Below are 114,203 nucleotides of genomic sequence, written 5' to 3' on the forward strand. Positions count from 1 at the left end.
GCGACCGCGGTTTCCGTGGTCTCGTCGGCATGGATTTCGGTGTAGGCCAGCCTGCTGTGGTCGTCGACGGCGTTGTGCAGGTAGGCGTAGCCGTGGCCGCGTTGACCGCTGTTGCGGCGCCCGGCGGCGCGGCCGAGGGCGCGGTGGCCGCCGCCGTCGGGGATGTTGCCCAGCTTCTTGATGTCCACGTGGACCAGGTCGCCGGGGGCGGGGTGTTCGTAGCGGCGGATCGGGGTGGCGGTGGCTCGGTCGAGGTGTGTCAGCCGGGCCAGCCGGTAGCGGGTCAGGATTCGGTGCACCGTGGAGGGGTTGAGGCCGAGCAGGTAGGCGATCCGCGCGGGTCCCCACCGGCGGATCACCCGGACCTTGATGACTCGCCGCTCGGTCCGCGTCGGTGTCCGGGCCGGACTGGTGCGGGGGCGGCTGGACCGGTCGGCCATGCCGGCTTCGCCGAGGTCGCGGTAGCGGCCGGCCCAGCGGGCGGCGGTGGAGACCGACACCTGGAACCGTTCCGCGGCCCGTCGTAGCGGCCAGCCGTCCTCGACCACACAACGGGCCAGGCGCAGTCTGCCGGTTGGGGTGAGGGGTGCGTTAGCGTGGATCACGAGGGCCTCCGTGAGGCGGGGTAGACGTCGCAATCCACACCGAACCCAGAGGCCCTCCCTCACACCAAGATCATCCAATCACGTGTCACCACGATCGCAACCTCCCCGGGCAGTACAGCTAGAGCTCGCCGATCATGCCGCGCAGCTTCGTCAGCGCGCGGTACTGCGTGATGCGGACGTTGCCGGGGGAGATGCCCAGCGCCTCCGCCGTCTCGTTCGCCGACAGGCCCGCGACGATCCGCAGCGACAGGATGTCCTGGTGCAGCGGCGGCAGCGCCGCCAGCAGCCGGCCCAGCCGGGCGCCGAGGTCGAGCTCGAGGACGTGGTTCTCCGGCTCGTTGCCGCCCAGCGGCCGGTCCGGCAACTCCGGCACCGGCTTCGACCGGTCCCGGGCCACCGAGCGGAACGCGTCGGCGACCTTGTTCGCCGCGATCGCGCGCACCAGGTACAGGAACGATCCGCCGCGGTCCTGGTAGTTCGGCAGCACCTTCAGCACCGCCAGGCACACCTCCTGGGCGACGTCGTCGGCCGAGAGGTAGGACAGGTCCCGGCCGCCGATCCGCGCCCGGCAGTAGCGCACCACCGTCGGCTTGATCAGCCGCAGCAGCGCTTGCACCGCGTCGCGGTCGCCGTCGCGGGCCGCCACCACCACCGCGTCGAGCTGCTCCTTCGCCAGGTCGCCCTCCGGCCTCGGCGCATCCTCCAGCACGGTGTAGCCGTCGACGGCCGCCGCCGCCTCCGCGATCATGGTTTCCACGCCGCCGCCCTCCTCGTGCCCGCCACCGGAACCCGTCCGTCCACAACGGACACTGTGCTGCGTGGACGGTCCCGGTCCGACATATGGCGTAATCGAGGTGCTGACCAGCAACGTTGCACGATTCCGGTGGTTGTCCAGCTATTGTCCGTTAATCGTTCACGCCCCGGCCGGAACGGCCGCCGGGCACCGGCGGGACACGGGACAAATAGTGGACAAACACCGGAAATCAAGCCCAGCGGATTCCGTACGCGAAGCCGGGGGCGAGGTTCCGGAACCGGACGTGCACCTCGCCGGCGTCGTCGGGCGCCAGCAGGGCGCCGGTGCGCGACCGGTCGCCGGCCGGGGAAACCTTTTCCTGGCGGACGATCCGCTTCGGCACGCGTTCACCGAATCGGACGTGCAGGTCGAAAAGATCGCACGGGTGCCGCGGTACGCAGACGTAACGCGGGTCCCGCAGGTTCGCCCGGAATCGCAGGCCGACCTCGTGCCGCGCCCCGCGGCGCAACGGCTCCGGCAGCCGCAACGCCAGCCCGACCCGGTCACTCGATTCCAGCACCCGGCTCGCGATCACGCCGCCGTGGAACACGTCGACCCCGAGCTCGGACTCGCGCGCCGAATCTTCCGATTCGCCGGTGGACGGCAACGTCAGCGCCAAGTCCAGCACGGCGATTTCGTCGGCGTCGGCGACCACCCGCCGGAATTCGAACGCCTCCGGCACGGGTTGGTCGAGAGCCAGCGCGACACGCAGTTCTTCGGTGTGCCAGCCGCGGTTCGCAGCGTGCCGGGGCGCCGGCCCGGCCGCGGCGACGAGCAGCGCGGCGATCTGCTCGATCCCCTCGTCGATCCGCCGCCGGACCGTCCGGTCGTCGCGGTCGAGCGTGATCGCCGCCCAGTGCACCCGTTCCTGGTAGAACGGTTTCCGCGCCCGCTCCTCGAGCGCGAACGCGGCGAGCAGCGCGATCTTCAGATCGTCCGGCAGCGACTCGACCAGCGGCCGCAACCGGTCCGCCAGCTTGCGTCGCACCTCCACGGTTCCGTCGTCTTCGACAATGCCGCAAGCGGAGCGCAATGCGGGTCCGATCCGGTCCGCGAGCGGTGTCGTGAAAATTGCCCTCCCTTTGCGCAGGGCTTTGAGTTCCCCGACCACGTCCGCCGCACTGAGGCTCACCGTTCCCCTCCCCTTCCACGCACGGAGGTCAATGTTCGTCAGCGCCACCGCCGATGTCCAGTCGATCACGCGCTGCCAAACGGATCGCCGTGCCGCGGTTTTCTTTACGGCGAGCACCGGAAAAGCCGAAACCGGCCGGTGTTGGCGTTAACCGTGACAGCATTGCGCCACAACGATTTCCCACCGGAAACTCCCGTGGCCGCCGGCGTCGAAAGTGTCGAACCGGCCGGCGCGGCACCGCGCTTCCCGGGTGGGACACGTTCACCCGGGCGGCGCACCACTCCCGCGGGTGAACGTGACCGCGCTGTTGCCTCGCCGCCGGTTGACGGCGGCCCGCCGGGGGTACTTGTTGATCATGAGCCCGAGGATGTGGCGCCTGCTGATCTCGGGGTCGCTGCGACTGTTCCTGATCAGTGCCGTGCCGGCCGCCGCGCACCTGTCCGTGCTCGCCGGACTGGCGGCAGGGGTGATCGCGTTCATCGTGCCGGCCCCGCACAGCCGGCACGACGACCGCGTCGGCCCCGGCGGTTAACGACCCTTACGCCGCCTGCCACCGGCGGAGCTTTTCGGGGTTCCGCACCGCCCAGATCCGCCGGACCGACGCGCCGGCCACTTCGAACGCCATGACGGCCACGACGGCGCCGTCCCGCCGGGCCATCAGGCCCGGCCGCCCGTTGACGGTGGTCTCCTCCAGCGTCATCGCCGGGATCCGGCCCGTGAGGTCCACGGCGTAGCGCGCGACCCGCTCACCGCCCTCGATCGGGCGGCGGACCGCGCTGACGAGCCCGCCGCTGTCCGCGACCACCGTCGCCTCCGGGTCGAGGACGCCCACCAGCCGTTCGATGTCCCCCGCTTCCCAGGCCAGCTTGAAGGCCCGGACGACGTCCGCGCTCCCCCGGGCCGGCTCCGGCGCGCGGGCGGCCCGGACCCGGCGCCGCGCGGAGGAAGCCAGCTGGCGGCAGGCGGCGGAGGACCGGCCGAGCACCTGGCCGACCTCCGCGAAGGGGTAGCCGAAGACGTCGTGGAGGACGAAGGCCACCCGCTCGGCCGGCGTCATCGAGTCCAGCACGACGAGGAAGGCCATCGTGATCGACTCGTCCAGCGTGACGCGGTCGGCCGGATCGGCGATCCACCCGGTCTCGCCGGGCAGCGGCTCCGGGAGCCATTCGCCGACGTAGCGCTCCCGCCGCACGCGGGCCGAGCGGAGCTGGTCGAGGCAGATCCGGCTCGTCACCGTCGTCAGCCACGCCCCGGGCGCCGCGATCGCGTCCCGCTGCGGTCCGGACAGGGCGTACCACCGGCCGTACGCCTCCTGGACGACGTCTTCGGCGTCGCTCAGCGAGCCCAGGAGCCGGTAGGCGAGGCCGATCAGCTGCCGCCGCTCGGCCGTGATCTCGCCGCTCATGTTCCCCCTCGTGTCCATGCGTCCCCACTACGACGAATTTCCGGAACGGGTTGTGACAGCCCCGCGCCGCCCCGAGCACCACCGCCGCGACATCGCCTGACGCCGGTGCGCTTGTGCGCGATCACGCCCGGTGTAGTGTTTGCCGGTCCGACCGGCGTGCGTGACCGCGTGAGGTGCCATGACAGTGCGGCGGTACCCCGTGGCCATCCTGCTCGTCTTCGTCACGACGGCCGTGATCGTGGTCAACGGGTTCGCTTTCTGGGGCGACACCCCGGCCCTCTGGGTCGACGACGCCATGCAGCTGAGCGCCGGGATCACCGCGGTCGTCTGCGGGTTCGCCGTCGCGCGCCGGGTTCGCGGGCACCAGCGCTGGTGGCGGGTGCTGGTCGCGCTCGGCATGACGTGCTGGTCGCTCGGCCAGTGCGTCTGGTCCTGGTACCAGCTGGTCGACGGCCGCGGGCTGCCGTCGCCGTCGCTGGCCGACGTCGGGTACCTGAGCTTCCCGCTGTTCGCGCTCGCCGCCCTGTTCGTGCTCGCCAGGGCGCGGGCCCGGCCGGACCGCGAGCGCTGGCAGCCCGCCCAGTGGACCGGGCACTTCGGCGTCGCGGTGGTGCTCGACGGCCTCGTCGTCACCGGCTCGCTGTTCATCCTCACCTGGACCGCGGCGCTCGGGCAGGTGGTCCGGGCCACCGGGCCGGACGCGCTGACCTGGGCGGTCGCCATCGCCTACCCCTTGTCGGACCTGGTGGTCGTGGTCGTCGCGGTGCTGCTGGTCGTGTTCGACCGGGTGGACCGCCCGTACCGGGCGAACCTGCTGCTGGCCGCCGTCGGGATCGTCGCGCTGGCCTGCTCGGACAGCGTGTTCGCCTACCTGGTCAGCATCGGCGCGGAAAGCATGAAACCGTGGTCGGACGCGGGCTTCGTGCTCGGCCCGCTGTTCATCGCCTTCGCCTTGCTGGCCACCCCGAGCACGCGCCGGCGTGACGACGCCGGCCAGGCCGTCGGCGTCGACTGGTGGCAGGTGGCGCTGCCGTACCTGCCGGTCACCGCGGTCGCCCTGCTGATCACCGTGCAGATCGTGGCCGGCGCCGGACCGGACGGCGTCGAGGTCTTCGTCGGCGCGCTCGTGGTGTTCCTGGTGCTCGCCCGGCAGCTGCTTTCGCTGCTGGACAACCGGTTGCTGCTGCGCCGGGTGTACGAAGGCCAGCAGCAGCTGACCCACCAGGCCTACCACGACCCGCTGACCGGACTGGCCAACCGCGCGTTGTTCGCCGACCGGCTGGACCGGGCCGTCGAGCAGGCCGCGGACGGCGGGCACGGGCCGCTCGTGCTGATCTTCGTCGACCTCGACGACTTCAAGGAGGTCAACGACCGGTTCGGGCACGCGGGCGGGGACGTCCTGCTGCACGCGGTCGCCCAGCGGCTGCTGAGCTGCGTGCGCGCGGGTGACACCGTCGCCCGCCTGGGCGGCGACGAGTTCGCCATCCTGCTGGAGGGCGAGGTCGACGCCCCGCAGGCCGTCGCCGACCGCATCCAGAGCGCGCTGCGGCGGCCGTTCGCCGTGCACGGCACGCTGGTGCCGGTCCGCGCGAGCATGGGCCTGGTGGTGCCGGACCCGGCCGAGCCGTCGGTGACGTCCGACGTGCTGCTGGGCCGCGCGGACACGTCGATGTACGCGGGCAAGCGGCTCGGCAAGGACACGACGGTCGTCTACCAGCCGTCGCCGGACGGGCCGCCCGACTTCCCGTCGGCGTTGCGCCGCGGCGGCCTCCCGGACGGGTTCGCGCTGGTGTTCCAGCCGATCGTCCGCCTGGCCGACGAGCAGCCGGTGGCGGTCGAGGCGCTGGCCCGCTGGACCGCGCGGGACGGCACCGCGGTGTCCCCCGAGACGTTCGTCCGCGCCGCCGAAGGCGCGGGTCTGGGCGCCGAACTGGACGCGCTGGTGCTGGACCTGGCCTGCCGCGAGATCACCGCGGCCGGCATCGACCTGACGGTGCACGTGAACGTGTGCGCGAGCCGGCTCGGCGCCGCCACGCTGGAGGAAAGCGTCGGCTCCGCGCTGGACCGGTACGGCCTGCCGGCGGAACGCCTGGTCGTCGAGATCACCGAGACGGTACCGGTGCCGGACCTGGCGGCGGGCGCGGCCGCGATCCGGCGCCTGCAGGACCTGGGCGTTCGCGTGGCGCTCGACGACTTCGGGGCGGGGTACAGCTCGCTGACGGTGCTGCACGCGCTGCCGGTGGACCTGATCAAGCTGGACCGCGCGCTGACGACGGGCGTCCGCCCGGACCGCGACGCGGCGCTGTGCCGATCGCTGGTCGGGTTGTGCGCGGACCTCGAGGTCGGCGTGGTCGCCGAGGGCATCGAGACGGCCGAGCAGGCCGAACTGGTCACCCGGGCGGGCTGCACCACCGCCCAGGGCTACCGCTTCGGCCACCCGGCCCCGCTCCCGGCACTGCGGCTGGGCAGCTCGCCGCGGCCGGTCGTGAGTGGTAAGTAGGGGTCCGCCCCGCCTTACCACTCACGACGGCTCAACCCGCCTTCACGCCTGGGGGCAGGACGCCGAAGATCGTCGCGGTCGAGCCCGCGCCGTTGCGGTTGATCGGGCCGCCCGCCAGGACCCAGGCGCCGGTCGTGGGCAGGGCCTTGAGGTTGGCCAGGATCTCCAGGCTGATCCGGTGCCGCCGGTAGACCAGCTTGGACACCGTGTACGTCTCGTCGGTGCCGACGTCGGGGCTGAACGTGTCGGTGCCCGTGCCACCGCGGCGGCCCAGGCGTCCGGTGTCGATCAGCCACCGCACCGCGGGGATCGAGAACCCCGGCTGGTGCAGCACGCCGTCCGCGCCGGTGTTCGGGAACGCCGGCGTGCCCCACTTGGCGTCCCAGCCGGTCCACAGCACCACGACGGACTCGTCCGGGATCCGGCCGTGGCGCTTCTCCCACGCCTTGAGGTCGTCGATCGTCACGGCGTAGTCGGGGTTCGCCGCGGCCTTGGCCCGCACGTCGATCTTCACCGCGGGCCGGAACAGGTCCGCCGGGTCCATGTCGTCGGCGAGCGGCTCCCCGGTGTTGAAGTGCCCGGGCGCGCCCCAGTGCGTCCCGGTGTGCTCGCCTTCGCGGACGAACTGCAGGTAGTAGCCGTCGTCGGGGATGGTGGCGATGGTTTCCAGCTCGAAGGCCGGGTCCCCGGGGAAGACGTTGGTCGTGGCGGGGTCGTTGACGTGCGACAGGTTGACCAGGTTCAGCTGGTCCAGCCGCACCGGCGGGGCGGACGGCGCGGCCTGGGCCGTCCGCCCGGACAGCGCCGCGCCGAACACCCCGGCCAGCCCCGCGGCCAGCACTCTGCGTCTCATCGGCATGAGGGATCACCTTTCACCGGCAGCACCGCCGACGTGGCGGCATGGCACGGTCATATCACCCGGGCTGGGCGCGGCCAATGCGTTGCGCGAAGATGGTCGCCGTGGACGACGACATCGAAGACAACGCCGACAACGGCATCCTCGACCCCGAGGACACTTTGGACGACCGCGACGAGCAGGCGGAGGGTTATTCACCGCCGGAACGCGCGCAGGCGACCGAAGGCTGGGGCACCACCGCCCGCGAGACGGCGGAGGGTGAGAGCTGGGCGGGCCGGCTCGCCCGCGAGGTCCCCGACCTGGCCGACGACCCCGACGACGACGGGCTGGGCGACACCGAGGACACCGACGGCGAGCTGATCGACGACGAGGTCGGCGACGCCCGCGCGGGCCGTCTGGTCGCGACGGACGAAGGCTACGGCGAAGACACCGACGAAGAGCTGTACGCCTCGGACGCCGGCATCGACGGCGGCGCGGCTTCGGCGGAGGAAGCGGCCGTCCACGTGATCGACCCGTCCCGCCGCTGGTGAGCTAGAAGCGGCTCCGGAACGGGCCGTCGTCCGCCGTCCGCTTGACGGCCGGCGGCAAAGGTGGCGGCACCGGCGGCAGCTCGGGTTCCGGCAGCTCGAGGTCCGCCGGCCCCTCCACTGCCTCCTCCGGCAGCTCCTTCAACGCGCCGGGCACCTGCTCCAGCTCGGCGAGCACCTCCGTCAAGGAGCTCAGATCCAGCGCGCGGACATCGATCTTCTCGCGGATCCGCTGCTCGTTGCCCTTGCCGTAAGCCGACGCGATGGTGTCCTCCACGACCTCCGGCGGCGCCGGCTCGTTCTCGTTGCACGTCACGTCGAGCGCCGCGTACAACACCGCCGCGTCCCGCTCGAACACCTTGCGGACCGTCTCGCGCAGTTCCCGCTCGACCGCGTCGAGCTTGCCCTCGCGGAGCTTGTCCACCACCGCGCGGTCGCGCAGCGGGATCTCCGGCCCCTTGACCACGTGCCGGAACACGTTGTGCTGGTGGTTGAAGTTCCCGACCTGCACCCCGCGCGAGTTCCAGAGCGCCACCTTCGTACGGCCCGCCACCCGGGACTCCGCCTGCGGCAGGCTCGCCGCCAGCGTCCGGGCCAGCGTCTTGTCCAGGGTGATCCGCACGTCCTCGACCCGGAACTTGTGCACGTTCGTCTGCGAGTTCCAGTTGCCCAGCTGAATTCCCGCGCAGTTCTTGACGACGAGCGCGTTCGGCGGCAGCAGCCCGGTGACCCCCTCGGCCGCCAGCGTGGCCGGGACGTCCACGACTTGCGCGTGGTGATCCGCGGTGGGGAAGACCGCGGCCTGCGTCGCCGCGACCCACTCCTCGATCACGTGCGGCGCGACCACGGCGACCGGGGAACCCTGCCAGGACGCGTCAATCAGCGGGTCGTCCGGGTCGGCGACCGGGCGGCAGATCTCCCGCCACGGCACCGGTTCGAGGATCCAGCCGTCCCCGATGTCGTCGTCGGTCACCGGCCGGCCTTGTCGTACTCGCGAACCGCGGCCAGGTACTCCCCGATCGCGTCGCGGTTGCGCAGCAGGCATTCGGCGCGGCGGGTCATCCGGTCCCGTTCGGCCTCCAGGGTCGCGATCATCTCCGGCGTCGCGTCCGGGAAGTAGATGGTCCGGGGCTTGTCCAGGCACGGCAGGATCTGCTTGATGATCCGGGTCGGCAGGCCGGCGTCGAGCAGGCCGCGGACCTGGATCACCCGGTCAACCGTCGGCTCGTCGTAGTCGCGGTAGCCGTTCGGGCCGCGGCTCGCGATGATGAGGCCCTGCTCTTCGTAGTACCGGAGCAACCGGCGGGACGTGCCCGTGCGCTCCGAAAGCTCGCCGATCCGCATGTGCGCCACCTCACATCCCCCGCGGTAGACCATCACATCAATGTGAGGGTTCGAGCATAGCGGCATGACGAACCTCCGCACCCGGAATCTCCCGCTGACCGCCCTCCTGGCCCTGACCACCGCCGCGTTCGTCACCGTGCTCACCGAGGCGCTGCCCGCCGGCGTGCTGCCCGGGATGAGCGCCGGCCTCGGCGTCGGCGAAGCCGCGGCCGGCCAGGCCGTGACGGTCTACGCGCTCGGCACCGCGCTCACCGCGATCCCGCTGTCCGCCGCCACCGCGAGCTGGTCCCGCAAACGCTTGCTGCTGGCCGGGGTCGCCGGGTTCGCCCTGGCCAACACCGTGACGACGCTGTCCTCGGACTACGCGCTGACGATGGTGGCCCGCTTCGTCGCCGGCGTGGCCACGGGCGTCGTCTGGGCGCTGCTCGCCGGCTACGCGCGCCGGCTCGTCCCGGCCGAGGAGGGCAAGGCGATCGCCATCGTGATGGCCGGCATCCCGCTGGCCCTGTCGCTCGGCATCCCGGCCGGGACGTTCCTCGGCGGCCTGTTCGGCTGGCGCTCGGCGTTCGGCGTCATGTCGGCGATCGCGGTCGTGCTGCTGGCGTGGATCGCCGTGGCGGTCCCGGACCAGCCGGGGCAGGCGAGCGGCCGGACGCCGGTCCTGCGCACGCTCACCGTCCCCGGCGTGGTGCCCGTGCTCGCCGTGACGCTCGTGTTCGTGCTGGCGCACACCGTGCTCTACACCTACGTCGCCCCCTTCCTCGGCCACGCCGGGATGGGCGGCGAGGTGGACGCCGTCCTGCTGGTGTTCGGCATCGCGTCGATGGCGGGCATCGGGATCGTCGGCGCCCGGATCGACCGCGCGCCGCGGACGCTGATGGTGCTCAGCACCGTCGCCGTCGCGGTGGCCGCGACGCTGCTGGCGGTGTTCGCGGGCAGCCCGGTGCCGGTCTACTCCGCGGTGGCACTGTGGGGCCTCGGCTGGGGCGGCGTCCCGACGCTGCTGCAGACGGCGGCCGGGAACGCCGGCGGCGCGGCGGCGGACAACGCGCAGGCCATGCTGGTCACGCTGTGGAACGCGGCGATGGCCGCGGGCGGGGTCGCCGGCGGGGTCCTGCTCGGCGCCGCCGGACCGGCGTCGTTCCCGTGGACGCTGCTCGTGCTCCTGCTGCCGGTGCTCGCGGTGGTCCTCGGCGCGCGACGGCACGGGTTCCCCGCCCGCTCCTGAAGGAGTCCTGAGTGGACGAAGGGCCCGGACGCGCTCGCGCCCGGGCCCTCCAGCTCGGGGTTTCAGCAGCGGCCCGCGATGGCCCGCAGCAGTTCGGCGTTCGCCGTGTCGCCGGACAGCTCCCAGGCGAACACGCCGCCGAGCCCCTGCGACTTCGCGTAGCCGGCCTTGGCCGACGCCGTCTCGGGCGTGTCGTAGCTCCACCACTGCGTGCCGCACTTCGCGTACGCCGTGCCCGCGATCCGGCCGTTGGCGGGGCACTTGGTCTTGAGGACCTTGTAGTCCTCGACACCCGCCTCGTAGGTGCCGGGCGCCGGGCCGGTGGCGCTGCCGCCGGGCTGCTTCTGCGTCACGCCGTCCCAGCCGCGGCCGTAGAAGCCGAGGCCCAGCAACATCTTCGCCGACGGCACGCCCTGGCGGCGCAGCTTCTGGACGGCCGCGTCGGCGTAGTAGCCGGCGCTCGGGATGCCCGGGTACGCGCGCAGCGGCGAGTGGGGCGCGGTCGGCCCGGCCGGGCTGGCGCCGGCGACGAAGTAGTCGTAGGTCATCACGTTGTACCAGTCGAGGTACCGGCTCGCGGCGCCGTACTCGGTGGCGTCGATCTTGCCGTCCTTCGAGCCGTCCGCGGTGATCGCGGCGGTGACCAGCTGGCGCCCGAACTTCGCGCGCAACGCCTTGACGAGCTCCGTGAACGCCTTCGGCCCGCTGGTGTCACAGGTGTTGCCGCAGGCGTTCGGGTACTCCCAGTCGACGTCGATGCCGTCGAAGACGCCCGCCCAGCGCGGGTCGTTGACCAGCCGGTAGCAGGATTCGGCGAACGCGGCCGGGTTCTTCGCCGCCTCGGTGAAGCCCGCGGACCAGGTCCAGCCGCCGAAGGACCACAGCACCTTGAGCTTCGGGTGCAGCTTCTTCAGCTCGCGGATCTGGTTGAAGCTGCCGTGCAGCGCCCCCGGTTCGGCGCTGTCGGCCTGGCCGCTGACGCTCGTGGCGGCGTCGTAGGGCATGTCGTGGTCGGCCCACGGGTCGCCCACGGCGCAGCCGCCGTTCGTCACGTTGCCGAACGCGTAGTTGATGTGGGTCAGCTTCGCGGCCGAACCCGAGGTCTCGATGTCCTTGACGTGGTAACCCCGGGCGTAGACGTCCCAGTCGGCGAAGTAGGCCATCACCTTGCCCGGGGCCTGCCCGGCGTTCGCGGGCGGCGCCACGACGGAGGCTCCGGCCAGCGCGAGCGCGACGACAGCGATGCGTTTTCTCATGCGGAGCACGGTTTTCTCCTCACCGGCCGGGTCGACGTGCCGAGGCTAACAGGTCCAGACCATTTCGGGCCAGGGCCAATCGGGGCGGTCAGCGGGTTTCGGTGTACCTCCGCAGCCGGGTCCGGATTCACGCGTGCGATGATCGGGCGATGACCGAGTTCGGCTGCGCCCGCTGTTCCGGCGAAGACGCCCTGACCGCGCTGGCCTTCTGCACGACCCGGCTGAACAAGACCCACCGGCTGGTCGAGCGGTCGCACTTCAGCGTCTCCCTGCGCCGGTGCCCCGAATGCGGCCAGTCGTTCGCCGCGATCTTCACCGAGTTCGTCGACCGGGCCGGCGGCGAAGACGCGCAGTACTTCGACTTCGTCCCGCTCACCACCGCCGAAGTGTCCTCACTGGCCGCCCAGGGCGCCCGGGTGGACCTGGCCGAGCTGGGCGCGCTGGGCAGCGTCCGCCGCCGGCTGTCGTCGAGCTGGCCGACGGGCGGCGAGAAGGAGATCGCCTGGCGGACGGATCCCCTGTCGGTGCGCGAGGGTCACTGACCCGCCAGGCGGAGAATCGCCTCGGCACTTCGGTCGACGTCGGCCTCCGTCGTCAACCAGCCGGACACCGAGATCCGCAGGTACCGGCGGCCGCGCCAGGTGGTGCCGCCCAGCCAGCACGTGCCGTCGTCCTGGATCTTCCGGATGAGGGCGTCGGTGTCACCGCCGAAGGACACCAGGACCTGGTTGAGGACGACGTCGTTGGCGATCTCGGCCCCGCCGTCGGCGAGTTTCGCGGCGAAGCGGCGGGCCAGCCGGCAGCAGCGGCCGACGAGTTCGGCGACCCCGTCGCGGCCGAGCTCGCGCAGCGCCGCCCAGACGGCGAAACCGCGGGCGCGGCGCGACGACTCCAGGGTCAGGTCGCCCATGCCGGACACCTCGCCGGCGCCGGTGAGGTAGGCGGCCCGATAGGCGATCGCCGCGGCGTGGACGTCCGGGCGGGCGCAGAAGACGAAGCCCGAGTCGTACGGGACGTTGAGCCACTTGTGGCCGTCGCAGGCCCAGGAATCGGCGAGCTCGACACCGTCGAGCAGTGGCCTGGTGCCAGGGTTGGCGGCGGCCCAGAGCCCGAAGGCGCCGTCGACGTGGATCCAGGCATCGCCCGCGGCCTCGCGGGCGGCACGGAGGTCGTCGCACGCGCCGGTGTTGACGTTCCCGGCCTGCAGGCAGACGATCAGCGGCCCGCTTCCGGCCGCGCACACCCTCCGGAGGTCCCCGACGTCGATCGCGCCTTGCGGGCCGGCCTTGACCGGCTCGACGGCCCGGGTGCCGAAGCCGAGCAGCCGCAGGGCGCGGTCGACGGTCGCGTGCCGTTCTTCGCTCGCGACGACACGGACGCGCGGGGCGCCGGTGAGCCCGTCGCGTTCGACGTCCCAGCCGGCTTCGGCGAGCACGTGGTGCCGCGCCGCGGCGAGCCCGGCGGTGTTCGCGGCCTGGCCGCCGGTGACGAACCCGGCGGAGGCGCTCGCCGGGAGCTCGAGCAGTTCCTTGAGCCAGCCACCGGCCGCCTCCTCGGCGGCGGCCGCGGCGGGCGAGAGGACGGCGTTGAAGCCGTTCTGGTCCCAGCCGGTGGCCAGGACGTCGGCGGCGGTGGCGGCCGGCAGCGCGCCCCCGATCACGAACCCGAAGAACCGCGGCCCGGCGGTGGCGACCAGGCCCGGCTCGGCGGCGCGAGCGAGGTGTTCGAGCACTTCGGACGGTGGAGCAGGCCGGGACGGCAGCGGGCCGCCGAAGGCGGACCGCAGGGCGGCGGGATCGACGGCGGGCGCGACGGGCCGGTCCGCGAGGGTGGCCCGGTAATCGGCGCCGAGCTCCGCGGCGCGGCCCAGGAGGGCGTGCATGTCGTCCATGAGCCGACTGTAGGCCGGTGCCCGCCCTGTGACGGAGGTTTCCGCCGGGAACAATCGCCGCCCTCCCGGCGTAGCGTCCTGGTATGGACACCCCGTTGAGCACCGACCGGCTCGTGATCCGGGACTGGACGCCTGCCGACGCCGAAGCCGCGTTCGCCATCTACGGCGCGGAAGACGTCACGCACTGGCTGACCCCGGCCATGGACCGGGTCGGCGACATCGGCGCGATGCGCGCGGTGCTGAACGCCTGGCAGGAGGCGCAGCCGAACCTGCCGCCGCCGCGCGGCCGGTGGGCCGTGGAGCGCAAAGAGGACGGCGCGGTGATCGGCGGCCTCGGCATCCGGCTGCTGCCGCCGTTCGAAGAGGACCTCGAACTGAGCTGGCAGCTCAGCCCCGGCGTCTGGGGCAAGGGCTACGCGTCCGAGGCGGCGACCGCGCTCATCGAGTGGGCCTTCACCCAGGACACCGAGGAGCTGTTCGCCGTCGCGCGGCCGAACAACACGCGGGCGATCGCGGTCGCCAAGCGGCTCGGCATGAACTGGGTCGGCGAGACCGACAAGTACTACAACCTGCGGCTGCAGGTGTACCGGATCCGGCACACCGACCTCATCGGCTGACCGGCTCCAGCAGGAAGACGCGGATCTCGCGGTGCCCGGCCCGCACGGCGTACCGGTCGTACGCGGGCCAGTACGCCGCGACCGCGTCCCACGTCTCCTGGCGCTCGTCCCCGGTCAGGAGCCGCCCGGCGACGTCGACGGTCCGGCCGCCGACGGCCACCGTCGCCGCCGGGTGGGCGAGCAGGTTCGCCGACCACGCCGGGTGCGCCTCGCCGCCCCAGTTCGAGCCGATGACGACGTACCCACCGGCCCGCTCGACGTAGAGCAGCGGCACCTGCCGGGGCTCGCCGCTGCGCCGCCCGATGGTCGTGAGCAGCAACGTCCGCAGCCCGACCGCCGCGCCGACGCCGACCCGGCCGCCGCTGAGCCGCAGCAGCACCCGGTCGGCGGGCACGAGCGCCCGCCCCAGCAAGGCGAACGCCCTGCTCTTGCCGAACCCGGCGAAGACACCCCGCAAACCGGTCACGGCGGAACCCTAGCGCCACGAAACCCGCCCACCCCGGCCCGGCACCTCGCCCCGCGCCCATCCGGCACCCCGCCCGCGCCCACCCGACGCCCGACCCGCCTATCCGGCGCCCACCCCGCCCTTATCCCGCCCTTATCCCGCGCTCACCCCGCGCCCATCCGGCGCTCATCCGCGCCCATCCGGCGCCCGCCCCCACCCACCCAGCGCCCACCGCGCGTCTTGAACGAGCCATTCAAGACCTCCGGCCGGCGGGTTCTGGCAAAGTGGGCGACCGTGACCCGCCCCGAAACCGCCGCCGAGGTGTTCGACGCGCTCGGCACGGACTACGAGCACGCCTTCCGCACCGCGACCGCGCAGCGCGCCGCGATCACCGACCTGCTCGACGCGCTGCCGCCTGAAGCGGCGGTGCTCGACCTGGGCGCCGGCACCGGGCGGCCGGTCGCGGAACTGCTGGTGGCCGCCGGCCACGACGTCACCGGTTACGACGTCGCCCCGAAGATGGTCGAGATCGCGCGGCGCCAGGTGCCCGCCGCGCGGTTCGAGCTCGGGGACATGCGCGAACTGTCCTTCGAGGACACCACCTGGGACGCGATCACGGCGTTCTTCTCGATGCTGCAGCTGCCCCGGGCCGACCAGGAGACCATGTTCGGCCGCCTCGCGGCCTGGCTGAAGCCCGGCGGCCTGCTCGTCTTCGCCACCGTGCCCGCCGACGTCGACGGCGTCGACATCGTCTTCATGGGCCACCCGGTCCGCGCCTACAGCTTCGCCGCGGGCCCGCTCAAGGAGCGGTTGGCGGCCGCGGGCCTCGAGATCGTCCGCGCGGACGAAGCACTGTTCGTGCCCGACCACCCCGGCGCCGGCCCGGAGCCGCACGTCTACCTCACCGCCCGCAAGCCGGCCTGAGCCGCCGAGCTCGCCCGACGCCGGGCCCCCGACGGACATGAATTTTGCTCAACTTCATGCGTGTCCCGGGCGGTGGACCCGAGCTAAAGTGAGGGATGGGCATCGAAGCTCTGGCCAGGCCGGTACCTCGCGAACACCGCGAGCTCCTGCGCGAGATGCTGGCCCGGCTCCCCGAGTTCGCCGATCGCCTGGCCCGGTTGCTCAGTGCGCAGGACGAGTTCTACCGGCAGGTCGAGGCGGTCGCCCCGGGTGAGCTGCGGCAGGTCTGCCGGGCCAATCTCGAGCGAGCCCTGACGGCGCTGGCCGAAGGCCACGGCCTCGCCCTCGACGCCGCCCGCAAGACCGGGCTCGCCCAGGCCCGCCAGGGCATCCCGCTGCCCGCCGTGCTGCGCGCGTTCCGGATCGGCGGCACCTTCGTCTACGAAGGACTCCTCGAGCTCGCCGGCCCGGAGTTCCTCAACCCCACCCGGACGATCGAGATCAACTCCTACGTCTGGAAGGCGATCGACCTCTACTCCGACGCGCTGACCACGGCGTACGAACAGGTCGCGGCCGAGCCGTCGCACGCGAACGCGCGGCTGCTGGACGACCTGCTGCGCGGCCGGCTCGCCGGCCAGGCGGACATGGAGGCCGCGGCGCGCGAGCTGGGCCTGCCGACCGCGGGCATGTTCGTCGCCGTCGTCACCGAACGTGTCGAGCCGGACGAGCACGACTCGGTCGAGGCGCTGCTGCGGGCGCGGCGCTGGCGGTCGGCGTGGCGGCCCGGCGGCGAGGCGGGCCTGGTCGCGATCGACCGGATCGAGGACGTCCGGCGGCTGCGGGACGTGCTGGGTTCGCTGCCGGTGGCGGCCGGGATGAGCAGGCCGTTCAGCGGCTTCCCCGACGTCCCGGACGCCCTGCACCGGGCCCGGATCGCCCGCCGCTCGCTGCCGGCGGCGACCGCGGGCGTGGTGGTGTTCGGCGATTCGCCGGTGACGACGCTGGTCGCGGCCGCGCCCGGGATGGCCCGCGACGTCGTCCGGTCGGCGCTGGCCGGCGTGCTCGCGCTGCCGGGCGCGGACCGCAAGGTCCTGCTGGACACGCTGCTGGCGTGGTTCGCCGGCCACGGCTCGGCCAAGGACGCCGCGGACCGGCTGTTCGTGCACCCCAACACGGTCCGTTACCGGCTGCGCCGCGTGCAGGAGCTGACCAAGCGCGACCTCACCGACCCCGTGGACATCGGCGAGCTGTACGTCGCCCTGGAGTCGGTGCGGCTGGATCCGGAGCCCGACTGATCGCTTCTCGATCACTACCGATTGACTTTCGATAGGAACCACGCGATAGTCGGCGCATGGTTACCGAGAAGTGGGCCGTTGCCGCGCTCAGATTCTTCCTCGTCGTGCTGTTCGGCGTCCTCGTCGTGTTCCAGACGCTCTCGCTGCCGGGCAGCATCGCCTACCACGCGCAGCAGAACCCGCACGACGCTCCGCTGCGCTGGCCGTTGACCGCCATCGCGGTGTTCCTGGTGCTGTGCGTCCAGGTGGTGGTCGTCGCGACCTGGAAGCTGCTGACCCTGGTCAAGAAGGACCGGATCTTCACCACCGCGTCCCTGAAGTGGGTCGACGCGATCGTCTGGGCCATCGCGGCCGCGTGGCTGGTGGTCGCCGGCCTGCTGCTGTTCGTCGGCTTCAACGCCGACGACCCGGGGATGCCGATGCTGCTGTTCCTGGTCACCGTGGCGATCACCGTGCTCGGCCTGCTGATGGTGGTCATGCGTACGCTCCTGCGCCAGGCCACCACGCTCCGCTCCGACCTGGAAGCGGTCATCTGATGCCGATCGTCGTACGCATCGACGTCGAACTGGCCAAGCGGAAGATGAGCGTCGGGGAGTTCGCCGAGAAGGTCGGGCTGACACCGGCGAACGTGGCGGTGCTGAAGAACGGGCGGGCCAAGGCGGTGCGCTTCAGCACCCTGGAAGCCATGTGCCGGGTGCTCGGCTGCCAGCCCGGCGACCTGCTCGAGTGGGTCGAAGACGAGGGTTAGCCCAGGTCGGCGGGCCGCACGCGCAGCTTGGCGGCGATCTGGGCGAGCGCCTGCTGGTCGGCCGCGGTGAGCGGGTCGAGGACGGCGAGGACGCTGCGCACGTGCGTCGGCGCGGCCGCCTCGACCACCTCGAACCCGGCGTCGGTGAGGGCGACCAGGGTGTACCGGCCGTCCTCGGGGTCGGGTGAGCGCCGCACCCAGCCGCGCTGCTCGAACCGCTTGACCACATTGGACAGCCGGGACAGCGAGCCGTTGGCGAGGAAGGCGAGTTCGCTCATCCGCAGACGGCGCTCCGGCGCCTCCGAGACGTGACTGAGCGCGAGGTACTCGAAGAGCGTGAGGCCCGCTTCGCGGTGCAACGGCGCCTCGAGCCGTCCCGGGAGCAGCAGGATGAGCGAGACCAGCCCGGTCCAGGCTTCCTTTTCGGCCGGGCTGAGCCAGCGCGGGCCTTCGCCGCCGTGATCCGTGGCCATGACGGCACCCTACCCACCGTGTTATGACTTCACGCGTGAAGTAAATCTGTGCTACGGTGACTTCAAACGTGAAGTCAATTGAAGGGATTTTCCGTGAGCGAGTTCTTCGTGACGCCCGGCTACGGCCCGCGGCACCTGGCGGCCCTGCACTACAGCCAGGCGGTCCGCATCGGCGACCGCGTCGAGATCTCCGGCCAGGGCGGCTGGGACGACGACACGGTGTTCCCGGCGGACCTCGAGGAGGAGATCGTCCGCGCGTTCGACAACGTGGAACGCACCTTGGCGACGGCGGGCGCCACCTGGGCCGACGTGGTGGCGGTGGACTCGTTCCACATCCCCACGGCGGAGGACACCATCGGCGACGACCACACGCGGGTCATGGTGGAGCAGTTCCGCAAACGAATGGGCGACCGCGCGCCCATCTGGACGCAGATCGGGGTGGCGGCACTGGGCGCGCCGGGCATGCGCGTGGAGATCCGGGCGACCGCGGTGGTCGGCCAGGGCTGAGCCGCCCCCGGGGTCTTGAACGACTCGTCCAGGGCGTGGGAGGTCCTGACCGGCTCAGTCAAGACACCGCGGGCCGGGTGCGGGCTAAGCCGCGTCGGCCTCGACCAGGCGGGCCAGCTCCAAGAGGGCTTGCTCGAAGCCCGGGCCCGCCGTGAGTGCCACCGTCAGCGGGCCGCCGCGCCGGTCCCGGCCCACCGGGAGCGTCACCGCCGGCTCCGTCCACGGGGGACGGTCCACCCCGGCCGAGACGACCACGTCCGTGCGGGGCGGCCGGCCGCGGCGGCCGCCGGCGTCGAGGTCGAGGACCACGTTGCCGTGCAGGGAAAGCAGGGCGGCGACGTCCGCCACCGCGTCCCGCAGCTCACGGTCGGCGATCGAGTCCGAATGCGCCCCGATCGCCGGCCGGGGCGGGGCCGGGTCGGCGGTCAGCCGGGGGACGATCACGCCGAGGTCCCCGGAGGCGCACGTCAGTACCCGGATGCCGGGCACGCCCGCCAGCGGGTCGGTGAGGCTGATCCCCGCGCCGGCGGCGGCCGCCACGATCCGGGCTCGCCAGCGCGCGGTCGCCGCGATGGCGACCTTCGATGGGTCATGGGGCAAAAGTCGAGCACTCCTCTGCGGTCCGGCGCGGCGGCGGGGGGATCGTCCGATGGTGGGCCCACGTCCGTTGTGCCCGGGAACAAACATGTTTGGCCGCTTGGTCCGAACGGCGGTGCCCGTGCCGCCTTCCGGTCGCACCGGACGTCTGTGACCGCGGGTCACACTTTGACGCGCGACGTGGCGCGGGCCACTATCCGTGCACCTGATTACCGCCGGGTAATTTGCGTGTCCGAAGTACGACCCAGGAGGACCGTTGCGACGAGCTTTGGGCCTGATCTTGCTGGCACTGGGGGTCTTCGCGGTCGCCGGGGCGGTGCTGCTGCCGACCTACGTCTACCCGAGGCTCGCCAAGGTGCCGCTGGACCAGGATTCGACGTCGGCGCTGGAAGGCACCGCGAGCAAGGTCCTCGCCGTGACCGACAGCGGCTCCGGCCCGGTCACCGAGATCCGCGAGAACGCGAAGCTGACCGCGACCGCCCGCGTCCAGGCGAACTTCACCCGGCCCGAGATGCACGCCGACACCGACTACGCGGTCTGGCTGCTCGCGGTGCAGGTCAAGGACGACGCCGACGGCACCGTGCTCAGCGCGAGCAAGCGGCAGGTCTGCTTCGACCGGCGCACCTCCGAGGGCTACGACCCACGCGGGGACGCCGACCCGAAGTGCACCAAGGAAAGCAGCTACGTCACCGAGCTGAAGGACAAGGCCGACAAGGACGGCGAGAAGCCGCCCGAGCAGAACGTCTACCAGGCCCAGCCCGGCCTGAACTTCAAGTTCCCCTTCGGCACCGAGCGGAAGGACTACCCGGTCTACGACGACAACACCGGCAAGGCCGTCACCGCCAAGTTCACCGGCACCGAGGAGGTGAACGGGATCGAGACCTACAAGTTCGTCCAGAACATCCCGGACACCAAGCTCGAGACGAAGTCGGTGCCCGGCTCGCTCGTCGGGGCCACCGAGTCGAGCGTGGACGCGGACCTGTACTACCGCGGGGTCAACACGATGTGGGTGGAGCCGGTCACCGGCGTCCAGGTGAAGCAGCAGCAACAGCAGCACCAGGAGCTGCGCCGCACCACCGGCAACCCGACCGTCGTGTTCGACGGGACACTGGCCTACAACGGCAGGACGATCGCGCAGATGGTCGACCAGGTCGACGAGAACAAGGGCAAGCTGGAGTTCCTGTCGAGCACCGGCCCGCTCTGGCTCGGCATCGGTGGCGGGGTGCTGATCGTCGTGGCGGTGTACCTGCTGGTCCGCCGCCGCCCGGCCGCTCCGCCGGCCCCGCCGCAGCGGCGGCGGGTCCCGGTCGGCGCGGACCGCTAACGCTTCCGCAGAACCAGAACCAGATTCCAGGACGCTATTTCACGTAGGCCGGGAATCCGCACGATCCACATCGCCCAGCCCGGGTGGTACCGCGGATACCCGGCCACCAGATCGGCGAGCGGCGTCGCCTTGGCCCAGCGAAGCGCGGCGCCGACCGAAACGGGAAACAAGCTTTCGCCGAATTTGTTCTTCGGCTGCTTCCCGAGTTTCCTGGCGTAGCGCTGCCGGGCGTAGTAGCCGCCGAGGAAATGCCACGGCGCCGTCTCGTGACCGCCCCACGGCGAATACCACGGCGTGAACGAGGCGAAGACCGTGCCGCCGGGCTTGGTCACCCGGCACATCTCGTCGAGCATGACCCACGGCTCGGCCACGTGTTCCAGCACGTTCGACGAGTAGCAGATGTCCACGGATCCGCTGCGCACGGGCAGTTCCGTGCCGCTGGCCCGGATCATGTTCTCCCCCGGCTCGCCGCGCGCGGACAGTTCGCCGACGTCCGGGTCCAGGCCGAGGTAGACCGCGCCTGCCGCGCGGAAGGCGTCGGAGAAATAGCCGGGGCCGCCGCCGACGTCGAGCACCGTGCGCCCGGACAGCGGAGCGTGCGCCGCCAATTGCCGCACCGAGTCGGTGGCCAGTGCGGAATAGAATCCGTCCGGGTCCGTCTGCTCGGTGAGAAACGTGCGGAAGAGGGTCACGGAACGACGGAGCGTGGCGCGATGCGGCTGCGCCGTCGCGACGAGAACCGGATTACCTGCCATTGAACCGTCGCTTTCCCGAATACGTTCATCTAAGGTGTACGCACCAGTAACCTAGCAGAAGTTTGGATAACCCGATGGAACGTCCTCGCGTGCTCCTGCTCAACTGGCGCGACACCGGCCACCCCGAAGGCGGTGGCTCGGAGCGGTACGTCGAGCGGATGGCGGAAGGCCTGGCCAGAGCGGGGTACCGGGTCGAGATCCAGTGCGCGGCGTACCCGGGCGCGACGGCGGGCGAATGGCGCGACGGCGTCCGCTACCGGCGCCGCGGCAACAAGTTCGGCGTGTACGCGCACGCGTTGCGCGCGACCCGCCGGGCCCGCGCCGACCTCGTGGTCGACGTGCAGAACGGCATGCCGTTCTTCGCGAAGCTGGTCGCCGGCTGCCCGGTGCTGGTGCTCGTGCACCACGTCCACAAGGAACAGTGGATCAGCGCGCTCGGCGAGACGCTGGGCCGGATCGGCTGGTGGATCGAGTCGCGGCTGGCGCCGTGGCTGTTCCGCCGGTGCTCCTACGTGACGGTTTCCGAGGTCACCAAGGCGGAACTGGCGGAGCTGGGCATCGGGCGCGAGCGTGTCACGGTGGTCCCGAACGGCCTCGACGCGCCCCCGCCGTGCACGTCCGGACGGGACAGCGAACCCACGCTGGTCGCGGTGAGCAGGCTGGTGCCGCACAAGCGGATCGAGCACGCCATCGACGTCGTCGCCCGGCTGGCGCGGCGCTGGCCGTCCCTGCGGCTGGAGGTCGTGGGCCAGGGGCCGTGGGACGAGGTGCTGCGCGCCCACGCGGCTTCGCGCGGGGTCGCCGACCGGGTGGTCCTGCACGGCTGGGTCGACGAGCAGGCGAAGCACGAGATCCTCGCGCGCTCGTGGCTGCACCTGTGCCCCTCGGTCAAGGAGGGCTGGGGCATCGTCATCATGGAGGCCGCGGCCCACGGCGTGCCCTCGGTCGCCTACCGGGCCGCCGGCGGCGTGACGGAGTCCATTGTGGAAGGCCGCACCGGCCTGCTGGCCGACGACTTCGAGGATTTCACCGCCCAGGTGGACGGTCTCCTCGCCGACGGCCCGCGGCGCGCCGAGATGGGGTTGGCGGGCGCCGAACGCGCCGGGAGGTACAGCTGGGACACCAGTGCCGGGCAGTTCGAGTCACTCGTGCGGGACGTCTCCGGGCAGCCGGTCCCCCGGCCCCGCACCCTGCTCCCGCACCGCGTCCCGGAACTCAGCCAACAGCCGGGCGGCCGCCGCCGCGTCGAAGTCCTTGCGGCGAGCTCGCACGGTGACCGTGGTGCGGCCGCCGGTGGTCGCCGCGCCGAACGCCACGCCTGACCGGCCGCTCGCGGCCGGGTAGAACGCCAGCGTCCGCACGGTGTCCCCGGTGGACACCACGCCGAGGTTCGACACCAGGAACGTCGACCCGAGCCTGCTCGCCAGCAGCCGGGTGCCCAGCCGGGCGAGGCGGCTGCTGCGAGCCGGGAAGTCCGGCTCCGGCGGCTGGGCCGCCAGCACCGCGGCGACGTCCGCGCCGCGCGCCGGCCGCAGCCGGAAGAACGCGCTGTCGTGCACCGGTTCCGGCGCCGCGCCCGGCCTCCGCGACGCGCCCAGCGCGGCCACCACGCGGGCCGTGCGGGCCCCGTGCGCGCGGTTCCAGCGTTCGGTGGCGGTCACGGCCGCCGCGACGAACCCCGCGGCCCCCAGCCGCAGGCGCGGCTCGTGGCAAGCCACGAAGACGTCCCCAGGGGCCTGGTGCCCACGTTCGGGGGTGATCCGGCCCGGCGGCAGGAAAAGCGCCTCAGCGAGCCGCTGAAGGGCCGATACGGCAAAGGGTTTGCCGCCCGTCCGTTCCCCGATCCCCCGCGCCGCCGAGGAAACCGGGACGTCGAGCAGGATGCCGAGCAGCGAGAGGAGGCCGAGACCGTCGAGGGCGCCGTGGTGCGCGGCGACGAGGAGAGTGGCTTCGCCGACGGCGACGCGCACCAGTGGCGCGCCGCGTTCGTAGGGCGCCGAAGCGAAGCGGTCCCGGACGTCCGCCAGGTCGCCGATCCGCTCGATCCCGGGCAGCGCACCGAGGTGCGGGTACTGCTGGATCGCGGCCGCCAGCCGGGCCCGGAGCTTCTCCGGTTCCGGTGCGGCCGCGCCGAGTTCCGCTTCGAGGAGGATGCTCCAGGAAACGGTGGGGTCGCCGTAGAGCCCGACGACGCGGTGGGCGTGGTCGGAGGCGAGCCGGGTCACGCGTCAGCGGTCCCCGTAGAGCTTGAGCGGGTGGTCGGCAGGGTTGTACTTCACCTGCGCGTTGAGCTTCTGCTGCACCGGAGCGGCGGTGTCCGGGTCCGCGGAGGTGATGAGAGCGAAACCTCCCGCTGTCGCCGCTCCGCCGCCGATGATGACGGCGACGATCGCGCCGATGACCGTGCCCACGAGTCACTCCTTCCGCGGCGGGAGAATCCTGCCGCGGCCCAATGTACGCATCGGTAACATGCGGCACAACACCGCGACGCACAGCAACGCGAGCGCTACTCCGTTCGCCAGCAAGGCCGGCGCCCACGAGATCGCTTTCACCGACGGCACACCCGGGGTGCGGTACAGCGTCAGCCAGTCACCGGACCACACCTTCGTCGCGTCGGCGAGCAACCGCGGGTCGACGTATCCCGGTGTCCCGTGTTCGACGAGGATCCAGCCGACGCCCGCGGCGGTGAGTTCCCGCGCGGACGCCGCGGCGCGGACGTCGCCGACCCGTGGGTCCTCGCCGGCGATGCGCTCGGCGCCGACCTGCAGGGTGTCGTCCACCAGCACGGGTTTCGGCAGCGCGCGCGGCGCCGGGTCGAGCTGCGTGCGGTCGGCGTTCCAGGCGAACCCGCGGAACGTCGAGAGCGGCAGCGCCAGCACGTCACCGGGCCGGTCGCCGAGCTGTTCGGCCACCGCCCGCCAGTCGGGCGGGTACTGCGCGGTGCCGAGCCGTCCCCAGCCGCCCCACGCGAGGTCCGGCATGGTCAGCAGCGGGAAGACGACGGCCGCGGTCACCAGGGCGACGCGGCCGCTTTTCAGCTTCGCCGCCGCGGCTTCGACGGCCAGCGCGAAGCCCATGGCGAGCGGCAGGGCCCACCACGCCACCCATTTCTGGGCGTCCCGCAGCAGTCCCGCGCCGGGCAGGTACCGCGTGGCGGCGGCCAGCAGCGCGTCACCGCCCGGCAACGTCGCCAGGGAAGCCAGGAAAACACCCAGGACGCCGAGCGCGGTCAACGACCGGACCGGCGCCGTCCCCCACCGTCGCGCCAGCGGCCGGAGCCCGGCGATCGCGAGCGCGACGACGATGAGCGTCAGCACCGGAACGAGCGGCACGGCCCGGCTGCCGGGCACGGTTTCGGCGTTCCAGATGCCTCCGAGCCCCAGCACGCTCAGCAGCGCGGGGCCCCAGCTTTCGGTGCGGGCGCTGAACGCCGCGACACCGGCCGGGTCGGAGAACGTGCCGCCGGCGTTGAGGAACGTCGGGACCAGCCACGGCAGGTTGAGCACGATGGCGAGCGGGATCGTCTGCCAGAGCCGCCGCGAGCCGGCGGCCACGACCATGACGGCGGCCGCGAGGATCCCACCCGGCGGCGTCAGGACGGCCGGGGCGCAGGCGATCACCAGCCTCGGCAGGGACCGGGGTTCGTGCTCGCGCGCGGCGAGCCCGGCGCCGGCGATCCACGGCAGGGCCGCGTACGTCAGCAGCAGCGGCCAGTGCCCGATGAACAGCCGTTCCGCGAGGTAGGGCGTCCAGGCGTAGGCCGTCGCGGCGACGAGCCGGGTACCGAGGTGTTCGGTGGGAACGAGCCGTCCGGCGCCGAGGGCGGCGAAGAAGACGGCCAGGAGCAGGACGACCTTCTGGACGATGTCGCCGGGCAGCACGGTGGTGGCGAGCGCGACGGCGGCGTCGGCGGGGACGGACCGCGGCAGCGTGCTGCCGATCCCGAAGGCGTCCGGCACGAAGTACTGCCGTGGCGCGAACACCATGTCGTAGCTCAGGACGAACCCGCGGCCGAGCAGCGGCGCGCAGACGGCGACCGCCAGCACGGCGGACAGCACGGGGAGGGCCAGCCGCCTGCCCGGTGCGTCCACGGCCCTTCCTTTCCGTTGCGCGCGCGGTTATGGTCCCTGGTCATTACCCACCGGTAACGGGAGCCCGCCGTTGAGCGTAGCCACCGAAGTCCCGGCCCGGACCGGCAACCGGGTCGCGGCGATCCTCGTCTCGCTGGCGCTCGCGGGCAACAACGCGGCCAGTTACGTGCTGAGCCTGGCGGCCGCGCGGATCCTCGCGCCGGGCGCGTTCGGGGAGCTGAGCTCGCTGCTGGCGGTGCTGGTGATCGGCGTCGTGCCGGCGATGGGCCTGCAGACGGTGGTGGCGCTGCGCGTGGCTCGTTCGCCGTCGCTGTCCCCGGGGTCGTTGTTCGCGCTCGGCCTGGTGACGAGCGCGATCGTCGCGACGACGGCGTTGACGCTGAGCCCGTTGCTGGTGCTGTTGCTGCACCTGGGTTCGCTGGCCCCGGCCCTGCTGGTGACGGCCGCGCTCGGGCCGCTGACGCTGCTGGGTGTGTTCCACGGCCTCCTGCAGGGCAGCCACCGGTTCGCGGTGCTGTCCGGCCTGATCGCGCTGGAGGGCGTGGGCAAGGTCGGCGGGTCGCTGGCCGGGCTGGTGATCTCGGGGTCTCCGGCCGGGGCACTGGCCGGAGCGGCGGCCGGGTCGCTGGCGGTGGTGGTGGCGGGTTGGCAGCTGTGCGGCCGCCCGCGTCCGCGCTGGGCCGACCGCCACGGCGGCGAGGTCTTCCACACGGCGCAGGCGATGCTGGCGCTGGTGCTGCTGGTGAACCTGGACCTGGTGCTGGCCCGGCACACGCTGCCGTCTTCGGAGGCGGGCGAGTACGCGCTGGGGGCGATCGTCACGAAGATCGCGTACTGGCTGCCGCAGGCGGTCGGGGTGCTGGTCCTGCCGCGGTTCGCGGTGTCCGACCGCCGTCGCCGGGTGCTGCCCGTGGCGCTCGCGGTCTGTGCTTGCCTGGACGCGGTGGTGCTGCTGGTTTCCCTGGTGGTGGGCCCGGCGCTGCTCGCGGTGATCGGCGGCGCGCGGTACACGGGGAGCACGATGCCGGTGTGGCCGTTCGCGCTGGCGGGCTCGATGCTGGCGCTGGTCCAGATCCTGCTGTACGCCCGCTTGGCCGACGGCGACCGCCGCGTGACGGTCCTGATGTGGTCGGCGGTCGGCGTGGAGGCGTTGCTGATCACGACGTGGCTGCACGGTTCACCCACCCAGGTGGTCACCGCGGCGGCGTGCACCGCCGGCACGCTGGCCGCGGCAGGCGCGATCCTGGAGCTCCGCCCGCGCAAACCGGCCTGAGCAGCCCCCGTTTTCCACGCTACCGCCAACCACCGACAATCCCGGATTCCCGCGCGCCCCATCGCGTACCTGGCCGGACGACACGCGTTCCCAGCCGGACGACACGCGTACCTCAACGGACGACACGCGAACCGACTCTCCAAGCACACGTGTCGTCCGCCCACGCACACGTGTCGTCCCCCCCAAGCACGCGTGTCGTCCGCCCAAGCACACGTGTCGTCCATCCGCGTACGCGTGTCGTCCATCCGAGTACGCGTGTCGTCCGGCTGGGTACGCGGGCCGAGCCTGCGGGTACGGGTTATGGGGTGGGGTTTTCCTTGCGGGTGAACCAGTCCACGCACGTCGCCACCATCGCGGCCGCGGCCAGCAGCAACGCTGCCTGGGTCACCGGGCCGTAGGCCCACTCCTGGCCGTGGCCCAGTACCCGGCCCGTCACCGAGACCGCCGCCGCCAGGGCCATGCCGCCGAAGGCGAGGTACCTCGGGGCGCGCTCCGAGAACTGGCGGGCCAGCAGGCACGCGATCAGCAGCACCACCGGCAGCATCCCGCCCAGCGCCACCAGCAGCCCGATCAGCACGACCGGGGTCCAGGAACCGCCCGGTGAGATCGTGAAGCGACGGCGATGGGCCGGCCACGCCACGCCCACCAGCACCAGCAGCACCGCCGCCGCGCCGATCAGCAAGCTCAGGCGGTAGTGCGTGTCCGGGGTGAACGACAGCGAGACCACGCCGCCCGCGCCCGCCGGGACGATCCACGCCTGCTGCCAGCCGTCCACGCGGGTTCTCGTCAGCTGCTGTCCGTCCAAAGTGGCCGTCCAGCCCGCGTTCGCGTTCTCCGGGACCGCCAGCACCGCCTCCGCGCCCGGCCCCACCGTCACCGACCGCGACGCCGCGCCCCAGTCGCCCACCCGCACCGCGCGGTGCGCCGGTGGCGAACCCTCACCGGCCGGGCGCAGCCACAGGTCCTGGACCACGAACGACTCCGACCGGTCCGTGCGCAGCTCGTGCCCGCCCGCCGGCAGCGCGATGCCGCCCTCCGAGTCCCGGCACATGCCCAGCGCCAGCGGCCGGTGCGCGGTGATGTCGGACAGCTTGCCCCGCACCGACGTCCGGTAGTCGAGCCCGTCCAGGTGGACGTTCGGCCCCGAGCCGCACGGCACGGTGAACGCCGGGTCGGGCGCCGGGAGCAAGCCGTCGCTCCCGGACAGCGAAAGACCGCCGATGCCCACCACCGCGCGGGCCGCGGGATCGTCGTCGTCGCCCGGCAGCACGAGCTGCAGCTGGTCGGTGTCCAGCGGCTCGAAGGACGCGGAGCCGCTCGCGTCGAGCTCCACCGTCCGCGTCCCCGACCGGCCGGCCAGCTCCACCCGCCGCGGCGCACGGGCCCCGCTGCCCGGCGAGACCTCGATGCGCAGCCCCGAAATCCGCTTCGGTGCCGGCCACCCGAGCGTCAGCGCCGGTCGCAGGTCGGTGACGTCGGGGCGCCACGTCGTGCCCGGATCGCCGTCCACGGCGGCGAACCCCGCGGCCGCCGGGTCGCCGCCCAGCTGGGACGTCGACGTCACGGTGACGCCCGGCAGCGACACCGGGTTGCGGCCGCCACCCGCCGGCAGCACCGTGCCGCCGACCAGGTACGTCTGCTCGGCCGGTGTGCTGAACAACCGCCGGATCCCGTCGGGCTCCTCGCCGTCACGGGCGGCGGTGGCGTCGCAGCGGACGGCTTCGGCCACCGGCAAGCACGCGTACCGCGGCTGCGGGCCGCGCGTGAACGCGAACCCGGGCGCCGGCCCGGCCGGCAGGTCGGCGGGCACCTCCAGGGCCCGCTGCGGCTCGGTGCCGGGGATGGTCAGCTCCGCGATCCCGACGTTCCCGTCCTGCCGCCCGACCACCAGCGACAGCAGCGTGACCCGCACCGTGCGCGTGACGCCGCCGACGACGGAGTACTCGTGCGGCCCGGCGCCGCGGATCACCGGCTGCTCGACCGAGCCGTTGTCGGTCGTGATCCGGATCCGGGTGGGCGGCCAGCCCACGCGGAGGTCGTCGACCATCTGCAGCCGGACGGAGTTCACCAGCCGCGGGGTGTCCAGCTCCACCTCGAGCCACTGGCCGATCGGCCCGGTGAACGACGACGAGTGCCACGCCGTGCGCGGATCGCCGTCGATCGCGGCGAACGGCTGGTGCGAGGGATCGGACCCGCCGAAGGCGTCGGCGAACGACGCCGCCGTCGACGCCGTCACCGAGCGGATGCCCCGGTACGCGGCCACGGTCTGGTGCTCCGCGCCGGGGAACGGCAGCAGGTCGCCCGCCGCGCGTTGCTGGCGGTAGGCCTCGCCTGCGGTCAGGGTCTGGCTGAGGTTGTCGCGGACGCCGCCGACGTTGCGCTCGGCGCGGCGCAGGCCGTCGGTCACCAGCCGCGGCCCGCCGGGCGACCCGCCGTCGCCGGTGAGCACGGTCGGTGTCGCCGGGTCGAGCTGGCCCGAGGCGAGCAGCGGGAGCAGGTTTTCCGGGCCGCCGCTCACCGTCGGGACGTCCTTTGTGGACGTCGCCGTGGCGAGCGGGACCGGCTTCCGCACTTCGTAGACCTCGAGGGGGCCGAACGCGGCCGCCTTGGCGATGCCGGGCGAGTCCGCCAGCCCGGCCCGCAGGGTCGCGATGGGCGGGGCGGCGGTCCGCTCGCGGTCGATGTCGTCGCGCAGCAGCAGGAACCGGTAGCCGGACCGCGCGAGCAGCGCGGCGAGCCCGGGATCGCCGCGGCCGTCGGCGAGCGCCGCGTCCACCGAGTCCATCAGCCGCGTGTTCCCTTCGGACCCCAGCGGCACCTGGTTGCGGACCGCCCACGGGCTGCGCGCGATCGCCTGCGCGGGCTCGTCCACCGTGCGGCCCCACTCGTACTCGCCGAACCCGGTGGCCGGCAGCAGCAACGTCCGCGCGTTCGGATCGGCCTTGCCGACGTACGCGAAAGCGTCGTGCCAGTAGCCGGGCACCTCGTCCCAGCCCGGGCCGGACCGCAGGTTCAGCAGCCACGCCGGCGCGGCCATCACCAGCACCAGCAGCAGCCCCACGGCGGGCCGCAGGAACCGCCGGGCGGACCGCACCCCGGCCGGGCTCGAGATGCCGTACACGAACGCCAGCATCAGCGGCAGCCGCAGCACCGGTTCGAACTTGTGCACGTTGCGCAGCGGCGCCAGCGGCCCGTCGAGCAGGTGCCGGACCTGCTCGGCGAGCGGGCTGTCGAGCGTGCCGACGTAGCCGACGGTCAGCAGGGTCAGCCCGGTGACCACGCCCAGCACGAGGAACCGCCGGTCCGGCAGGCCGCGCCGGGTCAGCCCGACCAGGCCGACGCCGGCGACGAGGCCGGTCGCGAGCATCAGCACCGGGTTGTCGATCAGCGACCAGCCGCCGGGCCACCACGGCGTGCCCTGCACGACGTAGGCGACCCACTGGTTGGTGCCGCGCAGCACCTCGAACAGCGACATCGGCGCGGTCGTGTTCGTCGCGGACTCGATGTAGTCCAGGAACGGCAAGCTGTACTCGCCGAGCAGCAGCAGCGGCAGGATCCACCACAGCGTCGCGCCGATCACGAAGACGAACCACCACAGCACGAGCTCGACGTGCGCCCGGTTCCACCGGCGGGTGAGCAGCCACAGTCCCGGCAGGACGAGCGCCATCACGACCATGGCGCCGTTGACGCCGCCCATGCCCAGCACCGCCAGCGCGGACAGCCCGGCGGCCCGCCGCGGCGAGCCGGTCGCCCCGGCCCGCACGAGCGGCACCAGCACCCACGGCAGCAGCACCGCGGGCAGCATTTCCGCGGACAGGCCGCCGATCTCGGTCAGCATGCGCGGCGCGAGCGCGTACCCGAGCGCGCCGATCAGGCGGGTGCGCTCGGTGCCGATCTTCATCGCCCGCGCCAGCACCAGCGCGCCGCCGAACGCGGCCGACAGCAGCACCGCGCCCCACAGCCGTTGCGCGATCCACGCGGGCACGCCGGTCGCCTGGCACAGCGCGAAGAACGGGCCCATCGGGAAGAGGTAGCCGTACGCCTGGTTCTGCAGCTCCCCCGCGGTGGCCTGGGGGTTCCACAGGTGCAGCGCGCGGCCGAGGAAGGCGAGCGGGTCGACGGCGAGGTCCAGTTTGGTGTCGAACGTCGTCTTCCCCGGCATCTGCAGGAATGACAACGTGGTCAGGGCCAGCACGATCCACGTACTCGGCCGGCGGAGGAACGCGCCGGGCGAGAACTTCCGGCCGCGCCCGGCGGGCGGGGCGTCGTCCCGGGTCCGTTCGCGGGTGCTGGTTACCATCCGGTAGATACTAAGCCGAAACCTGGCTACCATGTGCCGACGATTTTGCCCAAGGCGAAGTCCCGACTTCAGGCAGGTGCGCCATCTCGTTCGAAGACGCCTGGGCGTTGGCCGAGCCGGTCAAGGGCTGGATGACGCGCGCGCAGGGCGAAACGCTGTGGAACGCCGCGTGCCGCTTGGAGAAGGGTGACGTCGTCCTGGAAATCGGCAGCCACCAGGGCCGTTCGACGATCGTGCTGGGCGCGGCCGCTCGCACGGCCGGCGCCACGGTGATCGCCGTGGACCCCTTCGTCGACGGCCGGTTGTTCGGCGGATCGCCGACGCGGCAGCTGTTCGAGCGCAACATCCGGCGGGCCGGGCTGGACGACGTCGTCGAGCTCGTCGCCGGTTACAGCACGAAACTGCGCCCTGACTGGGATCGGCCCATACAGCTGCTTTACATCGACGGCAAGCACGACTACTGGACCTACACCGACGACCTGCGCTGGTCGGCACACCTGCCCCCGGGCGCGGAAATCCTGGTCCACGACTGCTTTTCCTCGATCGGTGTCACGCTCGGCACGATCGTGAAGGTCCTTTTCGGACGCCGATACACCTATGTGGACCGGACGACGTCGCTGGCGCGGTTCCGGCTGGCCCCGCCGTCGGCCCGCGACCGGCTGCGCGTGCTGGCGCAGCTGCCGTGGTTCGCGCGCAACATCGGGATCAAGGTGCTGCTGCGGCTGCGGTTGCGGCCGGTGGCACGGCTGCTCGGCCACCACAGCCCGTACGACCCCTACTGAGGTCGTGCGTGGTAAGGCGGGTGGGAACCCTACTTACCACTCACGACGGGCTGGCCGACCTCGACCTTGGCGACGCACACCGGTGCGCCCGGGCTCGACAGCTGCACGCCGATGTGGTCGAAGAGGCCGTCCACCGGCATGTACAGCGAGTGCAGCCCGGCCTGGAACCACACCGGCGTCCGCTCCACCAGCCCTTCGCCGCCGTCGGAGGTGAAGTAGTCGATCTTCAGCAGGTGCCTGCCGAGCAGCGGTTTGTCGAGCGGGACGGGCACCGGTGTTTCGCCGACCGTGTACCCGCAGTCCGGTACCGGCCCCGGTATCCCCCGGGATTCCGCGTCGACCCCGGTGATCAGGTGGGGGGTGCCGGTGGCGTCGAGCTGGTGCATCCGGTTCGTCGGCTGGTCGAAGTGGGTGCCGGGCAGCAGGCCGGCCACCCGCGACGCCCGCGAGTCCGCGCCGAACCATTCGTGCACCACATCGGACGGCACGAACGTGTCGTAGAAGACCAGATCCGGGTTCTCCTCGACGGCGGCGCGGACATTTCCGAGGTATTGCGCGGAACGCTCGAACCGCAGCGCCGGCGCCAGCCGGGAAAAGCCCACCGCGGAACTGGCGAGCAGAAGCACGCACACGATGAGCGCGATCGGCCGCTCCCGGTGGCCGCCGGACGGCGCAACCGCGCCCGGCCGCAGGAAGGCGAACGCGCCGCACAGGGCGGCCACCAGCACCAGATCGGCGACGTACCGGGGATCGTCCCCCGCCCCCGGGCCGACTTCGCGCAGCCGGGTCAGCGCGAGCAGGCCGACGTCCACGGCGAACACCGCCGCGAGCAGCGCCCAAGCCGCCCACGCCCGCCGCCCGCCGGCCCGCACCCCGGCGGCCACCACGGCCACCGCGGCCGCCAGCAGCAGGACGACGACCACGAACGGCGACGGCGCCCAGGTCGCGCCCGGCCCGGCGCCGGACCACGGCCCGCCGGCCAGGCCCGGCAGCAGGGTGTCCCCGAGCATCCGGCCGGTCAGGTCGGCGACCGTGCCGGCCGTCATCGGCTGCGCGCCCTGCCCGACCTGGCTCGACGTCACCACGAAGAAGACCGCCACGAACCCGGCCAGCAGCGCGGCGTGCGCCGCCCAGTAGCGCCGGTGCTCGCGGAACGACCGTCCGAGCAGGACGGTCACCCCGGCCAGCAGCACCGGGATCACCGCGGCCTTCTCGTAGAAAGCCAGGCCGGACAGCGTCCAGGCGAAGGCGCCCAGCCACCAGCGCCCGCCGTCCCGCAGGAACCGGACGTGCGCGTGCAGGGCCCCGGCGGTGGCGAGCACCACCGGGACCAGCTGGACGCCGTAGGACCACCACAGCGTCGGGACCAGCAGCAACGGCGACGCGGTGAACACGGTGAACGGCACCAGGAGCGCCCAGCGGCGGCCGAAGCAGCGCACCAGCAGGCACCAGAACAGCACCGTCGCGACGGCCCGCATGAGCAGCAGCGGCAGCATCAGCACGCCGAAGTTCAGCGGCGCCCACCAGGTCAGCACGGCGGCGAGGAAGAACCCGCCGGGCTGCAGGTGGCCGTGGTAGTCCTGGAACAGGTAGCCGAGGTCGAACGGCCCGGCCGCGGCCGCCTGGTGGGTGACGACGAAGTCGTCCTGGGCGAGGCTCCCGTGCAGGGCCGCCCACACGTGCAGCGCGAGCGGCACCACCCCGGCCACGAAGGCGACGAGGACGAGCGCGGACGGTCTTCGGACCACCCGTGGCGCGGGCTGCTCGATCTCCACCAACACGGGCTGTCCTCACTTCTTGCAGGCGGGCGGCTGGCACATGAGCTTGCTCAGTGCCTGGTAGAAGACGTCGGAGATCTTGCGCGGGTCGGGCGTGGTGAAGGACTCGCCGCCGGTCGCGGCCGAGACCTGCCGGAGCTCGCTCGCGTCGATGTCCGGGCCGATGCCGATCCCGATCACCGGCAGCGGTTTCCGCGGGTCTTGCAGCCGGCCCAGCTCGGTGAGCAGGCCGGGCAGCCCGATCGAGTCGCCGTCCTCGTTGCGGCCGTCGGTGAGCACGACGACGACGTTGATCCGGCCGAGCTGCCAGCTCTGCCGGGCGTTCTGGTACGCGGCGAGGATCGAGTCGTACAGCCCGGTCGCGCCGCCGGGTTTCGGCTTGACCGCCTGCAGCGTCGCCACCCCGCCCGCGGCCAGCTGTTCGGAGATCGGCCGCATCGGCAGCAGTTCCCGGTAGTCCTTGTTGCCGTCGAGCTTCGTCGAGAACAGCCAGAGGCCGATCTCGGTGGTCGGCTTGAACAGCCCGAGCCCCTGCGTCGCGGCTTCGAGCGTCAGCGACATCCGGCTGCGGCCGGTGCCGGGCACGGTGGCGGCCATCGAACCGGATACGTCGAGCAGCACCTGCACGCGGGCACTGAGGTTCGCCCCGGCCCACGCCTGGAGCACGCCGTACATCATGTCGGGGGCGGGCGGCCCGGCCGGGCGCGGCGCGGCGTCCGTGCGGGTGTCGCGCGGGCGGTCGCCGAGCAGCTGCCCGGACGGTGTGCGGAACCCGCCGTCCGCGAACGCCTTGGTGGCGGTCTGGTCGAGCAGCAGCCGCAGGAACCGCTCGGCCGCCGAGCGTGAGGCCTCCGAAGCCCGCGGCAGCACGACGTACGGGTAGTCGAAGCTCGGCACGCCCACGGCCGGGTAGGCGGCGACGAGCTTGCGGGCCAGCACCGACTGTTCCGAGGCGGGCCACGCGGGGAACGGCTGCTTCACGGCGGAGAGCCTGCGGATCTCCTCGGTGAAGGCCGCGGCCGGGTCGGGCGCGCCCTTGGTCAGCTGTTGCAGGCCGATCAGCGCGCCGATGGCGGCCGGGTCCCGGCCCGGGTCGGGCAGCCCGACCGGGCTCTTCGCGAGGACCTCCGACCAGGACGGCGACTTCCCCGGCCAGCCGGCCTGCTTCGCGACGTCGTCGGTCAGCGCCAGCACCACCGGCGAGCTCGCCACCGGCTGGCCGGACTCGGGAAGGTTCCACGCGCCGCCGTCGCGGGCCTGCAGCAGCCAGGTGCTCGACTCCGGCACCCAGACGTCGGGGCCGTTCGCGCCGTTGGCCGCCAGCGCGGTCGCGGTGGCCGGCGACGGGCTCGCCGTGACCTCGACGGAGTAGCAGTCCCGCTCCGGGACGGTCCGGGCGAGCTCGGTCAGCACAGGGGCGATGTCCGGCGCGGCCGTCAGGCGCACCGGGGTGGTGGTGGCGCAGCCGCCGCCGCTTAGCCGGTCCTTCAGGTAGTCGAACCCGGCCCAGGCGAGCAGCGCGACCACGAGCAGGACGCTCAGGACGACGACCCGCGCGTCGATCCGCCGGGCCCGCGCCGGGTGTGCCGCCATGCACGTCCTTCCCTCGTGAGGTGCTGGCAGCTTGCCAGCCGGGTGAGCGGGAAGCCAGTACCGGAAGCGGAACGTCACCATCGGCCTGTGAGCGCCGGGTGAAGCACGGACGGCGTGCGGCCGATTTGGTGATTCCCCGTGCGGTGTCGCGCATTTCGCTTGACGACCATCCCACGCGGGTAATTGCACGATGGCGGACCGTGAACCGATTCCGCCGTTCCTTTCCCCGGCGGTACGGCACCGAACGGAGGCCGAGCCCGTGCGCACGATGTACGACGCGGTGACGGCCGCGAACATCCCCGCGGACGCCCGGATGGTCGCGGGCTACATCGACCGGATCAAGCTCCCGCCCTGGACGCCCGCGGATTGGGCGCGGTTCCCGAACGCGGTCAAGGTCACCATCGTCAAGAAGGCGGCGACGAACGACGGGCACGTCCTCGACGTCGAGCCCGGCGACGCCACCCCGGCCGAGGCGCCGGGCTGGGTCCGGATGCGCCGCGCGGCGGGCGCGGACCCGACGATCTACTGCAACCTGTCGACCTGGCCGTCGGTGCGGGCGGCGTTCTCGTCCGCCGGTGTCGCCGAGCCGCACTACTGGATCGCCCACTACAACGGCGATCCCGCCATCCCGGCCGGCGCGGTCGCCAAGCAGTACCGCGGCAACGTCGCCCCGGGCTACGACGTGTCGTCCGTCGCCGACTACTGGCCGGGAGTGGACGGCCCTTCGAGTGGAGTGGAGATCATGGAGCGCATCACCGTGACCCCGCCGAACGCCGCGGAGAACGCGGTGCGGGTGTTCCTGTCCGGCAGTCCCGCCGCGGCGGTCGTCATCCGCCCGCGGCTCGGCGGCGACGGCTTCGCCAAACCGATGTGGGTGGGCGACATCTACGCCTGGGGCAGCGATCACCAGGGCGTCGGCCACAATCCCACGAAAACGGGTGGGTACAACTCGAAGCTGACGTCGCACCGGCGGTACGACCTGCCGGGCGCGGTGTGGGCGGACATCAACTACAGCGCGGCCGAGCCGTTCGAGATCGACATCGTCGGGTAGGTCTCAGGCGGGCGGCAGCGCGCGGCACAAGGCTTCGAGGGCCGCGGGAAAAGCGTGTTCGGGCGGTGTCGCGTAGCCGACGACCAGTCCATCCATTGTGGACATCGTGCTGTCCGGGTGCCGGTACCCGGCCAGGCCGTCGAGCGCGAGCCCCTGCCAGGCCGCCGCCTTCAGCGCGGCTTTCTCGGTGCCCGGCGGGAGCCGCAGCACCGCGTGCAGGCCGGCGGCGACCCCGGCCGGCGTCACGTGCGGGGCCCGCTCGGCCAGTGCCGTCACCAGCTGGTCGCGACGGCGGCGGTAGCGCTGGCGCATCCGGCGGATGTGCCGGTCGTACGCGCCGGAAGCCAGGAACTCCGCCAAGGCCAGCTGGTCGAGCGCGCTCGCCCACGCCTCGCGCTCGCCCTTCACCGCCAGCACCGGGTCGACGAGGTGCGCGGGCAGCACCAGCCAGCCGAGGCGCAGCGCGGGCGAAAGGCTCTTGCTGACCGAACCGAGGTAGACGACGTGCTCGGGGTCGAGCCCCTGGACCGCGCCGACCGGCTTGCGGTCGTAGCGGAACTCGCCGTCGTAGTCGTCTTCGAGGAGCACACCGCCGGTCGCGCGGACGTGCCCGATCACCGCGGTGCGGCGGTCGTGGTGCAGCGGACCGCCCGTCGGGAACTGGTGCGCGGGCGTCAGCAGCACCGCCGGGACGTCGAGGTCTTCGACGCGCGCGCCGCGTTCGTCCAGGGCCAGCGGGATCGTCCGCACGCCGGCGGCGGCGAAGATCGAGCGGTGGAACGCCAGGCCGTAGGCCTCGACGGCGAGCGGTCCCCGCAGCACGGCCGGGAACAGCAGCCTCAGGGCGTGCGCGAAGCCCGAGCACACCACGATCCGCTCCGGGGAAGTCCGCACGCCCCGGGCCCGCGCGAGGTACTCGGCCAGCGCTTCCCGCAGTTCGCGGCGGCCACGCGGATCGCCGGGGCCGAAGGCGTCGTGCGGCGCCACGCTCAGGGCACGCCGGGCGGCGGCGAGCCATTCGGTGCGCGGGAACGAGGTGGCGTCCGGCTGACCCTGCCGGAGGTTGTGCACGGGTTGCGGCGCACCCGGCCCTTTCTTCGGCGTGCGGACCGGTTTCAGCGGCTCGGCACGCTCGGCGACCCGGGTACCGGAGCCCTGGACGGCGGTGAGCCAGCCTTCGGCGACCAGCTCGGCGTAGGCGTCGGCGACGGTGTTGCGGGCCAGCCCGAGATCGGCGGCCAGCGACCGGTACGGCGGCAACCGGGTGCCCGGCCCGAGCCGCCCGGCGCGGACGGCGTCCCGCAGCGCGGCGATGAGCGCCGCCCGCTTGCCGCCGAGACCGGTCAGCTCCAGGTGCAGGTCGGCGCCGAGCCGCTCCGCCGAATTGACCCATTCTTCCGGCACGAAAATGCACCATACACAGGGGTCAAACTCGCCGTAGTTTTGCGGTCATGACGAACTCCCGCCTCAACTTCGCCAAGACCGCCCCGAAGGCCTTCAAGGCCCTGATCGGCTTCGACGCCGCCGCCCGCGCCGGACTGGACCCCGCGCTGGTCGAGCTGGTCCAGATCCGCGCGTCCCAGCTCAACCGCTGCGCGTACTGCCTGCACATGCACACCTCCGACGCCCGCAAGGCAGGCGAAAGCGAGGAGCGCCTGCACATGATCGCGGTGTGGCACGAGGCCGGTCACTTCTTCAGCGAGAAGGAGCGGGCGGCGCTGGCCCTGACCGAAGCCGTCACGCTCGTCCACGGCGGCGTCCCTGATGACGTGTACACCCGGGCGCTCGGGCAGTTCGGCGAGGAGGAGCTGGGGCAGCTGCTCGCGCTGATCTCCACGATCAACACGTGGAACCGCATCGCCATCGCGACGGCGAAGGTGCCGGGCACGGACGAGCGCGCGGCCCGGTAGCCCGCCTGGCCCTGGTCTTGCCCACCAAGGCCTGGTCTCAGAACTCGGCGTGCCGCCAGGTGGACCAACGGCCCGCCCGTGGCTCGGCACCGCCCGCCGGTGGGGCCCGGCCCGACGGACCGGAGGTCTGTCAGGGAGACTGGGGTCAGTGCCCGCCCTCTCGACCTGGAGCCGTTGATGCCGCAAGGGACCGTCCGTTGGTTCGACGCCGAACGGGGTTTCGGCTTCCTCGCGCCCGAGGACGGCTCGCCGGACGTGTTCGTGCACGCCTCCGAGATCGTCGGGGACGGCGGCGCGAAATTGCTCCGCGAGGGTCAGGCCGTCGTGTTCGAGGTCGGCGAGAACGACCGCGGGCCCGAGGCGCTGCGCGTTCGCGTCACCGCCGATGCGGCCACCGGCAGCGCCGTGGGCCTGCTCGGCACCATCAACTGGTACGAGCCGGGCAAGGGGTACGGCTTCGCGTCGCCGGACGGCGGCGGCGCCGACGTCTTCGTGCACAGCTCCGCCATCGTGACCGGCGGCGTGGTCACCGAGGGGCAGCGGGTGGCGTTCCTGATCGTCGAAGGCGAGCGCGGCCCGCAGGCCGGGCACGTGATCCCGCTGGGACCAGGGGCCGGCTCACCCGCTGCGGCTGGTCTCGCGGACGGTGCCGACGGCACGGTGGCCTGGTACGACGAGGACAAGGGCTTCGGCTTCATCAACCCCGACTCCGGCGCCGGGGACGTCTTCGTTCACGCCCGGGCCCTGGCCGAGGGGCTGACGTGGCTCGCGGAGGGCGACCGCGTCGCCTACGAGGTGGCCAGTGGGGACAAGGGCCCGCAGGCCCGCGACGTGCACCTGGTCCGGGGCGCCGAGCCCCAGACGGCGCCGCAGCGGCCGGCACCTGCCGCGGCCGCGGGGCCGGCGGCACGGGACGTGCCCGCACGAGGCGGCGAGGGTGTCGTCGCGCGCTACGACGCCGACCGCGGCTTCGGCTTCATCACCCCGGACGCAGGCGGCGACGATCTCTTCGCCCACGCGTCCGTGATCATGGGGTCGGAGCCGCTGCAGAAGGGTGACCGGGTCCGGTACGCGGTGCGCCAGAGCGATCGGGGCCCACAGGCCGACCGCGTCGAACGCCTCTGAAGAGGCGGCCCCACCGATGGCTGATCACTTGCTTTGAGACAGGTCTAAGTGCTGTCCCGCGACTGGTCTCGGCCGGCCCACCAGTCGCGGTACAGCCGGTGGACGAACTGGTAGTCCGCCCCGGTCCGGCGGAGCAGGATCCGGTCGTCGGCCCAGGCGAGGAAGTGCCCCAGATCGGGTGGCAGCGCACCGGCCCGGGCGAGGTGCCGGTACACGAGCGGTGCGGTGAAGGTGTCGCTGACGGCGTACTGCGCGGCGAGGACCAGCCCGCCGGCTGAGCCGAAGACCACCGCCAGGCCGAGCCCGAAGACGAGGTGCCACGGCCAGAGGTCACCACCGAAAACCGCGAAGGCGCCAAGGGCGCCGAGCACGTGTCCGACGATGGCACCGGCGCCTCCTGCGGCAGCCCCGGCGACGAGCACGGCGAGCACTGCCGTCGCGCGGGGGCCGAGCCACCGGCTCACGCCGCGGATCGCGTCCTGGGTGAATTCCGCGACCACGTTCGACAATCCGGTTACCCACGAAAATCCGCTCAGCGCGGCCGTCAAGGTGAGTATCAGACCCATGGACACACTGGTGAAGACGGTGTTGAACCAGCCCAGCTCCTCCGTGGTGATCAGCATGCGGATGAACACGACGGCCATCAGCACGCCGATGGCTGCCAGCCCGAAAACCGCCGCCCAACCGGCCTGCTCCCGCCGGAACTCCTCCCCCGTTGTCTCCAGGTTGGACTTATAGCTGTGCTCGCCGGTGAACCAGCTCGGCGCGTCCGCCCGGATCCACGCGGTCGCGCCGGTCAGCACGGCGACGAAGGGAGCGGCCGGCCACGGCCCGATCACGAAGGTGGTCACGCCCGCGAGCAGGGCCATGGGCAGCCCGGCCAGGAGGAGCCACCGCGGCAGCCGGCTCCACGGCACGGCGTCCCGGTCGATCCAGCCGACGCGGATCCTGGCCGGCAGCTCCGGACTGATGGCGATCGTGCCGACTTCGACCATGCCCCGGGCCAGGGTGGCGAACCAGCGCCGTGCCACGGCTTCGTCGTAGCCCGTCGTGTCGGCGAGTGCGGCTCGCGAGCGCTCCAGCATGCGGTGCGTATACGCAGCGAACAGGCTGTCGAGCCCGGTGAACACCGTGACTTCCCGGCCCTGGTAGGCGAACGCCGCGATGGTGAGCGTCAGCGGGGTGCGCACCAGGTCGCGCAGGCTCTCGTCGCCGTCCAGCACGGCGCGCAACCCGTCCAGTTCCGGGCCGAGTTCCGCCAGCCACGCGTCCGCCGCCTCCGGCGTCAGCGGCTGGATCAGCACCGCTCCGGCGAGCTTGAGCCGGGTCTCGATGTCGTCGTAGTCCTGTACCCGGCAGGTCACCGCGATCGAGGTGCCCGGCCTCCGGTCGCGGAAGCGGTTGAGGGCCGTCACGCACTTGCGCGCCCGTCCCGCCGGTACCTCGTCGAGACCGTCGAGCAGCAACGACACCATGCCGCTTTCGACCGCGTACCGGCCGTGGGCCGGAGAGACGCCGTAGAACCGCCGCAGCTCGTTCACGACCCAGGTTTCGAAGGGGATGTCGTCCTTCGGCGGCCACGAGGACAGGTGGAGTACCACGGGGATCTGCGTCACCGGGTCCTTTTCGGCACGCGCCAGCAAGTCCCGGGCGAGTTCCAGGAGCATGGTGGACTTGCCCGCGCCCGGCGCGCCCAGGATCAGCAGCTGCTCGCCGTACCGGCCGTAGACGTCGACCGGCGGTGTCCCGGCCGGCAGCACGTCGTCGTGCCCGGGCAGGAGCAGGTGCACCGGGTGGGTCACCTTGGTTCGCCGGGGCTGCAGGCTCAGCTCGAGACGCAGCACCTCGCCGAGGGAGCGGGCCAGCACACCGTCGACCCAGATCCAGCGGGTTCCGTGCAGAAGCCGGTCCCGCAACCGGTCCGACTGGGCCGGCGTCAGGTCGGCGCGACTGGCACGCGTGGCGCGGATGTCCCACACCACATAGGCACAGGTAGCGAGGACGGCCACCCCCACGGCCCACCACGGATAGCGTTGGATCAGGCGCAGTGGGCCGGGGAACGTCACGCTGGTGGCGGCGTTGACGGCAATCGCGGTGACCACCGAGAGCAGAAGACCAACCAGGGTGCGCAGGACGAGCCGACCGCTCACCGGATCTCCCCACGGACGCCGATCTTCCGCCCGGTTCCCCGGAGCGGCGGTGGCGGTGTGACCGAGCCAGGCGAATTCTGGAATGGCGGGGAAAAGGCGTCAATCACCCGAAAGGGCATGCCCGGCGGATTCCGGCACCGCGCAGACGCGGAAGGACCACCATCCCCCTCGGTGATGGTGGTCCTCCCGCGCCCCCGATGTCAGTCCGCGAGAGCCAGCAGGTCGTCCTCGACGACCGGCTCCTCGGCCGGGCGCTTCCGGGCCGCCAGGCCGCTGATCGCGACCAGCAGGCCCAGCACCGCGATGCCGGTGACCACGCTCAACGCCGGTGTCAGCCCGGTCAGCAGCGCCGCCGGTGAGGCTTCGCGGCCGCCGTTGGCGGTCAGTACCGCCGTCACCACCGCCAAGCCGATCGCGCCGCCCACCTGCAGTGACGTGTTCAGCAGGCCGCCGGCCAAGCCCTGCTCGTCGTCCGAGATCCCCGCCGTGGCCTGGATGTTGAGCGACGAGAACGCCAGCGTGAAGCCGATGCCGAGCAGGATCATGCTCGGCAGCACCGAACCCGCGTAGCCCGAGTGCTCGTCGATGCGCAGGAACAGCGCGTAGCCGATGACGTGCGCGACCACGCCCGCGAAGATCGTGCGGGGCGTGCCCACCCGGTCGATCAGCGGCTCGATGCGCGGGGAACCGAACGCCACGATCAGCGCCGCCGGCAGGAAGCCGAGGGCCGTCTGCAGCGCAGACCAGCCCAGGACCCGCTGCAGGTACAGCATCACGACGAACTGGAAGCCGATGTAGGCGCCGAAGAACAGCGCGCCGCCGAGGTTCGCGCGGGCCAGCGGGCCCGAGCGGAGGATGCCCAGCCGCAGCAACGGGTGGCGGCTGCGCTTCTCGATGACCACGAACGTCACCAGCAACGCCAGCGCGACGGCGAACGTGATCAGCGTGCGCGGGGCCGCCCAGCCGACCTCCGGCGCCTCCACCACGCCGAACACCAGCAGCAGCGAGCCTGCCGCACCGGTGACGGCACCCGGGAAGTCGTAGCCACGGCCTTCCTCGGCGCGGTACGACGGGATCAGCTTCCACGCCGCCACCAGCGCGACCAGCGCGATCGGGGCGGGCAGCAGGAACGTCCAGCGCCAGCCGACCTCGGTCAGCAGGCCGGAGAACACCAGGCCGGCCGAGTAGCCGCTGGCGCCGAACACGGCGAAGATGCTGATCGCCTTGTTGCGGGCCGGGCCTTCCTGGAACGTCGTGGTGATGATGGACAACGCGGCCGGTGCCGTGAAGGCGGCCGCCAGGCCCTTGATGAACCGGCTCGCGATGAGCAGGGCGCCGTCGTCGACGAGACCGCCGAGCAGCGAGGCCAGCGCGAACACGGCGACGGCGACGAGGAACACGCGGCGGCGACCGAGCAGGTCGGCGGTGCGGCCGCCGAGCAGCAGCAGCCCGCCGTAGCCGAGCACGTAGCCGCTGACGACCCATTGCAGCGCGTTGGTGGACAGGCCGAGGTCGGCCTGGATGGCCGGGAGCGCGACCCCGACCATCGACACGTCGAGCGCGTCGAGGCCGATGACGATCGAGACGGTGAGCAGGACACCCCAGAGACGTGCGTCCCACCGCGTTGACGTGGTGGACAAGGACACGGAAGAGCTCATGGCGGCGACATTACATGCACACGCATCTAATGTCCAAGCATTTAATGAGTTTGCATCTGATGTCCGTGCATGCTAAGTTGGTCGCCGTGAGCGACGTCGCCGAGCAGGAACTGGTCCAGGAGTGGCACGAGCTGCTGGCCCGCTACTCGGCCGTGTTCAGCAAGCTCGAGTGCCGGCTGCAGGAGCGCCACGGCATCGGCGCGAACGAGTTCGAGGCCCTGGAACGGCTCGCGACCTGCGACTTCAAGTGCCGTTCGGCCGACCTGATCAGCACGATCCACCTCAGCCAGAGCGCCACGTCCCGGCTGGTCGCCCGGCTGGAGAAGGAGGGCCTGGTCGAGCGCGCCCTGTGCGAGGTCGACCGGCGCGGCATCTTCGTCACGATCACCGACGCCGGCCGGGAGAAGTACCTCGCGGCCAAGCAGACGCACCGCGAGGTGCTGAAGGAGACCCTGCGCTAACCCACGGGCCCTTCGACGGCCTTGACCCGCAGCTGACGCTGACCGCCGGACGCGCCGGTCACCGTCACCGTCAGCTGGTCACCTGGGTGATGGGTGTCCATGACGTTCGTCAACGCCGTCGCCGAGCCGACCGGCTTGCCGTCGATGGCCGTGATCACGTCGCCGGCCGCGAGGCCCGCCTTCTGCGCCGGCCCGCGCTGGACGACCTCGCGGACCCTGGCCCCGCCCTGGCCGTCGGACACCGAAACCCCGATGAACGCCGTCTTGCCGATGTGGATCTTGTCCGATCCCCGCCCCGCGACGATCTGGTGCGCGATGTCGACGGCCTGGTTGATCGGGATGGCGAAGCCCTGCCCGGCGCCGCCGCTGCGGCGCCCGTTCAGCTGGTAGCCGGTGGACGCGGCGGTGTTGACGCCGATGACCTGGGCGTCCGCGTTGACCAGCGGGCCGCCGGAGTCCCCCGATTCGATGTTCGCCCGGACCTGGATGAGCCCCTCGAGCTGCTCGGACGACCCGCTGGACTCGTCCGAGGCGGTGATCGACTGGTCCAGCGCGGTCACCGTGCCCGGCGCGGGCACCGGGTCGCCGCCGCGGCCGCCGGCGTTGCCGAGGCCGAGGACCTGGTCGCCGACCTTGGTCGCCGACGAGTCGCCGATGGTCGCGGCCGGCAGCCCGGACGCGCCCCGCAGCCGCAGCACCGCGATGTCCTCGGCGCGGTCGTAGCCGACGACTTCGGCCTGGTAGGTGTCGCCGGTGCCGATGCTGGTGACCTTGATGCCGGTCGCGCCGGCGACGACGTGGTTGTTGGTCAGCACCTCGCCGTCGGGGGTGAGCACGATGCCCGTGCCCGCCGCCGCCGCGCCCTGCAGGCCGAGCTCGGTGTTGATGTTCACGATGGCCGGGTTGACCTTGGCCGACACGGCGTCGACGTCGAGCACCGTCCGCGACGCGCTCGGCTGCCCGGAGAAGCCGAAGTTCTGGTTGCCCGCGGTCGGCGTGTACGCCCCGGAGATCAGCTGCCCGATGCCGAGCCCGGCGACCACGGCCAGCGCGATCGCGACGACCGCGACGGTCAGCGCGCGCAGCGGGTGCCGCCGTCGCGGCGGCGGCTGGTAGGCGGGCGGCGGCGGCGGGTAGGCGTAGATGGGTTGCGTGTACGGCCGTCCCCACTGGTCATGGGGCTGGTACTGCTGCGGGTAGCCGTTCTCGCCGTAGAACTCGGGCGGGTACCCGCCGTCGCCGTAGCCGTACGGGTACTCGCCGCCGCCTGGGCGTCCTCGGTCGTACTCGCTCATGCACAGCTCCAGCTCTCGACAAGCCTCCGGCCCTCCCAGGAAACGCCCCGTTCCTGAGAATTTCCTTGTCCGGTTCCGTGGACTTGCTGTGATTACCCTTCCGAGAGCCGGGGCTACCCGACGTGACCGGCCGTCACCGCCGGATCCGTTCCATGCCGGGGTCGACCAGCGGCTCCGCCGCCACGGTCGCCGCGACCCGGCGGCCGAAGTACTCGATTTCCACGCCGCTGCCGATCTCCGCCGACGCCGGGAGCCACGCGTAGGCGATCGGACGCCCCACGGTGTACCCGTACGCGGCACTCGTCACGTACCCCGAAGCCACGCCGGCCACGAACACCGGTTCCTTGCCCAGCACGACCGTGCGGCCGTCGTCGATCGTCAGGCACCGCAGCCGCCGCGCCGCCGTCTCCTCGCTCCGGCCTTCGATCGCGTCCCGCCCGAGGAAGTCACCCTTCGCGGGACGCACGGCGAACGCCAGCCCGGCCTCGTACGGGTCGTGCTCGGTGGTCATGTCGGTGCCCCACAGCCGGTAACCCTTCTCCAGCCGCAGGCTGTTGAACGCCGCCCGCCCGGCCGCGATGACGCCGAGCGGCTGCCCGGCCGCCCACAGCGCCTCCCACAGGCGCAGGCCGTTGTCCGCGCTCGTGTAGACCTCCCAGCCGAGTTCGCCCACATAGGACAGTCGCATCGCGACCACCGGCACCCCGGCGATCCGTGCGTTCCGCGCCCGGAAGTACTTCAGGCCGGCGTGCGAAAAGTCCTCGCGCGACAGCGGCTGCACCAGCTCGCGCGCGAGCGGGCCCCAGACGCCGATGCAGCACGTCCCGCCGGTGATGTCCCGGACCCGCACCCCGGGCGGCGCGTGCTTGACGAAGTGGTCGACGTCGATGTTCCCGTTGATCCCGGCCTGGAACACCTCGGGCTCGAGCCGCGCGACCGTGACGTCGCTGCGGATGCCGCCCGCGGCGTCGAGCATCAGCGTGTACGTCACCGAACCCACGGACTTGTCCAGCTGGTTCGTCGTCAGCGACTGCAGGAACTCCAGGGACCCCGGCCCGCTGATCTCCACGCGCTTCAACGGCGTCATGTCGTACAGGGCGACGCCGTTGCGCGTGTGCCACGCCTCGGCCGCCGCGATCGGCGAGTGGAACTGCGCCGACCACGCGTCCCGCGCCGGTGGCAGCCAGTCGTGGGGCAGCCGTTCGAGCAGCGGCGCGTTGGCTTCGAACCAGTGCGGCCGCTCCCAGCCGCCTGACTCCAGGAAGACCGCGCCCAGCTCGCGCTGCCGCGCGTGGAACGGCGTCACCCGCAGGTCACGCGGGGACAGCTTGGGCTGCAGCGGGTGCAGGATGTCATAGACCTCGACGAAGTTCTGCTGGGCCGTCTCGCTCACGTACGAGGGCGCCAGCTGGACCTCCTCGAAGCGGTGCACGTCGATGTCGTGGGTGTCCACTTCGGAGTGCCCCTCGACGAGCAGCTGGGCGACGGCCTTCGCGATGCCCGCGGAGTGCGTCACCCAGATCGCCTCGGCCAGCCAGAACCCGCGGACGTCGGCCGACTCCCCGACCAGCGACTGTCCGTCCGGGGTGAAGGAGAAGATGCCGTTGAAGCCCTCCTCGACCTTCGTGTGCCGCAGGGCGGGCAGCAGCAGCTTGCTCTCCTCCCACGACGGCGCGAAGTCGTCCTCGGTGAAGGGCAGCATGGACGGCATGGCCGTCCCGGTCACCGCCGGATCCAGAGTGGACTCGTCGACCGGCATCGGCCGGTGCGCGTAGGAGCCGATGCCGAGCCGGTCGACGTGCTCGCGGAAGTAGAGGTCCCGGTCTTGGTGGCGCAGGATCGGCAGGCTCGCCTCGGCCTCCTCGGTGTTGCGGCCGGCGAGCTCCGCGACCTGCCCGGTCTTGGCGTACTGGTGGGCCAGCGGCAGCAGCGGGACGTCCATACCCGCCATCGCGCCGATCTCGCGGCCCCAGAACCCGGCGCACGAGACGACGACGTCGGCCGGGAAATCGCCCTGGCCGGTCCGGACGCCGGTGACGCGCCCGCCGTCCTGGAGCACGTCGATGACCCGGGTCGACCCGATGAACTTCGCGCCGCGCTCACCGGCCCGGGCCGCCAGCACCTCGACGGCCTTGGCGGCTCGCGCGAGCCCGTCGGTCGGGACGTGCAGCGCGCCGAAGATCCTCGACCCGTCCAGGAGCGGCCAGCGGCGGACGCACTCGCCGGCGTCGATCAGCTGCCCGGGCACGCCCCACGACGTCGCCCAGCCGTGCTTGCGCTTGAGGTCCTCCCAGCGGGCCGGCGTCGTCGCGACCTCCATGCCGCCGACCTGCAGGAAGCAGTCCAGGGCCCGCAGTTTCTCGACCGTGTAGCGGGCGAAGTCCGTCATCGCCTTGGACGCGTTGGTCTGGAAGACCAGGCCGGGCGCGTGCGAGGTGGACCCGCCGGTGCGCGGCAGCGGGCCCCGGTCGAGCACGGTGACGTCGGTCCAGCCGCGGGCGGTCAGCTCGTCGGCGAGGTTCGCGCCGACGATGCCGGCGCCGATGATCACGACCTTCGGTGCACTCATGGCGGAACTCCTTCTACCGGAGGACAACAGCGCTGTTGCCGTTGAGCAGGACGCGGCGTGGGTCACGAGACGTACTCCAGACTCGCGTCGGCCAGCCAGGCGCGGAAGTAGTCCGAAAAGGACTGCCGCACGAGGATCGTGAAGCCCTCGTCCCGGACCATCAGCACGATCCCCGTCCGCGCGCACAGCGTCTGCACGCACGTACCCGGCCGCGACACCTCCAGGTCGATCGAGCACCCGTGCGCCAGCACGTCGGCCGCGTGCTCCCCGCTGAGCCGCACGACATTCCGCTGCGCCGACACATCCACCACCGCCAGAACGCCACTTTCACGTGAAAGTGCCGCCTCCAGGTCGCCACTTTCACGTGAAAGTGGCGGGCCGAGGACGAGGAATTCGTCCGGGCCCATCCAGAGGATGTCGACGCCGTTGCCGCTGGTGAAGGTGCACGGGCCGGGCAGGGGGACGCCGAGGAGCGTGTCGCCCTGCCGGAGGCGGACGGTGAGCTGGGTGCGGAACGGTTCGCCGACCGCGTCAACCGTCACGGCGGGCTCCTTCCTTGTCGAAGAGCACGGATTCGGTCACGGTCACCGGCACCACCTGGTCGCCGACCGGCACGTACAGCGTCTCGCCGATCCGCTCGCGGCCCGAGCGCACCAGGGCCAGCGCGAACGTCCGGCCGAGGGCGGCGCTGTCGTAGCTGGAGGTGACGTGGCCGAGCATCCGCACCGGCGGTTCCGGCACGGTCTCCGATTCGATGATCTGCGACCCCTCCGGCAGCAGCACGGACGGATCGGCCGGGAGCAACCCGACCAGGTGCTTGCGGTCCGGCCGGTTGTTCTCGGCGCGGGCGAAGCTGCGTTTGCCGATGAAGTCGGCCTTCTTCTTCGACACCGCCCAGGCCATGCCGAGGTCCTGTGGGGTGACCGTGCCGTCGGTGTCCTGGCCGATGATCGGGTAGCCCTTCTCCGCGCGCAGGACGTGCATGGTCTCGGTGCCGTACGGCGTGGCGCCTTGGTCCACTACGGCCTGCCACAGCGCGGGACCGTGCCACGACCGGACGTTGATCTCGTAGGCCAGCTCGCCGGAGAAGCTGATCCGGCAGACCCGCGCCGGGATGCCGGCGACCTCGGCGTCCTGCCAGGTCATGAACCCGAAGGCGGCGTTCGAGACGTCGAGCTCCGGCGCCAGGCGGCCGAGGACTTCCCGCGAACGCGGCCCCACCAGCGGAATCGTGGCCCAGTGCTCGGTGACCGACGTCGCGAAGACGTCGAGGTGCGGCCACTCCGTCTGCAGCCACTCCTCCATCCAGTCGAGGACCTTCGCCGCGTTGCCGGTCGTGGTGGTGACCAGGAACCGGTTCTCGGCGACCCGGATGACCGTGCCGTCGTCGAGCACCATCCCGTCGACCCCGCACAGCACGCCATAGCGGATGCGGCCGACGCGCAGGGTGCTCATCACGTTCGTGTAGAGCATGTCCAGGAACCAGCCGGCGTCCGCGCCTTGGACGTCGATCTTGCCCAGCGTGGACCCGTCCATCAGCGCGACGTCCTCGCGCGCCGCGCGGCATTCGCGCCGGACGGCGTCGCGCATCGACTCGCCCGGCCGCGGGTAGTACCACGGCCGCTTCCACTGGCCGACGTTCTCGAACACGGCGCCGTGCTCGACGTGCCACGGGTGGATCGTCGTGACGCGCACCGGATCGTGCAGCTCACCGCGGTTGCGCCCGGCCAGCGCGGCGAAGGAGACCGGCGTGTACGGCGGGCGGAACGTCGTCGGCCGCCGGTCGGCGAGGTCGACGCCCAGCGCCTCGGCGGTGATGCCGGCGGCGAGCATGCCGGACGTCTTGCCCTGGTCGTGCGCGGTGCCGATGGTGGTGTACCGCTTGACGTGCTCCAGCGAGCGCAGCCCGGCGCCGGTGGCGCGCAGGATGTCGGACACGGTCGCGTCGCGCTGCTGGTCCACGAACCGGGTGTCCACTTCGGACTTCGGCGCGGGCACCTGCCAGAGCACTTTGGTCTCGGGCAGTCCTTCCCCGGCGGCCGTGCCCACGACGGTCACGTCCGGTAGGTCACCGGCCGGGACGTACGCGCCGAGTTCCGGCGCGTACCGGAGGGTGCCGCGGGCCTGGCTGTAGAGGTGCACAACCGGGTTCCAGCCGCCGGACACGAGCAGCAGGTCGCACTCGACGCGCTCTCCCCGCGTCTCCCCCAGTTTCGCCACGTGAGCGGCCGTGATGTGGGCGTCGCCGTCGGTGCCGATGATGCCGTAGCCCGCGCGAGCGTCCGCGATCCGCACGATCTCGGCGCCGGCCGCGGCCAGCTCGGAGGCGGCGTCGTACGCGGAGTCGTTGGTGGTGAACACGACCACGCGCCGCCCGGCGAGCACGCCGTACCGGTTCAGGTAGGTGCGTGCGGCGGAGGCGAGCATGATGCCGGGGCGGTCGTTGTCCGGGAAGACGATCGGCCGCTCGTGGGCGCCGGTGGCGATGACGATCCGCTGGGCCCGGATCCGCCAGACCCGCTGGCGCGAGATGCGTTCGGGAGCCGCGGGCTCGCCCCGGCGTTCCAGGGCCAGCACGAAACCGTCGTCGTAGACGCCGAACGCCGTCGTGCGCGAGAGGAACCGGACCCCTTCGGGTGCCACGCCGTCCGGCTGGTCGTCGACGAGGAGCACGCGCCCTTCCGCGGCGGCGGCGGCCGCGCGGCCCGCCGGTCCGGCGCCGATGACGAGGACATCGCAGTGGGCGTGCTTCGCGTCGTACCGCGCCGGGTCGGGCTCGGTGGCGAGCCGGCCTCGACCGCGCAGGCCCCGCGCGACCAGGCCGTCGTACAGCTCGACGGTCGTCGCGCTCAGCATCGGCTCGGGGAACGGCTTTTCGATCTGCACCAGGGCGTTCGAATCCTCGACACCGGCCCCGAAGATGCCGCGGGGCCGGCCGTGGGTGCTGCTGGTCGCGACCCGGTGGATGCCGTTGGCCAGCAACGCGGAAGCCAGGGTGTCCCCGAGGAAACCGGTCAGCTCGCGGCCGTCGAAGGTGAACTTGAGCGGGACGCCGGAGAGCCGGGTCACGGGATCACCGGCTTCGGCTCGTCGAGGCGGTAGACCGCCAGGAGGTCGTGGGTCCGGGTGTCGCGGACGGCGTTGAACCACCGGCGGCAGCCCGCGGAATGGCTCCACCGCTCGGCATGAGGCCCGCTCGGGTTCTCGCGGAAGAACACGAACTTCGCCCACTCCTCGTCGGACAGCGCCGCCGGATCCGCGGGGTAGGCGAGGTGCGCCTGGCCGCCGTAGTGGAACTCGGCTTCCTCGCGTGGCCCGCACCACGGGCAGGGGATCAGTTGCATCGGACTGCTCCTAGTGGGCCACGGCGGCGGCGCCGTGCTCGTCGACGAGGGCACCGGTGGTGAACCGGTCGAGGGTGAAGGGCTCGGCGTACTCGTGCGGCTTACCCCGCGCGATGGTCTGCGCGAAGACGTCGCCGACGCCGGGCGTGGCCTTGAAACCGCCGGTGCCCCACCCGCAGTTGAGGAACAGGTTCTCCACCGGGGTCAGGCCGATGATCGGCGACGCGTCCGGGCTGGTGTCGACGATCCCGGCCCAGGTCCGCAGCAGGTGCGCCCGCGCGAACACCGGGAACAGCTCCAGCGCGGCCGCCATCTGCTGTTCGATGATGTGGAACGAGCCGCGCTGGCCGTAGCCGTGGTAGCTGTCGATGCCCGCGCCCATCACGAGCTCGCCCTTGTGCGCCTGGGAGACGTAGACGTGCACGGCGTTCGACATCACGACCGTCGGGTGGATCGGTTCGAGCAGCTCCGACACCAGCGCCTGCAGCGGGTGCGACGTCAGCGGCAGGTCCAGGCCCACCATCCGGGCGAGGACCGACGTGTGCCCGGCCGCGCACAGCGCCACCTTGCCGGCGGCGATCCGGCCTCGCGACGTCTCGACGCCGGTGACCCGGCCGTCCACTGTGGAGATTCCGGTGACCTCGCAGTTCTGGATCAGGTCGACGCCCATTTCGTGCGCCGCGCGGGCGAACCCCCAAGCGACGTAGTCGTGCTTCGCGATGCCGGCGCGTGGCTGGAAGGTCGCGCCGAGCACCGGGTAGCGGACGTCCGGCGAGGTGTTGACGATCGGGCAGATCTCCTTGACGCCGTCGGCGTCCACCCATTCGGCGTCGATGCCGTTGAGCTTGTTCGCTTCGACGCGGCGGACGCTGTCGCGCACGTCCTGCGGGCTGTGCGCCAGGTTGAGCACCCCGCGCTGGCTGAACAGGATCGGGTAGCCGAGGTCCTCTTCGAGGCCTTCCCACAGCTTGAGGGAGTGCTCGTAGATGCCGGAGCTTTCGTCCCAGAGGTAGTTGGAGCGGATGATCGTGGTGTTGCGGGCCATGTTCCCGCCGGCGAGCCAGCCCTTCTCCAGCACGGCGACTCCTCCGACGCCCTGCTTGGCCAGGTAGTAGGCGGTGGCGAGGCCGTGCCCGCCGCCGCCGACGACGATCACGTCGTAGGCCTTCTTCGGCTCGGGGTTGTCCCAGAGGAAGTCCGGGTGCTCCGGCAGGTCGGTCATCGGGCTTCCTCCGAGGACTGGTCGACTTCTGATATATCAATCGTCGATGTAGACTAAGCGGCGTGCATCCCCAGGTCAATCCCCCTTCGCTGGCGGAACAGGCGTACCGGTTCATCCGCGATCGCCTGGTCATGCTGGACATCCCGCCGGGCTCCCCCCTCAACGAGGAGGAGCTCGGCACCGCGCTCGGCATGGGCCGGACCCCGATCCGCGAGGCGCTGAAACGGCTGGAGTCCGAACGCCTGGTCGTCGCCTACCCGCGGCGCGGGACGTTCGCCACCGACGTCAACATCTCCGACCTCGCGCACATCTCCGAGGTCCGGCGCACGCTGGAGCCGATGGCGACGGCCGCCGCGGCTTCGCGCGCGACCGCGGCCGACCGGACGACCCTGACCGAGCTGCGCGCGCAGCTCGACGCCGGCGTCCCGGGCGGCGACAACGCCGAGCTGCTGCGCACCGACCTCGCCCTGCACCGGGCGATCTACCGGTGCGTGCACAACCCGTTCCTCGAGGACACGCTGATCCGGTACGACAACCTGGCGACCCGGATCTGGTGCGTGTTCGTGCCCCGGCTGCCCGGGATGGCCGGCCACGTCGACGAGCACGTCCCGCTCCTCACCGCGATCATCGAGGGTGACGCCGAGAAGGCGGCCGCGTTGACGCATGCGCACGTCACCGGGTTCGAGGCCGCCATCCGGGCGCTGATCTAAGCCAGCTTCGCCCGGACCCAGTCGTGGAAGGCGCCGATGTGGTGCTCGCTGGGCACGAGCACGCCGCCTCCTGTGTACGAGCGCGAGTCCATCGACAGCTGGCAGCGTTCGCAGGCTTCGAAGTCCTGCAGGTTGACGCGGTGGAACAGCTCGACCGAGCGGGAGAGGTCCTGGCCGGATTCGACGACTTCGGGCAGGTAGAGCCAGTCGCAGCGGACCAGCGTCCGGTCCGGGGCCAGCGGGAACATCCGGTGCAGGATCACGTGGTCCGGGACCAGGTTGACGAAGACGCCCGGTTTGATGGTGATCGCGTAGTACTTGCGGTCCTGGGCCTCGGTGATGCCGGGGAGGCGGTCGACGCCCTCGCCGCCGTCGACGGTGAAGCCCTTGATGTCCCCGCCGAACTCGGCGCCGTGGCCGACGTAGTACTGCGCCGCGTAGCCGCCGGCGAACTCCGGGAGGACCTCGGTGAGCTCCGGGTGGATCGTGGCGCAGTGGTAGCACTCCATGAAGTTCTCGATGATCTGCTTCCAGTTCGCCTTCACGTCGTACTCGATGCGCTTGCCCAGGGCGAGGCCGTCGATGCCGTAGGCGTCGATCTCGGCCGGCCCGCCGAGCCGTTCGGTGACGGCCCCGATGACGGTCTCGTCGAACGACGGCGGCTCGTCGGCCAGGCAGACCCAGGCGTAGCCGAGCCATTCACGCAGGTGGAGCTTCGTCAGGCCGAACTCGGTGCGGTCGACGTCCGGCATCCCGGTGAGGTTCGGGGCGGCGACGAGCTTGCCGTCGAGACCGTAGGTCCAGGCGTGGTACGGGCACTGGAAGGCGCGCTTGACCGTGCCGCTTCCGGACGTGCACAGCCGGGCACCGCGGTGGCGGCAGACGTTGAGGAAGGCGTTCAGCTTCCCGCTCCGGCCCCGCGAGACGAGCACGCTTTCCTTGCCGATCTGAACGGTCTCGAACGCCCCGGGCCCGGCGAGGTCCGCGCTGCGCACGGCGCAGAACCAGTCCGCCTCGAAGATCTTCGCCTGCTCCAGCGCGAAGACCGCCGGATCGGTGTAGGAGCGGCCGGGCAACGTGGCGAGCAGGCTCGGCGGCAGGTCGGTAGTGGTCACCGGCGTGGTCCTCTCCGCGGATCAGGACGGGAGTAGTTGCGCAGAACGCGTCTAGTTGCTCATTCCGCACCAGCGTGACGTCCGCCCCACCCCCTGTCAACCCACGGATTCCCCATGCTCGCCACGGGTTTCACCCACACGGCGGGACGGAACCCGTAACCGGCGTGATCAAAACCCGCACTCGCGTGATTGGGGCCGTAACTCGCGAGTTACGGCCCCAATCACGCGAGTTACGTCTTCAATCACGCGAGCGCGGAGTTTCCGGACCGTGGATGGCTCGGCGGAAGAGGGTTTCGATCTCGTCGCGGGTGGGGCGGGGGTCGGCCAGGGCGGCCTGCATCAGGAGGCCGCAGAACAGGCCGGCCAGGAGACGGCCGGTGAGGGGGTCGGTGCGGGAGCCGAAGAACGCGATCAGCGCGTCGTCCCAGGCCGCGCTCGCCTTGCGCAGGGCCGGGCGGTGCAGGGCCGCGACGTACAGGTCGTACTCGACGACCGTGTCGCGGTACTGCTCGTGGATGTAGCCCATGACCAGGTCGGCGAGCGCCGCGGCGAAGTCGGCGTCCGGCGGGAGCGCCGACTCCCACTCCTTCAGCGCGTGGACGTTCTTCTCCGCCGCCTCGTGCAGGGCGACCTCCAGGAGGTCGTCCAGCGTCGCGAAGTGGTAGGTCGTCGAGCCGAGGGGGACGCCCGCCGCAGCCGCCACCGACCGGTGCGTGACGCCGTCGATCCCCCGCTGTGCGACCACCTCGATCGCCGCTTTGGCGATCCGCGCCCGCCGCTCGGGGTCGTTCGGACCGCGGCGCCGCGGCGCGCCGGGTGCGCTCTTCGCCATCGAGCCCCCTTGTGGACATCTGTACACACTTCGCGTACAAATGTACGCACTCCAGCCACCGACCAGCCACTACCGATCCGGGAAGGGCGCGGCGTGAAGGACCTCCACATCGACGGGATCTGGTTGGACGCGGCCACCGGGACGCGCTCCGACGTGCTGAACCCGGCCACCGGCGAGGTCGTGGTGACCGTCGCCGAAGCGGGGAAAGCCGAGGTCGACGCCGCGGTCAGAGCCGCGAGGCGGGCCTTCGACGAGGGCCCGTGGCGCCGCACCACGGCCGGCGAACGCGCCGAGCTCCTCCGCAGGACCGCCGGCCTCCTGGCCCGCGACCGCGAAGAACTCGCCCGCACCGAGAGCCTCGACACGGGCAAGACCCTGGGCGAAGGCCGCATCGACATCGACGATGTGACGAACGTCTTCCGCTACTACGCCGACCTCGCCGGCAAGGACGCCGGACGCCTGGTCGACGCCGGCAGCGCGACCGTCGTCAGCCGGATCGTGCACGAACCGGTCGGCGTCTGCGCGCTCATCGCGCCGTGGAACTACCCCCTGCTCCAGATGTCCTGGAAGGTCGCGCCCGCCCTGGCCGCGGGCAACACCGTGGTGCTCAAGCCGAGCGAGGTCACCCCGCTGACCACGATCAAGCTGGTCGCGCTGCTCGAAGAGGCCGGGGCGCCACCCGGCGTCGTCAACCTGCTGCTCGGCGACGGCCGCGTCGGCGCGGCGATGGTCGAGCACCCGGCCGTCGACCTCGTCTCCTTCACCGGCGGCTACGCGACCGGCGAGAAGATCATGACCGCCGCCGCGAAGGGCGTCCGGCGCGTCGCGCTGGAGCTCGGCGGCAAGAACCCCAACGTGGTCTTCGACGACGCCGACTACGACACGGCGCTCGACTACGCCCTGATGGCGGCGTTCGTCCATTCCGGACAGGTCTGTTCGGCGGGCGCGCGGCTGATCGTCCAAGAGGGCATCCACGACCGGTTCGTCGCGGACCTCGCCGCGCGCGCCGACCGGATCCGCGTCGGCGACCCGCTCGACCCGGCCACCGAAACGGGCGCCCTCGTTTCGGCGGAGCACCGCGCCAAGGTCGAGGCCTACATCGAAAGCGCTCTCGCGGACGGCGCAACGCTGGAAGCAGGCGGCAAGCGACCCGAAGGACCGGAGTACAAAACCGGTTTCTTCCTGCGGCCCACGGTCTTTTCCGGCTGCACCAGGGACATGAGAATCGTCCGGGAAGAGGTCTTCGGCCCGGTCGTCACCGTGGAACGCTTCCGAGAAGAGGCCGACGCGATCGCGCTGGCCAACGACACCGAGTACGGGCTCGCCGGAGCCGTGTGGACGTCGGACGCGTCCCGCGCCCAGCGGGTCGCCGGGGCCCTGCGCCACGGCACCGTGTGGATCAACGACTACCACCCCTACCTGCCCCAGGCGGAGTGGGGCGGGTTCGGCAAGTCGGGCATCGGCCGCGAACTCGGGCCGTCCGGGCTGGCCGAGTACCAGGAGAGCAAGCACATCTACCAGAACATCGATCCCGTTCCGCAGCACTGGTTCAAGGGCTGACTTCCCCTCCCCCACCACGTGAGGACGCACGCGATGACCACTCAGGAAAAACCGGCGGGCGGGGGGCCTGCTGCCGACGACAGCTCCGAACTCGAGAAGTTCGGCTACCGCCAGGAACTCGAGCGCTCGCTCGGCTCGTTCTCCAGCTTCGCCGCCGGGTTCAGCTACATCTCCATCCTGACCGGCGTGTTCCAGCTCTTCTTCTTCGGCTTCGGTTCGGGAGGCCCGGCGTTCATCTGGACGTGGCCGCTGGTCTTCCTCGGCCAGGCCGCCGTCGCCCTGTGCTTCGCCGAGCTCGCGGGCCAGTTCCCGCTCGCCGGCTCGGTCTATCAGTGGGCCAAGCAGATCGCGAAGCCGGCGACGTCGTGGCTGGCCGGCTGGATCATGATCATCGGCGCGATCGTGACCGCGGCGGCCGTCGCGGTCGCCTACCAGATCATCCTGCCGCAGGTCTCGACCGCGTTCCAGATCGTCGGCAGCGACGAAGACGCCGGCCTGACGTCGACGCCCGGCGGCGCGCGGAACGCCATCATCCTGGCCGTGGTGCTGGTGGTCTTCGCCACGATCGTCAACATCATCGGCGTCAAGCTGATGGCCAAGATCAACAACTTCGGCGTCGCGGTCGAACTCGGCGCGAGCATCCTGCTCGTGATCGCGCTGGCCATCCACATCAAGCGCGGCCCCGGCATCGTCTTCGACACCCACGGCACCGGTGCGGGTCACTCGTTCGGGTACCTCGGGGCGTTCCTCGTAGCGTCGCTCATGAGCGCGTACGTCTTCTACGGCTTCGACACCGCGGGCTCGCTGGCCGAGGAAACGACCCACCCGCGGCGGCACGCCCCGCGCGCGATCCTCCGCGCGATCACCGCGGCGTTCGTCGTCGGCGGGCTGATCATGCTGTTCGGCATGATGGCCGTCGGCAACCTGGACGCCGAAGAGCTGAGCACGTCCGGCATGCCGTACCTGCTGAAGAGCACCCTCGGCGAAGGCCTCGGCGACGCGTTCCTGATCTGCTCGGCGATCGCGATCACCGTGTGCTGCCTCGCCGTGCAGACCGCGGCCATCCGGATGACGTGGGCGATGGCCCGCGACGGCCGCCTGCCGTTCAGCAACGCGATGGCGAAGGTGTCGCCGCGGTCGAAGACCCCGGTGCTGCCCGCCCTGCTGACCGGCGGCCTCACCGTCGTCGTGCTGCTGATCAACCTCGGCAACCAGCGGGCGTTCTTCATCCTGACCTCGACGGCGATCATCCTGTTCTACATCCCCTACCTGATGGTCACCGGCCCGATGCTGGTGCGCCGCCTGCGCGGGCACTGGCCACGGCCGGAGCACGGCCCGTACTTCAAGCTGGGCCGCTGGGGCACGCTGGTGAACCTGGTCGCGGTGCTCTACGGCGCCGGCATGACGATCAACCTGATCTGGCCGCGGGCCGCGGTCTACGGCTCCGACCACTGGTACTTCCAGTGGGGGGCGGTGCTCGTCACCGCGCTGATCGTGATCATCGGCGCGACCATGCTCTACGTCCGGCGGCGCACCTGGGGCTCGGCCCACACCAGCCCCGAGCACATGCCCGACACCGCACCGGACACCCTGCCCGGCTGAGGAGGCTCCATGAGTACCGAAACCTACGACTTCGTCATCGTCGGCGGTGGCTCGGCGGGCTGCGCGCTGGCGAACCGGCTCTCGGCCGACCCGTCGAACAAGGTCCTCGTCCTGGAGGCGGGCCGGTCGGACTTCAAGTGGGACGTCTTCATCCACATGCCGGCCGCGCTGACCTTCCCGATCGGGTCGAAGTTCTACGACTGGGGCTACCGCAGCGAACCCGAGCCGCACATGAACCGGCGTCGCATCTACCACGCGCGCGGCAAGGTGCTCGGCGGCTCGTCCAGCATCAACGGGATGATCTTCCAGCGCGGCAACCCGATGGACTACGAGCGCTGGGCGAGCGATCCCGGGATGTCCACTTGGGACTACGCGCACTGCCTGCCGTACTTCAACCGCATGGAGAACTGCCTGGCCGACGCGCCGGACGGCCAGTGGCGTGGCCACGACGGGCCGCTGGAGCTGGAGCGCGGACCGGCGTCGAACCCCCTGTTCACCGCCTTCTTCGACGCCGCCGAGCAGGCGGGCTACCCGCGCACCGACGACGTCAACGGCTACCGGCAGGAAGGGTTCGCGGCGTTCGACCGGAACGTCCGGAAAGGACGGCGGCTGTCCGCCGCCGGCGCGTACCTGCACCCGGTAATGGATCGGCCCAACCTCACGGTGAAGACCCGCGCGTTCGTGTCGCAGATCCTCTTCGACGGCACGCGCGCGGTCGGCGTCGAGTACTCGCAGGGCCGGGGCGTGCCCGGTGAGGTGTACGGCAAGGAGATCATCCTCTGCGGCGGCGCGATCAACACCCCGCAGCTGCTGCAGCTGTCCGGGGTCGGGAACGCCGCGGAGCTGGAGAAGCTCGGCATCGACGTCGTGAAGGACCTGCCGGGCGTCGGCGAGAACCTGCAGGACCACCTGGAGGTGTACATCCAGTACGCCTGCAAGCAGCCGGTGTCGATGCAGCCGTCGCTGGCGAAGTGGAAGCGGCCCTACATCGGCGCGCAGTGGCTGTTCCTGCGCTCCGGGCCGGCCGCCACCAACCACTTCGAAGGCGGTGGGTTCGTCCGGTCCAACGACGAGGTGAAGTACCCGAACCTGATGTTCCACTTCCTGCCGGTGGCGATCCGCTACGACGGTTCGGCGCCCACGGAAGGGCACGGCTACCAGGTGCACGTCGGCCCGATGTACGCCGACACCCGCGGCTCGGTGAAGATCAAGTCCAGCGACCCGCGGGAGCACCCGGCGATCAGGTTCAACTACCTGTCGACCGAAAACGACCGCCGCGAATGGGTCGAAGCGGTGCGGGTGGCGCGGAAGATCCTCAACCAGCCCGCGCTGGACCCGTACAACGGCGGGGAGATCTCGCCGGGGCCCCGGGTGGAGACGGACCAGGAGATCCTCGACTGGGTGGCGAAGGACGCCGAAACGGCGCTGCACCCGTCGTGCACCACGAAAATGGGCGTGGACGACATGTCCGTCGTCGACCCGCAGAGCATGCGGGTGCACGGCACCGAAGGCCTGCGCGTGGTCGACGCGTCGGTGATGCCCTACATCACCAACGGCAACATCTACGCCCCGGTGATGATGACCGCCGAGAAGGCCGCCGACCTGATCCTCGGCAACACCCCGCTCGACCCGATCAAGCTGCCGTTCTACCGGCACGGGGAAAACTAGCCTCCGGCGTCGCAGGCCCGTACCGCCATCCCCGGTACGGGCCTGCGGCGCGCCCGGAATACCCGTTACCCGGTAACGGAAACTACCCGGGCGTACCCCCTTGACGCGGGTGTGCGCCGGACTCAGACTTGTTGCGTATCGCAGTTGATGTTCCCCAATGCGCAACTTTTCGGAGGCGTCATGATTCGCGCGTGCACGGTGGACGAGCTGCCCCCCGGTGAGTCGGTCCGCATCCCCGGGCCGCCCGCCATCGCGGTGTTCCGCACCGAGGAGGGCGAGCTGTACGCCATCGGCGACACGTGCACCCACCAGGACGCCTCCCTGGCCGACGGCTGGCTCGAAGGCTGCTTCGTCGAGTGCCCGCTGCACGCGGCGCGGTTCGACCTGCGCACGGGCATGCCGACCTGCCTGCCGGCGAAGGACCCGGTGCGCACGTACACCGTGGTCGTCGACGAAGGCGTCGTCTACGTCGAGGGCGCCGCCGACGAGGACGCCGCGTGAAGCGCATCGCGGTCGTCGGCGCTTCGCTCGCCGGGGTCCGCGCCGCGCAGGAGCTGCGCGCGCAGGGGTACGACGGCGGGATCGTGCTCATCGGTTCGGAGACGCACCTGCCGTACGACCGGCCCCCGCTGTCCAAGGGCTTCCTCGCCGGGACGGCGTCGCGGGAGTCGCTGGAGCTGCTCGACGCGGGCGACCTGGCGTCACTGGCCCTGGACTTCCGGCTCGGCGTCCAGGCCACGGCGCTGGAACCGGCCAACCGGCGCGTGCTCCTGTCGGACGGCACCTCGGTGCACGCGGACGGCGTCGTGATCGCCACCGGCGGCCGGGTGCGGACCCTGCCGGGCTTCGAGGCGGCCCACACACTGCGGACGGTCGACGACGCACTGGCTTTGCGCGCGGCTTTGGTCCCCGGAGCCCGCGTGGTCGTCGTCGGGGCCGGGTTCATCGGGGCCGAGGTGGCCTCGACCTGCCGTTCCCTGGGCCTCGACGTGGTCGTCCTGGAAGCCCTGGACGCTCCGCTCGCGCCGGTGCTGGGCCCTTCGCTGGCCGCGGTCTGCGCCCGGCTGCACCTCGACCACGGCACGGACCTGCGTTGCGGCGTCGCGGTGACGGGCCTGGACGCGGCGGGCGTCCACCTCGCCGACGGTTCGCTCGTCCCGGCCGACGTGGTCGTCACGGGTGTCGGGATGACCCCGGCGACGGAGTGGCTGGCGGGTTCGGGTTTGAAGGTCGGCGACGGCGTCCACACGGACGCCGGGCTGGTCACGTCGCTGCCTCAGGTGGTGGCCGTCGGCGATGTGGCCCGCTACGGGGGACGGCGGTACGAGCACTGGACGAACGCGTCGGAGCAGGCGCCGGTCGCGGTGGCGAACCTGCTGGCCGGGCACACCGCGCGGACGTACACGCCCAGTGGCTACGTCTGGTCCGACCAGTACGGCGGCACCTTGCAGCTGGCCGGCCACCCGCGCCCGGACGACACGCTGTCGTTCGTGGACGGCGACCCGTCGTCGGCTTCGTTCGTGGCGACCTGGCAGCGCGACGGTTCCACCGTCGGAGTCTTCGCGTTGAACAACGCGAAGCTGTTCAACCGCCTGCGCCGGCAGGCCCTGCGCCGCCCGGCGACCGTCTGAAAGCCTCAACCGGCGGTTCAAAGATACGCTTCAGGCACATGGAGCTGGCTCTCGACGAACTCCGGGCCCTGACGGGCTGGGCCGCCGGCTGCGCCGCCCGGGTCCTGCCGCTGGTCCCGGACGACCCCCGCCCGGCCGCGGCGATCTCCGCGGCGCGCGAGTTCGCGTCCGGCGGCCCGCGCACCAAGGCCCTGCGCACGGCGGCGTGGGCCGCGCTGGCGGCGGCGGGCGAGGCCACCGACCCGGCCGCCTCGGCGGCGGCCCGCGCGGCGGCCGGGGCCGCCGGAGCGGCGTACCTCCACCCCCTGGAGTCACCGCACCAGGTGAAGCACATCGTCGGCCCGGCCCAGCAGGCCGCGCTGGCGCGCGAACTGGCGGGCGGTTCCGCGGAGACCGAGATCGAGTGGGCCCTCACCCACGCCCCACCGCAGGTGCGCGAAACCCTCCGGAAGTTCCCCCCGGGCCAACCGGGCAAAACCCGCCTCGGCGACCTCCACCACCGGCTGGAGTCCGCCCTACGCAAGGGGCACCTCACGTGATTGAGCAGGCATCTCGCGTGACTGAGCAGGCATCTCACGTGATTGGAGGGGCATCACGAGTCATGCCCATCCAATCACGAGTCATGCCCATCCAATCACGGGTCATGCCCCTCTGATCACGGGTGATGCCTGGCGGGTCACGGGCTAGAGGGCGAGGGTGTCCAGGTCGGACTCCAGGCGGGCCCGCCAGGTCCAGCGGCGTTCCGTCTTGTCCGCGCCTTCGGCGGCCGGGGGGCCCAGCGGCAGGGCGGGATCCGTGACGCCGAACGTCACCCGGTACGCCAGGACCGACGCGGCGGTCCGGATCCACGCGTCCCCCGATGTCCCGGCCGGCGGGGCCAGCCCCAGCGCGTGCCCGAACCAGGCCGGCAGCAGGGCGTTCGAGCCCAGCGCGTCCGTGATGCGGGCCCGGAGGCGGACCTGCAGGTCGTGCCACGCGCGCTCGGCCCGCTCCAGCTGGGGGACCACGCGCGCCTGGACCGCGTCCGCCTCCCGCAGCGCGAGGCGAGCCTGGTCCGCCGCCGCGACAGCCGCCGGGATCTCCTCGTCCAGCAGCGTCCGGCGCCGCGTCGACAAGGCCCGCAACGACGACTCCGCGTCCCCTCGGGCGCGGGACGCCCGGTCCGTCGACGCCAGGACGCGCACGACCTCCAGCAGGTCGGCGTCGCACCGGGACAACGCCGAGCGCACCGAGTCCAGGTGCGCGATCTCCTCCGCGTACCGCGCGCGCTGCTCCTTCGTCACCAGCTCCTGGTGCAGGTCGTCCCAGCGCGCCGCCTCCGCCGCGAGCGCCCGCGTCTCCGGGCCGACGTCGTCAAGGTCCACCTGCGGGACGCCGTCGGAAACGCGGACCGCGCGCTCCAGGGCCTGGACCTGCTGCTGCAGCCGGTCCAGCCGCCGGCCGAGCAGGTCGAGCCGGTCCTGCGCGCCGCCGGTTTCCAGCCGCTCGGTCAGGTCGGCGACGTCCTGGCGCAGGCGGTCGTCGGTCTCCTCGACGGCCGCGCGCAGCCCGTCGACCGCCGCGAACAGCTCGTCGAGGTCGCGCCGGGTCGTGTCCACCGGCTCGGGGTACTCCCGTGTGAACTCCGGATCGTCGCCGTAGGTGGCGTAGCCGTGGCTCACGGGATCCGGCTTTCCCGCCACAGCAGCGTGGTCGTGCCCACGACGCCCAGCGCCGTCAGGATCGTGCACACCATGGCCCCGGACCACGGGATCAGCGCGAGAGCCAGCGCCAACGCCGTGATGGTGCCCGCCGACGCCGCCCGCCGGCGCTCGCGGATCACGGCCGCGGCCCGGCGGACCGGGGCGAAGCCGACCCACAGGCCCGCGCCGAACAGCGGCACCAGCAAGAGCAGCCAGACCGGCGAAAGCACCTCGAACAACACCAGCGCCGCGGCGACCAGCGGCACCAGCACGGGCGCGGCCGCGAACCAGACGACCGCGCGCTGCGTCGCCGCGTGCCGGGACTCGAGCTCCGCGTCGGCGAGCCGCCGCCGGGCCTCTTCGAACGCCAGCTCGGCGTCGAGCAGCCGGTGGGCCGTCGCCACGAGCTCGTCCATCGCCTCGACGTCCCCGGGCGGGGTCGCGAGCCCGTCCCGCAGGTCCTGCTTGAGCCGGGCGACGCGCCCCTCCGCGAGGTCGCGGTCGTGCTGGGCCGGTGTCGTCACGCGACCACTTTAGGTGCCACCACCGTCACCACCGGCCCCCTGCGGCCGGTGAGTCGTCAGAGGTCGCCGAGGGCGGTGACCGGCGACTCCACGCAGTCGGCGACGAACCGCAGGAACCCGCCCGCCGTGCCGCCGTCGCAGACGCGGTGGTCGAACGCCAGCGTCAGCTCGCAGATCTTCCGGGCCACCAGCGCCCCGTCGACCACCCATGGCCGGTCGATGATCCGGCCGATGCCGAGGATGGCCGCCTGGGGGTGGTTGATGATCGCGGCCGAGCCGTCGACACCGAAGACGCCGTAGTTGTTGACGGTGAAGGTACCGCCGGTGAGCTCCGCGGGCGCGAGCTTGCCCTCCCGGGCGGTGCGGGCGCGCTCGCCGATCGCCGCCGACAGCTCGCGCGTGGACAGCTCGTCCGCGTCCCGCACCACCGGCACGACCAGGCCGCGGTCGGTCTGCGCGGCGAACCCGAGGTGGATCTTGTCAAGCAGCACGATCTCGTCGCCCTCGACGCGCGAGTTCAGCTCCGGGTACCTGCGCAGCCCCGCGACGGCGAACCGCGCGATCAGGCCGAGCAGGCTGACCGGCCGGTCCGTCTTGGCGTTCAGCGCGGCGCGCGCGGCCACCAGCTCCGTCGCGTCGACGTCCACCCACACGGTCGCCTCGGGAATCTCCCGCCGCGAGGTCGTCAGCTTGTCGGCGACGGCTTTGCGCACGCCGGTCAGGGGGATGCGCTTGCCGTTCGCGACGGGCTTCTTCAGCACCGCTTCGACGTCGGCGCGGCGGATGATCCCGTCCGGACCGCTCGGGGCGATCTTCGCCAGGTCGATCCCGTTGTCCGCCGCCAGCTTCCGGACGAACGGCGAGATCACGCCGGGCGCCCGCGCCGGCCGGGCGGGTGCCGGGGCACTCACCGGGCGCCGCGCGCGCTTGCGCCGGGTGGCGGGCGCGGTGCCGTAGCCGATGAGGACGTTGCCGCTCCCGGCGGACGCGGCGGACACGGTGACGCCGGGTTCGGCGAACCCGCCGACGGTCAGCAGCGGCGCGCCGACCGGCAGCAGCTGCCCCGGCTCGCCGTGCAGCGCGGTCACCACACCGGCGAACGGCACCGGCACCTCGACCGCCGCCTTCGCCGTCTCGACCTCGACGACGACCTGGTCGACGTCGACGGTGTCGCCGACCTTGACCCGCCAGTCCACGATCGCCGCCTCGGTCAGGCCTTCGCCGAGGTCCGGCAGCAGGAAGTCAGGCACCGGCCACCACCGGCGTGTCGTCCCACTGCAGCCGCGCGATCGTGTCGAGGATCCGGTCGACGTCGGGCAGCTGGTAGCGCTCGAGCTTCGGCGCCGGGTACGGGATGTCGAGCCCGGTCACCCGCAGGACGGGCGCGTGCAGCTGGTGGAAGCACTGCTCGGTGACGCGCGCGACGACCTCGGCGCCGTAGCCGCCGAAGCCGGCGGCCTCGTGGACGACCACGGCCCGCCCGGTGCGGCGGACCGAAGCCGTGACGGTCTCGTCGTCGAACGGCGACAGCGACCGCAGGTCGACGACCTCGACGTCCCAGCCTTCGGCCTTCGCCGCTTCGGCGGTCTCCAGCGCGGTGGCGACCATCGGGCCGTACGCGATGAGCGTGACGTCCTTGCCGTGCCGGCGGACCACGGCCTGGTCCATCCCGGGACCGGTGCGGGTGAAGGTGACCTCTTCGCTCGACCAGTAGCGGCACTTCGGCTCGAGGAAGACCACCGGGTCCGGCGATTCGATGGCGTCGCGCAGCAGGTCGTAGGCGTCCTGCGCGGTCCCCGGCGTGACGACGCGCAGGCCCGGCGTGTGCGTGTAGTAGGCCTCGCTGGAGTCGCAGTGGTGCTCGACGCCGCCGATGCCGCCGGCGTAGGGCACGCGGATGACCATCGGCAGCGAAAGCGCCCCGCGGGTGCGGTTGCGCAGCTTCGCCACGTGCGAGGTGATCTGCTCGAACGCGGGGTAGGCGAAGGCGTCGAACTGCATCTCGACGACCGGCCGGAACCCGCCCATCGCCATCCCGACGGCGAACCCGACGATGCCGGATTCGGCGAGCGGGGTGTCGAAGCAGCGGTCCTCGCCGAAGTCGGCGGTGATGCCGTCGGTGACGCGGAAAACGCCGCCGAGCGTGCCGACGTCCTCGCCGAACACGAGGACGCGGTCGTCGTCCTTGAGAGCGTCGCGCAGGGCCGCGTTGAGGGCCTGCGCCATGGTGGTCGTCATCAGGCCTCCAGTTCGGCTTCGAGGGCGGCCCGCTGGGCGCGCAGCTGGCGGGTCGGTTCGGCGTAGACGTGGTCGAACAGCGACAGCGGGTCGAGCTCGGGCTCGGCGTTCAGGGTGTCGCGGACGGACTGGGCGAACACCTCGGCGTCGGCCGCGAACCGCTCGATTTCGGTGTCCCGCAGGAGGTTCTGGCCCTTGAGGAAGGTTTCGAGCCGCTTGAGCGGGTCCGCCTCGCGCCACTTCGCGACTTCTTCGGCGTCGCGGTAGCGGGTGGCGTCGTCGGCGTTGGTGTGCGCGTCGATGCGGTAGGTGTGCGCCTCGACGAGGACCGGTCCCTTGCCTTCGCGCGCGTGCTTCACGGCGTCGTCGAGGACGGCCAGCACGGCGACGGCGTCGTTGCCGTCGACCTGCTCCGAGCGCATGCCGTAGCCGATGCCCTTGTACGCCAGCGCTTCCGCGGCGCTCTGCTTCTCGAAGGGCACCGAGATGGCGAAGCGGTTGTTCTGCACGAAGAACACGACGGGCGCCTTGAAGACGGCGGCGAAGTTGAGCGCTTCGTGGAAGTCGCCTTCGCTGGTGGCGCCGTCCCCGATGAGCGCGAGCGCGACGGCGTCTTCGCCGCGTCGCTGCATCGCGTGCGCCAGCCCGGCGGCGTGCAGAGTCTGCGTCGCGAGCGGAGTGCACTGAGGCGCGACGCGCGTCTCGACCGGGTTGTAGCCGCAGTGGGCGTCGCCGCGAAGGAGCGTCAGCACTTCACCGGGCTTCAGGCCGCGGGCGACGAGGGCGACGGAGTCGCGGTAGGTCGGGAACAGCCAGTCCCGGGGGCCGAGGGCGAGCGCCGCGGCGACCTGGCAGGCCTCCTGGCCGGCGCTGGAGGGGTAGACGGCGAGGCGGCCCTGCTTGGTGAGCGCGGTCGCCTGCACGTCGAACCGGCGGCCCAGGACCATCAGCCGGTAGGCCTCCTTGAGCCGCTCCCCCGAGGGCTCGCCGTACCCGCCGTGCGCGTCGGCCCGGCTTCCGTCTTCGGCGACGAACCGCACGGGGGAAGCGGACGGCAGCAGGGTCTCAGCAGCCATGACACACACCACCTCTCCCAGACATATGATGCTGAAATGGTGGTTCTCGGCGGTGTTGTGTTCAAGGGCTGGCGAAAATGAGCGACAAACGGCCTTCCGAGCCGGGTCCGGTGGGCCAAACGTCCAGGGGTGTCCTGGCTCACGGGGCACTGCCGGGACGAACGGTCCCGGCACTGGACGACGTCGACCGGGCGATGCTGGCGGAGCTCTCGGCGGACGGCCGCCTGGCGGTGCGCGCGTTGGCGGAAAAACTCCACATCTCGCGGACGAACGCGTACGCACGCTTGGAGCGGCTGCTGGCCGAGGGGGTGATCACCGGCTTCGGCGCGCGGATCGATCCCCGGCGGGCGGGCCTGGGAACGTCGGCGTACATCATGGTGACGGTGGAGCAGACGTCCTGGCGCACGATGGCGACGGACCTGCACGAGATCCCGTACGTGGACCACGTGGCGCTGGTGGGCGGCGACTTCGACATCCTGCTGCTGGTCCGGACGCCGGACAACTCGACGCTGCGGGACGTGGTGCTGGAGCGGCTGCAGGCATTGGAGGGCGTGCGGTCGACGCGGACGTGGCTGATCTTCGAGGAGCTGCCGGGCTCGGTGCTGAGCTGACGCGGACGGGGGTTCATCGCCCTTTCAGCGCGTCCCAGCCTCGCCTGACCAGTAGTCCGACACCGGCGACGAGGACGATCGCCGCCGACAGCGCGGTCGCGAAGATCAGGGAGAACACGAGATCGCTGAGACCGAACGGCAAGGTCATCAGAAAACAGGTACCCCAGGTGATGGCGAGCGTGCCGGCCACGTCCGCGGCTCGCTTCACCAACGCACCGCCCACCTGAAGAACCTCCCCCCGTGCCGGGTCCCGGCCAGTGTTCCAGCTTACCCCGACAAACGGGCAGAACCTTTGCCCGGCAGTGCCCTTGACCGCAAGAGCGGCACCGGCTAAACGTGGCCGCGCCACCGAGCGACTCTTATTTTATGTCGAGAATTAACAGGCGCTCCAAACATTCGAAACCCTTGACTGCCTCCCGTCACCCGGTGAGGATCGGCCGGTCCGCCGTTCATCGCAGAATGGACCAGACCCATGGCCAGTAGATCCCGCGCGTGGTCTCGCGCGCGCCGAAGTTCGCTCGTCACGCTGATGAGCCTGAGCCTGCTGGGCGGGGTCGCCCAGGCGACGCCGGCCCAGGCCGCCGAGCCGCCGCAGCCCGTCATCGGGCAGCCCGCCAAGGACAAGGACGGCTGCGCCCGGATCGAGAAGAGCCTGCCGACCCTGGCGGACTGGCCGAAGGTCGACAGCCGGTTCAAGGGGAAGGCCGGCGACGAGCAGCGGATCGCCGAAATCCTCAAGGGCATGACGCTCGAGGAAAAAGTCGGGCAGATGACGCAGCCCGAGATCGCCGCCATCACCCCCGACGAGGTCCGCCAGTACGCCATCGGCTCGGTCCTCAACGGCGGCGGCTCGTGGCCGGGCGGGAAGAAGTACGCCACCCAGCAGGACTGGCTGAACCTCGCCGACTCCTACTGGAACGCCTCGAAGACCAGCCGCACGAAGATCCCCGTCATCTGGGGCATCGACGCCGTGCACGGCAACAACAACGTCTACGGCGCCACCGTCTTCCCGCACAACATCGGCCTCGGCGCCGCGCACGACCCCTGCCTGGTCCGCGACGTCGCCGGCGCCACCGCCCGGCAGATCCGCGCCACCGGCCAGGACTGGGCCTTCTCGCCCACCCTCGCCGTCGTCCAGGACGACCGCTGGGGCCGCACCTACGAAGGCTTCTCCGAGGACCCGCGCATCACGCGCTCCTACGGCTTCGAAGCCATCAACGGCCTCCAGGACGGCGCCACCAAGCGCATCGGCTACAACGGCGTGATCGCCACCGCCAAGCACTTCATCGGCGACGGCGGCACGATCAACGGCCAGGACCAGGGCGTCAACCCGTCCTCCGAAGCCGACATGATCAACATCCACGGCCAGGGCTACTACGGCGCGCTCGCCGCCGGCTCCCAGACCGTGATGGTGTCGTTCAACAGCTGGACCAACGCCGACCTCGGCATCAACGAGGGCAAGCTGCACGGCAGCGACAAGGCGCTGAACCAGATCCTCAAGGGCAAGATGGGCTTCGACGGCCTGGTCGTGTCCGACTGGAACGGCATCGGCCAGGTCACCGGCTGCACGAACTCCTCGTGCCCGCAGGCGATCAACGCCGGCATCGACATCGTGATGGTGCCGAACGACTGGAAGGCGTTCATCACCAACACCGTCGCCCAGGTGCAGAGCGGCCAGATCCCGATGGCGCGCATCGACGACGCCGTCACCCGCATCCTGCGCGTCAAGCTGCGTGACGGCCTGTTCGAGTCGCAGAAGCCGTCCGACCGCTCCTACGCCAACTCCGACGAGGCGCTGAAGGACAACTGGCTGGCCCGTGACGCCGTCCGCGAGTCGCAGACGCTGCTGAAGAACAACGGCAACGTGCTGCCGCTCAAGCCGTCCTCGAAGGTACTGGTCGTCGGCAAGAGCGCCGACAACATCACGAACCAGACCGGCGGCTGGACGCTGAGCTGGCAGGGCACCGGCAACACGAACGCCGACTTCCCCAACGCCACGTCGATCCTGACCGGCATCAAGCAGAACCTCGGCGACGCCAACGTCACCTTCGACGCCACCGGCAACGTCGACCCGAAGGGCTTCGACGCGGTCATCGCGGTCATCGGCGAGACGCCGTACGCCGAGGGTGTCGGCGACCTGACCCGCAAGTCGCTCGAAGCGGCGCGGCTCTACCCCGAGGACCTCGCCGTGCTGGACAAGGTCAGCGGCAAGGGCACCCCGGTCGTCACCGTGTACGTCGGCGGCCGCCCGCTGTACATGAACAAGGAGATCAACCGCTCCGACGCGTTCGTGGCCGCGTGGCTGCCGGGCACCGAGGGCGGCGGCGTCGCGGACATGCTGGTCAAGGGCAAGGACGGCACGGGCTACCAGGGCACGCTGAGCTACTCGTGGCCGAAGAGCGCGTGCCAGTCGCCGCTCAACCCGTGGTCGCCGAACTACGACCCGCTGTTCAAGCTGGGCTACGGCCTGAAGACCGGACAGCGCGTCACGGTGGGCCAGCTGGACGAGACGACCGGTCCGGCGTCGTGCACCTCGACCGGTGGCGGCGGAACGGCGACGGAGGACCTGTCGATCTTCGACCGCACCGACGTCCCGCCGTACATCAGCCAGATCGGCTCGGCGGAGAACTGGGGCGGCACGGTGATCGGCCCGGACGGCACGGCGGCCCACACGGAGATCAACGTGGTCCCGACGGACGTCAACGTGCAGGGCGACGGCCTCAAGGCCACCTGGACGGGCGCCGGCGCGGCCCAGCTGTACATGCAGAACCCGACGGGCACGAACGACCTGCGCGGCTACCTCAACGCGAACGCGGCGCTGGAGTTCGACACGACGGTGCAGCAGGCACCGGCCAACCGGACGGTGATCAGCATGCACTGCGTGTACCCGTGCTTCAGCGAGGTGAACGCGACCAAACTGTTCACGGACCTGGCGGGCGGCCCGAAGACGACGGTGAAGATCCCGGTGTCCTGCTTCGACAACGGGCTGGACTTCGAGCACATCAACACCCCGTTCCTGGTGTACACCGACGGCACGTTCCAGGCTTCGTTCGCCAACGTGCGGTGGGTACCGCAGGGAGCGAAGGATCCTGACGCGAGAACCTGTTCGAGCTTGACCTGACGGCGACCGGGCCGGGAGCGGATTCCGCTCCCGGCCCGGTTCGTTTCATCCGCTGCGCACCGACTGCGCGGCCACGTGCTCCACGCCTTTCTCGGCCAGCAGGGCCAGTGTCAACCTCCGCGCCCAGGCAACCGCCTTGTCGAGATCACCCGCTGCCCGGACGAGCCGCAACTGTTCGAGGCACCGGTCGACGCCCACCTCCGCACCCCCGCGAGGCGGCGCCGGCTCCGGCCTGACCTCGCCGGTGGCTCTGCGCTTGCGGCGCTCGACTGCGATCCGCCCCCAAGCGCGCATGATCTTGTCGACCTGGTCCATCCTCAGACCGCAACCGGTCAGGAACAGCAGGACCTGGTCGGGGTCTACGGGCAGTCCTTTCCTCGAGACCGACACCAGGTGGTAGGCGGAACTCCGGGCGATCGACGTCTTCGCCGCCACTTGGCCGGCGGTCAAGCCCGACCGCTTGAGCACCAGACGCAGCACGGCCAGGAACTCGTCGACCGTGGACAGTGTCAGTTCGTCGGCCGCCAGCGCCACCCTTGCCGAAACGCGGAACGTATCCGGACCGCGATCGTCGGGGAGTGGTGTGCCAGTAGGCGTGCCCAGGGCCTTTCGCCGCACCGGAGGACGGCTCCACCACCCTTGGTGATCCACCCGGAAGCTCATTCTCGGCGTCCGGCTCTCGGGTGCCCGGGCAACGGTCGAGTTGGTGAAGTCGGAGACATCGAAATCCCACGCCAGGCGTAAGGTGGCACTCGACACCGGGCGTTCCCCGCGACGCGGCACCGTACCGACGGGAACGCCCCGATATTCGAACTCCGGTCCGGCTCGACGCACGCATCGGCGGAGATTTGCGTCCAAAACACGCGAAGTGTCCAAAGAACCGTCCATACACAAAGGCCCCACGCCCACGTTTCTCCAGTTCAGCGCCCTCACAAGGGGACCAGAAATGGAATACTGGTACATACCAGAATTTGGCTCCGGCGGACGACCCCGAATAGGTTGCGAATGTGCGCGGGCAGCGTCGCGCACGGTTCCCGAACTCGAGATGGTGAAGTCGGAGCACGGAACCCGGATGAGCGCCGGTGGCACGGCGCCTCGTCGACGAGGTCTTGAAGGTTCTTCACGGGGCCTTCAAGACCAGCCGGTCTCACCGATCCGCTCCCGGCCCGGTTCGTTTCCGACACGATGACCGGATGACCTCCGAAGCGACCACCCTCGCCGACGAACTCCTGGACGTCCTCGGCGCCTTCTCCCCTCTCGAGGCGACCTTCGACGGCATTCCCGGGCACGACGCCGAGCTGCCCGATCCCAGCGAAGCCGGCCACGAACGGCTGCGCGCCCGGGCCGCCGGCATCCTCGACAGGGCCCGCGCCTCGGCGGATCCCGACCACGTGACCCTCGGAGTCGTCGTCCACCAGGCCGAAGCCGTGCTCGCCCGGATCGACGCCCGGCTCGTGGAGCACACCCTCGCCTTCCCGCTGAGCGCCGCCGGGGTCATGCACCTGGCCTTCCTGCCGCAGCTCGAGCCCGTCGGCGAGCGGGCCGAGGAGGATTTCCTGGCGCGGCTGGCCGGGTTTCCCGCCTTCTACGAAGCACTGGCCGAACGCCAGCGCGGCGGCCGGGCCCCGGTCGACCGGCTGGTGCACGACGCGCTCGGGATCCTGGACCGGTTCCTCGCGCAGGAGACGCCGTTCCCCCAGCAGCTGTCCGGTGGCCGCGGGGCGCGCCGGGACGAGCTGGTGACCGCGGTGGTGAAGCCCGCGGTGGCCCGCTACCGCGAGTTCCTCGCGACCGAAGTCGCCGGGCACGGCCGGGCCGACGACCAACCCGGGCTGTGCTGGCTCGAAGACGGCGAAGCGCACTACGCCGCCCTCGCGCACATGCACACGACCACCGGCCACACCCCCGAAGAGCTGCACCGGCTGGGGCTCGAAGCCCTGGCCGGGCTCGAGGCCGAGTACGCCGAGCTCGGCCGCCGGGTGTTCGGGCTGAGCGACCCGGCCGAGGTGCGCCGTCGGCTGCGCACCGACCCCGGCCTCCGCTGGCGCGACGCCGACGAAATGCTCGAAACCGCCCGGGACGCCGTCGCCCGCGCGACCGCCGCCGCGCCGGGCTGGTTCCCGAAGCTGCCCGGCGCCGAGTGCGTCGTGCGGGCGGTGCCGGACACCGAGGCGCCCGCCGCCGCGGCCGCGTACTACCTGCCGGCCGCCGTCGACGGCTCGCGGCCCGGGACCTATTTCACCAACACCCACGAAGTCCACACGCGCGACCGGTTCATCGCCGAGACCGTGGCCTTCCACGAAGCCGTGCCCGGCCACCACTTCGCGGAGTCGGTGGCCCAGGAGCTCACCGCTCTCCCCCTGCTCCGCCGGGTCGCCCAGATCACGGCCTTCAGCGAAGGCTGGGCGCTCTACACCGAGCGGCTGGCGGAGGAAATGGGCCTGTTCTCCGATGACCTGATGCGGCTCGGCATGGTGGCCGAGGACTCGGTCCGCGCGGCCCGGCTGGTCGTCGACACCGGCTTGCACGCCCTGCGCTGGACCCGGGAGCAGTGCGCCGGGTTCCTCCGCACGCACACCGTGCTGAGCGAGGTCGAGGTGCAGTCCGAGACGGACCGGTACATCGAGCAGCCCGGCCAGGCACTGGCCTACCTGACCGGACGGCTGGAGATCCGGCGCCTGCGCCGGTTCGCCGAGGAGACGCTCGGTGATTCCTTCGACATCAAGGACTTCCACGGCGTCGTGCTCGGCGGCGGGCAGCTGCCGCTGAAGGTGCTGGACGAAGTGGTGCGGGAGTGGGTCGCCCGTCCCAAGGTGTGAAGATCCGGTCAGGATGCGGTGGGAACGGTGTCAGGGCGCCTACCCTCGACGCCGTGTGCGCACGTGTACTGGTCGCCGAGGACGACGAGAAACAGGCCGAGGTTCTCCGGCTCTACCTCGAAAGCGAAGGCCACACCGTCGTGCTGGCCCCCGACGGCCGGGCGGCGCTCGACGAGGCCCGGCGCGACCGGCCCGACCTGCTGGTTCTCGACGTGATGATGCCGAACGTCGACGGCCTCGACGTCTGCCGGATCCTGCGGCGGGAGTCCGACGTCGCCGTGCTGATGCTGACCGCCCGGGCCACCGAGGACGACCTGCTGCTCGGCCTCGACCTCGGCGCCGACGACTACCTGACCAAGCCGTACAGCCCGCGCGAGCTGATGGCCCGGGTCCGGACGCTGCTGCGGCGCACCGCCGGCCGTCGCGAGCCGGCCGACACCGCCTTGCGGGCCGGTGGGCTGCGGCTCGACCCGGTGCGGCACGAGGTGTCGGTCGGCGGGCGTCCGGTGGAGACGACCCCGGGCGAGTTCCAGCTGCTGGAGACGTTGATCCGGCAGCCGGGCCGGGTGTTCACCCGCCGTCAGCTGCTCGAGCTGACCCGCGGCGACGACCGGTTCGTCAGCACCCGGATCATCGACGTCCACGTGCTCAACCTGCGCAAGAAGCTCGAGCCGGACCCGCAGAAGCCCGTCTACCTGCGGACCGTCTTCGGCGTGGGCTACAAGCTGACGGCGGAAGATGGCGCGTAGCCCGAGGCGTTTCCCGCGGCGACGCAGCCTCGTCGTCCGGCTCACCGCTGTCTCGCTGCTCATCGCGCTCGCCTCCATCGCGGCGACCGCCTGGCTCGCGGTGCAGACCACCACCCGCGCGATCCAGCAGGAGCAGGGCCAGGCCCTTTCCGGCGACGCGACGATCTACACCGAGCTGCTCGGCTTCGCCGCGGTGAACCACACGTGGGACCAGGTCGGCCCCCGGCTGCGGACGCTGTCGGAGCAGACCGGCCGCCGGGTCGTGCTGACCACCCTCGACCGGCGCGTCCTCGGCGACTCCGGCGGCGCGCCGGTCACCCTGCCGGTGAAGGCGACCGCGTCGGTCGACCCGCTGCACGTCGACCCGGTGCTGCTGCCCGAGGCCGGGACGAGCGGCATCGACCCGCGCGCGGTGGGCCCGTTCAGATTGCCGCCCCCCGAACGCGACCGCCTCACCTCGCTGGCCACGAAGGCCGCCGCCTGCCTCGCCTCGCTCGGTCTGCCCAGCCAGGTGCGCGACTCGCCGAGCGGGCGGCCGCTGCTCACCGGGCTCGACGCGCTCACCGCCCGCTACTACGCCGGCAAGTGCCTGCTCTTCGAGCTGGCCGAACCGACGCCGACCGAGCAGGCCGCGCTCATCAGCCTCAACGACGCGGTCAACCGCTGCCTGGAGGACCAGGGCGGCGGGCAGGTGAAGATCGACCTCGACCTGCAGGTCCTCGACGTCCCCGACCAGCGGCCCGTCCAGGGCTGCCTCGACGCGTCCCGCCGCGAGCAGCTCACGCCGTACGTCGCGCCGCCCGCGCTGCTGTTCACGCTCGGCCCGGGCGGCTCGCCGCTGCCCACGTTCACGCTGTCCCGCGAGAACCTCACCCGGATCCTCGCCGTGACCGGCGGCGTGCTGGTGCTGGCCGTCGCGCTCACCGCGCTCGTCGCGCGCCGGCTGTCCCGCCCGCTGCGGGCCCTGACCGAGGCCGCGCAGCAGGACCGGCCGGCGCCGGTGAAGTCCCGCGACGAGGTCGGCTACCTCGCCGCCGCGTTCAACGACCTCACGGCGCGCCGCGAGCGCATCGAGGAGCAGCGCAAGGCGATGGTCGGCGACATCGCCCACGAGCTGCGCAACCCGCTCAACGTCATCCGCGGCCGGCTGGAGGCCGCCGAGGACGGGCACCTGCCGTTCGACCGGGCCCTGAGCGCGTCACTGCTCGAAGAAACCGTGCTGCTGCAGCACATCGTCGACGACCTGCAGGACCTCGCCGCGGCCGACGCCGGGCAGCTGCGCCTGCACCCGGAGCCGGCCGACGCGGCGGAGCTGGCCGGCCACGTCGCCGCCGCGCACGCCGACCGCGCCGCCGCGGCCGGGGTCACGCTCGCCGTGGACACGACCGGCGACTGCGCGCTGGAAGCGGACCCGGTGCGGCTGCGCCAGGTCGTCGGCAACCTGGTGACCAACGCGATCCGGCACACACCGGCCGGCGGCCGGGTGACCATCCACGTCTCGTCCACTGTGGACGAGGTGTCGCTCGCGGTGGCGGACACCGGGACCGGGATCGCCGCCGCGGACCTGCCGCACGTGTTCGACCGGTTCTGGCGGGCCGAGAAGTCGCGCAGCCGCCAGACCGGCGGCAGCGGGCTCGGCCTCGCCATCGTGCGCCACCTCGTGCAGGCCCACGGCGGGACGGTGACCGTCGAGTCCGAAGTGGACACCGGAACGACGTTCACCGTCCGGCTTCCCCGGCGCTACAACGGCAAGCCGGCGTAGTTCTCGGCCAGCTCGGTCTTCGCGGCCGGCGAAGTCACCGTGCGCTGGAGCTGCGAGAGCTGGAGCTGGGCGTCGAAGTCGTCGCCGTGGCGGTGCAGCATCGACGTCATCCACCAGGAGAAGTGCGTGCAGCGCCAGACCCGGCGCAACGCCGTCTCCGAGTACGCGTCCACGAGGTCGTCGTTCCCGCGGAACGACGCCGTCAACGCCCGCGCCAGCAGCGCGACGTCCGCCACCGCCAGGTTGAGGCCCTTCGCCCCCGTCGGCGGCACGATGTGCGCCGCGTCCCCGGCCAGGTAGAGGTTCCCGTGCCGCATCGGTGTCGTCACGAAGCTGCGCATCGGCAGCACGCTCTTCTCCGTGATCGTCCCCGTCTCCAGCGTCCACCCCGCGACGCCGAGCCGTTCGGACAGCGCCGTCCAGATCCGGTCGTCGCTCCACCGCGCGATGTCCTCGTCCGGCGCGACCTGCAGGTAGAACCGGCTCACCCGCGGCGAGCGCATGCTGTGCATCGCGAACCCGTCCGGGTGCCAGGCGTAGATGAGCTCGTCGGTCGACGGCGCCACGTCGGCCAGCACGCCCAGCCACGCGAAGGGATAGGTCCGCTCCCAGACCCGCGGCTCCGGGACCGACGCCCGGCTCGGCCCGTGGAACCCGTCGCAGCCGACGACGACGTCCGCGTCGATCCGCCGCGCCGCACCGGACTCGTCCGCGAAGGTCACCGACGGCTTCCCGGTGACGTCGTGCAGCGTGACGTCGGCGGCCGAGTAGTACGCGGGACGGCCGGCCTTTTCCCGGGCCGCCATCAGGTCCTTGGTCACCTCGGTCTGGCCGTACACCGTCACCGACCGTCCGATGAGGTCGGTGAAGTCGATGTGGTGGCGGTTCTCCGGCCACTGCAGGTGGATGCCGCGGTGCTCCATGCCCTCGACGTCGAGCCGGGCGCCGAGGCCGACGTCGCGCAGGAGCTCGACCGTTCCCGCCTCGAGGATGCCGGCCCGGATGCGGGCCTGGACGTACTCGGCGGTCTGCCGTTCGAGCAGCACCGACTCGATGCCCTCGAGGCCGAGCAGATGGGACAGCAGCAGCCCGGCCGGGCCGGCGCCGACGATGACGACCTGGGTGCGCACTTCGAACGTCCTTTCCCGCGACAGAGCCCGAGCATGGATCGGCGGCCCCGGCCGCCACCAGCATATTCTCATTCACTGAGAGGAATTCCCCATCGCCCGCGAAATCCCGCGGGCCGCGGCCCGCAGCGCCGGGATCTGCGTCCGCGCGGCCCGGTCGTTGGGCACGATCACCGAAAGCGCCGCGACGACGTCGCCGCCGGGTCCCCGCAGCGGGACGGCGATGCCCGTGGCCTCTTCATCGATGAAGCCGGCGCAGAACGCGTAGCCGGTCCGCCGGACGTCGGCGAGGAACCGGCGCAGCCGCGCCGGCTCGGTCAGCGTCGTGCGACGGAACGCCGGGAGCGGGCCGGCCAGCACCTGTTCCTGCAGGTCGGCGGGCGCGTGGGCGAGCAGCACCAGCCCGGACGACGACGCGTGCAGCGGCAGCCGCCCGGCCACCCGCGTCACGTTGAGGACCGCGCCGGGTGCGGAGAGCCGCTCGACGAACAGCACCTCGCGGTCCTCCAGCACCGCGAGCTGCGTGTGGTGCCCGACGACGGCGTGCAGGTCCTCCATGAACGGCATCGCCGCCTCGCGCAGCCCGAGGGTCGGCGACGCGCGGGACGCCAGTTCCCACAGCCGGACGCCCACGCGGACCCGCCGGTCGGGATCGCGCCGCAGCCAGCCGTACCCGACCAGCTCCTCGATCAGCCGCGACGCGGTGGCGACGGGCAGGTCGGCACGCCGCGCGATGTCGGTGACGCGCAACGCGGGCGTGTCCGGCCCGAAGGTTTCGAAGATGCGGACGACGCGGCTGAGCACGGACTCGCCCTGAGCCGGTTTCACTTCAGCAGTGTGCCCCACCGCGGCGGCGGGGCACACCGCCGCGCTCACGGCAGGGCGTTCAGGAACGGCTCGTGGCTGTTCTGGAACTCCCAGCCGTAGTACCTGTCCCAGTTGATCGACCAGGTCATCAGCCCCCGGAGGGCGGGCGAGGTCCCGCCGCGCAGCGTGTAGGAGCCACAGCCACTGCCCTTGACCAGGCAGTTCACCGCCGTCTGGACATCGGCGGGCGAGGTGAAGCCGTTGCCCGCGCTGACGGCGGCGGGCAGCCCGACGGCGATCTGGTCCGGGCGCAGGCCGGGGAAGAACTGCCCGGTGTTCGCCACGCTGAAGCCGGCTTTGAGCATGTCGGTCATGGCGATGTGGAACTCGGGGCCGCCCATGGTGTGGTACTGGTTGTCGAGCCCCATGACCGGGCCGGAGTTGTAGTCCTGGACGTGCAGCACGGTGAGCGAGTCCCGCAGCGCGTGGATCACCGGCAGGTAGGCACCGGTCCGCGCGTCCCCGGTGCCCGAGCCGCCGTAGAACTGGTAGCCGACCTGCACGAAGAAGGTTTCCGGCGCCATGGTGAGCACGAAGCCCGAGCCGTACCTGGCCTTGAGCGCCTTGAGCGCGGAGATCAGGTTGACGACGACGGGCGTGGTCGGGTTGCGGAAATCGGTGTCCCCGGCGTTGAGCGACAGCGAGTGCCCCTCGAAGTCGACGTCGAGCCCGTTGAGGCCGTACTTGTCGATGATGGCGGACACGGAGCTGACGAACTTGTCCCGCGCGGCGGCGGTCGTGAGCTGGACCTGGCCGTTCTGCCCGCCGATGGAGATCAGCACCTTCTTGCCCTGAGCCTGCTTGGCCTTGATCGCGGCGGCGAAGTCGGCGTCGCTTTCGACGTTCGGGCACTCGGAGACGGGGCACCGGGTGAAGCGGATGTCCCCGGAGGTGACGGAGGTGGGTTCCCCGAAGGCGAGATCGATGATGTCCCAGGCCGCGGGGACGTCGGCCATCCTGACATAGCCGGAGCCGTTGGCGAAGCTGGAGTGCAGGTACCCGACGAGGGCGTGCTTCGGCAGGCCGGTGTCGGCACACCCGCTGGTGCTGCCGGTCGCGGCAGCGCTCTTCGGCGATTCACCGGCGCTGTTGTAGGCGGCGACCGAGTAACTGTGGGTCTCGCAGGCTTTCAGCCCGGAGACGGTGGCACTCGTTCCGCTTGCGGTGGCGACGGCGTTGGCGCCTTCGTAGACGCGGTAACCGGTGACGGTACCGGCACTCGCCCCCCAGCTCAGGGCGATGGAACCGGCGGTGACCGCGGTGACCTGCGGAGTACCGGGAGTGCTCGGCGTGCCGGGGGTGTTCCCACCGGGCCCGTCGAGGACGACGTCGTCGGCGTAGTAGGTACCGGCGCCGTACCAGCCGTGGAGGTAGAGCTGGGCGGAGGTCTGGGTACCGGTGGTGAAGCTGAGCTGCAGCTGGTTGTAGGCGCTCGAGTTCCCGGACCAGGTCGAGGGCCCACCGGTGACGCCGAGGTAGACGGGGTTCCCCCGCACCCAGGCCGAGACGGTGTAGGTGGTGTTGGGCTGAACGGAGACGCTCTGCGAGCACTGGGCGTAGTCGGCCCCGACGGGTGTGCCGGCGAGGGCGTGACCGCCGGAGTGGACGGGAGTGGTCACGGCGGTGGCGTTGGCACAGGTCCACCCGGACAGGGACCCGGCTTCGAACCCGGGGTTGGCGAGCAGGTTGGCGGCCTCGGCGGGGACGCCGACGAGCCCGGAGAGCACGAGCATGAAGGCGGCCAGGGCCGCGGACAGTCGGAAACACCTCATCGGGTCCTCCAGTCGAGGGAAGACCTCAATTGTCTGGACCAATACCGGAGTTGTCCAGACCAAAAGGGAGCAATCCGCGCCCCGCGCGGCCGTGAGCGTCAAGGCGGGTTCTGACCGGCCTCAGCACTCACGACGCCCCACGCGAGAGACGAACGAGGCTCGGCTCAACACCGCACCAGGTCCTCGGCCACCAGCCGGGTCCGGCCCGCCCGGGCCCGATCGATCACCTGCACACTCCGCCACCCCACCGGCACCCGCCCGGCCAGCAGTTCCTCCCGCCACTTGCCCACCCGCCGGACGTGCCGCGCGAACGACCGCGGGCGCACCACCCGCCCCCGGCTCCGCTGCCCCGCCAGCGCGACCTCCGCCGGCACGTCGAGGAACAGCAACCGCACCGACCGCCCGCTCACCACCCCGACCAGCGCCAGCAGCGCCCGGGTCGACGCCCGCGTCGACGGCTCGTGGACCACGACCGGCCCGTCCTCGCCGAGCGCGTGCCCGACGATCCGCACCCGGTGCCACGCGTGCACCGCCGGCCGGTACCAGCGGTACGGCACGGCCGGCGGAACCACCGCCCCGAGCCGCTCCCGCACCTGATCGGAGTCCAGTACCGGCAGCCCCGCGGCGGCGTGGCGGCGTGGCGGAGCATGGTCGTCTTGCCGGCTCCCGGCAACCCCGCCACGACGAGCAGGTCGCGCCGGCCGAGCTCGATCACAGTGGGCTCGCTCATGCCCCGCCAACGTCCCAGCGAAGGTAATGGTTCCTTTACCTCACGGACAGTGACGGCCAGCCATCCGCGCACCGAAGACCACCCGGCCGGAACGCCGGTCGTCACCCGCCGTGCCCCGTGTCACCCCATCGCCTGAAAACCCATGCGCGGCAAGGCATCCGACGTCCGGAACCGCATCGGGTGAAGATCGCCCGCAGCTCTTCCCGGCGTCCGGAAAATCCCTATCTTCTGGAAGGGACGCTCAGTGAGAACAGGGGAAACTCGTCATGACCCAGTCGCTGGAACTCCCGGTCCAGGAATTCTGTCTTGATTGGACGCTCACGGGCGACGAAGGCGCCCGTGTCGGGATCGCCCTCTCCGGGCAGGTGTCCCTGCTGGACAACAACCGGTTCTACAAGATCGACGGCGTCGTGTACGTCACCGAGGGCGACGCGGCCATCCGCGCGGTCGGCAACCCGCGGATCTCCGTGCGCCGCAACGGCGTCGAGAAGACCGGGCGCCAGTGGGGCTGGGAGATGTGCTCGGCGCGCAAGACGCTCGGCGCGCTGAACACGATGGAGGGCTACTTCGTCCGCACCGGCTACTGGGCGCCCGCCGACCGCGCCATCCAGCTGAGCCTGTGCGCCGAACACGGGTGGAACCGGCGCAAGAGCTACAGCCCGCACGTCACCGTCCGGATGGTCGACTGACCACTGTGGACGCCCGGCGCCGCGCCGCCGCGACGACCAGCCCGGCCGCGACGGCCCCCGCCACCGCACACCCGGCCCCGAACCCCGGCGACGGCTCGTGCACCCGCAACACCGACACGCACAGCCACACCGCGGCGCCGAACAGCAGGCCCAGTACGGGCCCGCCGGCCGCGGCGCCCCGCCAGCGGTGGCCGTTGCGGATGGTCCGCAGCCCCGATTCGAGGTAGGCGAGGGCGAACAACGCCAGGATGAGGCTGCCCGCGCCCATGGCGCTGGCCAGCGGGTGCTGGCTGGTGACCAGGGTGAACCGCTGGGTGACCGAGCCGGTCCGCACATCGGCGGTGACGGCGCCCCCGACGATCCACCGCGCGATCGCGGGCAGGGTGAGCTCGACGGTGAAGCCGTTCCCGCCGGACTTGGCCTCGGCGGCCGCGGACCCGAGCGGAATCCCGGCGGCGGACAGGTCGAGGACAACCGGCCCGGGGCTGCCGAGACCGCTCAGGACCAGCGGCTTGCTGAGATCCACCTCGACCGGCGCGGCGACGGAGGCGCCCCCGAGCACCAGCGGCGACGGTTCGTGCGGCAGCCGAGCGGGGTTGAGCAGCGCGAGAACGACGAGAACAACGGCAGCCGCGGCGGCGGCGAGCCGCAACCACACGACGGCGGCTTGGGAAGCCGCGGAACCGTCCGACGCGGAACCGCCCGGCCACCCGGCACCGGCCGCATCAGCACCGGGGCCGGCCTGCCCACCCGGCCACCCCGAGCCCGCCGCATCAGCACCCGGGCCCGCCTGCCCACCCGGCCACCCGGAGCCGGCCGGCCCGGCACCTGCTCCACCACCTGGCCCAGCACCGGCCGCATCGCCAGGCCAGCCGGAACCGGCCGCACCCGCCACACCGCCCGGCCCAGCACCGGCCGCACCCGCAGGCCGGCCGGAGCCGGCCGCACCACCCGCCCCACCACCGGCCACACCGCCTGGCCCAGCACCGGTCGCCTCCCCTGGCCCAGCGCCACCCCATCCCGGGTCACCCAGCTCAGGGGGCGCACCCACCAGCGTCGCTCCGGGCCGTGACACCGGCCGCGTGCGGGCCTCACCCGGCGGCGACGGCACCGTCGCCGAGTTGAGGCCTGAGATCACCCGCGGTGTCAGGTGCAGCACCGGCACCCCGGACCGCTCCAGCCAGCCCGGCCCGTACACCACCGTCGCCGCCGCGGCCAGGTCGGCCGCGAAGGACTCCGCCTCGCGGTACCTCGCCTCCAGCTCGCGGGCCAGGCTGCGCATCACCACCCCGGCGATCGGCGCGGGCACCCCGGCGATCGGCTGCGGGTCGGTGAACATGTGCTGGCGCATCATGCTGATCGCGCCGCGGGTGTTGTCGAACGGCAAGCGGCCCGACAGCAGCTCGTACAGCACCGTCCCCGCCGCGTACACGTCGGCCGCCGGGCTGAGCGCGTTGCCCATCGCCTGCTCCGGCGCGATGTACGCCGGGGTTCCGAGGATCTCGCCACCGTGCGTCACCAACGTGGCGCCCTCGCTGATCACCCTGGCGATGCCGAAGTCCGCCACCTTCACCACGCCCTGCGTGCTGAACAGCAGGTTCCGCGGCTTGACGTCGAGGTGCAGCACGCCCGCCCGGTGCGCCGCGTGCAGCCCGGCCAGCATCGCCAGCCCGATCGCGCACGCCTGCTCGCCGCTGACGCCGCCGCCGTGAAAACGGCTGTGCACCGTCCCGCCGTCGAGGCGTTCCATCACCAGCAGGTGCTCGCGGCCGGTCCGCACGTAGTCGTACACCGGCACGATGTGCGGGTGGTCCAGGCTGGCCAGCACCCGCGCCTCGCGGTCGAACAGCTCGCTGCTCGCCGCGTGGTTGAGCACGTCCCACGGCAGCTGCTTGATCGCGACGCTGCGGCCCAGCGTCCGGTGCACGCCGGCGAACACGACACCCATGCCGCCCTCGCCGATCGACTCCCCGATGTCGTACTGCGGCAGGGCGGCGACCAGCTCGGCCGGTGCGCTCATCGGGTGAATTCCTGCGTGGACGGGACCGGGAGCTGCACCGTGGTGTCACTTTCGGTGACCGACGGCGGCGCCGGGTGCGGCGTCAGGTAGCCGAGCAGGAACGCGATCGCCGCCGCGCCGAGCACCACCGGGATCTCGATCGCCGGCTCGGGCGGGACCAGGCGCAGCACCGACAGGCTGATCACCGCGACCAGGCCGGTGCCGAACCCGGCGGGCAGGAACCGCACGCCGCGGCGCCAGCGGTTCGGCGCCAGCCGGTGCCGGGCCAGCGCGAGCAGCGCGGTCACCCAGGCCAGGATCGTCAGGGCGAGCATCGCCAGCCCGAAGACGCCGTACACCGACCAGAAGGAGCCGCGGACGTCGGCGACCGTCGTCGCTTCGCCGAGCGTGACGCGCCCGCCGTCGAGCAGCTCGACCGACGACGGCAGCAGCCCGGTCGCCTGCCCCGCCAGGTCACCGAGGTCGAGGACGAACGTCCGGGACACCGACCCGCGCGCCGGCACCTCGAACGGCGCGGTCGTGTCGTAGGCGAAGAACGTCAACGCCAGTGCGACGCCGGACAGCCGCACGCTGCGGACCTTCACCGGCGCGGTGCCGGGGTTCGTCGCCACGACCTGCAGTTCGACCTGGTTCGCCGGATCGATCGGGACCGTGGCGTCCTCGATCGGCCGCTGGTCGATCGACACCTGCAGCCGCAGCGACGCGGACTCCGCGACCGCGGGTGGAGCGGCGCCCAGCAGCACCGCGCACAAACCCAACGCAACCCCCGCCGCGATGACACGTCCCATTGGGCATCCCCTACTTGCGTTATCCGACTGGTCCGGAATGCTACAGCGAGCACACACCGGGGAGGGACGTCCCAATGCGATTCGTGGTTCGGCTGTTTTTCGGCGCCGTGGCCGGAACGTTGCTTCTGCTCACGGCGGCGGGAACGGCCAACGCACAATACACGTCGTCGGTTGGTTTGAAACCGTCGAGCGGTAAGGCGGGAAGTTCCTTCACCATTTCCTGGAATTTCTACCCGTGCAAAGGACCGGTCACCTTTTCCTGGAACGGCACGCCGATGTGGTCGGCGAACACGACGCTCCAGCAGACGAGCGGCACGGTCGCGGCCACGGTGCCCGCCGGCGCCCAGCCCGGCACCTACCCGGTCACCGGCACGTGCACCAACGCCCGGACCGGCGGCCCGCTGAGCGCGGGCAGCCGGTTCACCGTGACCGCCACGCCCACCACCACGCCCCCGCCGCCGGTGACGACCACGCCGCCCCCGCCGGTGACCACGCGGCCGACCCGGCCGGGCCCGGCCACGGTCCCGGCCACGCCGGTCACCACCACCACGCCGCCGCCGACCCCGAGCACACCGCCGACGTCGACGACCCCGCCGGCCACGCCCGGCACGCCCACCACCTCCAGCACCGTGCCGAAGCCCGGCGAACTGGTGCTCGACCGGCCGAGCATCAAGCCCGGCGAGCCGCTGTCGGCGTCCGGGAAGGGGTGCCTGCCGAGCCGGATGGTGACGCTGACCTCGGGCGGCGCCGAGGTCGGCACCGCCTTCACCGACAACTCCGGCGCCTTCACCGCGCCGATCGAGTTCACCCGGATCGAGGCCGGGCGGCACACCGTGGTCGCCGAGTGCGGGGTGCGGCTGACCGGCGCCGTCGACCAGGTCGTGACCCGGTCGTCCGGCGGGCAGACCGGCACGCTGGCCGTCCTCGTGTTCTTCGTCCTCGCGAGCATCACGGTGATCCGCTTCCGCTGATCCCCGGTTGACATGCAGCCGTCCGGCTGCCTATCGTCAAAAAGGCAGCCGGACGGCTGCATGTCACGGGGGAAGGCGCGATGGACGAGGTCTTCAAGGCGCTGGCCGATCCCAGCCGCCGCCGGTTGCTGGACGCGCTGAACGTGCGCAACGGCCAGACCCTGCGCGAGCTGTGCGCGGGGCTGGACATGGCCCGCCAGTCGGTGAGCAAGCACCTGGCCGTGCTCGAGGCGGCCGGGCTGATCACCACCACCCGGCGCGGCCGCGAAAAGCTGCACCACCTCGACGCCGCGCCGATCAACGCGATCGCCGAGCGCTGGATGACCCGCTACGACCGGCGGCGGGCCGGCGCGCTGGCCGATCTCAAACGAGCACTGGAGTCCGCACCGATGAACGATTTCGCGTACACCACCTACATCGCGACCACGCCGGAGAAGCTCTGGCAAGCCCTTACCGATCCGGCTTTCACGAGCCGGTACTGGGGCGTCTCCTTCGAAACCGACTGGAAAAAGGGCTCGCCGATGACGTGGACCGAGCGCGGCGCGAAAACGATCGATCCCGAACAGGTCGTGCTCGAATCGGAATCCCACCGAAGGCTGTCCTACACATGGCACGCTTTCACGGCGGACTGGGCGAAGGCCAACGAAATCGACGACGAGACGCTCGAGAAACTGCGGGGCGAAAGCCGCTCGCGGGTCACGTTCACCATCGAACCGCACGGGGAAATGGTGAAGCTGACCGTGCTCCACGACGGTTTCGACCCCGGCAGCACGGCGCTGGAGATGTGCGGCCAGGGCTGGCCCGCGCTGCTGTCCAGCCTGAAGACGCTGATGGAGACCGGCTCGCCCCTGCCGTGACCCGACCAACCGGTCGATTTCCCCAAATCCGACAGATCTGACACTTCTGACACAGGGAAACGTCTGAATCCTCCCCGTTTCGTGGGCGCCCGGCTGAAGTCCGGGTGAATTTCGCTCGTTCGCCAGGATCCGATGCGGTTTTCCGGGCGTTAGGCTCGCATAATCCGTGACCGGTGATGGTCCGATCGAGTGACGGGAGAACAGGCGTGCCGGGGTCAGTGCGTACCCGCTGGATCGTGGCGGCCGTGGTCGTGGCCGCCGCGGCGGCCGCCGTCGTGGCGGTCCGGCCGGACCACGCGGCCGCCGTCGACCCCGAAATCGCGGTCTCGCGCTCGGCGTGCGGCACCGGCTGGACGGATCCGAAGCCGGGGCCGCAGACCTTCCGCCTGCACAACACCGGGTCCGTGACGGCCGAGGTGGACCTGATCGACCCGGCGACCGGCGTGATCTACGGCGAAGTCGAGGGCCTCGGCGCGGCGACGACCCGGCCCCTGCGGGTCAACCTGGGCAACGGCGACTACGCGTTCCGCTGCCTGCCCGAGGACGCGGGCGCGATCGTCGGGCCCGCGGTGCGGATCACCGGCGGGGCCGAGCGGACCGGGCCGGGCGTCGCGCCGGTGACGCACGACGACCTGCTGGGGCCGCTCAAGGCCTACCAGCAGCATGTCACGGCGGGTCTCGACGAGCTGGTCGCGAACACCGGCGCGCTGAAGAACACCGTCCACGGCGGCGACCGCGCGGCGAGCCAGGCGGCCTGGTTGACCGCCCACCTGACGTACGAGCGGCTGGGCGCGGCCTACGACGCGTTCGGCGATTCCGACGGCGCCATCAACGGCCTCCCGGCCGGCCCGGAGTTCACCGGCTTCCACCGCCTCGAGCAGGGTCTCTGGCACGGCGAGGACCTGGCCGCGCTGGCCGCCGTCGCCGACCGGCTCGACACCGACGCCCGCGCGCTGCGGACGTCCTTCGCCGACAGCCAGGTCGACGGGAACGACCTCGGGCTGCGCGCGCACGAGATCATGGAGAACACGCTGCAGTTCGAACTGACCGGCCGCACCGACTACGGCAGCGGCACGAACCTCGCCACGGCCCGCGCGAACCTCGACGGCACCCGCGCGGTCCTGGAGGTCCTGCGGCCGCTGCTGACACCCCGGTACCCGCAGCTGTCCAAGGTGGACACCTGGCTGGACCGGACGCGGACGGCGCTCGACGCGGCCCACCGCCCGGACGGCACCTGGCTCCGCCCGGCGGAGCTGAGCCGGCAGCAGCGGCAGAAGCTGAACGCGGACGTGAGCGAGCTGACGGAGCTGCTGGCCCCGATCGCGGCGATCACCGAGCCGAGGAGGGTCTCATGACCGACCTCCCCCGCCGCTCCTTCCTGCGCCGGGCCGCGGTGGGCGCGGGCCTCACCGTGGCCGCCGGGGCCGGGCTGGGCGCTTCCTCGCCGGCCGTCGCCGACGGCAGCTCGCCCGTTCCCTTCCACGGCCCCCACCAGGCCGCCATCCTCCGCAAGCCGCCCACCCAGACCGTCGTCGCCTCCTTCGACGCCGTCGCCGAGTCCAAAGCCGAACTCGCCGAGCTCTTCCGCGCCATCACCGACCGGGCGCGGTTCCTCACCGCCGGCGGCGCCCCGGCCGCGCTCGGCATCACCGCGCCGCCCGCCGACTCCGGCGTGCTCGGGCCGGTCGTGCCCGGCAGCGACCTCGGCGTCATCCTCGGCGTCGGCGCGAGCCTGTTCGACGACCGGTACGGCCTCACCAAGCTCAAGCCCGCCAAGCTGAAGCCGATGGCGACGTTCCCGAACGACGCGCTCGACCCGGCCCAGTGCCACGGCGACCTCAGCCTGATCCTGTCCGCGAACGACACCGACACCGTCCTGCACGCCCTGCGGGACATCGCGCGCGCCACCCGCGGCGGCATGCAGCTGCGCTGGAAGCTCAACGGCTTCACCTCGCCGCCACGACCCGAAGGCACCCCGCGCAACCTGATGGGCTTCAAGGACGGCACCGCCAACCCCACCGAGTCCGAACTGGACGGTCTGGTGTGGACGAAGGGCGAACCCGCTTGGGCCGACGGCGGCAGCTACCAGGTCATCCGGCTGATCCGGATGCTCGTCGAGTTCTGGGACCGGGTTTCGCTGTCCGAGCAGGAGAACATGTTCGGCCGCCGCCGTGACACCGGCGCTCCGCTCGACGGCACCGCGGAGACCGACGTCCCCCGCTACGCCGACGACCCGATCGGCTCCGTCATCCCGCTGACCAGCCACATCCGGAAGGCGAACCCGCGCACGCCGGAGACCGGCGCCAGCCGCATCCTGCGCCGCGCCGTCAACTACGACCGGGGCGTCGACAGCAACGGCAACCTCGACATGGGCCTGCTGTTCGTCTGCTACCAGCAGGACCTCGAGCGCCAGTTCGAGGCCGTCCAGACACGCCTGGCCGACGAACCCCTGACCGACTACATCTCCCCGTTCGGCGGCGGCTACTTCTTCGCGCTGCCGGGCGTCACCGGCCCGGACGACCACTTCGGGCGAGCCCTGCTCGCGTGAGCCGCTTCGGGACGTTCCCGCCCCACCACGAAAGGAATCCCCTGTGGACAGAAAGACCCGACGGCGGCGCCGCGGCCTGCTCGGTGCCGGGGCCCTCGCCTCGGTGGCCACGCTGGCCGTCGTCACCGGCTCCGCGGCGACCACCGCGGACGCCCAGCCGCTGCACCTGTTCCCCGCGCACTGGCTCCCGACGGCGACGCCGATCAAGCACGTCGTCGTCATCTTCGGCGAGAACATCTCGTTCGACCACTACTTCGGCACCTACCCGGACGCGGCCAACACCGACGGCACCCCGTTCACCGCCGCGCACGGCACCCCGAAGGTCAACGGGCTCGACAAGAAGCTGCTGACCGACAACCCGAACGCGTACAACCCGAAGCGGCTCACGCCCCAGCAGGCGATGACCTGCGACCAGAACCACAACTACGGCGCCGAGCAGGCCGCCTTCGACGGCGGCAAGATGGACAAGTTCGTCGAGAAGACCGAGACCGACAAGTGCACCGGGCAGCCGGTCCTGTTCGGCGAGCCGGGCCTGGTCATGGACTACTACGACGGCAACACCGTCACCGGCATGTGGAACTACGCCCAGCACTACGCCATGAGCGACAACTCCTTCAACACGGTCTTCGGCCCGTCGAGCCCGGGCGCGATCAACTTGATCTCGGGCAACACCCACGGCGTCCAGGCCGTCGACCCGGTGACGCACGAGCCGGTCAGCGACGCCTACGCCGTGCAGTCGCCGGACTCCAGCGGCGTCGGCACGATGATCAACGACCCGGACCCGGCGTGGGACGACTGCTCGGGCAAGAACCACACGAGCAAGGACAACCTGGCCACGATGCACGGCCGCAACATCGGTGACCTGCTCAACCAGCGCCACGTCACCTGGGGCTGGTTCCAGGGCGGCTTCCGCCCGACGGGCTCGGCCAACGGGTACGCGGTGTGCGGCCAGACCCACACGAACGTCGGCGGCAACGCGGTCGTCGACTACAGCCCGCACCACGAGCCGTTCCAGTACTACCCGCAGACGGCGAACCCGAAGCACCTCCCGCCGTCCTCGGTGCAGGCGATCGGCCAGACGGACCGCGCGAACCACCAGTACGACATTTCGGACTTCGACGCCGCGCTGCGCGCCGGCTCGATGCCCGCGGTGAGCTTCCTCAAGGCGCCGGAGTACCAGGACGGCCACGCGGGTTACTCGGACCCGCTGGACGAGCAGCAGTTCGTGGTGAGTGAGATCGACAAGATCCAGCAGTCCCCGGACTGGAAGTCGACGGCGATCGTGCTGGCCTACGACGACTCGGACGGCTGGTACGACCACCAGAAGCCGCCGATCGTCAACGGCTCCCACGACGCAGCCCAGGACCAGGCGATCTGCACGGCCAAGCCGACGACGCTGGGCGCGTACGCGGACCGCTGCGGCTACGGCCCGCGGCTGCCGCTGCTGGTGGTTTCGCCGTACAGCAGGGTCAACCACGTCGACCACACGCTGACCGACCAGACGTCGGTGCTGAAGTTCATCGAGGACAACTGGTTCACCGGCCGCGTCGGCGACTCGTCGTTCGACACGCGGGCCGGCTCGCTGAACGGGATGTTCGACTTCTGGTCGCCCCGGGCCCGCAAGGTCACCCTCGACCCGAAGACCGGAGCCGTCGTCCAGCACTAGCGACCCCTTCAGGGCCCGATGTGGCCTTCGGTGCGGTCAACGCACCGAGGGCCGCATCGGGGCAGGCAGGTCAGGGGTGGGCCGGGTCCAGGTCCCAGGTCAGGGTCACGACCGTGCCCGAAGGGCCCGGGGTGATGTCCGCTCGGTCGGCGCTCGCCCGCAGCAGCAGCAATCCCCGGCCGCGCAACGAAACCGGGCGGGGGTCCGGCACCGGGGTGCGCCACCGCCCGTGGTCGGTGATCACCACTTCGAGACGGCCGGGGTGCACCGCCGCGTCGACGTCGACCACGCCGGGTTCCGCGTCGTCGTAGGCGTGGTCGGCCACGTTCGCCAGTGCTTCGTAGGCGGCCAGCACGATGTCGCCGGCCCGGTCCTCGTCGACGCCCGCCGCCAGCACCCACGCCATCAGGTCGTGCCGCAGGCGGCGAAGGATCTCGGGCACCGCGGGCACGCCGTGGCAGCGGAACGGTTCCGGCATCCGCGGCCGCCTCATCGGAGTGCTTCGTCGACGGTCGGGTGGACGCCGATCCACGTGTCGAGCCCGGTCGTCCGCAACGGTCCCGACGTCACCGGCGAATCGCTCACCACGCACAACGCGCGCTCGGCCAGCTTGCGGTGGGCCGCCGCGAGCACCTGCAGCCCCGCCGAACAGAAAAACGTCACTTCACGCAGATCGACCACCAGCTTCTCCGGCCCACGGGCCAGCACCACGTCGACGACTTCCCCGAACTCCGGCGCGCTCACCAGGTCGATCTCCCCCGCCACGGCCAGCACGGCGGCCCCGCCCCGCCAGTCGAGGGTCACCGCCAGTTCGGTGGCGGGCAGGTCCGGCGTCGCAGGGGTCACGGCCACCCATGGTGCCGCACTCCCCGCCAAACGGCTACCGGTGCGGGAGTTTCACCACCGTGACCCAGAATTCGTCGATCTTCCGGACCACCTCGACGAACTTCTCGAAGTCGACCGGCTTGGTGACGTAGGCGTTGGCGTGCAGTTCGTAGCTGCGCAGGATGTCCTCGTCCGCTTCGGACGTCGTCAGCACGACCACCGGGATCGTGCGCAGCGCCGGGTCCTGTTTGATCTCGCCGAGCACCTCCCGGCCGTCCTTGCGGGGCAGGTTGAGGTCGAGCAGGATCAGCCCCGGCCGCGGCGCCGTCCCGAACGGCCCTTCCCGCTTCAGGAACCGCAGCGCTTCGACGCCGTCCTCCGCGACGTGCAGCGGGTTGCGGATCTTGTGGTGCGCGAACGCCTCCCGGGTCATCAGGACGTCCCCGGGGTCGTCCTCGACCAGCAGGATGTCGATCGGAGCGGGCGCCTGGGTCATGCGGTCCCCTTGTCCTCGTCAGCCGGAGCCCGCTCGGCCGGAGCGTCGTGGGCCGGCAGGGTGAAGCGGAACGTGGTGTCCGCGGCCTCGGTGTCGAGCCAGATCCGGCCGCCGTGGTACTCGACGATCCGGCGGCACAGGGCCAGCCCGATCCCGGTGCCCGGGTACGCGGACCGCGTGTGCAGCCGCTGGAACAGCGCGAACACGCGTTCGGCGTACTCCGCGCCGATGCCGATCCCGTTGTCCACCACGGAAAACACCCACTGGTCGCCGTCGCGCTCGGCGGTGACCCGCACCTCCGGCGGTGCCTCGCCCTTGAACTTCAGCGCGTTGCCGATCAGGTTCTGGAACACCGCCGTCATCAGCGCCGGCTCGACGCGCACTTCGGGCAGGTCGCCGCGGCTGACCTTGCCGCCGCTCAGCGAGAGCGCGACCTCCAGGTTCGCGATCGCCTCGTCGGCCAGCGCGCCGGCGTCGGCGACGACGTGCTCGCCCGGGTTCCGGCCGACGCGGGAGAACGCCAGCAGGTCGTTGATCAGCACCTGCATCCGCTTCGCGCCGTCGACGGCGTACTCGATGTACTGCTCGCCGCGCTCGTCGAGCAGGCCCTGGTACCGCCGCTGGAGCAGCTGGCAGAAGCTGGCCACCTTCCGCAGCGGCTCCTGCAGGTCGTGCGAAGCGACGTACGCGAATTGCTCGAGGTCGGCATTGGACCGTTCCAGCTCGCGCGTGCGCCGGTCCAACATGGCGTTGGACTCCTCCGCCTCCCGCGTGCGCCGGTCCAGCAGGGCGTTGGACTCCTCCGCCTCCCGTGTGCGCCGGTCCAGCTCGGCGTGCGCGCGCTCGAGCTCGGCGACCTCGTCGAGGATGCGCTGCCGCATCGCCTCGACGTCCGCGCCGAGCTGGACGATCTCGCGCGGCCCCGTCCCCCGCACCGGGTGGTGGACGTCGGCGTCGGCGACGCGCCGGACCTCGCCGGCCAGCCGCAGGATCGGCCGGGTGACGACCTGCCGCAGCCCGAAGAACAGCATCGCGAACAGCAGCAGCACGAGCACGGCGATGACCACGAACATCGCGTTGAGGAAGCGCGCCGCCGCGTTCAGGTCGGCGCGGGCTGCGTCGCGGAGCGCGGTCAGGTGGTTCAGCTGGGTGTCGAGGGCCTCGCGCACGTCGACGAACAGCGTCCGGCCGCGTTCGACTTGGGCCGCGGTCACCGGCGGCGCGGCGGGGGCGATGGTGGGCGCGGCCGCGGCCTGCCAGGCGGTGGCCGCCCGCAGCACGGCGTCGAGGTCGTCGCCGATCTCCGTGCCCGGGGCCGCGCCGAGCTGCCGCAGCTGCGCGACGGCGTCGGCCTGCGACCGGACGCCGTCGGTGTAGGGCACCAGGAACGCCGGCTGGCGGCCGAGCTGGTAGCCGCGGACGCCGCTCTCCTGGTTCAGCAGCGCGGTGGACAGCTGGATCGCGGCCAGCCGCTGGGGCGCGATCGAGTCGAGCAGGCGCATGCGGGCCTCGGTCAGGCTGTTCAGCGCGAACCCGCCGGCGACCAGCGCCGCGACCAGCAGCACGGTCTCGACGGCGGCGAGCAGCGCCAGCCGGCGGCGGATGGGCCGGCCGCGTGCTTCACCGCTCATCGGCTGTGGCTCCCGGATCGTGGCTGAGCAGGGCGAGGGCGACGTCGTCGTCGAGCGGGCCGGAGTTGAGCCGCTCGGCGCGGGCGATCAGCTCGTCGAGCAGCGCCCGGCGGTTGAGCCCGGTCTCGTGCTTGATGTCGAGCACCAGTGCGGCCATCCGCTCGTGGCCCAGCCGTTCGGACCCGGCGCCGACCCGGCCCTCGAACACGCCGTCGGTGTACAGCAGCAACGACCACCCCGGGTCCAACGAAACCTCCAGTGCGTCCCACTTGGCGCCCTCGACCACCCCGAGCGGGACCCCGAGCCGCTCGCCGGAGAGCAGGTGCCCGTCGCCGGGGGTGAGCAGCAGCGGCGGCAGGTGCCCCGCCAGCGACAGGCGCAGGGATCTTCGGTCCGGCGCGACGACGACCATGCAGACGGTGGCGAACAGCGGCTCGATCCGCTCGTGCACCAGGACCCGCTCGACCATGGTGAGCACGTCGGCCATCGGCAGGCCCGCCATCACCAGCGAGCGCCACGCGATCCGCAGCGCGACGCCGAGGGCGGCTTCGTCCGGGCCGTGGCCGCAGACGTCGCCGATCATCATGTGCACCGTGCCGTCGGCGAGCTCGATCGCGTCGTAGAAGTCGCCGCCCAGCAGGGAACCGTTGCGGCCGGGCCGGTAACGGGCGGCCAGGTCGAGGTGGGGGTCGCGCAGCAGCGGGCTGGGCAGCAGGCCGCGTTCGAGCCGCGCGTTCTCCCTGGCGAGCAGCTGCTGCTGCAGGAACTGCTGCTCGACCTGTTCGGCGCGCTTGCGTTCGCGCGCGAACCGCAGCGCCTTCACCAGCAGCGGGCCGTCGACCTGGTCCTTGACGAGGTAGTCCTGCGCGCCGGCGGCGACCGCGGCGACGCCGGTGGCCTGGTCGTGCTGCCCGGTCAGGACGACCACCGCGACGCCCGGCGCGTGCTGCCCGAGCTTGGTCAGCCCGCTGAGGCCGATCGCGTCGGGCAGCTGCAGGTCGAGCACGACGCAGTCGGCGGTCAGCGGGCCGCTCAGCGCGGCGGAAAGCGTCTCGACGCGTTCGAGCGTGTACGGCACGGACGTGTCCGCCAGCATCTCCTCGACCAGCAGCGCGTCCCCGTCGTCGTCCTCGATCAGCAGCACCCGCAGGCGCGTGCGGGGATCCCACGATGAGTCGAGCGCGGCGGTCACCGGCGTCTCCCGTTCGGCTGCTCTTGCGCCAGCACATCCAGACGATCAACCCTAGCGGCACCGGCGACGCCTACGGCCGCGAAACCGGTCCCACCGAGGTAGCGTTTTATAGCACCCCGGTGTCACACCGGCTCGATAACGGTTCGGCTGCCGCCCGTGCCGCAACCGGGCACACCGCGCCTACGCTGCGCGGATGCCCCGGTCCGCCGCACTCGCCTGGTGGGGTGCGACGGCGTGCTGGTTCCTCGGGACGCTCGCCGGGCGACTGACCGGCCGCCACACCGCGATCACCGGAGCCGTCCCGCTGCCGGTCGCGGTGCTCGTGTTCGCGCTCTGCGCCGGATTCTGGGCGGCGCTCGTCCAGATGGCGTACCGCGGGGTGCACGGCGCCCGAGCCGGGCTGGCGGTCGCCGGCGCGCTCGGCGTCGTGAACTTGGTGGTGCAGCTGGCGGGGGACGTCATCGCGCGGGACGTCGTGCACGGCGGGTTGTTCCTGGCCGCATTGGTCCTTTCGGCCGCCGGGCTCACGCTCATGGCCAGGAGCCGGTTCAGAACAGGGCGCGGCCGTCGGTCTTCGCGGTGACGTACGCCTGCCAGTCGCGGGTGACCTGGTCGGCGTAGCTCGTCGCGAAGGCCCGCGTCTCGGCCGCCAAGCCGGAGACGGACGTGATGGCGCCGTCGATCGCCGCGTCCGCCGAGTAGCCGAGGCCGGTGCCGGGGATGTCCTGGTCGGCGCGGGCGTGGGCGGCGGCCAGAAGCCGGGCGACGTCCCGGACGGTGTCGTCCCAGATCCCGGACGTCGTCAGGTCACCGATCTCCAGGTCCTCGGCGTACGGGGACTTCTCCTTCACCAGCACCGGGACGCTCCCGACGCTCGCCCACCCGGCGAGCGGGTCGGACTGGTTGGCGAGCCGGCGCAGGGCCAGGGCCGGCCGCTGCCCGCCGGTGAGGGTCGTGGCGGCCGGCGCGAGCGGCTTCGGCGCCGGGTCCACCTCCTGCTTGAGCTCGAGGATCCGGTCGTCGGCCGCCGAGGTCGTGTCCCCCTCGACGAGGACGTACCAGCGGAAGCGACCGAGGCTGCCGGTGCCCGCCCCGGTTCGCCGCCGGACGTCCTTGACGACGGCCTCCGACGCCGTCAGCGGTTCGCCCGCGGTGGTCCGGTAGGCCGCGACGGCGGCGGCGAGCTGGGCCCGCGTCGCGTCGGGCACGGCTTGCAGCCGCGGGTCGGCCTTGAAGTGGCCGCCGGTGGTCCACTTCGCGAGCAGGTCGGCCCGCTTGTCCCCGGCGGCGGCGTCGATCAGGTCCCCGACGAGATCGGAGGTGTTGCCCGCGGTGAGCCGCCAGCCCGCTTCGTCGCCGGTTCCGTGGAACTTCGCGATCCACTGCGCGTACTCGGCGACGAACGTGTCGACGTCGGTGGCGATCCGGCTCGCACCGCGGCCGCCGGCCCGGCCGGCGAGCACGATCGACACGGCTTCGCGGCGCAGCTCCCACGTCCACGAACCGCGCCAGGCGTCGTCGGTGTCGGTGATCGCGAACTGCTCTTCGCCATCGGCGCCGCGGTCGGCGCCGGTGTTCTCCAGGTGCGCGTCACCGGTCAGCCACACGTCGCCGCCCGCGGTCGCGTACGCCGAGGGCGGCAGCTCGCCCAGATCGCGGTAGTAGAGCGGCGACGTGCCGCGGAAGAACGCCCACGCGCTCGAGGCCAGCGCCTGCGTCCGCACCGTCAGCTCGTCGTCGGTCGCGCCGGCGTTGAGGACGTGCAGCGCGTGGTCGCGGTCGTAGACCACCGAGACCGGGTCCCGGCTCAGGCCCGCCGCCTCCCCCGGCGCGGCGGTGGCGAGCAGGGTGACAACGACCAGAGTCCCGACGGTGGTTCGGCGCATGAGCCACGTATACGCGCCGGAGGTGAGCGGGAATCAGCGTGCGGTCAACGTCAGGGCGAACGTGTTCCCGCCGCCCTGGACCAGCGAACTCAGGTACGCGGTCAACGCGCCGCAGCCGGTCAGCGGCGGGATCGTGTACGTCCCCGTGACCGGGCCGCCCGTCGCCAAGGCGAACCCGCCGCCGGTCCGCAGGTCGACCGGGACCGGCGCGCTCGCCCGGCAGCCCGCGTCGGCGACCGGCAGCCCGAAGAGCGTCACCTGCGGAAAAGCCAGTGCGAACGCCGAGTGGGCGGCGAACCCGCCGTCGCCGAGTTCGCCGGTCTGCGGCCCGTCCGGGGTGAACTGCAGCTCCGCGTGGCCGGGTACGAACCCGAAGGCCTTGAAGTCCGCGCCGGTCCGGTCGAACGCCGTGGCGAACTCCGGGCCCGCGGCGAACGACCCGGTGAGCGGGGCGGTCGCTCCCAGCGTCTTCAGCGCTGTCGACCCCGCCACGGCGTAGCGGTGCTGGGTCGGCGCACTGCCGAGGTCGAAGCTCAGCAGCACCGGGTCCTGACCGGGGTCGAGCGTGCAGTCCGAGGTGAACGACCCGAGCCCGGTGAACGAGCCGTCCGCCTTCTTCGGCGTCAGGCGGGTGCTGAAGCCGCCGATCGTCAGCGTGGTCCGCCCGGCGTTCGGCAGCCGCACCGGCGGGACCGAACCGGACGCCTGCGTGGTGAACGCGCCCGAGGCCGGCAGCGCCGTCTTCGCCACCGTCAGCGGCAGGCTCAGTGGCAGCGTCAGCGAGCCGTTGGCCAGCGTCACCCCTGCGGACGCCGTCCCTTCGATGCTCGCCGCGCCGACCAGGGCCAGGCCGCGGGTGGACTTGTCCGGCACGGTCACCGAGACCGCGAGGTCCCCGGTCGTGAACGTGCCGCCCGGCGCGGACGGCACCTCGAACGCCGCCTGGATCCGCACGTCGAGCTGCTGCAGGCCGATCAGCGGGAACGGGCAGGTGAAGCTGAGCCGCTTGTCCACCGGCGTCGACGCCTCGGCGGCGGGGACGGCGAGCGGCAGCACCAGGCAGGCGAGGCCCGCGGCGAGCAGCGACCGGGCTTTCGGCACGGGCGTTCCCTTCTCGGTGTTCTCCGGCGTGGCACCGGCCCCCGCCGCGGCGCGGCGGGGGCCGGCAGATCGGTCACTTCTTGGCGAGCACGAGCTCCAGGGAGTTGCCGTCGCTCTTGGCGAACCCGCTGACGATGTCGTTGAACGAGCCGCAGTTCTGCAGCGCCGACAGCGAGTAGGTGCCCGACAGCTTGCCGCCCTTGAGCAGGTCGAAGTCGGGGCCGGTGGTCATCTCGCTGGTCGACGGGCTGACCGTGCCGCACTTCGGGTCGGTGCTGATCGGGATGCCGAACAGGGTGACCTTGGTGAGGAACGTGTCGAACTTGATGTGCGCCTTGAAGCCGGTGCCCACCAGCTCACCGGTCTGCGGGCCGTTCTGCACGACCTTGACGTCCGAGCTGCCCTGCAGGAAGCCGAACAGCTTGAAGTCGGTGTGCGTCGGGTTCAGCTGCAGGTTCCCGGTGAACGTCTTGGCCGACAGGTTGACGTCGGCGTCGAACGAGCCGGTGATCGGCGCGGTGCTGCCGAGCGACTTCAGCGCGGTCTGCCCGGTGATGCCGAAGGAGTACTTGATGCCCCCGCCCGGCGGCGTGGTCGTGGGCGGGGTCGTCACCGGCGGCGTGGTCGTCGGCGGGGTCGTCACCGGCGGGGTGGCGGTCGGCGGGGTCGTCGTCCCGCCACCGCCGTTGATGGTGATCGTGGCGAGCGTGTTGTTCTGGCCGCTGTCCTGCGTGCAGGGCGCGTCGATCGTGCCGTCCGGGGTGATGCCGGTGACCGAGCCGTCGGCCTTGCGCGGGGTGACCTTGAGGTTCAGGTCGCCCACGGTGATCTTCGCCTGGCCGGCCTGGGTGAACGTCAGCGACGGCGTCTTGCCGGCGGCGTTGATGTTCATCTCACCGGACGCCGGGATGTTCGTCTTGTCCAGCGTGATCGGCACGCTGACCGGCAGGTTGAGGCTCGGCGCCGCGACGGTGGCGGCGGCGGTGGCGGTGCCTTCCAGCGTGGTGGCGCCGATCAGGCTCAGGCCGCTGACGGTGTCCGCGTTGATGGTGGACACGGCCTTGATGTCGAACGCACCGGTCGCCTGCCCGGTGTTCACCGTGGTCGGCAGATCGGTGTTGATCACCACCTTCAGCGACTGCGAACCCACCAGCGGGAAGGTGCAGTGGTAGTTCAGCGTCAGCGAAATCGGGTCGGCGGCGCTGGCCTGCGCCCCGACGACGAGCGCGGTGGCGATGAGCCCGGCCGCACCCGCGACCGCGGCGGCCGCGACCGTCTTCTTCTTGCCTCTTGGGTGACTCACGATGGTCCTTCCGTGTATCAACAGTGATACGAAACGGCGGAGCGTTCCCTGGAAATGACCGTCCGGAAATCGCTACCGAACGGTAAGCTAACGAGCGGAACGGGCACCGATCAAGGCCTTCCTGTAAAAAGGTCACCGCGACACCGCAAATTGTCACACCAGCACGCCAACCCGACCGGATTCCTAGCAGGCCTGGGAAGGTTTCCCCAGCCCGGAGCCACCTTCGAACCGCTGACACGTGTGACAAATCCGGGCGCCGGAATGTTGACGCACGTGCCAACCAGTCATTCTCTTCTTGCTCGCGCGCGAGCGTGGCGCGTAGCTTCGAAACCCATGAAAAGAATGCACAGCGCGGTGCTCGCGATGTCGGCGGCCGCCCTTCTGTCGTGCGCCGCGTGCGCTTCGGACACCCCGGCCGACCCGGGACGGCACGCCGACCCCGCGGCGCTCGCCTGGGCCGACAAGGTGTGCACCGGCGTGGCCACGGGCTCGGCGAAGCTCTCGCAACCGCCCGCCGTCGACGACGCCGACCCGGTGAAGACCCGGGCCGCGATGGTGGACTTCCTGGGCCGCCTCGGTTCCGCACTCGAGGACATGGCGGGCGGCCTGCACACGGCCGGCGTCCCCCCGGTCCCGGATGGACAGTCCATTGTGGACAAGGCCACCGGCAACCTGACCGAGACGAAAACCAAGCTCGCCGAGACCAAGGCCAAGATGGAGCAGGCGAAGGTGACCGACCAGGCCAGCCTGCGCCAGGTCATCTCCGAAGCCGACGCCACGATGGGCGAGCTGGCCGATCCCGAGGGCCCGATCAAGGACCTCAAGGCCAATCCGGAGCTCGACCTGGCCTTCGGCGAGTCCGCGACCTGCAAGCGCGTCTACGGGACCGGCGCGTGACCGCCCGCCGCGTGCTCGCCGCGCTGGTGGCACTGGTCCTCACCGCGGCCTTCGCGCCCGCGGCCGCCGCCGCACCCGCGCCCGATCCCGGTCCCGCCGACGACTCGTTCTACACGCCGCCGTCGCCGCTGCCCGCCGGCCGGCCGGGTGACGTCATCCGCTGGCGGCCGTCGAACGCCGGCCCGCGCAAGGCGTCGGTCGACGCGTGGCAGGTGATGTACCTGTCGACCGACGCGCTCGGCCGGCCCGACGCCGTCACCGGCACGGTGCTGGTGCCGAAGAACGCCGACCGCGCCACGGCGCCGATCGTCGCGTTCGCCCCGGGCACGCACGGCCCGGCGTTCGCCTGCACGCCGTCGAAGATGCTCGGCATCGGCGCCTTCTACGAGCAGCCCGGCCTCGACGACCTGCTCGACGCGGGGTACGCCGTCGCCGTCCCGGACTACGAGGGCTACCAGAGCACGCCGAAGACGACGTACGTCGTGGGCCGGTCCGAAGGGCCCGCGGTGATCGACGCCGTCCGCGCGGCGCAGCGGCTCGGCGCGGCCGGGCTCTCGACGTCGGCGAAGGTCGTCTTCCGCGGGTACTCCCAGGGTGGCGGCGCCGCGGTGTGGGCGGGTGAGCTGCAGCCGTCGTACGCGCCGGAGCTGAACCTCGTCGGCGTCGCGGCCGGCGGCGTGCCGGCCGACCTGGTCCAGGTGACGCTGCAGCTCGACGGCAAGTTCGGCTTCGGCGTGTTCGCCTACGCGCTGCTCGGCCTCGACCAGGCGTATCCGGAGCTGCAGCTCGACTCGTTCCTCAGCGACAACGGCCGCGCGAAGCTGGCCGAGATGAAGCAGAGCGCGTGCACGTTCGAGCTGCTCACGACGTACGCGAACCAGAAGATCGCGGACTACACGACCGGCCCGGGCTACATCAAGCCCGCGTGGGTGGCGCGGCTGACCGAGAACAAGCTCGGCGGGACCCCGCCGCGGGTGCCGGTGTTCCTCTACCACGCGACCGGCGACCAGCTGGTGCAGTTCGCGCAGGCCGACAGCCTGCACAAGACTTACTGCGCGGCCGGGGTCCAGGAGACGTGGAAGACCTACGACACCGACCACATCACGCTGGTCTACACCGGCAACGCCGACGTCCTGGCCTTCGTGAAGGACCGGATCGCCGGGAAGCCGGCCACGGCGAACTGCTGATCAGCGGTTCCGGCCGCCGTGGGGGTGCTGCTGCCACGAGCTGATCACCGAGCTGACGTACTCGCGCCACTGCTCCTCCGGCGACTCCGGGGTCGGCGTCGGCTCGGCCCGCGCGGGCTTGCGGCCCGCGCCGGCCGGGGCGCTGGTGGTCTCGGCGGTCGAGTGCCGGACCTCGGCGGTGAGCGGGGGTGGCGCGGCGGAGGCGCTCATGGTCTCCACGGCTTCGCTGGAGGCCGGCGGCACGACCGGGGCGGGCGCGCCGGGCGGCGGCACGGCGGTCCCGCCCACCTGGTGCGGCTGGAGCAGCACGACGGCGGCCAGCCCGAGCCCGACGGCCGCGCCCGCGGCGAGGACGTACGGCTTGGCGCGGCGGGCCGGTCCGGCGGGCGGCGCGTCCTGGGGACGGTCGTCTCCGGCCGGTTCGTCGCCCGCGGCCAGCTCGGCGTCGAGCACGGCCAGCGGATCGTGGGCGGGTTCGGGCTCGGTGGCCGCCGCCTCTTCGGCGAGCTTCGCGTCGAGTTCACCGCGGATCAGCAGCGGCTTCGTCTGCGAAAGGTTCACCAGTTCGGCGACCGAGGGGAGTTCGCCCTCACCGCCCGTGCGTGCCATCGAAAACCTCCACCCTGTCCGGCGTCACCTGGAGGAACCATGCCCGAGCCGCGAGAGCTGCTCCGCTTCGCCGTCGTCGGCTTGGCCGCGTACGGGGTCACCCTACTGGGCGACTACAGCCTGAAGCTCACCGTGTTCCGTGAGAAGCCGGTGACGGCCCTCGCGATCGCCACGATCGCCTCGACGGCGTTCGCGTACCTGCTGTCCCGCCGCTGGTCGTTCGCGACGCGCGGCGGCCACGGGCGGCTGCGCGAAGCGACGCTCTTCTTCGCGGTCAACGCGGGCGCGGTCGCGGTGAACCTGCTGCCGCCGCTGGTGTCGCGGTACGTCCTGCACCTGTCGGTGCCGCACGTCGGCTACCTGACGCAGGAGATCGCGGACTTCGTCGCCGGGATGCTGCTGGGCACCCTGGCCGGCACGGCGTTCCGCTGGTTCGGCTACCGGCGGTGGGTGTTCCCGTCAGCGCCACCAGTTGGCGTCGCCGAGGGTGACGAAGCCGAGCTTCTCGTAGAGCGGCCGCCCGGAGCGCGAAGCGGTCAGCGTGACGGGCAGGTCGTCGAAGTGCCGTAGCACCGCGTGCATCAGCGCCCGCCCGACGCCCTTCGAGCGGTGCTCGGGCCGGGTGGTCACCCAGTAGACGCCGCCGACACCGCCGTGGGCCATGGTGAGGCAGGCGCCCTGGGTGCCCTTGCGGAAGAACGCGGTGGACCGGTCGAGCAGCTCGGGCGGGAAGACGGTGCCGGGGAGGTAGGGCTGGTACTCCTCCAGCGGAAAGCCGTGCACGACGAGCTCTTCGGCCACGGCCAGCTCGGCGGGGGTTCCGACGCGCTCGACGCCCTCCGGCGCGGCCACCGGGCCGGGCTCGCGGGCCAGCACCGGCAGCTGCCCGGCGGTCATTCCCAGATCGGCCAGGTCGAGCACCTGGAACGGGTCTTCGACGACGACGGTCCGGCCCTCGTTCCGGCGCTGCCGGGCGAGTTCGGTCAGCTCTTCGACGGCGGCGTCGCCGGGGGTGGCGGTCCGCAGCATGATCCGGTACCGGCGCCCGTCGATCACGGTGAAGGCGAAGTGGTCGAAGGCCTGGTCACCGCGCGCGCGGGCGAGGACGGTCCACATGGCGGCGGCGTTGTCGGCGGCCTGCCGCAGCCGCTCGGCGAGCAATCCGGTCATACCGGGGCAGCCTAGAGCCGCAGCGGGCACCGGCCGGGCCATTTCCGGAGTCGGGGTCGGCTCGGTCACGCGTACTCAGGCGGACGACACACGTGCCTGAACGGACGACACGCGTGCTTGAAGGGACGACACACGTACCCCGGTGGACGACACGCGTGCCTGGGCGGACGACACGCGTGCTTGCGCGGACGACACGCGTGGCTGGGGTCGGTCAGGCGTGGTTGGGTAGCGCGCGTTCCGCCAGCAGGGCCAGCTCCAGCCGCAGGCGCTCGGACGGGTCGTCCAGCTTGTCGCCGAACAGCTCGGCCAGCTTCTTGAGCCGCGCGCGGATCGTCTGCGGGTGCAGGTCGAGCAACCGGCCCAGCTCCGGCGCGCTCCCGCGGGTCCGGACCAGGGCCAGCAGCGTTTCGGCCAGCTGCTCGCGGCGGCGGCCCGACAGCCCGGACAGCGGCTCCAGCGTCGTCGTCGCGAGCTGGGTGACCAGGAACTCGTCCGCGAGCAGCAGCAGCGTCGTCACGTGGTCGCGGCACCAGATCACCGGGCCCGGCGCGTCGAGGAGGCCGCGGGCGGCCAGGTCGGCCGCGCGGCGGGCGACGCGGAAGGACTCGGGTGCCTCGGACGGCGGGACCAGCGGGCCGACCGCCGCCGTCCAGCCCGGGGGCAGGGCCGTCAGGCCGATCAGGTCCACGTCCGGGGCCGGGGTCAGCGCCGCCGGCGGGTCGCCCGCCGGGTCGGCCGGGACGTGCTCCGGCAGCAGATCGGCCGGGAACTCCGGGGCGCCCGGCAGCGCGCGGAACGCGACCGCCGCCACCCGTTCGGGCACGGGCAGCCCCGACGCGGCGACGAGACCGTCCACCTCGGCCGGGGTGCGGCCGCCGAGCAGCGCGCGCAGCAGGCGGCGGTGCCGCTCGCCGGTGCCGGACACCGCGGCCTCCGCGGCGCTGTACCCCTCCACGACCGCCGCCATCGACGTCTCGACGTCGGCGAACATCCCCTCGGCGGCGCCGTACAGGACGTCACCGGACAGCCCCGCTTCCCGCGCGATGTCGGCGATCCACCGCCAGGTGACCCGGCTCGACACGCGCACGGCCGCCTGCACGGCTTCGCGGCTGAGGCCACTGTGGAACGCGTCGCGCCCGTGGCCGCGGAACTCCGCGAGCCGGTCCGCCTGCCACAGCGCGGGCGTGCCGACGCGGTCGACGTCCCGCTCGATCCCGCGCCGCGTCAGCTCGATCGCGGTCGCGCGGCCGGGACCGCCGTCGAATCTCGTGGAATAATCCGGAATCTCGGCGGCGATCGCGTCGACGCAGGCCCGGGCGATCTCCGGGATCCGCGGGCGCACCGCGTCGCCGAGCTCGCGCGGCAGCCGCGACCACACGGAACCGTCCGAGGCAGCGGAAGCGCGCATGGGGAATTCAGTCCTCCACTTAGGAATTGGCGCCTCGGAAATGACCCCCGGCAGCTGACACGGAGCGTAGAACGCGCACCCGTCCGTGTCAAAAGGACGGGTCGGCGTCACCTTTTCCGGGAACCGATCGTTGATTCTTGCGTGACACACGCGTCGGATACGCTCGGCGCACACGCACTCGAAGGGGGATTGGTGGTCGAGTACCGCAGCTTTCGCCTGCTGGCTTCGCTGCCGCGCGCGCTCGGCGCGGGGCTGCGCCCGCACATCGGGCACGCGGCGGCCTCGATGATCCAGGAGGTGCAGCGCACGGTGCCGGCCTACGGCCAGCCCCTCAAGGGCGTGTTCGGCAAGGTCCTGGTGAAGAGCGTCGAGTTCGCGGTGCAGCACTGCATCGATTCGATGGGCGAGCCCGCACTGGCCCACGACCACTGGATCGAGTACTACCGCGGCCGCGGCCGGCGGGAGTTCACCGAAGGCCGCAACCTCGACGCGCTGCAGGACTCCGCCACCATCGGGGCCCGGGTGGCCTGGCGCGCGATGCACCCGGCGGTGGTCGCCGCGGGCGTCGATCCGGCCGTCATCTCGGTCGCCGCGGAGGCCATCTTCGCCTACGTCGACGAGCTGTGCGCGACCGCGATCGAGGGGTACCAGCAGGCGCAGGCCGAGGCCGAAGGCGCCGTCCCGGTCCGGCGCAGGCGCCTGCTGGAGCTGATCGCCGGCGCCCCGGAAGGGGCGGCGAGCAGCATCGCGGGCCTGGCCGGCGGCGCGGGCTGGCCCCTGCCGGAAACGGCCGCGATGGTGGCCCTCGAACGCGGCCCCGAAGCCGCGGACTTCCCCGCCGACCTGCTCGGCGACGGCGTACTGGCCGACCTCGACGGGCCCGAGCCGTACCTGCTGACCCGGGACCCGGACGCCGACCTGGCGCCGCTGGCGGCCAAGCTCGACGGCTGGCGCGCGGCGGTGTCGCCGACGGTCCCGCTGGCCGACGCCCCGGCCGCCCTGCGCACGGCACGCCGGGCGCTGCTGCTGTCCGGCCCGGACGTCCCCGGCCCGATCATCTGGTGCCGCGACCACCTGGCGACGCTCTGGCTGCTGGCCGAGGACTTCCTGGCGGCCGAGCTGGCCCGCCAGAGCCTGGACCCGTTCGCTTCGCTGAGCGAAAAGCAGCGCGACCGGCTGAGCGAGACCCTGCTGGCTTGGCTGGAGACACGCGGCGGCGCACCGGAGATAGCGCAGCGGCTCGGCGTCCACCCGCAGACGGTCCGCAATCGCCTGCGCCAGCTCGAGGAGCTGTTCGGCGACCGGCTGAAGGACGCCGACGACCGGCTGGGCATGCAGCTGGCCCTGCGCGCGCAACGCCTGATGCGCGCTCACCGCCCGCCGGAGAGCTGAACCGCAGGTCACACCGCGCGCCAGGTCACCAGATCCGGAAGACCGGCCGGCCCGCAGCGCCGCGTGGTCACCGGCTCGCGCGGGCCGCCGGCGGTGGGCACAACTGCGCCTTGGCCGCCCGGTCCAGCGCGCGCACCGGCAGCGGCAGCACCCGCCGCCACGGACGGCGGCCCGGCCAGCCCGGGCTCGGCCGCGGCCCGTGGTGGACGAAATGGAAACTCGCGCGGCAGGACATCAGCGCGTCCGGTGCGTCATTGCGACCATGCCTCCGAGGATTACCGGATACCACCGGAATGTCGATACGCATTCCCGGTGATCCCGCGAAAACCCGCACGCGCCGCCGCTTTTCCGCAAACCTTCTTGTCACGCCCGTCCGTGATTCCCCGGCGGTGGCGTTCCCCACATCAGCGGCAACGGTCGGATGCCCTAATTTCGGGTTCGCGAGAAAGGCCGCCCATGACCGTCAAGACCCTCACCCTGCACGGCCGCCGCCTCCGGCTGCACGAGCACCTGCCGCCCGCGCCCGCCGGCGACGAAGCGGTCGTGCTGCTGCACGGGATCGCCGGCAGCGCCGAAACCTGGGCGCCGGTGCTGGCGCGGTGCGCCGCCCTCGGCCGCCGCGTGCTGGCGCTCGACCTGCCCGGTCACGGTGCATCCGAGGCACCCCGCGCCGACTACGGCCTCGGCGCGCTGGCGAGCACCGTGCGGGACGTGCTCGCGGTGTCCGGCGTGCGGCACGCGACCGTCGTCGGCCACTCGCTCGGCGGCGGCATCGCGCTGCAGTTCGCCTACCAGTTCCCGGAAATGTGCGACCGCCTCGTCCTGGTCGCCGGTGCCGGACTCGGGCCGGAGGTGAGCCCGGTGCTGCGTGCCACCGCCCTGCCGGGCGCACCGGCCACAATGGCCTTGACCGTGAACCGCGTGACGCTCGCGATCGCGCGGGCCGCGGCCCGGCTCGGACGACGGCTCGGCTGGTCGTTGAAAACTGAAACACGGGAACTGGCCAGGCATTTCGGCTCGCTCGCCGACCCCGCGCGGCGGCGGGCGTTCCTGTGCATCGCGCGCAGCCTGATCGACCTGCGCGGCCAGCGCGCGAGTGCCGTGGACAAGCTCTACCTCGCCGAAGCCGTACCGGTGCTGCTGGTCTGGGGCGAGCGCGACCCGCTCATCCCGGTGGCGCACGCGCACCGGACGGCCGCACTGCTGCCGGACAGCCGCTTGACCGTGCTGAAAAACGTGAAACACTTTCCGCACGTGGCCGACCCGGATCGGTTCTGCGCGCTGCTGAACGAGTTCCTCGCCGGGACCGCGCCCGCGCGGCTGACCCTGGACGACGTCGTCAAGCGCCTGACAACCACCGAACCACCCCGCTGAAAAGTTGTCACGCGCACACCATTCGCCCGCGCCGGAAGTGTCACCTCCTCCCGCGGCGTTCCACCCGTTCGGGTGTAGTCCGGACGGGTTACCGCAAAGTCAGCGGAGAACCCGTTGACAGTGCGGATCACGCGAAATTATGTTGCCTGAGCCACAAAAACCGGATCGGCGTCCCCGCCGACGAGGCCGATTTTGTTGCCAGCAAGGATAAAACACATGACCGACGTGGACACCGGATTCGCCACCGCCGCACTGCGGACCGGACGGCCGAACCCCGGCGAGCGCACTCCCGGACCGGCCTACCGGCAGCAGTCCGTGTCGGCCGACCGGCCCCGGCCCGCCTACCCGCCCGCCCCGCGCACCCCGGCGGATCCCCGGCACGGCCGCGCTTCCGGCGCGATCGGGCTGTGGGCGTCCCTGCCCCGAGAGCTGGCGATCCGCTTCAAGCCGCGGGTCGACCCGCTTGCCCGCGCCATCCTGCAGGAGGTGCAGCGGGCGGTGCCCGAGTACCGCCAGCCGCTCGAAGGCGCGTTCGGGCACATCATCACGCAGGGTGTCCGGCAGTCGATCATCCAGTGCCTCGACAGTGTGGGCACGCCCGGTGCCGTGCCGCTCGAGACGTGGACGACCGTGTTCCGCAACCTCGGCAAGATCGAGTTCAACGAGGGCCGCAGCCTCGACTGCCTGCAGACGGCCTACCGGGTCGGCGGGCGGGTCGCGTGGCGGCACATCAGCGAGTTCGGGCAGGCCACCGGTGTCTCCGCGGACACGCTGTGCACGAGCGCCGAAGCCATCTTCGCCTACGTCGACGAGATCTCGGCGCTGTCGATCGAGGGCTACACGGCGGCGCAGACGCGCGCCGCGGGCACCCGCGCCCGCCGCCGCCGGCGGCTGCTGGAGCTGCTGCTCGCCGACCCGCCGTCCGCGCCGCAGACCATCACCGCGCAGGCCGCCACGGCGCAGTGGCCCCTGCCGGCCGAGGTCACCGTCGTCGCTCTCGAACCGCGTGCCGACCAGCACAGTCTGGCCGCGCCCGACCTGCACGCCGACGTCCTCGTCGACCTCGAGGGCAGCGAGCCGTGCCTGGTCACCGGCGATCCGGGCCGGCACCTGAAGAACCTCGCCGAGCGGCTGCCGGGCTGGCGCGCGGTGATCGGCCCGACCGTGCGGCTGACCGACGCGCCGCGCTCGCTGCTCTGGGCGCGCCGCACCCTGAAGCTGCTCCAGCGCGGCGTCCTGCCGGACGCGCCGGTGACGCGCTGCACCGACCACCTGTCCACGCTGTGGCTGCTCGCCGACGAGTTCCTGGTCCGTGAGCTGTGCGCGCGCAGCCTGCAGCCGTTCAAGGACCTCACGCCGAAGCAGCGGGCGCGGCTCGGCGAGACGCTGCTGATCTGGCTGCAGTCCCGCGGCAGCGCCCCCGAGATCGCGAAGAAGCTCAAGGTGCACCCGCAGACCGTCCGGTACCGCATGCACCAGCTCATCGACCTGTTCGGCGACCGGCTCAACAACGCCGACGACCGGCTCGACATGGAGATCGCGCTGCGGGCGGAGGCGCTCCTCGGTTCCTGAGTCCCCTTCGAAGGCGAGGTGGGTCAATGACGGGATCGCCCGTCGAGACGGCCTTCGGGCCGATGCTGAGCGGCGACGGACGGCCGGGGCAGCTGTGGGCCATGCTGCCCCGCGAGCTGGCCGCGGTGTTCCGGCCGCGGCTGCTGGACGTCGCCGACGAGGTGCTGCGCGAAATCCAGCGGACCATCCCGGACTACGCGCGGCCACTCGACGGCGCGTTCGGCAAGGCGCTGCGGGCCGGCGTCCAGGCGGCGATCCTGCAGTTCGTCGACCGGATCGCGACGTCGGGGCCGGTGCCCGAGGAGCGTCGCCAGGTGTTCGTCGGGCTCGGTGTGCACGAGCTGGCGCAGGGCCGCAACCTCGACGTCCTGCAGGCCGCCTACCGGGTCGGCGCGCGGGTGACCTGGCGGCGGATGGCGGAGGTGGGGACGCGGGCCGGCGTACCGTCGGCGACGCTGTGCCTGCTGGCCGAGGCGATCTTCGCCTACATCGACGAGTTGTCCGCGCTGTCGATCGAGGGGCACGCGGCGGCCCAGGCGCGGGCGGCCGGCGCGCTGGAACGGCGGCGGCGCCGGCTGCTGGACCTGCTGCTGGCGGACCCGCCGTCGCCGTCACGGACGGTGCAGGAAGCCGCGACGGCGGCGGAGTGGCCGTTGCCGCACCGGCTCGTCGCGGTGGCGCTCGACGGGCCCGCCGACGTCACCGGGCTGAACGCACTGGAGGACCTCGAAGACGGAACCCCGCGCCTGCTGCTGCCGTCGCCGTCGGACCGCCACGCGCTGACGGCGGCCCTGGCCGGCCAGCGGGCCGCGGTGGGTCCCCCGGTCCCGCCGCGCCAGGCGGGCCGGTCACTGGCGACGGCGCAGCAAGCCCTGCGCCTGGTGGGCGACGTCCTCCCGGACGAGCCGCTGACCTGGTGCGAAGACCACCTGGCGGCGTTGTGGCTGCGCAAGGAGCCGTTCCTGGTGACGGAGGTGTCCCGCCGCCGGCTGGCCCCGCTGACGGCGTTGACACCGAAGCAGTACAACCGCCTGGCCCCCACGCTCCTGGCGTGGCTGGAAACGTGCGGCAACGTCCGCGAGGTCGCCGACCGCCTCGCGATCCACCCCCAGACCGTCCGCGCCCGCGCCCAGGAGCTGGAAACCCTCTTCGCCGACCACCTCCGCAACCCGGACGACCGCTTCGAGATGATCCTCGCCCTCCGCGCCACCCTTCCCTAACCCGTGTCGTCCGCCCCATCACGCGTGATGCCCTCCCCATCACGCGTGATGCCCGCTCAATCACGCATGAAGCCTCTTCCCACCCGAGCCGGTGTGCGGAAAGAGGCATCTCACGTGATCGGAGAGGCATCACGCGTGATCAGAGGGGCATCACGGTCAGAGGGTGGAGAAGTAGGGGCGGGGGAGGTCGGGGAGGCGGGGCGGGCCGAGCGGGACGATCGTTGCCGGGAGGCCCCGGGACCGGCGCCAGGCGGCGAAGGCTTCCAGCCAGGCGTCCGCCGTGGCGCGGGACGTTTCGCCCGGGGCGCCGAACAGGGCCGTCGCCGAGGTGCCCAGCAGCCACCAGTCCGGTGGGCAGTCCGCGGTCGCTTCGTGCAGCCGTCGTGCGCCCAGCACGCCGCGTCGCCAGGCCGCGGCCGGGTCGTCGGTCAGGACGCCCGCCGTGTGGACGATGCCCCGCAGCGGCAGGCCGTCCGCCGTGGCCGCCGCCACCAGCCGCTCCGCGACGCCGGGCTCGGCGATGTCGCCGGGGATCACCACCGCGCCGGACGCCCCGGCGGAGTGTCCACAGAGGACGATCCGGGAGGCGCCGGTGCCCGCCAGCCACCGGGCGGTCGCGGGCCCGAGGCCGCCCGTGACCACGTACGCGCCGGGCCCGGTCGGCACCTCGACGCCGAACGGCGCACGGGCCAGCCGCGCCGCGTACCGGACGTCGTGACGCCAGCGCACTTCGTCGTCCGGCGCGTCCGAGCGCAGCTCGCGCACCAGGACGTCCACATCGGACCGCGCGTCGACGTCGACCAGGCTCGCCCGCAGCTGCGGGCGCTCGACCGCCAGCACCCGCACCAGCCCGCGCAGGAACGCCAGCCCCGGCTCGCCGCCCGCCTGCGTCACCAGGTGGAACCGGACGCCGAAGCCGAGCCGCGCGACCACCGAAAGCACCGAAAGCAACAGCTCCTGCGCGGCCTCCGGATCGCGGTAGGCGTACGGCGACCCGGCGAGGAAGACGACCCCGCGCACCGGCCGTTCGGCCAGGCACCCGGGCAGCTCGTCGAGGTCGTCGCGCGGCAGCGAAAGCGCGTCGTCGCCCGCCGCGGCCAGCGCCAGTGCCAGCGCGACGGCCCGGCCGAGCGCCGCCGGGTGCTCGTCCGTCAACAGCAGCCACGCCCCCGGCCCGTGCGACGCGACCGGCGGCAACGGCACTTCCGGCCACGTCACCTCGAACGACGAAGCCGCGAACGGGACGCCCGGCGACAGCGCCCGCTCCGCCGGCCCGGTCACCACAGGCCGTCCCCGGAGGAGGACGGCCGCACGACGACCCGGCGCAGCGTGAGCCCGTGCCGCACCGACACCGCGTGCCGCACCGCCCGTTCGACCTCGCCCCGCAGCGGGACGACGCCGTCGGCCAGCTGGAGCACGACCACGGCCTGGTCGCCGGGGAGGGCGAACGCCGACGCCGCACGCGGCCGGATCGCCGGGTGCGCCTGCTCGGCCGTCGCCTCGAGGTCCTCCGCGCGGCACCCGGCGACCAGGTCCCGGCCGGTCACGCACAGCTCACCCGAACCGTCCAGGGAGCCCTGGTCACCGGTCCGCAGCCACCACCGCGGCTCGTCGTCGTCCGGCAGCAGGGCGCAGAAGACCCGCGCGGACTCCTCGGGCCGCTTCCAGTAGCCGCGGGCGACGTTCGGCCCGCTCACCCAGATCTCGCCGACGTCGCCCGCGGGCCGCCGCCGCCCGTCCGGGCCGACGATCGCGACCCGCTGACCGACCGGGCGTCCACAAGCGACCAGCGCGGTCGCTTCGGCGACGACGTAACACGCCCGCAGCGCCCCGGGCGGGAACGCGGTCCGGAGCCGGTCCAGGTCCGGGTCGTCGGCGCGCACCAGCGTGCCGGCGGAGCCGAGCCCCGCCGGACCGGCGGGGAGCTCCGGGCAGATCACCGCCGGCAGGCCCGCGACGACCGGCACCGCCACCCCGAGCAGCAGTCCCAGCGGGTCGCTCGGCGGCAACCAGGTCACCACGGTCGTCCGGCCCAGTACCCCGGCCGCCTGCCGCGCGTTGGCCAGGACGTTCGCGTGCGTCACCATCACCCCGCCCGGGTACTGCAGGTAGGCGACATCTTCGGCGGCGGAGCGGACTTCCGGGCAGACCGGCGCGTCCGGGACGGCGTCCACGGCCAGTACCCGGTGCCCGCAGGTGTCCAAAGTGGCCAGGAACCGCCGGACCGCGAGCACGGTGGCCGCGGTCGCCAGCACGATCGACGGCTCGGCGTCGGCGAGGACACTCGCCCGGCGCTCCGGCCCGGTGGGGATCGCGACCAGCCCCGCCCGCAGCGCGCCGAGGAACGCGACGACGTAATCGGGTGACGGCGAGATCAGGACGGCCGCCCGTTGCCCCGGCTCGGTCACCCGCCGCAGGGCCGCGGCGACGGCGGTCACGCGCCGGTCCAGTGCGGCCCAGGTCAGCGTGACCGCCGGCCGGGACCAGGCCAAGGCCGGCTCGTCGCCCGCCACCGCGGCGCGGCAGGCCAGCAGCTCGGAAAGGGTCATGGGTTCCTCGCGCATCCTCAGGCGGCGGACATCCCGGTGACGCGCCACTTCCCGGCGACGCGCTCGGCCGTGACGCTCAGCTGGGCGGCGCCGGTGCTGCGCTGCCCGTCGCCTCTCGTGCCGGTCTGGTCGAGGAACACCAGCAGCGCCGCGCGGTCGCCGTCCAAGACCTTCACCCCGGACGCGACGGCGGTGGAGGTGACCACGAGCCGCTGCTCGGCGGCCAGCTTGCGGACCTGGCCGAAGAGCTGTTCGTACTGCGCGAGCGCGGGCCCCGTGAGGACCTCCTTCGCCGCTTGTTCGCTCTTGGCCGGATCGTCGTAGCGGTAGGAGAAGACCGTGCCGAGCGCCGCGCTGATCTGCTTGGCGGCCTCCCCGGTGCCGGCGACGTCGGAGAGCGCGCTGTTGTGCGCGACGACGGCGTTCGTGCTCCGCGCTTCGAGGGTGAACCACCCCGCGAGCCCGGCCATGAGCACGGCCACCACCGCGGGCACCACCCACGCCCGCCGCCGTGGCCCGGTGGTCGTGAGTGGCAGGTCTGGTTCTGACCCGCCTTGCCACTCGCGAGCGTCCGGATCCTCGTGGTGGCGGCCGGCGACCTTCACCGCGCGCTTCTTCGTCGGAACCGTCATCGGGTCTCCCCCACGGGAACCTGGCCGAGGCCGGTGACGTGCCAGCCGTCCGGCCCGCGCGTCAGATCGGCTTGGAACCGGTTGCGCTTGGTCACGGCGTCTCCGCCCTCCGGCGCCACGACCAGTTCGACCGAGGCGATCAGCTTCGCCGTCCCCGCGCCCGTGTCCACTTCGGTCACCGCGGCATCGGTGACCTTCCCGGTGGTGACGGTCTTCGCCTGGGCGATCCGGTCGAGGCTGCCCTGCCGGCCGGCCGCCAGCTCGTCGCGCAGCGCGCCGCCGGCGAGGTCCAGCCAGTGCTGGTACCCCGGCCCGGCCTGCCGGTAGTCCAAAGTGGTCAATCCGGCGACCGCCGTCCGCCCGGCCCGCAACGCCTCCTCCCGGACGACCGCGCGGGCGACGCCGTCGTCGTGCGCCGCCTGCCACCAGGTGAATCCCGACCACCCGGCCGCGACGGTCGCCAAGACCGCGGCCACCCGTGCGAGCACCCTCATGGCCGTCCTCCCGGTGCGTTCTGCGAGCCCCGCACGTTCGTCGGGTCGCCCTTCGGCAGCGCGCAGCGCGCGGCCGTGTTCAGCGGGCGGACCGACGTGTCGAGGCCGTCGCGGTACGGCGTCGTGTACCCGGTGGTGCACGGCGGTGGGTCGAAAAAGGTCAGAGACAGTCCGATGTGGACGCCGTCGGGCCGCACGATCGCGTTGCCCGCGGCGACCGCCTGCGGCGCGGTGACGAGCAGCTGGCGGATCCCGTCCTGACGCGCCTCCAGGACGTCGGCGGTGGTCAGCAGGTTGGCCAGCAGCACGCCGAGGTCCGGCCCGGCGTCGCGGATCAGCGCGCTGACCTCGTTCGCGGCCGCGGGCACCGCCGGGATCAGGGTGCGCAGGTCGCCGTCGGACTGCTTGAGCGTCGAAGCCAGCAGCTTCGCGTTGGCGCCGAACTCGCGGATCGCGCCGGCCTGCTGCACCTGGGTGTCGAGCACCGTGTGCGCGTCGGTGACGAACCGGGTCAGCGGCGCGACGTGCGCGCTCGCCGCCTGCACGAACTCGATGCCGCGGCCGACCAGCTCATCCAGTGCCGGCCCGGCGTCGGACGTCGCGTTGTACAGCTCGTCGACGACCGTGCGCAGCGCGGGTTTGGGCACCGAGTTGGCGAACGAGTCCACGGTCGACAAGACGACGTCGACCGGCAGCGGGATCTTCGTGTCCGCCTGGGTGATCACCGAGCCGTCGTGCAGCTTCGGGCCGCCGTCGGCGCGCGGCCGCAGGTCGACGTACTGCTCGCCGACGGCCGAGCGGTCCGCGACGACGGCTTCGGTGTCGGCCGGGACGGGCGCGGTGCCCGAGTCGATCTCGAGGTCGGCTTCCATGCCGGCCGGGGTGAGCCGCAGCTCGCCGACCCGGCCGATCGGCACCCCGCGGTAGGTGACCTCGGCGTTGGTGAAGATGCCGCCACCGGTCGGGAACTGCGCGGTCACGGTGTAGCCGCGGTCGAAGAAGATCTTGTCGAGGCCCGCGTAGGTGGCCCCGACGTAGGCGACACCGACGACGGCGATGACGACGAAGGCCGTCACCTGCGCGCGCACGAACCGGGTCAGCATCAGCGGCCCGCTTTCAGGAACCCGTTGAGGTAGTCGCCGCGGATGGTGTCCAGTGCGGCGTCCGGGAACGGGAAGGTGAAGACCATCTCCATGGCCTTCGGCAGCTTGTCGCCGGAGTCGGCCAGCCGCCGCAGCAGCGGCTCCAGCGCGCGCAGGTCGGCGACGAGGTCGTCCTTGCTGCGGTTCACCGTGTCGACGGCGACCGAGGTGAGCCCGTCCAGGGACTTGAGCATCCCGACCAGCGCTTCCCGCTGCTGGTTGAGGACGCCGATGCCGGGCGTGAGGCCGTTCAGCGTGGTCGTGATCCGGTCGGTGTGCGCGTTGAGCGTGGCCGCGAGCCTGTTGACGCTCCCGATGGCCCGCGTGATCTCGTTCCGGTGCTCGTCGAGTCCCTTGACGAACGTGTCCAGGGTGGACAGCAGCGAGCGGGCCGCGGTTTCGCGGCCGCCGAGGGCCTCGTTGAGCTCGTGGCTGATGTTCTGCACCTGCGCCACCCCACCGCCGTTGAGCAGCAGCGACAGCGCACCGAAGACCTCCTCGATCTCGGGCGTCAGCGTCGACCGGTCCAGCGGGATGGTCGCGCCGTCGAGCAGCCGGCCCGACGGCGTCGCGTCGTCGGGCGGG

The 114,203-nt window shown here is 72.1% G+C and carries 107 protein-coding genes (1 of these 107 running past the window's edge); 45 read left to right on the plus strand and 62 right to left on the minus strand.

All coding sequences use genetic code 11. The features are described 5' to 3' along the window. The 3 genes from DV20_RS18835 to DV20_RS18845 all read right to left on the minus strand — a co-directional run. Window positions 1-605: helix-turn-helix domain-containing protein (locus DV20_RS18835; RefSeq protein ID WP_043782207.1), on the minus strand; the 605-nt coding region annotated here is incomplete at its 3' end. Between the two features lie 118 nt (window positions 606-723). After that, window positions 724-1,353 (minus strand): RNA polymerase sigma factor ShbA, encoded by a 630-nt coding sequence (gene shbA / locus DV20_RS18840; RefSeq protein ID WP_043782209.1) that lies wholly within the window; start codon window positions 1,351-1,353, stop codon window positions 724-726. Window positions 1,354-1,588: 235 nt separating this feature from the next. Then, window positions 1,589-2,647: a hypothetical protein gene (locus tag DV20_RS18845; RefSeq protein ID WP_235190877.1), complete on the minus strand. Its 1,059-nt coding sequence runs from the start codon at window positions 2,645-2,647 to the stop codon at window positions 1,589-1,591. A gap of 238 nt (window positions 2,648-2,885) precedes the next feature. Here DV20_RS18845 and DV20_RS45555 point away from each other — a divergent pair, with 238 nt between their 5' ends. Further along, complete coding sequence (locus DV20_RS45555) at window positions 2,886-3,062, plus strand: hypothetical protein (protein WP_160169739.1); 177 nt, start codon at window positions 2,886-2,888, stop codon at window positions 3,060-3,062. Between the two features lie 6 nt (window positions 3,063-3,068). On the opposite strand, the gene sigJ is transcribed toward DV20_RS45555, so the two are convergent. Beyond that, the gene (gene sigJ / locus DV20_RS18850; RefSeq protein WP_043782031.1) at window positions 3,069-3,953 is read right to left on the minus strand and encodes an RNA polymerase sigma factor SigJ; all 885 of its coding nucleotides are present in this window, start codon (window positions 3,951-3,953) and stop codon (window positions 3,069-3,071) included. 160 nt (window positions 3,954-4,113) lie between these two features. Between sigJ and DV20_RS18855 the strand changes: the two genes are divergently transcribed. Then, a complete protein-coding gene (locus DV20_RS18855; protein ID WP_235190878.1) occupies window positions 4,114-6,435 on the plus strand; it encodes a putative bifunctional diguanylate cyclase/phosphodiesterase in 2,322 nt (773 codons plus the stop codon). Between the two features lie 31 nt (window positions 6,436-6,466). On the opposite strand, the gene DV20_RS18860 is transcribed toward DV20_RS18855, so the two are convergent. Further along, a complete protein-coding gene (locus DV20_RS18860; RefSeq protein WP_084093555.1) occupies window positions 6,467-7,294 on the minus strand; it encodes a cyclase family protein in 828 nt (275 codons plus the stop codon). 101 nt (window positions 7,295-7,395) lie between these two features. Between DV20_RS18860 and DV20_RS18865 the strand changes: the two genes are divergently transcribed. After that, entirely contained in the window at window positions 7,396-7,821 is a 426-nt protein-coding gene (locus tag DV20_RS18865; RefSeq protein WP_043782034.1) for a DUF5709 domain-containing protein, read from the plus strand. Window position 7,822: 1 nt separating this feature from the next. Here DV20_RS18865 and DV20_RS18870 read toward each other — a convergent pair whose 3' ends face one another. Together DV20_RS18870 and DV20_RS18875 are read right to left on the minus strand one after the other, a co-directional pair. Further along, window positions 7,823-8,791: an RIP homotypic interaction motif-containing protein gene (locus tag DV20_RS18870; RefSeq protein WP_051736045.1), complete on the minus strand. Its 969-nt coding sequence runs from the start codon at window positions 8,789-8,791 to the stop codon at window positions 7,823-7,825. Next, on the minus strand, window positions 8,788-9,162 hold the full coding sequence (locus DV20_RS18875; protein WP_043782036.1) for a MerR family transcriptional regulator: 375 nt from the start codon (window positions 9,160-9,162) through the stop codon (window positions 8,788-8,790). The genes DV20_RS18870 and DV20_RS18875 overlap by 4 nt, the downstream gene beginning before the upstream one ends. A 64-nt stretch (window positions 9,163-9,226) precedes the next feature. Between DV20_RS18875 and DV20_RS18880 the strand changes: the two genes are divergently transcribed. Further along, the gene (locus tag DV20_RS18880; protein ID WP_043782037.1) at window positions 9,227-10,390 is read left to right on the plus strand and encodes an MFS transporter; all 1,164 of its coding nucleotides are present in this window, start codon (window positions 9,227-9,229) and stop codon (window positions 10,388-10,390) included. 62 nt (window positions 10,391-10,452) lie between these two features. Here the strand turns inward: DV20_RS18880 and DV20_RS18885 are convergent, their stop codons facing one another. Beyond that, window positions 10,453-11,646, minus strand: a complete 1,194-nt coding sequence (locus tag DV20_RS18885) for a glycoside hydrolase family 18 protein (protein ID WP_200876460.1) — start codon at window positions 11,644-11,646, stop codon at window positions 10,453-10,455. Window positions 11,647-11,795: 149 nt separating this feature from the next. On the opposite strand from DV20_RS18885, the gene DV20_RS18890 reads away from it, so the two are divergent. Next, the gene (locus tag DV20_RS18890) at window positions 11,796-12,188 is read left to right on the plus strand and encodes a hypothetical protein (RefSeq protein ID WP_043782040.1); all 393 of its coding nucleotides are present in this window, start codon (window positions 11,796-11,798) and stop codon (window positions 12,186-12,188) included. Here the strand turns inward: DV20_RS18890 and DV20_RS18895 are convergent. Beyond that, entirely contained in the window at window positions 12,182-13,528 is a 1,347-nt protein-coding gene (locus DV20_RS18895; RefSeq protein ID WP_084093562.1) for a pyridoxal phosphate-dependent decarboxylase family protein, read from the minus strand. The two genes, DV20_RS18890 and DV20_RS18895, sit on opposite strands and share 7 nt — an antisense overlap. Window positions 13,529-13,620: 92 nt before the next feature. On the opposite strand from DV20_RS18895, the gene DV20_RS18900 reads away from it, so the two are divergent. Continuing rightward, complete coding sequence (locus DV20_RS18900; protein ID WP_043782043.1) at window positions 13,621-14,154, plus strand: GNAT family N-acetyltransferase; 534 nt, start codon at window positions 13,621-13,623, stop codon at window positions 14,152-14,154. Here the strand turns inward: DV20_RS18900 and DV20_RS18905 are convergent. Then, window positions 14,144-14,611, minus strand: a complete 468-nt coding sequence (locus DV20_RS18905; RefSeq protein WP_043782213.1) for a nitroreductase family deazaflavin-dependent oxidoreductase — start codon at window positions 14,609-14,611, stop codon at window positions 14,144-14,146. The genes DV20_RS18900 and DV20_RS18905 overlap by 11 nt on opposite strands. Before the next feature lie 282 nt (window positions 14,612-14,893). Between DV20_RS18905 and DV20_RS18910 the strand changes: the two genes are divergently transcribed. The 4 genes from DV20_RS18910 to DV20_RS18925 all read left to right on the plus strand — a co-directional run bounded on the left by DV20_RS18910 (window position 14,894) and on the right by DV20_RS18925 (window position 17,545). Next, window positions 14,894-15,523 carry a class I SAM-dependent DNA methyltransferase gene (locus tag DV20_RS18910; RefSeq protein ID WP_043782044.1) on the plus strand — a complete coding sequence of 210 codons (630 nt, stop codon included), beginning with the start codon at window positions 14,894-14,896 and terminating at the stop codon, window positions 15,521-15,523. Between the two features lie 95 nt (window positions 15,524-15,618). After that, the gene (locus DV20_RS18915) at window positions 15,619-16,797 is read left to right on the plus strand and encodes a PucR family transcriptional regulator (RefSeq protein WP_043782046.1); all 1,179 of its coding nucleotides are present in this window, start codon (window positions 15,619-15,621) and stop codon (window positions 16,795-16,797) included. A 56-nt stretch (window positions 16,798-16,853) separates the two neighbouring features. After that, on the plus strand, window positions 16,854-17,333 hold the full coding sequence (locus tag DV20_RS18920; protein WP_043782047.1) for a DUF2975 domain-containing protein: 480 nt from the start codon (window positions 16,854-16,856) through the stop codon (window positions 17,331-17,333). Then, window positions 17,333-17,545 carry a helix-turn-helix domain-containing protein gene (locus tag DV20_RS18925; protein WP_043782048.1) on the plus strand — a complete coding sequence of 71 codons (213 nt, stop codon included), beginning with the start codon at window positions 17,333-17,335 and terminating at the stop codon, window positions 17,543-17,545. Before DV20_RS18920 ends, DV20_RS18925 begins: the two co-directional genes overlap by 1 nt. On the opposite strand, the gene DV20_RS18930 is transcribed toward DV20_RS18925, so the two are convergent. After that, window positions 17,542-18,018 carry a MarR family winged helix-turn-helix transcriptional regulator gene (locus tag DV20_RS18930; RefSeq protein ID WP_043782049.1) on the minus strand — a complete coding sequence of 159 codons (477 nt, stop codon included), beginning with the start codon at window positions 18,016-18,018 and terminating at the stop codon, window positions 17,542-17,544. The two genes, DV20_RS18925 and DV20_RS18930, sit on opposite strands and share 4 nt — an antisense overlap. A gap of 93 nt (window positions 18,019-18,111) precedes the next feature. On the opposite strand from DV20_RS18930, the gene DV20_RS18935 reads away from it, so the two are divergent. Next, complete coding sequence (locus DV20_RS18935; protein WP_200876461.1) at window positions 18,112-18,525, plus strand: RidA family protein; 414 nt, start codon at window positions 18,112-18,114, stop codon at window positions 18,523-18,525. An 84-nt stretch (window positions 18,526-18,609) separates the two neighbouring features. Here DV20_RS18935 and DV20_RS18940 read toward each other — a convergent pair whose 3' ends face one another. Continuing rightward, complete coding sequence (locus DV20_RS18940) at window positions 18,610-19,125, minus strand: hypothetical protein (RefSeq protein WP_043782051.1); 516 nt, start codon at window positions 19,123-19,125, stop codon at window positions 18,610-18,612. Between the two features lie 253 nt (window positions 19,126-19,378). Between DV20_RS18940 and DV20_RS18945 the strand changes: the two genes are divergently transcribed. Next, on the plus strand, window positions 19,379-20,446 hold the full coding sequence (locus DV20_RS18945) for a DUF3068 domain-containing protein (protein WP_043782053.1): 1,068 nt from the start codon (window positions 19,379-19,381) through the stop codon (window positions 20,444-20,446). Here DV20_RS18945 and DV20_RS18950 read toward each other — a convergent pair. After that, window positions 20,443-21,138 (minus strand): class I SAM-dependent methyltransferase, encoded by a 696-nt coding sequence (locus DV20_RS18950; RefSeq protein ID WP_043782056.1) that lies wholly within the window; start codon window positions 21,136-21,138, stop codon window positions 20,443-20,445. The two genes, DV20_RS18945 and DV20_RS18950, sit on opposite strands and share 4 nt — an antisense overlap. 152 nt (window positions 21,139-21,290) lie before the next feature. Here DV20_RS18950 and DV20_RS18955 point away from each other — a divergent pair, with 152 nt between their 5' ends. Continuing rightward, window positions 21,291-22,523, plus strand: coding sequence for a glycosyltransferase family 4 protein (locus tag DV20_RS18955; protein WP_043782058.1), 1,233 nt, complete (start codon window positions 21,291-21,293; stop codon window positions 22,521-22,523). Window positions 22,524-23,429: 906 nt separating this feature from the next. On the opposite strand, the gene DV20_RS18965 is transcribed toward DV20_RS18955, so the two are convergent. Beyond that, a complete protein-coding gene (locus DV20_RS18965; RefSeq protein ID WP_043782061.1) occupies window positions 23,430-23,612 on the minus strand; it encodes a hypothetical protein in 183 nt (60 codons plus the stop codon). A 3-nt stretch (window positions 23,613-23,615) separates the two neighbouring features. Continuing rightward, on the minus strand, window positions 23,616-25,292 hold the full coding sequence (locus tag DV20_RS18970) for a hypothetical protein (protein WP_043782063.1): 1,677 nt from the start codon (window positions 25,290-25,292) through the stop codon (window positions 23,616-23,618). Window positions 25,293-25,362: 70 nt separating this feature from the next. Here DV20_RS18970 and DV20_RS18975 point away from each other — a divergent pair, with 70 nt between their 5' ends. Continuing rightward, window positions 25,363-26,565, plus strand: coding sequence for a polysaccharide biosynthesis protein (locus DV20_RS18975; RefSeq protein WP_043782064.1), 1,203 nt, complete (start codon window positions 25,363-25,365; stop codon window positions 26,563-26,565). 298 nt (window positions 26,566-26,863) lie between these two features. Here the strand turns inward: DV20_RS18975 and DV20_RS18980 are convergent, their stop codons facing one another. Further along, a complete protein-coding gene (locus tag DV20_RS18980; RefSeq protein ID WP_043782065.1) occupies window positions 26,864-30,865 on the minus strand; it encodes an alpha-(1->3)-arabinofuranosyltransferase in 4,002 nt (1,333 codons plus the stop codon). A 107-nt stretch (window positions 30,866-30,972) separates the two neighbouring features. On the opposite strand from DV20_RS18980, the gene DV20_RS18985 reads away from it, so the two are divergent. Continuing rightward, complete coding sequence (locus DV20_RS18985) at window positions 30,973-31,647, plus strand: class I SAM-dependent methyltransferase (protein ID WP_043782066.1); 675 nt, start codon at window positions 30,973-30,975, stop codon at window positions 31,645-31,647. A gap of 29 nt (window positions 31,648-31,676) precedes the next feature. On the opposite strand, the gene DV20_RS18990 is transcribed toward DV20_RS18985, so the two are convergent. Then, window positions 31,677-33,425 (minus strand): ArnT family glycosyltransferase, encoded by a 1,749-nt coding sequence (locus DV20_RS18990; protein WP_043782214.1) that lies wholly within the window; start codon window positions 33,423-33,425, stop codon window positions 31,677-31,679. Between the two features lie 12 nt (window positions 33,426-33,437). Continuing rightward, window positions 33,438-35,018: a substrate-binding and VWA domain-containing protein gene (locus DV20_RS18995; RefSeq protein WP_043782067.1), complete on the minus strand. Its 1,581-nt coding sequence runs from the start codon at window positions 35,016-35,018 to the stop codon at window positions 33,438-33,440. A gap of 259 nt (window positions 35,019-35,277) precedes the next feature. On the opposite strand from DV20_RS18995, the gene DV20_RS19000 reads away from it, so the two are divergent. Beyond that, complete coding sequence (locus DV20_RS19000; RefSeq protein WP_043782215.1) at window positions 35,278-36,069, plus strand: glycoside hydrolase family 25 domain-containing protein; 792 nt, start codon at window positions 35,278-35,280, stop codon at window positions 36,067-36,069. 3 nt (window positions 36,070-36,072) lie between these two features. Here DV20_RS19000 and pdxR read toward each other — a convergent pair whose 3' ends face one another. Further along, the gene (gene pdxR, locus DV20_RS19005) at window positions 36,073-37,473 is read right to left on the minus strand and encodes a MocR-like pyridoxine biosynthesis transcription factor PdxR (protein WP_043782069.1); all 1,401 of its coding nucleotides are present in this window, start codon (window positions 37,471-37,473) and stop codon (window positions 36,073-36,075) included. 47 nt (window positions 37,474-37,520) lie between these two features. Here pdxR and DV20_RS19010 point away from each other — a divergent pair, with 47 nt between their 5' ends. Together DV20_RS19010 and DV20_RS47195 are read left to right on the plus strand one after the other, a co-directional pair. Then, window positions 37,521-37,979, plus strand: coding sequence for a carboxymuconolactone decarboxylase family protein (locus DV20_RS19010; RefSeq protein WP_043782071.1), 459 nt, complete (start codon window positions 37,521-37,523; stop codon window positions 37,977-37,979). A 177-nt stretch (window positions 37,980-38,156) separates the two neighbouring features. Beyond that, on the plus strand, window positions 38,157-39,104 hold the full coding sequence (locus DV20_RS47195) for a cold-shock protein (protein WP_043782216.1): 948 nt from the start codon (window positions 38,157-38,159) through the stop codon (window positions 39,102-39,104). A gap of 44 nt (window positions 39,105-39,148) precedes the next feature. On the opposite strand, the gene DV20_RS19020 is transcribed toward DV20_RS47195, so the two are convergent. Next, on the minus strand, window positions 39,149-41,254 hold the full coding sequence (locus DV20_RS19020) for an NACHT domain-containing protein (RefSeq protein WP_043782072.1): 2,106 nt from the start codon (window positions 41,252-41,254) through the stop codon (window positions 39,149-39,151). 200 nt (window positions 41,255-41,454) lie between these two features. After that, a complete protein-coding gene (locus tag DV20_RS19025; protein ID WP_043782073.1) occupies window positions 41,455-42,912 on the minus strand; it encodes an MFS transporter in 1,458 nt (485 codons plus the stop codon). Window positions 42,913-42,998: 86 nt separating this feature from the next. Between DV20_RS19025 and DV20_RS19030 the strand changes: the two genes are divergently transcribed. Beyond that, on the plus strand, window positions 42,999-43,373 hold the full coding sequence (locus tag DV20_RS19030; protein ID WP_043782075.1) for a MarR family winged helix-turn-helix transcriptional regulator: 375 nt from the start codon (window positions 42,999-43,001) through the stop codon (window positions 43,371-43,373). On the opposite strand, the gene DV20_RS19035 is transcribed toward DV20_RS19030, so the two are convergent. The 6 genes from DV20_RS19035 to DV20_RS19060 form a co-directional block, all read right to left on the minus strand. Next, window positions 43,370-44,668 carry a S1C family serine protease gene (locus tag DV20_RS19035; protein ID WP_043782076.1) on the minus strand — a complete coding sequence of 433 codons (1,299 nt, stop codon included), beginning with the start codon at window positions 44,666-44,668 and terminating at the stop codon, window positions 43,370-43,372. The genes DV20_RS19030 and DV20_RS19035 overlap by 4 nt on opposite strands. A 133-nt stretch (window positions 44,669-44,801) precedes the next feature. Continuing rightward, entirely contained in the window at window positions 44,802-47,237 is a 2,436-nt protein-coding gene (locus DV20_RS19040) for a GcvT family protein (RefSeq protein WP_043782078.1), read from the minus strand. 62 nt (window positions 47,238-47,299) lie between these two features. Next, window positions 47,300-47,779, minus strand: a complete 480-nt coding sequence (locus tag DV20_RS19045) for a sarcosine oxidase subunit gamma (protein WP_043782079.1) — start codon at window positions 47,777-47,779, stop codon at window positions 47,300-47,302. Beyond that, window positions 47,769-50,306 carry a 2Fe-2S iron-sulfur cluster-binding protein gene (locus DV20_RS19050; protein WP_043782081.1) on the minus strand — a complete coding sequence of 846 codons (2,538 nt, stop codon included), beginning with the start codon at window positions 50,304-50,306 and terminating at the stop codon, window positions 47,769-47,771. Before DV20_RS19050 ends, DV20_RS19045 begins: the two co-directional genes overlap by 11 nt. Further along, window positions 50,303-50,581, minus strand: a complete 279-nt coding sequence (locus tag DV20_RS19055) for a sarcosine oxidase subunit delta (RefSeq protein WP_043782082.1) — start codon at window positions 50,579-50,581, stop codon at window positions 50,303-50,305. The genes DV20_RS19050 and DV20_RS19055 overlap by 4 nt, the downstream gene beginning before the upstream one ends. Before the next feature lie 10 nt (window positions 50,582-50,591). Beyond that, on the minus strand, window positions 50,592-51,803 hold the full coding sequence (locus tag DV20_RS19060; RefSeq protein WP_043782083.1) for a sarcosine oxidase subunit beta family protein: 1,212 nt from the start codon (window positions 51,801-51,803) through the stop codon (window positions 50,592-50,594). Between the two features lie 62 nt (window positions 51,804-51,865). On the opposite strand from DV20_RS19060, the gene DV20_RS19065 reads away from it, so the two are divergent. Then, window positions 51,866-52,513 (plus strand): GntR family transcriptional regulator, encoded by a 648-nt coding sequence (locus DV20_RS19065; protein WP_043782085.1) that lies wholly within the window; start codon window positions 51,866-51,868, stop codon window positions 52,511-52,513. On the opposite strand, the gene DV20_RS19070 is transcribed toward DV20_RS19065, so the two are convergent. Both DV20_RS19070 and DV20_RS19075 read right to left on the minus strand, forming a co-directional pair. Next, window positions 52,510-53,628, minus strand: coding sequence for an aromatic ring-hydroxylating oxygenase subunit alpha (locus DV20_RS19070; protein WP_043782086.1), 1,119 nt, complete (start codon window positions 53,626-53,628; stop codon window positions 52,510-52,512). The genes DV20_RS19065 and DV20_RS19070 overlap by 4 nt on opposite strands. A gap of 238 nt (window positions 53,629-53,866) precedes the next feature. Further along, window positions 53,867-54,460: a TetR/AcrR family transcriptional regulator gene (locus tag DV20_RS19075; RefSeq protein WP_043782087.1), complete on the minus strand. Its 594-nt coding sequence runs from the start codon at window positions 54,458-54,460 to the stop codon at window positions 53,867-53,869. 93 nt (window positions 54,461-54,553) lie between these two features. Between DV20_RS19075 and DV20_RS19080 the strand changes: the two genes are divergently transcribed. The 6 genes from DV20_RS19080 (at window position 54,554) to DV20_RS19105 (ending at window position 61,460) form a co-directional block, all read left to right on the plus strand. Next, a complete protein-coding gene (locus DV20_RS19080; RefSeq protein WP_043782089.1) occupies window positions 54,554-56,020 on the plus strand; it encodes an aldehyde dehydrogenase family protein in 1,467 nt (488 codons plus the stop codon). Window positions 56,021-56,053: 33 nt separating this feature from the next. Continuing rightward, entirely contained in the window at window positions 56,054-57,622 is a 1,569-nt protein-coding gene (locus tag DV20_RS19085; protein ID WP_043782091.1) for an amino acid permease, read from the plus strand. 9 nt (window positions 57,623-57,631) lie between these two features. Then, window positions 57,632-59,290, plus strand: coding sequence for a choline dehydrogenase (betA, locus tag DV20_RS19090; protein ID WP_043782094.1), 1,659 nt, complete (start codon window positions 57,632-57,634; stop codon window positions 59,288-59,290). 180 nt (window positions 59,291-59,470) lie between these two features. Continuing rightward, complete coding sequence (locus DV20_RS19095) at window positions 59,471-59,791, plus strand: bifunctional 3-phenylpropionate/cinnamic acid dioxygenase ferredoxin subunit (protein ID WP_043782095.1); 321 nt, start codon at window positions 59,471-59,473, stop codon at window positions 59,789-59,791. Further along, on the plus strand, window positions 59,788-60,921 hold the full coding sequence (locus tag DV20_RS19100) for an NAD(P)/FAD-dependent oxidoreductase (protein WP_043782098.1): 1,134 nt from the start codon (window positions 59,788-59,790) through the stop codon (window positions 60,919-60,921). The genes DV20_RS19095 and DV20_RS19100 overlap by 4 nt, the downstream gene beginning before the upstream one ends. Before the next feature lie 38 nt (window positions 60,922-60,959). Then, window positions 60,960-61,460: a putative immunity protein gene (locus tag DV20_RS19105; protein WP_043782101.1), complete on the plus strand. Its 501-nt coding sequence runs from the start codon at window positions 60,960-60,962 to the stop codon at window positions 61,458-61,460. A gap of 144 nt (window positions 61,461-61,604) precedes the next feature. On the opposite strand, the gene DV20_RS19110 is transcribed toward DV20_RS19105, so the two are convergent. Genes DV20_RS19110 through pdhA form a run of 5 tightly spaced genes read right to left on the minus strand, consistent with a single transcriptional unit; the run spans window position 61,605 to window position 66,441 of the window. Then, complete coding sequence (locus tag DV20_RS19110; protein WP_043782103.1) at window positions 61,605-62,582, minus strand: hypothetical protein; 978 nt, start codon at window positions 62,580-62,582, stop codon at window positions 61,605-61,607. Beyond that, window positions 62,579-63,127: a hypothetical protein gene (locus tag DV20_RS19115; protein WP_043782106.1), complete on the minus strand. Its 549-nt coding sequence runs from the start codon at window positions 63,125-63,127 to the stop codon at window positions 62,579-62,581. The genes DV20_RS19110 and DV20_RS19115 overlap by 4 nt, the downstream gene beginning before the upstream one ends. Before the next feature lie 56 nt (window positions 63,128-63,183). Further along, window positions 63,184-64,377: a dihydrolipoamide acetyltransferase family protein gene (locus DV20_RS19120; RefSeq protein WP_043782108.1), complete on the minus strand. Its 1,194-nt coding sequence runs from the start codon at window positions 64,375-64,377 to the stop codon at window positions 63,184-63,186. After that, a complete protein-coding gene (locus DV20_RS19125) occupies window positions 64,370-65,365 on the minus strand; it encodes an alpha-ketoacid dehydrogenase subunit beta (protein WP_043782110.1) in 996 nt (331 codons plus the stop codon). Before DV20_RS19125 ends, DV20_RS19120 begins: the two co-directional genes overlap by 8 nt. Further along, window positions 65,365-66,441, minus strand: coding sequence for a pyruvate dehydrogenase (acetyl-transferring) E1 component subunit alpha (gene pdhA / locus DV20_RS19130; protein ID WP_043782112.1), 1,077 nt, complete (start codon window positions 66,439-66,441; stop codon window positions 65,365-65,367). The genes DV20_RS19125 and pdhA overlap by 1 nt, the downstream gene beginning before the upstream one ends. 134 nt (window positions 66,442-66,575) lie before the next feature. On the opposite strand from pdhA, the gene DV20_RS19135 reads away from it, so the two are divergent. Next, a complete protein-coding gene (locus tag DV20_RS19135) occupies window positions 66,576-67,052 on the plus strand; it encodes an Lrp/AsnC family transcriptional regulator (protein ID WP_084093564.1) in 477 nt (158 codons plus the stop codon). Window positions 67,053-67,065: 13 nt separating this feature from the next. Here DV20_RS19135 and DV20_RS19140 read toward each other — a convergent pair whose 3' ends face one another. Beyond that, window positions 67,066-67,275 carry a hypothetical protein gene (locus DV20_RS19140; RefSeq protein ID WP_043782116.1) on the minus strand — a complete coding sequence of 70 codons (210 nt, stop codon included), beginning with the start codon at window positions 67,273-67,275 and terminating at the stop codon, window positions 67,066-67,068. Window positions 67,276-67,581: 306 nt separating this feature from the next. Here DV20_RS19140 and DV20_RS19145 point away from each other — a divergent pair, with 306 nt between their 5' ends. Beyond that, window positions 67,582-70,173, plus strand: coding sequence for a glycoside hydrolase family 3 protein (locus DV20_RS19145; RefSeq protein WP_043782118.1), 2,592 nt, complete (start codon window positions 67,582-67,584; stop codon window positions 70,171-70,173). 45 nt (window positions 70,174-70,218) lie between these two features. Here DV20_RS19145 and DV20_RS19150 read toward each other — a convergent pair whose 3' ends face one another. Next, window positions 70,219-70,932, minus strand: a complete 714-nt coding sequence (locus DV20_RS19150; protein ID WP_152603737.1) for a hypothetical protein — start codon at window positions 70,930-70,932, stop codon at window positions 70,219-70,221. 434 nt (window positions 70,933-71,366) lie between these two features. On the opposite strand from DV20_RS19150, the gene DV20_RS19155 reads away from it, so the two are divergent. From DV20_RS19155 to DV20_RS19165, 3 genes are read left to right on the plus strand one after another with little or no spacing between them, the layout of a single operon-like run. Then, window positions 71,367-72,992 carry a DUF885 domain-containing protein gene (locus tag DV20_RS19155; protein ID WP_043782123.1) on the plus strand — a complete coding sequence of 542 codons (1,626 nt, stop codon included), beginning with the start codon at window positions 71,367-71,369 and terminating at the stop codon, window positions 72,990-72,992. A 53-nt stretch (window positions 72,993-73,045) separates the two neighbouring features. Further along, window positions 73,046-73,741, plus strand: a complete 696-nt coding sequence (locus DV20_RS19160; protein WP_043782125.1) for a response regulator transcription factor — start codon at window positions 73,046-73,048, stop codon at window positions 73,739-73,741. Continuing rightward, the gene (locus DV20_RS19165; protein WP_043782127.1) at window positions 73,731-75,503 is read left to right on the plus strand and encodes a sensor histidine kinase; all 1,773 of its coding nucleotides are present in this window, start codon (window positions 73,731-73,733) and stop codon (window positions 75,501-75,503) included. Before DV20_RS19160 ends, DV20_RS19165 begins: the two co-directional genes overlap by 11 nt. Here the strand turns inward: DV20_RS19165 and DV20_RS19170 are convergent. The 4 genes from DV20_RS19170 to DV20_RS19185 all read right to left on the minus strand — a co-directional run bounded on the left by DV20_RS19170 (window position 75,482) and on the right by DV20_RS19185 (window position 79,862). Then, on the minus strand, window positions 75,482-76,633 hold the full coding sequence (locus tag DV20_RS19170) for a 4-hydroxybenzoate 3-monooxygenase (RefSeq protein WP_043782129.1): 1,152 nt from the start codon (window positions 76,631-76,633) through the stop codon (window positions 75,482-75,484). The two genes, DV20_RS19165 and DV20_RS19170, sit on opposite strands and share 22 nt — an antisense overlap. A 72-nt stretch (window positions 76,634-76,705) precedes the next feature. Then, window positions 76,706-77,458, minus strand: coding sequence for an IclR family transcriptional regulator (locus DV20_RS19175; protein ID WP_043782132.1), 753 nt, complete (start codon window positions 77,456-77,458; stop codon window positions 76,706-76,708). Between the two features lie 44 nt (window positions 77,459-77,502). Then, the gene (locus DV20_RS19180) at window positions 77,503-79,269 is read right to left on the minus strand and encodes a chitinase (RefSeq protein ID WP_043782135.1); all 1,767 of its coding nucleotides are present in this window, start codon (window positions 79,267-79,269) and stop codon (window positions 77,503-77,505) included. Between the two features lie 164 nt (window positions 79,270-79,433). Next, the gene (locus DV20_RS19185; protein ID WP_326938496.1) at window positions 79,434-79,862 is read right to left on the minus strand and encodes a Zeta toxin; all 429 of its coding nucleotides are present in this window, start codon (window positions 79,860-79,862) and stop codon (window positions 79,434-79,436) included. A gap of 403 nt (window positions 79,863-80,265) precedes the next feature. Between DV20_RS19185 and DV20_RS19190 the strand changes: the two genes are divergently transcribed. After that, a complete protein-coding gene (locus DV20_RS19190; protein WP_043782137.1) occupies window positions 80,266-80,688 on the plus strand; it encodes a hypothetical protein in 423 nt (140 codons plus the stop codon). On the opposite strand, the gene DV20_RS19195 is transcribed toward DV20_RS19190, so the two are convergent. From DV20_RS19195 to DV20_RS46645, 4 genes are all read right to left on the minus strand, one after another. After that, window positions 80,666-82,708 (minus strand): serine/threonine-protein kinase, encoded by a 2,043-nt coding sequence (locus tag DV20_RS19195; protein WP_051736046.1) that lies wholly within the window; start codon window positions 82,706-82,708, stop codon window positions 80,666-80,668. The two genes, DV20_RS19190 and DV20_RS19195, sit on opposite strands and share 23 nt — an antisense overlap. Further along, window positions 82,705-83,496, minus strand: coding sequence for a hypothetical protein (locus DV20_RS19200; protein WP_084093557.1), 792 nt, complete (start codon window positions 83,494-83,496; stop codon window positions 82,705-82,707). The genes DV20_RS19195 and DV20_RS19200 overlap by 4 nt, the downstream gene beginning before the upstream one ends. Window positions 83,497-83,725: 229 nt before the next feature. Beyond that, window positions 83,726-83,851, minus strand: a complete 126-nt coding sequence (locus DV20_RS47020) for a hypothetical protein (protein ID WP_268747433.1) — start codon at window positions 83,849-83,851, stop codon at window positions 83,726-83,728. Further along, window positions 83,852-84,106: a hypothetical protein gene (locus DV20_RS46645; protein ID WP_235190880.1), complete on the minus strand. Its 255-nt coding sequence runs from the start codon at window positions 84,104-84,106 to the stop codon at window positions 83,852-83,854. A 19-nt stretch (window positions 84,107-84,125) separates the two neighbouring features. On the opposite strand from DV20_RS46645, the gene DV20_RS19210 reads away from it, so the two are divergent. From DV20_RS19210 to DV20_RS19230, 5 genes are all read left to right on the plus strand, one after another. Beyond that, complete coding sequence (locus tag DV20_RS19210; RefSeq protein WP_235190881.1) at window positions 84,126-84,467, plus strand: hypothetical protein; 342 nt, start codon at window positions 84,126-84,128, stop codon at window positions 84,465-84,467. A gap of 80 nt (window positions 84,468-84,547) precedes the next feature. Then, window positions 84,548-85,324: an ArsR/SmtB family transcription factor gene (locus DV20_RS19215; RefSeq protein ID WP_043782143.1), complete on the plus strand. Its 777-nt coding sequence runs from the start codon at window positions 84,548-84,550 to the stop codon at window positions 85,322-85,324. A 218-nt stretch (window positions 85,325-85,542) separates the two neighbouring features. Next, window positions 85,543-86,679 (plus strand): EfeM/EfeO family lipoprotein, encoded by a 1,137-nt coding sequence (locus tag DV20_RS19220; protein WP_043782145.1) that lies wholly within the window; start codon window positions 85,543-85,545, stop codon window positions 86,677-86,679. Next, window positions 86,676-87,872: a Dyp-type peroxidase gene (locus tag DV20_RS19225; protein ID WP_043782147.1), complete on the plus strand. Its 1,197-nt coding sequence runs from the start codon at window positions 86,676-86,678 to the stop codon at window positions 87,870-87,872. The genes DV20_RS19220 and DV20_RS19225 overlap by 4 nt, the downstream gene beginning before the upstream one ends. Before the next feature lie 43 nt (window positions 87,873-87,915). Then, window positions 87,916-89,538, plus strand: a complete 1,623-nt coding sequence (locus DV20_RS19230) for a phospholipase C (protein ID WP_043782148.1) — start codon at window positions 87,916-87,918, stop codon at window positions 89,536-89,538. 70 nt (window positions 89,539-89,608) lie between these two features. Here the strand turns inward: DV20_RS19230 and DV20_RS19235 are convergent, their stop codons facing one another. Genes DV20_RS19235 through DV20_RS19255 form a run of 5 tightly spaced genes read right to left on the minus strand, consistent with a single transcriptional unit; the run spans window position 89,609 to window position 93,682 of the window. Next, window positions 89,609-90,016, minus strand: a complete 408-nt coding sequence (locus DV20_RS19235) for an ATP-binding protein (RefSeq protein WP_235190883.1) — start codon at window positions 90,014-90,016, stop codon at window positions 89,609-89,611. An 11-nt stretch (window positions 90,017-90,027) separates the two neighbouring features. Next, window positions 90,028-90,384, minus strand: coding sequence for an STAS domain-containing protein (locus DV20_RS19240; protein WP_235190884.1), 357 nt, complete (start codon window positions 90,382-90,384; stop codon window positions 90,028-90,030). 34 nt (window positions 90,385-90,418) lie between these two features. Continuing rightward, window positions 90,419-90,859, minus strand: coding sequence for a response regulator (locus DV20_RS19245; RefSeq protein ID WP_043782151.1), 441 nt, complete (start codon window positions 90,857-90,859; stop codon window positions 90,419-90,421). Continuing rightward, a complete protein-coding gene (locus DV20_RS19250) occupies window positions 90,856-92,490 on the minus strand; it encodes a sensor histidine kinase (protein WP_051736047.1) in 1,635 nt (544 codons plus the stop codon). The genes DV20_RS19245 and DV20_RS19250 overlap by 4 nt, the downstream gene beginning before the upstream one ends. Further along, window positions 92,480-93,682: a PP2C family protein-serine/threonine phosphatase gene (locus DV20_RS19255; protein WP_043782153.1), complete on the minus strand. Its 1,203-nt coding sequence runs from the start codon at window positions 93,680-93,682 to the stop codon at window positions 92,480-92,482. The genes DV20_RS19250 and DV20_RS19255 overlap by 11 nt, the downstream gene beginning before the upstream one ends. Before the next feature lie 193 nt (window positions 93,683-93,875). Here DV20_RS19255 and DV20_RS19260 point away from each other — a divergent pair, with 193 nt between their 5' ends. Next, window positions 93,876-94,265 carry a hypothetical protein gene (locus DV20_RS19260; RefSeq protein WP_051736048.1) on the plus strand — a complete coding sequence of 130 codons (390 nt, stop codon included), beginning with the start codon at window positions 93,876-93,878 and terminating at the stop codon, window positions 94,263-94,265. Here the strand turns inward: DV20_RS19260 and DV20_RS19265 are convergent. The 3 genes from DV20_RS19265 to DV20_RS19275 form a co-directional block, all read right to left on the minus strand. Continuing rightward, entirely contained in the window at window positions 94,231-95,568 is a 1,338-nt protein-coding gene (locus tag DV20_RS19265; RefSeq protein ID WP_043782154.1) for a DUF2252 family protein, read from the minus strand. The genes DV20_RS19260 and DV20_RS19265 overlap by 35 nt on opposite strands. Window positions 95,569-95,601: 33 nt before the next feature. Then, window positions 95,602-96,669: a DUF6801 domain-containing protein gene (locus tag DV20_RS19270; protein WP_043782156.1), complete on the minus strand. Its 1,068-nt coding sequence runs from the start codon at window positions 96,667-96,669 to the stop codon at window positions 95,602-95,604. Window positions 96,670-96,742: 73 nt separating this feature from the next. Beyond that, window positions 96,743-97,972, minus strand: coding sequence for a DUF6801 domain-containing protein (locus tag DV20_RS19275; protein ID WP_043782157.1), 1,230 nt, complete (start codon window positions 97,970-97,972; stop codon window positions 96,743-96,745). Between the two features lie 333 nt (window positions 97,973-98,305). On the opposite strand from DV20_RS19275, the gene DV20_RS19280 reads away from it, so the two are divergent. Then, window positions 98,306-98,869, plus strand: coding sequence for a hypothetical protein (locus DV20_RS19280; protein WP_235190885.1), 564 nt, complete (start codon window positions 98,306-98,308; stop codon window positions 98,867-98,869). Beyond that, window positions 98,866-100,056, plus strand: a complete 1,191-nt coding sequence (locus DV20_RS19285; protein WP_043782160.1) for a lipase family protein — start codon at window positions 98,866-98,868, stop codon at window positions 100,054-100,056. The genes DV20_RS19280 and DV20_RS19285 overlap by 4 nt, the downstream gene beginning before the upstream one ends. On the opposite strand, the gene DV20_RS19290 is transcribed toward DV20_RS19285, so the two are convergent. Then, the gene (locus DV20_RS19290; protein ID WP_043782162.1) at window positions 100,057-100,665 is read right to left on the minus strand and encodes a hypothetical protein; all 609 of its coding nucleotides are present in this window, start codon (window positions 100,663-100,665) and stop codon (window positions 100,057-100,059) included. Between the two features lie 39 nt (window positions 100,666-100,704). Between DV20_RS19290 and DV20_RS19295 the strand changes: the two genes are divergently transcribed. Next, the gene (locus DV20_RS19295; RefSeq protein WP_084093559.1) at window positions 100,705-101,235 is read left to right on the plus strand and encodes a GtrA family protein; all 531 of its coding nucleotides are present in this window, start codon (window positions 100,705-100,707) and stop codon (window positions 101,233-101,235) included. Here DV20_RS19295 and DV20_RS19300 read toward each other — a convergent pair. Together DV20_RS19300 and DV20_RS19305 are read right to left on the minus strand one after the other, a co-directional pair. Then, window positions 101,125-101,835, minus strand: a complete 711-nt coding sequence (locus DV20_RS19300; RefSeq protein WP_043782164.1) for a GNAT family N-acetyltransferase — start codon at window positions 101,833-101,835, stop codon at window positions 101,125-101,127. The two genes, DV20_RS19295 and DV20_RS19300, sit on opposite strands and share 111 nt — an antisense overlap. 211 nt (window positions 101,836-102,046) lie before the next feature. Beyond that, window positions 102,047-103,243 (minus strand): helix-turn-helix domain-containing protein, encoded by a 1,197-nt coding sequence (locus DV20_RS19305; protein ID WP_043782165.1) that lies wholly within the window; start codon window positions 103,241-103,243, stop codon window positions 102,047-102,049. A gap of 189 nt (window positions 103,244-103,432) precedes the next feature. Between DV20_RS19305 and DV20_RS19310 the strand changes: the two genes are divergently transcribed. Next, complete coding sequence (locus DV20_RS19310) at window positions 103,433-104,635, plus strand: helix-turn-helix domain-containing protein (protein WP_043782167.1); 1,203 nt, start codon at window positions 103,433-103,435, stop codon at window positions 104,633-104,635. Between the two features lie 67 nt (window positions 104,636-104,702). Here the strand turns inward: DV20_RS19310 and DV20_RS45560 are convergent, their stop codons facing one another. Further along, window positions 104,703-104,870: a hypothetical protein gene (locus DV20_RS45560; protein WP_160169740.1), complete on the minus strand. Its 168-nt coding sequence runs from the start codon at window positions 104,868-104,870 to the stop codon at window positions 104,703-104,705. Between the two features lie 221 nt (window positions 104,871-105,091). Here DV20_RS45560 and DV20_RS19315 point away from each other — a divergent pair, with 221 nt between their 5' ends. From DV20_RS19315 to DV20_RS19325, 3 genes are all read left to right on the plus strand, one after another. Next, window positions 105,092-106,009, plus strand: a complete 918-nt coding sequence (locus DV20_RS19315; RefSeq protein WP_043782169.1) for an alpha/beta fold hydrolase — start codon at window positions 105,092-105,094, stop codon at window positions 106,007-106,009. Window positions 106,010-106,225: 216 nt separating this feature from the next. Then, on the plus strand, window positions 106,226-107,581 hold the full coding sequence (locus DV20_RS19320; RefSeq protein WP_084093560.1) for a helix-turn-helix domain-containing protein: 1,356 nt from the start codon (window positions 106,226-106,228) through the stop codon (window positions 107,579-107,581). 26 nt (window positions 107,582-107,607) lie between these two features. Beyond that, window positions 107,608-108,801, plus strand: coding sequence for a PucR family transcriptional regulator (locus tag DV20_RS19325; protein ID WP_043782170.1), 1,194 nt, complete (start codon window positions 107,608-107,610; stop codon window positions 108,799-108,801). 156 nt (window positions 108,802-108,957) lie between these two features. Here the strand turns inward: DV20_RS19325 and DV20_RS19330 are convergent, their stop codons facing one another. The 6 genes in view from DV20_RS19330 to DV20_RS19355 are tightly spaced (at most 17 nt apart) and all read right to left on the minus strand, a layout consistent with a single transcriptional unit that may run on beyond the window. Further along, window positions 108,958-110,082: a KR domain-containing protein gene (locus tag DV20_RS19330; RefSeq protein ID WP_235190886.1), complete on the minus strand. Its 1,125-nt coding sequence runs from the start codon at window positions 110,080-110,082 to the stop codon at window positions 108,958-108,960. After that, complete coding sequence (locus DV20_RS19335) at window positions 110,079-111,350, minus strand: AMP-binding protein (RefSeq protein WP_160169741.1); 1,272 nt, start codon at window positions 111,348-111,350, stop codon at window positions 110,079-110,081. Before DV20_RS19335 ends, DV20_RS19330 begins: the two co-directional genes overlap by 4 nt. A 17-nt stretch (window positions 111,351-111,367) precedes the next feature. Further along, window positions 111,368-111,982 (minus strand): hypothetical protein, encoded by a 615-nt coding sequence (locus DV20_RS19340; RefSeq protein ID WP_043782173.1) that lies wholly within the window; start codon window positions 111,980-111,982, stop codon window positions 111,368-111,370. Next, on the minus strand, window positions 111,979-112,476 hold the full coding sequence (locus tag DV20_RS19345) for a hypothetical protein (protein WP_043782176.1): 498 nt from the start codon (window positions 112,474-112,476) through the stop codon (window positions 111,979-111,981). The genes DV20_RS19340 and DV20_RS19345 overlap by 4 nt, the downstream gene beginning before the upstream one ends. Beyond that, the gene (locus tag DV20_RS19350; RefSeq protein ID WP_043782178.1) at window positions 112,473-113,579 is read right to left on the minus strand and encodes an MlaD family protein; all 1,107 of its coding nucleotides are present in this window, start codon (window positions 113,577-113,579) and stop codon (window positions 112,473-112,475) included. Before DV20_RS19350 ends, DV20_RS19345 begins: the two co-directional genes overlap by 4 nt. Further along, window positions 113,579-114,203, minus strand: the 3' portion of a protein-coding gene (locus tag DV20_RS19355) for an MCE family protein (protein ID WP_043782180.1). The gene runs 347 nt beyond the window's last position; 625 of the gene's 972 nt are visible here — the last part of the coding sequence; the start codon falls outside the window, past its right edge — the gene reads right to left on this strand; the stop codon is at window positions 113,579-113,581. The genes DV20_RS19350 and DV20_RS19355 overlap by 1 nt, the downstream gene beginning before the upstream one ends.

The organism is Amycolatopsis rifamycinica (assembly GCF_000695625.1).
Classification (GTDB): Bacteria; Actinomycetota; Actinomycetes; order Mycobacteriales; family Pseudonocardiaceae; genus Amycolatopsis; species Amycolatopsis rifamycinica.

Coding starts and splice junctions, on each gene's coding strand:
- shbA (WP_043782209.1), bottom strand. CDS start 1,353: ATGATCGCGGAGGCGGCGGCGGCCGTCGACGGCTACACCGTGCTGGAG.
- DV20_RS45555 (WP_160169739.1), top strand. CDS start 2,886: ATGAGCCCGAGGATGTGGCGCCTGCTGATCTCGGGGTCGCTGCGACTG.
- sigJ (WP_043782031.1), bottom strand. CDS start 3,953: ATGGACACGAGGGGGAACATGAGCGGCGAGATCACGGCCGAGCGGCGG.
- DV20_RS18855 (WP_235190878.1), top strand. CDS start 4,114: ATGACAGTGCGGCGGTACCCCGTGGCCATCCTGCTCGTCTTCGTCACG.
- DV20_RS18860 (WP_084093555.1), bottom strand. CDS start 7,294: ATGCCGATGAGACGCAGAGTGCTGGCCGCGGGGCTGGCCGGGGTGTTC.
- DV20_RS18875 (WP_043782036.1), bottom strand. CDS start 9,162: ATGCGGATCGGCGAGCTTTCGGAGCGCACGGGCACGTCCCGCCGGTTG.
- DV20_RS18880 (WP_043782037.1), top strand. CDS start 9,227: ATGACGAACCTCCGCACCCGGAATCTCCCGCTGACCGCCCTCCTGGCC.
- DV20_RS18885 (WP_200876460.1), bottom strand. CDS start 11,646: ATGAGAAAACGCATCGCTGTCGTCGCGCTCGCGCTGGCCGGAGCCTCC.
- DV20_RS18890 (WP_043782040.1), top strand. CDS start 11,796: ATGACCGAGTTCGGCTGCGCCCGCTGTTCCGGCGAAGACGCCCTGACC.
- DV20_RS18895 (WP_084093562.1), bottom strand. CDS start 13,528: ATGCACGCCCTCCTGGGCCGCGCCGCGGAGCTCGGCGCCGATTACCGG.
- DV20_RS18900 (WP_043782043.1), top strand. CDS start 13,621: ATGGACACCCCGTTGAGCACCGACCGGCTCGTGATCCGGGACTGGACG.
- DV20_RS18915 (WP_043782046.1), top strand. CDS start 15,619: ATGGGCATCGAAGCTCTGGCCAGGCCGGTACCTCGCGAACACCGCGAG.
- DV20_RS18920 (WP_043782047.1), top strand. CDS start 16,854: ATGGTTACCGAGAAGTGGGCCGTTGCCGCGCTCAGATTCTTCCTCGTC.
- DV20_RS18925 (WP_043782048.1), top strand. CDS start 17,333: ATGCCGATCGTCGTACGCATCGACGTCGAACTGGCCAAGCGGAAGATG.
- DV20_RS18930 (WP_043782049.1), bottom strand. CDS start 18,018: ATGGCCACGGATCACGGCGGCGAAGGCCCGCGCTGGCTCAGCCCGGCC.
- DV20_RS18980 (WP_043782065.1), bottom strand. CDS start 30,865: ATGGTAACCAGCACCCGCGAACGGACCCGGGACGACGCCCCGCCCGCC.
- DV20_RS18995 (WP_043782067.1), bottom strand. CDS start 35,018: ATGGCGGCACACCCGGCGCGGGCCCGGCGGATCGACGCGCGGGTCGTC.
- DV20_RS19010 (WP_043782071.1), top strand. CDS start 37,521: ATGACGAACTCCCGCCTCAACTTCGCCAAGACCGCCCCGAAGGCCTTC.
- DV20_RS47195 (WP_043782216.1), top strand. CDS start 38,157: ATGCCGCAAGGGACCGTCCGTTGGTTCGACGCCGAACGGGGTTTCGGC.
- DV20_RS19025 (WP_043782073.1), bottom strand. CDS start 42,912: ATGAGCTCTTCCGTGTCCTTGTCCACCACGTCAACGCGGTGGGACGCA.
- DV20_RS19035 (WP_043782076.1), bottom strand. CDS start 44,668: ATGAGCGAGTACGACCGAGGACGCCCAGGCGGCGGCGAGTACCCGTAC.
- DV20_RS19040 (WP_043782078.1), bottom strand. CDS start 47,237: ATGAGTGCACCGAAGGTCGTGATCATCGGCGCCGGCATCGTCGGCGCG.
- DV20_RS19055 (WP_043782082.1), bottom strand. CDS start 50,581: ATGCAACTGATCCCCTGCCCGTGGTGCGGGCCACGCGAGGAAGCCGAG.
- DV20_RS19060 (WP_043782083.1), bottom strand. CDS start 51,803: ATGACCGACCTGCCGGAGCACCCGGACTTCCTCTGGGACAACCCCGAG.
- DV20_RS19075 (WP_043782087.1), bottom strand. CDS start 54,460: ATGGCGAAGAGCGCACCCGGCGCGCCGCGGCGCCGCGGTCCGAACGAC.
- DV20_RS19085 (WP_043782091.1), top strand. CDS start 56,054: ATGACCACTCAGGAAAAACCGGCGGGCGGGGGGCCTGCTGCCGACGAC.
- betA (WP_043782094.1), top strand. CDS start 57,632: ATGAGTACCGAAACCTACGACTTCGTCATCGTCGGCGGTGGCTCGGCG.
- DV20_RS19095 (WP_043782095.1), top strand. CDS start 59,471: ATGATTCGCGCGTGCACGGTGGACGAGCTGCCCCCCGGTGAGTCGGTC.
- DV20_RS19105 (WP_043782101.1), top strand. CDS start 60,960: ATGGAGCTGGCTCTCGACGAACTCCGGGCCCTGACGGGCTGGGCCGCC.
- DV20_RS19125 (WP_043782110.1), bottom strand. CDS start 65,365: ATGACGACCACCATGGCGCAGGCCCTCAACGCGGCCCTGCGCGACGCT.
- pdhA (WP_043782112.1), bottom strand. CDS start 66,441: ATGGCTGCTGAGACCCTGCTGCCGTCCGCTTCCCCCGTGCGGTTCGTC.
- DV20_RS19145 (WP_043782118.1), top strand. CDS start 67,582: ATGAGCCTGAGCCTGCTGGGCGGGGTCGCCCAGGCGACGCCGGCCCAG.
- DV20_RS19155 (WP_043782123.1), top strand. CDS start 71,367: ATGACCTCCGAAGCGACCACCCTCGCCGACGAACTCCTGGACGTCCTC.
- DV20_RS19165 (WP_043782127.1), top strand. CDS start 73,731: ATGGCGCGTAGCCCGAGGCGTTTCCCGCGGCGACGCAGCCTCGTCGTC.
- DV20_RS19180 (WP_043782135.1), bottom strand. CDS start 79,269: ATGAGGTGTTTCCGACTGTCCGCGGCCCTGGCCGCCTTCATGCTCGTG.
- DV20_RS19190 (WP_043782137.1), top strand. CDS start 80,266: ATGACCCAGTCGCTGGAACTCCCGGTCCAGGAATTCTGTCTTGATTGG.
- DV20_RS19195 (WP_051736046.1), bottom strand. CDS start 82,708: ATGAGCGCACCGGCCGAGCTGGTCGCCGCCCTGCCGCAGTACGACATC.
- DV20_RS19200 (WP_084093557.1), bottom strand. CDS start 83,496: ATGGGACGTGTCATCGCGGCGGGGGTTGCGTTGGGTTTGTGCGCGGTG.
- DV20_RS19215 (WP_043782143.1), top strand. CDS start 84,548: ATGGACGAGGTCTTCAAGGCGCTGGCCGATCCCAGCCGCCGCCGGTTG.
- DV20_RS19225 (WP_043782147.1), top strand. CDS start 86,676: ATGACCGACCTCCCCCGCCGCTCCTTCCTGCGCCGGGCCGCGGTGGGC.
- DV20_RS19235 (WP_235190883.1), bottom strand. CDS start 90,016: ATGCCGGAACCGTTCCGCTGCCACGGCGTGCCCGCGGTGCCCGAGATC.
- DV20_RS19245 (WP_043782151.1), bottom strand. CDS start 90,859: ATGACCCAGGCGCCCGCTCCGATCGACATCCTGCTGGTCGAGGACGAC.
- DV20_RS19250 (WP_051736047.1), bottom strand. CDS start 92,490: ATGAGCGGTGAAGCACGCGGCCGGCCCATCCGCCGCCGGCTGGCGCTG.
- DV20_RS19260 (WP_051736048.1), top strand. CDS start 93,876: ATGCCCCGGTCCGCCGCACTCGCCTGGTGGGGTGCGACGGCGTGCTGG.
- DV20_RS19265 (WP_043782154.1), bottom strand. CDS start 95,568: ATGCGCCGAACCACCGTCGGGACTCTGGTCGTTGTCACCCTGCTCGCC.
- DV20_RS19280 (WP_235190885.1), top strand. CDS start 98,306: ATGAAAAGAATGCACAGCGCGGTGCTCGCGATGTCGGCGGCCGCCCTT.
- DV20_RS19290 (WP_043782162.1), bottom strand. CDS start 100,665: ATGGCACGCACGGGCGGTGAGGGCGAACTCCCCTCGGTCGCCGAACTG.
- DV20_RS19295 (WP_084093559.1), top strand. CDS start 100,705: ATGCCCGAGCCGCGAGAGCTGCTCCGCTTCGCCGTCGTCGGCTTGGCC.
- DV20_RS19300 (WP_043782164.1), bottom strand. CDS start 101,835: ATGACCGGATTGCTCGCCGAGCGGCTGCGGCAGGCCGCCGACAACGCC.
- DV20_RS19305 (WP_043782165.1), bottom strand. CDS start 103,243: ATGCGCGCTTCCGCTGCCTCGGACGGTTCCGTGTGGTCGCGGCTGCCG.
- DV20_RS45560 (WP_160169740.1), bottom strand. CDS start 104,870: ATGTCCTGCCGCGCGAGTTTCCATTTCGTCCACCACGGGCCGCGGCCG.
- DV20_RS19315 (WP_043782169.1), top strand. CDS start 105,092: ATGACCGTCAAGACCCTCACCCTGCACGGCCGCCGCCTCCGGCTGCAC.
- DV20_RS19320 (WP_084093560.1), top strand. CDS start 106,226: ATGACCGACGTGGACACCGGATTCGCCACCGCCGCACTGCGGACCGGA.
- DV20_RS19325 (WP_043782170.1), top strand. CDS start 107,608: ATGACGGGATCGCCCGTCGAGACGGCCTTCGGGCCGATGCTGAGCGGC.
- DV20_RS19335 (WP_160169741.1), bottom strand. CDS start 111,350: ATGACCCTTTCCGAGCTGCTGGCCTGCCGCGCCGCGGTGGCGGGCGAC.
- DV20_RS19340 (WP_043782173.1), bottom strand. CDS start 111,982: ATGACGGTTCCGACGAAGAAGCGCGCGGTGAAGGTCGCCGGCCGCCAC.
- DV20_RS19345 (WP_043782176.1), bottom strand. CDS start 112,476: ATGAGGGTGCTCGCACGGGTGGCCGCGGTCTTGGCGACCGTCGCGGCC.
- DV20_RS19350 (WP_043782178.1), bottom strand. CDS start 113,579: ATGCTGACCCGGTTCGTGCGCGCGCAGGTGACGGCCTTCGTCGTCATC.